Raw genomic sequence first — 113,067 nt, forward strand, 5'->3', positions numbered from 1 at the left:
TAGCGAAACACCCGCAACGAGAACTCTCTAGCTAGGGGAGGGTCAGGATCTCCGCGCCCGTGGCCGTGACGACCAGGGTGTGCTCGAACTGGGCGGTGCGCCTGCGGTCCTTCGTCACCACGGTCCAGCCGTCGTCCCACATGTCGTACTCGCGCGTCCCCAGCGTGAGCATCGGCTCGATGGTGAAGGTCATCCCCGGCTGCATCACGGTGGTCGCGTGCGGGCTGTCGTAGTGCGGGATGATCAGCCCGGAGTGGAACGACGAGTTGATCCCGTGCCCGGTGAAGTCCCGCACGACGCCGTAGCCGAACCGCTTCGCGTACGACTCGATGACCCGCCCGATGACGTTGATCTGGCGGCCGGGCCTGACGGCCTTGATCGCCCGGCCGAGCGCCTCACGGGTCCGCTCGACGAGCAGCCGCGACTCCTCGTCCACGTCCCCGACCAGGTAGGTGGCGTTGGTGTCGCCGTGCACGCCGCCGATGTACGCGGTCACGTCCAGATTGACGATGTCGCCGTCGCGCAGCACCGTGGTGTCCGGGATGCCGTGGCAGATCACCTCGTTGACCGAGGTGCACAGCGACTTGGGGAAACCTCGGTAGCCCAGCGTCGACGGATAGGCGCCGTGGTCGCACATGTACATGTGGGCGACCCGGTCCAGTTCGTCCGTGGTGACACCCGGCGCGATGATCCTCGCGGCCTCGGCCATCGCCTGCGCCGCGATCCGCCCGGCGACCCTCATCGCCTCGACGGTCTCGGGCGACTGCACCTCGGGGCCGGTGTACGGGGCCGGCGCCGGTTTGCCGACATACTCGGGGCGGCGGATGTTTCCGGGCACCGAACGGGTGGGAGACAGCTCTCCTGGTACGAGCAGTGACTGGCCAGACATGTCAGCGAGTGTATCCAGCGGGCGTGCGGGACCATGGCCCTGGCGAAAGGAGCTCCTGCGATGGCGCTGTTCAGGAAGCGGACGGTCGGGAAGCCCGGGGAGTGGTACTACTGCCTGGTCCACCAGAAGGTCGAGGAGGGCCCCGAGTGCCCCGCGAAGGACCGCTTCGGGCCGTACGCGTCCCGTGGGGAGGCGGAGCACGCCATGGAGACGGCACGCGAGCGGAACCTGGAGTGGGAGACGGACCCGCGGTGGCACGACGCGTCCGCGGCGGAGCGGGACGACGACTGAGACCGTCCCGCCCGCCCGCCCCGGCGGGTGGGCGGGACGGCCCCCGGGCGGGCCGCGTCAGCCCACCGCCCCCTCACGCCGGGCCCGCAGCCGCAGCGCGTGCTCGTCGGTACGGACGTCGTAGCGCATCAGCGACGGCAGACACAGGGCCAGCAGCGCCGCCGCGCCCGCACACAGCAGTCCCCCCGACCAGACCGAGGTGCGCACGTTCGTCCACGCCGCCACGCCGCCCGAGCGGACCTGGCCCAGTTGCGGGCCGACCGAGTACGACAGCAGCTCGATGCCGGCCAGCCGGCCGCGCAGCTCGTCGGGGATCGTCTGGTTCCACATCGCGGAGCGGAAGATCCCGCTGACCATGTCGAAGCAGCCGCCCAGGGTCAAGAAGAGCAGCACCAGCCAGACGTCGCGCACGACCCCCGCCGCCGCGATCGCCAGGCCCCACCCCGCCGCGGCGAGGACCACCATCCGGCCGTGCCGGCTGATCCGCGACGTCCATCCGCTCGTCAGCGACACGATCAGCGACCCGGCCGGAATCGCCGCGTACATCAGCCCCAGCGACCACTCGGCGTGCAACTCGTCCGCGAGGAACGGCAGGACCGCCAGCGGCATCGCGAAGAACATCGCGGCGATGTCGACGGCGTACGTGCCCAGCAGTTCCTTGCGACTCCACGCGTAGCGCGCGCCCTCCGCGACCGACCGGAGCGACGGCTTCGCCGCCTCGTGCGAGGCGGGCGACGCCGCGAGGCCCAGACCCAGCACGACCGACACCACGAAGGTCGCGAGGTCCGCGGCGTAGGCTGCGCCGAGCCCGGCGTAGGCGACGACCACGCCCGCCAGCGCCGGGCCCGCGACCCCGCCGACCGTCCAGCGCAGCGAGTCGAGCGAGGCGGCGGCCGGCAGATGGTCGTGCGCCACGATGCGCGGGACGAGGGCGTCCAGGGCCGGACGCTGGAGCGAGCCGAGCGCGGAGGACAGGGCCGCCACGACGTACAGCGGCCAGACCGCGGGCCGCGGCAGCAGCGCGTTGAGCAGGAGCACCGCGGACAGCAGGCCCTGCGCCGCCTCGGTGGACAGGATCAGCTTCCGCTTGTCGTACGCGTCGGCGAGTGCGCCGCCGTACAGGCCGAAGACGATCAGCGGCACGAGCTCGACGGCACCGATCGCGCCCACGGCCGCCGCCGACCCGGTGAGCTCCTTGAGCTGCACGGGCAGCGCCACGAAGGTGAGGAAGGTGCCGAAGTTGGTGATCAGCCCGGCCAGCCACAGCCGCCGGAAGTCCTCCGACGCGTGCCAGGGCGCGAGGTCGGGAAGCAGCGCCCGCAGCCGTGAACCGCCGGGCGCCGGCGCGTCCTTTGCGCCGGGTGCGACCCCCGCCTCGGACGCGGGCGCCGGTACGGGCGCCTCCACGGGCGCAGGCAGGGAAGAAGCGGAGCCGTCGTCGGTCACGACCGACCATGCTCATGTGGCCCCGGCGAGCCGGGCAACCGGATTTCGGCGCCTACCACCGCACCGGCGGCGGAGCCGTCAGATGGTCGGCCAGCCGCGACAGCCGGTCCCGCAGACGACCGCGTCCCCGCGGCGCGGGCAGCGCGTTCTCCCCCGCCGCCGCGCTCACCAGGTGCTGCACCGTGTCCAGGTCGAGATCCGTGTCCCGCGGCACCGCCAGCGCCTCGTGCGCCATCGCCGTCAGGTCGTCGTCCCCGCCGTCCAGCGCCAGCACCGTGGCCCCGGCCCGGCGCGCGTCATGGACCCGCTCCAGCAGCCCGGCCCCCGGTGCGCCCGGCGACACCACCAGCAGCGTCTCCCCGCGCCGCGCCGCCGACAGCCGCCCGAGCCCCACCGCCAGATGCGCCGGCTCCGAGGCCCGCGCCCCGTGCCGCACCAGCGTCGGCGACAGCTCCGGCGTCCCCGACCACGCCGCCTCGTCGACCAGGTGCGCCGCCAGATGCCACGGCTCGTACTCCGCCGTGCCCACCAGCAGCAGCCCGCCCCCGTACGACACCACGGACCCCCGCAGCGCTCCCGCGAACCGCCGCGTGGCCCCCAGCCACTCGGTCCCGGCGAGCACTTCCCGCAGCAGTGCGACCCGTACGGCGTCCATGGGTGGGCATCCTGCCGCAATCGGCGCCGCAGGACGCGGAGTTCGCGGCGAATTCGCCCCACACGAGCGAAGCGCCGCCCCCTGAGCCACAGGAACCGCGCCACGCATCACCCGGCCCATCGCCCGTAGAGTCGGGCCATGACCTCTTCCGACAGTGCACCCAAGGCCCCCGCCAAGGACCCCTGGGACCTCCCCGACGTCTCGGGACTCGTCGTCGGCGTGCTCGGCGGTACCGGGCCGCAGGGCAAGGGCCTCGCCTACCGGCTCGCCCGGGCCGGCCAGAAGGTGATCATCGGCTCCCGCGCCGCGGAACGCGCCCGGGCCGCCGCCGAGGAGACCGGCCACGGTGTCGAGGGCGCCGACAACGCCGAGACCGCCCGGCGCAGCGACATCGTGATCGTCGCCGTGCCGTGGGACGGCCACGGCGCGACGCTGGAGTCCCTGCGGGAGGAACTGGCCGGCAAGCTCGTCGTCGACTGCGTCAACCCGCTCGGCTTCGACAAGAAGGGCGCCTACGCGCTCAAGCCCGAGGAGGGCAGCGCCGCCGAGCAGGCCGCCGCCCTGCTGCCGGACTCACGGGTCACCGCCGCCTTCCACCACCTGTCCGCCGTCCTGCTCCAGGACCCGGAGGTCGACCGGATCGACACCGACGTGATGGTCCTCGGGGAGGAGCGCGCCGACGTCGAGATCGTGCAGGCGCTGGCCGGCCGCATCCCCGGCATGCGCGGCGTCTTCTCGGGGCGGCTGCGCAACGCCCACCAGGTCGAGTCCCTCGTGGCGAACCTGATCTCCGTCAACCGGCGGTACAAGGCACACGCCGGTCTGCGGGTCACCGACGTGTAGCGGGCGCGGGGCATGGGGGACACTGGAGGCCGTACGACCACTCCGTCCGTCCGTCAGGAGCCGACCGCCATGCCCCGCCTCGCCCTCTACGCCCTCACACTGCTCATCCTCGCCGTCGCCGCAGCCGTCGTCTCCTTCGCCCGGGGCAGCTGGCTGGGGGTCGTCTGGGTGCTGCTCGCGGGCCTTGCGTCCAACATGACGTGGTACTACGCCCGCCGCGGCCGAAACCGGCGCACGTCCACCACCGGCTGAGCGGCCGGGGGAGGGAGGACGCCTAACCCGCCGGCGAGCAGAACTCGTTCGTGCCCTCCCAGAAGCGGTAGAGCTCCTGCCCGCAGTAGCGGTGCACGGCGTCGATGCCCAAGGTGTTCAGGAGCGAGTCGACGGCGTCGAAGAAGGCCGCGTTCACCGACGGCAGCCACAGGAGCGCGAACACCGCGAGCAGACCGAACGGCGCGAACGGCTCCACCTGGCGGCGCACCCCGTGCGACAGCCACGGCTCGATCACCCCGTAGCCGTCCAGGCCCGGCACCGGCAGGAAGTTCAGCAACGCGGCCGTGACCTGGAGCAGCGCCAGGAACGCCAGCGCGTACCGGAAGTCCTGGGGCACCCCGTCCAGCGCGTGCAGCCAGAACGGGGCCGTGCACACCACCGCGAACAGCACGTTCGTCAGCGGGCCCGCGGCCGAGATCAGGCTGTGCCGCCAGCGTCCCCGGATGCGGCCGCGCTCGATGAAGACCGCGCCGCCCGGCAGACCGATCCCGCCCATGATCACGAAGATCACCGGCAGGACGATGCTCAGCAGGGCGTGGGTGTACTTCAGCGGGTTCAGCGTGAGATAGCCCTTCGCGCCCACCGAGATGTCCCCGCTGTGCAGGGCGGTGCGCGCGTGCGCGTACTCGTGCAGGCACAGCGACACGATCCACGCGGCCGTCACGAACAGGAACACGGCCACGCCGGGCTGTGCGGCGAACCCGCTCCAGGTGGCCCAGCCGGTGACCGCCGTGACGGCCAGCAGCCCGACGAACACGGGGCTGATCCTCCGGTCGCTGCGCCGGGTGGCGGCGGTGGTCATGGGGCTCCCCTGGATTCGACTGATGCTGCGGACTGCCCGACCGTACCGGGCGTACCCCGAGAACGTCTCGTGCGGGGCACCGGATTCCGGCGAGGCGGCCAGGAGGACGGCGCCGCACCGCCGGAACCCCGTGACCGGTTCCGACGCCGCCGGAGACAATGGACCCCGTGCGCTATCGCATCCTCGGCACCACCCAGGCATTCCGCACCGACGGCACGCCCGTCCCGGTCGGCGGGGCCCGGCTGCGTGCCCTGCTGACCGTGCTCGCCCTGCGGACCGACCGGATCGTGCCCGCCGTGTTCCTCGTCGACGAGGTGTGGTCGGGCGACCCGCCCGCCGATGCCACCGGTGCCCTGCAGGCGCTGGTCGGGCGGCTGCGCCGGACGCTCGGCGCGGACGCGGTGGAGTCGGTCCACGGCGGCTACCGGCTGGCCGCGGCGCCGGAGGACGTCGACCTGCACCGCTTCGAGCGGCTGACCGGCGAGGGGCTGCGCGCCCTGGCCGACGGCGACGCCGCGAAGGCGGCCGTCGTCCTCGACGACGCCCTCGCCCTGTGGCACGGGCCCGCCCTCGCGGACCTCCCGGAGCGCGCCGCCGAGGCGGCCCGCTGGGAGAGCCGCCGCCTCGACGCGCGCCGCGCCCGGCTGACCGCGGCCCTCGCTCTCGGCCACGGCGAGCAGCACCTGCCCGAGCTGACCGCGCTGTGCGACCTCCACCCCCTGGACGAGCCCCTCCAGCTGCTGCGCCTGCGGGCCCTGCGTGACGCGGGCCGCCCCGCGGAGGCACTGGCCGCCTACGAGGCCGTACGGCAGCTGCTCGCCGACCGTCTCGGCTCCGATCCCGGGCCGGAACTGCGGGCCCTGTACGAGGACCTGCTGCGCGCCCCCGAAGCCGCGCCGCCCCGCTCCCGGCCGCACACCCCCGCCTCCGGCTCCTCGGGTTCGGGTGTGCCCGGCTCGGCCTCGGGGACCGCCGGGTCCGGTGCGCACGTTCCCGCGTACGATGCCCCCGCCCCCGCCCCCGCCCCCGCCCCCGGCCCCTCGGGCCCGGAGGTCCCCGGTTCGGCATCGGGAACCGCCGCCTCCGGTGCGCGCGTTCCCGGGTACGACGCGCACACCCCCGCTCCCGGCCTCGTGGACCCAAGGGTCCCCGCCGCGGCCCCGCACGCCGCCGGCGTCTCGGGCGGCTCACCCGGCCGCGGGGCGCACCCCGTTCCGGCCCCCGGCAATCTGCGGGCCCGCCTCACCTCCTTCGTCGGGCGGGAGACCGACCTCGGCACCCTCCGCGCCGATCTCGCCGACGCCCGGCTGGTGACCCTGCTCGGGCCCGGCGGCGCGGGCAAGACACGGCTGTCGCAGGAAGCCGCCGAGCACGTGGCGCACACCGTCCGGGACGGGGTCTGGATGGCCGAACTGGCGCCGGTCGACGACCCGGAGGCCGTGCCCGAGGCCGTCCTCACCGCCGTCGGGGCGCGCGAGACGGTGATGCGCGGCGCGGGCGCCGAGGAGATGCGTGCCGTCACCGACCGGCACGACGAGCCCCTCACCCGGCTCGCCGAGCACTGTGCGCGGCGCCGCATGCTGCTCGTCCTCGACAACTGCGAACACGTCGTCGACGCCGCCGCCCGGCTCGTCGAGCACCTCCTCGAACGCTGCCCCGGCCTGACGGTCCTCGCCACCAGCCGCGAGCCCCTCGGCGTCCCGGGCGAGCTGCTGCACCCGGTCGAGCCGTTGCCGCAGCCGTACGCGTTGAGGCTGTTCGCCGACCGCGGCGGCGCGGCCCGGCCGGGCTTCCGCGTCGAGGACGATCCCGAGGCGGCGGCCGAGATCTGCCGCCGGCTCGACGGGCTGCCGCTCGCCATCGAACTGGCGGCCGCCCGGCTGCGGATGCTGTCGCCCCGGCAGATCGCGGACCGGCTCGACGACCGCTTCCGGCTGCTCACCTCCGGCAGCCGTACCGTGCTGCCGCGGCAGCAGACCCTGCGTGCGGTCGTCGACTGGTCCTGGGACCTCCTCGGCGCGGACGAACGCACGGTGCTGCGGAGGCTGTCGGTGTTCTCCGGCGGCTGCGACCTCACCGCCGCCGAGGCCGTGTGCGGCCCCGCCGCGCTGGAGGCGCTCGGCTCGCTCGTCGACAAGTCCCTGGTGGTGGCGGTCCCTTCGGTGGACGGGGAGATGCGCTACCGGCTCCTGGAGACCGTCGCCGAGTACGCGGGCGAACGGCTCGACGCCTCGGGTGAGCGGTCCGGCGCCGAACGCGCCCACCTCACGTACTACCGCGAACTCGCCCGCACCACCGATCCGTTGCTGCGCTCGTCGGCACAGCGGGCCGCGATCGAACGGTTGCAGGTGGAGTACGAGAACCTGCGCACCGCGCTGCGCCGCGCCGTCGCCGCCCGCGACGAGCAGGAGGCGCTCTGCCTGCTGCACTCGCTGGCCTGGTACTGGCAGATGCGCGACCTGCGCAGCGAGGCCCGCGTCTGGGCCGAAGCCGTGATGCCTCTCGGCCCCGATCCCTTCGCGCCGCCCGGGCGGCCCGCGCCGGACCTGCCCGAGAGGTGCACCGACGCCCCGCCGCCGATGCGCCCGGAGGTGCTCGACGAGGCCCGCCGCGGCGCCCATCTGATCCATCTCGCCTGCATGGACATGGATCTGGAGGCGTGGGAGACGCCACAGGCCAAGGAGAAACTGCGCATCATCAGCGAGACCTACCGTCCCGGCCAGCCGCAGACCTGTCGCGTGCCCGGCCTGCTGTGGTTCTTCGCCGTCCTGTTCACCGGCGACCCGGAGCGCATGCAGACGGTCCTCGACGAGGCGGTGCGCACCTGCCGTGAGCTCGGCTACTCCTGGGAACTGGCACAGACGCTGCAGCTGCGGGCCAACATCCTGGCCAACCGCAGCCACTGGGCGGGCGACGCCACCCGGGACGCGGACGAGGCGCTGGAGACCTTCCGCCGGATCGGGGACGCATGGGGCGTGGCCGAGGCCCTGTCCGCGCGCGGTGAAGCGCACGAGCGCCGTGGTGACTACGTGCTCGCCGCCGCCGACTACGAGGCCGCGCGGGAGTACGCCGAGCAGCTCGGCGCCCGCTCCCAGAAGGCCGTGCTCGGCGCCCGCCTCGGCGGTGTCCTGCTGGACTCGGGGCAGAGCGAGCGGGGCGAGGAACTGCTGCGCCAAGTGCTCGACGAGGACCACGGCGTGGGGCACGACGCCCTGCCGGCGGCCCGTATGTTCCTGGCGATGTGGCTCTCCCGCACCGGCCGCGTGTCCGAGGCGCGCCAGCAACTGCGTCTGCTGCGGGACGAGTTCCAGGCCGTCACCTTCGTGATCTTCGATGCCTTCGTACTCGGTCTCGAGGCGTGGCTGGACGCCTCCGAGGAGCGCTACGACGAGGCCCTGCCCAAGGTGCGTCAGGCGCTCGGGCGGGCCGGGGACCAGATGATCCAGATGATCATGCCGCACCTGCCCTCCATGCAGCTGGTCACCGCCGCGATCGTGCTCGCCGGCGTGGAGGGCGGGCGCCGTGCCCGGGAAGCCGCCCTGTGCCTGGGCGCCGCCGACGGGCTGCTGCCGCTCGGCCACGTCCCGACCCCGGCGGAACGCGAGGCGCGCGAGAGGGCGGAGGCGGGCACCAGGGCCGTGCTGGGCGACGAGGCGTTCCGGGCCGCGTACGCGCAGGGCGGCGGGCTCTCCCTGGAGGAGGCCGCCGCCCTCGTCTGACGCGGACCGGCGCGGCCGGCACCCGGGTCAGCTCTTGGTGGTGAACTTGCGGATGGCGATCGGTGCCATGACCGCCGTGAGCACCACCGACCAGATGACGGTCACGAGCACGTCGTGGGCGATGGGCTGGCCGCCGTTCATCAGCCCGCGTGCGGCGTCCGCCAGCGACGACAGCGGGTTGTAGTCCGTGAAGGCCTGGAGCCAGCCGGGCATGGTGTTCGTGGGCGCGAAGATGGACGAGCCGAACTGCAGAGGCATCAGCACGAGAAACCCCATCGCTTGGATGGCCTGGGCGTTCTTCATCAGGACGCCCATGGTCAAGAAGATCCACATGATGCCGAAGCCGAACACCATCGACAGCCCGACGGCGGCGAACAGCCCCGGCACGTTCGCCACGGACAGGCCCAGGAGGAACCCGACCGTGAGGAGCACGGCCGTGGCGACCAGCATGCGGCCGATCTCCACGGTGATCTTGGCGATCAGGACGGAGAAGCGGGCGATCGGCAGGGACCGGAAGCGGTCCATCACACCCGTCTGGAAGTCCTGGTTGAAGCCGGTCCCGACCCCCATGGCGATGTTCATGCCCATCATCGCCATGAGGCCGGGGATCACGTAGTTGACGTAGGCGTCGCGGTTGTGGGTGCCCGCGATCGCGCCGCCGAAGACGAACACGAACAGCAGGGTGAAGACGATCGGCATGAGGATCGCGTCGAACATGGACTCCGGGTCCTGCCGGATCCACAGCAGGTTGCGGCGGACCAGGGCGCCGATGTGGCGCAGGTTGGCGCGCAGCCCGATGCGGCCTTCCACGACCGGGGCGGCGGGTGCGGTGACGGCGGCGGAACTCATGCGGCGACCTCTTCACGGGCGGGGGAGGCGTCCTGCGGGGCACCGGCCTTGTGGCCGGTGAGGGACAGGAACACCTCGTCCAGGCTGGGCAGTTCGGTGGTGATGCCGGCGAGCGTGACGCCGCGGGCGGTGAGCGCGCCGACCACCGCGGTCAGCTGCTCGTCGCTGACGACCGGCACCAGGACCGTGCCGGTCTCGGTGTCCACGGTCGCGTTGCCGGGGCCGGTGAGGCCGAACTCGTCGAGCGCCGCGGCGGTCGGGCGCAGCTCCAGCGGGTCCGCCGGGCGGATGCGCAGCGTGCGGCCGCCCACCCTCGCCTTCAGCTCGTCGATGCGGCCGCCCGCGATGACCTTGCCGCGGTCGATGACGGTCAGCTCGGAGGCCAGTTGCTCGGCCTCCTCCATGTACTGGGTGGTGAGCAGCACCGTGGCGCCCTCGGCGACCATCCGCCTGACCTCGGTCCACACCTCGTTGCGGGTGCGCGGGTCGAGGCCGGTGGTCGGCTCGTCGAGATACAGGACGGCCGGGTGTCCGATCATGGAGGCGGCGAGGTCCAGCCGCCGCCGCATGCCGCCGGAGTACGTGGACGCCGGGCGCTTGGCGGCCTCCGTCAGGGAGAACCGCTCCAGGAGCCCGTCGGCCCGGGCGCGGGCCTCCTTGCGGGGCAGGTCGAGGAGCCGGCCGATCATGTACAGGTTCTCGTACCCGGAGAGCTTCTCGTCGACCGAGGCGTACTGGCCGGTGAGGCCGATCACGCGCCGCGTCTGCCGCGGCTGGCGTACGACGTCGTAGCCGGCGACGGTCGCGTGGCCGGCGTCCGGAGTGATGAGGGTGGACAGGCAGCGGACGAGGGTGGTCTTGCCGGCGCCGTTGGGTCCGAGTACGCCGAGGACGGTGCCCTCGCGCACGTCGAGGTCGACGCCGTCCAGCGCCTTGGTCTCGCCGTAGTGCTTGACCAGCCCCCGTACGGTGACGGCCGCGTCCGGGGCGGCCTCGGCGGGGTTCTTGTCGATTCGCGTCATGCCGACCACGGTGTCAGCCGCCACCGACAAACCACCGACAGCCCGCCTACAGCCACCGACAGCCCGCCTACAGCCGACCTAGAGGCGCACAAGGGCGACAGCCCGCCGACGGGGGAAGATCGGCGGGCTGTCGCGGCGCCCCTGCGGGGGGGGCGCGGGACGGGGCCGTCGTGCGGGCCGGCGGCGGGGGGCGCGGTCGGCCGTGGACGGCCCACGGGGGTCCGGCTTCCGTGGCGGGCGGGCCGGCGCGGGCGTCAGTGCACGGAGTGCTCCTCGAGCGGGAAGGCGCCGCCCACGACGTCCTCCGCGAACGCCCTGGCCGCGTCACCCATGACCTGGCGCAGGTCCGCGTACTTCTTGACGAACTTCGGCACCCGGCCGCCGGTCAGGCCGAGCATGTCGGTCCACACCAGCACCTGCGCGTCGGTCTCGGGGCCCGCCCCGATGCCGACCGTGGGAATGTGCAGCGTGCGGGTGACCTCGGCGGCCAGCTCCGCCGGCACCAGTTCCAGGACCACCGCGAAGGCGCCCGCGTCCTGCACGGCCTTGGCGTCCCGCAGCAACCGGTGCGCGGCCTCCTCGCCGCGGCCCTGGACGCGGTAGCCCATGGCGTTGACGGACTGCGGGGTCAGACCGATGTGCGCCATGACCGGGATGCCGGACTCGACCAGCAGTTCGATCTGGCGGTGCGAGCGCTCGCCGCCCTCCAGCTTCACCGCGCCGACCCCGGCCTCCTTCACCAGGCGGGTGGCCGAACGCAGCGCCTGTACGGGACCCTCCTGGTAGGAGCCGAAGGGCAGGTCGCCGACGATCAGGGCGCGCCGGGTGCCCCGTACGACGGCGGCGGAGAGCATGGTCATCTCGTCGAGGGTGACGGGTACGGTCGTGTCGTACCCGAGGTGGCAGTTGCCCGCCGAGTCGCCGACGAGCATGACCGGGATGCCGGCCTCGTCGAACACGGACGCGGTCATCGCGTCGTAGGCGGTGAGCATGGGCCACTTCTCACCGCGCTCCTTGGCGGTGGTGACGTCGCGCACGGTGATGCGGCGGGTGCTCTTTCCTCCGTACAGTGCCTTGCTGCTGTCGGAGGGCTTGAGCGCACCCTGAGCAGGCTGCCCCTGGGCAGCCGGAAGCTGCGTCATCGCAACGGCTCCTTCGGTCATCTCGAGGCGCCCTGACGGCGTCCCCGGATCGTCTCCATGGTGGCACCTCGTGCCACGCGCGGCTAGAGGAGGGGGCGCGACCCCGCTCACGCCGCCGAGCGGCTGTGGTCGGATTTTCTTAACTTCTCCGTAAAGGTTTCCGATACGAGACCGTTCCGTATCGGAAACGGCCTAGGCTTTTTGCCATGACTACCCCTGCTGCCCCAGTCGCACGGCGGGTGCCCGAGGCGGTGCACCGGCGCCGGTGGGCCATCCTCGGCGTGCTGATGCTCAGCCTGCTGATCGTGGTGCTCGACAACTCCATCCTGAACGTCGCGATCAAGACCATCTCCACCCCGGCACCGACCGGTCTGGGCGCCACGCAGAGCGAGCTGGAATGGGCCATCAACGCCTACACCCTCGTCTTCGCCGGGCTGCTGTTCACCGCGGGACTCCTGGGCGACCGTCTGGGCCGCAAGAAGACGCTGCTGGCCGGGCTCGCCCTGTTCGGCGCGGGATCGGCGCTCGCCGCGGAGTCGGGTTCGCCGGCCCAGCTCATCGCGTTCCGCGCGATCATGGGTCTCGGCGCGGCCTTCGTGATGCCGGCCACGCTCGCCGTCCTCATGAACGTCTTCGAGCGTGACGAGCAGCCCAAGGCCATCGGCATCTGGGCGGGCGGCGTCGGCCTCGCCATCGCCATCGGGCCCATCACCGGCGGGGTGCTCCTCGACCACTTCTGGTGGGGCTCCGTCTTCCTGATCAACGTGCCGATCGTGCTCCTCGCGCTCGGCCTGATGGTGTGGCTGGTCCCCGACTCCCGCGACCCCAAGCCCGGCCGTGTCGACCCCGTCGGCGTCGTCCTGTCCGTGATCGGCCTGGTCCTGCTGGTCTACGGCATCATCAAGGGCGGTCAGCTGGCCGACTTCACCGACGCCAAGGTGCTCGCGACCATCGCCGCGGGCCTCGCCGTCCTCACGCTGTTCGTGGTGTTCGAGAAGCGCAGCGACCACCCGTCCATCGACGTCACGTACTTCAGGAACAAGGTCTTCTCCGCCTGCATCGCCGCCATCGCGCTGGTCTTCTTCGCGCTGATGGGCGTGACCTTCTTCTCCGTCTTCTACACCCAGAGCGTGCGGGGTTACTCGCCGCTGCAGACGGGGTTGCTGATGCTGCCCCTGGCCGCCGCGCAGATGATCTTCGCGCCGCGCGCCCGGCTGCTGGTCGACCGGTTCGGCAACAAGGCCACGACCACCGCGGGCATGGTGGTCATCGCCGCGATGCTCGCCGCGTTCTCCGCGCTGGAGGCGGACACGCCCATCTGGATCCTCGAGGTCATCTTCTTCCTGATGGGCACCGGCATGGCGCACATCATGACCCCGACCAGCGTCGTCATCATGCAGGCGCTGCCCCGCGAGAAGGCCGGCTCCGCGTCCGCGCTCAGCAACACCTTCCGTCAGGTCGGGGGCGCGCTCGGCATCGCGGTGCTCGGCTCGGTCCTGTCGACGGCGTACCGCGACGGCATCCAGGACCAGCTCTCCGTCCTTCCGCCGGGACTCCGTCACACCGCGGGGGAGTCGATCGAGGCGACGCTCGGTGTGGCCGCGAAGCTCGGCCCGAGCGGCAGGGCGCTCGTCTCGCCGGCCAACGACGCGTTCCTGCACGCGATGCACGTCACGGCGCTGTGCGGCGCGGGCGTGGCGGTGATCGGTACGGCCGTCGTGGCCATGTTCCTGCCCGGAAAGGCGCCCGCACCGCAAGAGGGCACGCAGGAAGCGGAGTTGGTGACGGCCGAGAACTGACGTCACGTCATGCCGGGTTCCCGGGGGCCGGGTGCCCGGCACGGCCTGCACGGGGGAGAATCTCATCCCAGCGCAGCAAGGACGGAGTCGAACGTGAGCCTCACCGAGAGCCGGCCCCAGCAGGGCTGCCCCGCGCGCGGACGCCCCCGCAGCGAGGCCGTCGAACGGGCCATCATCGAGGGGGTGATGAAGCTGATCGAGGACGGAGCGCCCCTCGCGGACCTGTCCATCGAGCGCATCGCCCGCACCGCCGGCGTCGGCAAGGCCACCATCTACCGGCGGTGGAGCAACAAGGAGGACCTCTTCGTCGACGTCATGCGCGCCGCCGAGCCCGAGGACCCCGAACTGCCGGGCACCTCCCTGCGTGACGACCTCGTCGTGCTCCTGGAGTCGCTGCGGCAGCGCGGTCTGGCCAGCCGCTCCTCGGCGCTCCTGCGCAACGTGCACGGCCAGATGAAGAGCAGCCCCAGAATCTGGGCCGCCTACCACGCGACCGTCATCGCCCCCCGGCGCCGGCTCGGGGTGGACCTCCTGCGCCGCGGGCAGCTCAACGGCGAACTGCGCCAGGACGTGGACGTCGACCTGATGAACGACATCCTCGTCGGCCCCATGCTCGTACGCTCCGTCCTGCGGCCCGACGCCGCACTGGAGGAGGGCCTCGCCGAGCAGATCGTCGACACGGTCCTGAAGGGGCTACGACCCGTCAGTTCCTGACGGACGTGTGCGGGTTTCGTCACAGAAGGCCCTTCCCGGGCCGCCGTCCGGAACTCGGGACGCCGCCTTCGTCGTCCTCGTGCGCGTAACGGCCGTCATGGGCGCGGCGGGACGGGAGCCGATCATCCCCTAGGGTCGTAGCGGGGGACGACGGTGTGCACGGCAAGTGGTGAGGCGACGGTATGGCGCAGGCGTACGTGGCGGAGACGGACAACGGCGGCACCGGGCAGGACCGCCGAGGACCCTGGTTCCGGCGCCTGTACGACACCCTCCGCGGCGACCGCGGCATCTGGCGCCGCGGCGTGGTGTCGGCGGCCCTCGCGGTCGTCCTGGCGCTGGTGATGCTGCTGCACGCGCAGATCCCCAACACCATCGGCAACCTCGGCAGTCTCACCGAGACGTTCCTTCCCTGGCTCGGTGTCGTGCTCGTCCCGCTGCTGCTGGTCCTCGCGCTGGTTCGCCGGTCGGCGACCGCGCTGATCGCCGTCCTGCTGCCCCTGGCGGTCTGGCTCAACCTCTTCGGCGGGCTGTTCGGCGACAAGACGGGCGGCGGAGGCGATCTGACCGTCGCCACGCACAACGTCAACGCCGACAACTCCGATCCCTCCGGCACCGCCCGCCAGGTGGCGGGTTCCGGTGCGGACGTGCTGGCCCTGGAGGAGCTGAAGGCGTCCGCGGTTCCGGTGTACGAGCGGGCGCTCGCGCCGGCGTACAAGTACCACTCCGTGCAGGGCACCGTGGGGTTGTGGAGCAAGTACCCGCTGAGCGGGGTGAGGGCCGTGGACATCAAGCTGGGCTGGACGCGGGCGATGCGGGCTGCCGTGACGACGCCGGAGGGACCGGTCGCCGTCTACGTCGCGCACATGCCCTCCGTCCGGGTGAAGCTGGAGGCCGGGTTCACCGCCCGGCAGCGGGACACCAGCGCCGACGCGCTGGGCAAGGCCATCGCGGGCGAGAAGCTGCACAGGGCGATCCTGCTCGGCGATCTCAACGGCACCATGAACGACCGCGCGCTCAACGCCGTCACCTCGCAGATGCGCTCGACGCAGGGCGCGGCGGGCAGCGGCTTCGGGTTCAGCTGGCCGGCCTCGTTCCCCATGGCGCGGATCGACCAGATCATGGTCAGGGACGTGGAACCGGTCAGCTCGTGGACGCTGCCGCGGACGGGGAGCGATCACCTGCCGGTGGCGGCGCGGGTGAAGGTCGACGCCCCCGCGTCCTGAACGCCCGGAGGGGACGGGGCGCCCCGGGTGGAAGGTGCCTCCACGCGGGGCGCCCCGCCGGCCCTCACCCCTGGTAGCCGAGCACCGTCATCATCCCCGCCTCCGCGTGGTAGACGTTGTGGCAGTGGACCATCCACAGCCCCGGGTTGTCGGCGTCGAAGTCCACCGTCAGCCGCCCGTGCGGCAGCACGACCGCGGTGTCCTTGCGCGCGCCGCCCGCGACGCCGGCCAGCCCGAAGGTGTGGCCGTGCAGATGCATCGGGTGCCACATGGCGGTGGCGTTGGAGAAGACGAGCCGCACCCGCTCACCGGCCCGCACGGGATGCCGCCGGCCGGCGGTGTAGGGCTTGCCGTCGAAGGCCCAGTCGTAGCGCGCCATGCTGCCCGTCAGCCGCAGCCGCACCGTCCGGTCCGGTGCCCGGGACGCGAGCGCCACGGACTCGTCGGCCCTCAGCCGGTTCGCCGTCAGCACGCGCCCGCCCAGCTCCTCGGGACGCGCGGACGCGGCGGGCGCGGTGCCGCCGCCCGTCCTCAACAGGGCGCGTGCCGAGGCGTTCTTGCCCTCGGCGAACGCGGTCAGCGGGAAGACGCCGTCCCGGGCGGTGACCAGCACGTCGTACCGCTCGCCCATGCCGATCAGCAGCGCGTCCGTCGTCGCGTGCCGCACGGGGTAGCCGTCCGTGTGGGTCACGGTCATCCGGTGGCCGCCGAGGGCCACCCGGAAGGCGGTGTCCCCGCCCGCGTTGACCAGCCGGATCCGGATGCGGTCGCCGGGGCGTGCCCGGAACACCGTGGGCGCCGTCGCCGTACGACCGTTGACCAGGTAGTACGGGTAGGCCACATCGCCCGCGTCCCCGCCGAGCAGATCGCTGTGGGCGCCCATGAGCATCCGGGAGGGGCCGGAGGCGGACGGCGAGGGGCTCCCCGGAGCCGACCTGCCCGACCTGCCGGAGCCGCCCGACGTGCCGGACCTGCCCGACGTGCCGGACATCCCGTGCCCGGAGTGGCCCGTGGAGCCGCCGTCGTCCTCGTCCGTGTGCGTGCCGTCCGTGTGCGTGCCGTCCGTGTGCGTGCCGCCCATGTCCGTGCCGCCCATGTCCATAGCGCCCATGTCCATGCCGCGCATGCCGCCGCCCAGCTCCCTCAGCACGGCGTCCGGCGTCGACCCGTCCACCCCGTCGACCCAGTCGTCCAGGACGACGACCCACTCCTTGTCGTACGACAGGGGCTCCTTCGGATCCTCGACGATCAGCGGTGCGTACAGCCCGCGGTCCAGCTGGGTGCCCGAGTGGGGGTGGAACCAGTAGGTGCCCGCGTGCGGCACGGTGAAGCGGTAGGTGAACGCGGCGCCCGGCGCGATCGCGCGCTGGGTGAGGCCGGGGACACCGTCCATGTCGTTGCGCAGGGCGACGCCGTGCCAGTGCAGGGACGTCGACTGGGGGAGGTGGTTGGCGAGCGTCAGCGCGAGCGTGTCGCCCGCGGTGACCCGGACCTCCCTGCCGGGCAGCCCGTCGCCGTACGCCCAGGACCTGACCGTACGGCCGCCGAGGTCCAGCGAGGTCGCGGTGGCGGTGAGCCGGACCGTCCGGAGCGGTCCGCCGCCGCGTGCGCGCTCCGCGACGGCGACCTCCGGCCCCGCGGGGTCGACGTATCCGCCGGGGGCGCCGGACGCCCCGGCACCGGCGCCGGCCGGGTTCTTGCAGGCCGCCAGGGCCGCCGTTCCGGCGGCGACGGCCGCACCGAGCACGGTGCGGCGGGTGGGCGCGGTACGTGGGGGAGTGGTGGTGCGAGAAGACATGACCGGGTGACACCTCGTCGTGGTGGTGTTGCCTGCGGAAGGGACGCGTCCACCGCCTCACATGCGCCGCGCCGCGCGGATCCGCGCGGGCAGCACGAGGCGGCCGGTGCGCCGGCCTACTGGCGCAGCACCGAAAGACGGGTCAGCAGGGACCTCGGCGGCGGGGGGTCGGGCCACAGCGCCCGCAGCCGCCGCGTGAGCCGGAGCGGGGGGTCGCGGGATTCGCGGGGGCCTGCCGCGGTCACGCCCAGCAGCACGAGCAACGTGAAGGAGCCGAGCACGCCGAGGCAGACCGACAGCGGGTCCATCCCGGTCATCGGGGGCGGCCAGGCATGCACCGACGGCACGGGGACGGCCGTCGCCTCGGGCGTGACGGCCCGGGCGTGGGCCCGGGCCCCAGGGTGAGCGGCGGCGACCGCCGTGCCGGACGACGCCGCCTCGTGCTGCGACGGATGCCCCAGCGTGTGCATCGTGAGGATCCCGAAGAGCAGTGCGGCGAACAGCAGCAGCTGTCCGTAGCGCTCGCGGCTCCTCGTCCTCATGCCGGCACCTTACCCCCGCCGGGTATCGGTCGCGGGCCGACGCACGCCGCGTCGCGGGCCGGCGCACGCCCCGTCGCAGGCCGCGTCGCGGGCCGCGTACGCTCGTCATCACCCCCCACACCACACGGCAGGGAGGGAGACCGGGCCATGATCCAGGAACGCGGGGGCGGCGCTCCCGCGCGGCCGCGCGCCGGCGGCGAGGCGCTGCACGTGCACCGCGCCGGCGGCGAGGCGCTCCACGTGCGCATCGACGGGGTCCGCCACCACGTCCGCGTGGACGGCACGGGACCGCCGTGCGTCCTGAGCCCCGGTCTCGGGATGTGCTGGTTCGACTGGGACCCGGTCGTGCCGCTGCTCGCGCCCCGGCGGACCGTCGTGCGGTTCGACCGGCCCGGGCTCGGCCTCAGCGGACCCGCGCAGGCGTGGCCGACGCTCCGCGCCGAGGCCCGGCGGATCGGACAGGTCCTGGACGCGCTGGGGCTCGACGGGCCCGCGACCGTGGTCGGGCACTCGCTCGCCGGTTTCCACGCCGAGGCGTTCGCGCGGCTGCTGCCTCACCGGGCGGCGGGCGTGGTGCTCGTCGACTCCAGTGTCGAGGAGGAACCGCGTCCCCGCCGGGCCCGGCCGGCCCGGGACGCCGCCACCCGCGCGTGCGCCACGCTGCTCGGCGTCGCCGGCGTGCCGCGCGTCCTGCTGCCGGGCCTGCGCCGCGCCGTCGTACGGGCCTCCCGCACCGGAGGCGGCGATCCGGCGCCGTCCGCCCTCGTCCGCGGCGTCTACTCCACGCGCCGCTCCTTCGACGCGATCCTCGCCGAGAACGCCACCTACACCGACCAGGCCGTCGAACTCGCGGCCCTGCGCCGCGCGATGCCGCTGCCGGACCTCCCGGTCACCGTGCTCGCGGCCGGTGCGCCGCACTGGCTGGACCGCCAGCGCGCCCTCGCTGACCTGCTGAACGGAACCTTCCGGGTGGCCGAACGCTCCGGCCACATGGTGATGCTGGACCGGCCGCAGGACGTCGCCGACGCCGTACTGGAAACCGCCTGACACACACGTGCGCCCGCCCCCCGGTCATGGGGGACGGGCGCGACGCGGTCAGCCGTGGACGGTCGTCCGTCAGTGCCGGCGCCACGACTCGACGTAGCCGGGAGCGGGCGAACCCACGCCGGTCACGTCGTCATAGCCCTTCACGGCCTTGAGGGAGCTGTCCTTGCCGAGGCTGCGGACGGAGGTGAGCACGCCGTTCGCGGCGTCGAAGCCGTTGGCGAAGTCGACGCGTGCCACGGCGAGTTCGGAGCCCGTCGGGGTGTCCGTGACGTCGTGGTACGCCTTCGAGCCGTACTTGGCGTAGATCGCCGGGTTGGCGAAGCCGATGGCCTTGCCGCCGCGTGCCTCCTGGGCCAGCGCCTGCACGGCCGCGATCACCGGCGCGGCGAGCGAGGTGCCGCCGATCCGGTACTCGCTGTACTGCTGCGTGCCGTCCGGGAAGGTCTGCGTCTGGCCGACCTTGAAGCCGGTGTTGGGGTCGGCGATCGCCGCGATGTCCGGGACGACCCGGTTCCCGTCGGCGCTGTTCGCCTTGGCGAGCGAGTCCGGTACGGCACCCTTCTGGTAGTAGGGCTCCGCAACGGTCCTGCTGGTGCCGCCGCCCGCGCCGGAGGTGAACGCGCCGGGGAAGTTCACCCAGCTCGTGCCGTCGGCGGACAGCGATGCCTTCTCGGTGCCCCAGCCGGTCTCCCAGAGGTACTTGTCGTACTTGCCCACGGCCAGCGAGGTGCCGCCGACCGCCGTCACCCACGCCGAGTTGGCCGGAGTGTCGACCTGCTTCGTCCCGGTGTTGTCGACCTCGTCGCCGTTGTCGCCGGAGGAGAAGTAGAAGCCGATGCCCTGGACCGCGCCGAACTGGAAGACCTGGTCGTAGGCCGCCGCGAGGTCCGGCGTCTGGTTGGCCTCGATGTCGCCCCACGAGTTGGAGACGATGTCGGCCAGGTGACCGTCGACGATCTTGCCGAGCGAGTCGAGCAGATCGTTGTCGTAGCAGGAGGCGGCACCGACGTACGTGATGCTCGCGCCCGGGGCGACCGCGTGCACGGCCTCGACGTCGAGGGTCTCCTCGCCGTACCAGCCGGCGGCCCCGCACTCCTCGGTCTTCGTGTAGTTCTTCGGCAGGACCTGGCGCAGCTGGCCCGTGGTGTAGGCCGCGTCGCCGTGCTTCTTCGCGTAGGTGGCCGCGTCGAAGGCGATGGTCGGGGAGGCGTACGCGTCGGTGATGGCCACCCGCACGCCCTTGCCGGTGCGCTTGCCGGCGCCGTAGGCGGCCCGCAGCTGCTTGCCCGTGTAGCCCTGCACGGCGTACGGGATCTTCGTGCCGTAGGCGTCCGGCAGCGTGCTCGCGATGTTCGAGCCGTGGTACGAGGAGAACGGCCCGGAGTTGCGGAACACCGCGTCCGGCGGCGGCAGCTGGTCCTTGTGGCTCGCCTTGTGCGGGGCGTTGTCGAGGCCGGTGACGGTCAGGACGGCGCCCTTCAGGCTGTCCGGCGCCGAGGCCGTACGCGAGGGCGCGTGGTAGGTCCGCGAACCCTTGGCGTAGTTGTGCAGCTGCGTGCCGAACGCCTTCTCGGCGGCGGCCACGTCACCGGTGACGGCGACGTAGTGCCGGGTGACGGCGGTGACCTTCAGGCCCGATGCCTTGAGCCAGGACGTCACCGCGGCCACCTGGGCCTTGGTCGCGCCGAAGCGCTTCTCCGTCTGCTTGGCGCTCAGGTACCTGCCGTAGACGGGCGACGACGGGTCGGACACGGCCTTGGCGTATGCGGCCAGGCCGGCGGCGTCGCGGCCGGCGAGGTAGACCCGGGCGGAGACCTGGGCGCTGTCCGGGGTCGCGCCCCTGTCCGCCCCGGCCGTGGCCCACGCGGGCTTGGTGCCGGCGAGCGTGTCCCGGCCCGGGTGGTCCGCGGCGTGCGCCGCGGGTATGCCGAGCGCCAGCGCGCCGGCGAGCAGCGGCAGTGTCGCTGCCATGCTCACCCCGGCGCGCGCCTTGGCGCGGTTGGATCTCATGAAACCCCCTGCGATGCGGTTCGTCGCATGTAGTGGCCGGTGATCCGCGTAGAACCCACCGCGCGTGACGGCGCGGAGAGTGGATCACACGGTGGGGGCCACTCTTTCGGCGAACCGTTCATGCCAGGGGAATGAAAAGGCCAAGAAGAGCCCAAGTGGAGGAAACGCCAGGGTGTTTGAGAGGGTTTGGGTGCTGCCGGCGGTTGCGGGATGGTTGCGATCGCCGTGACAGCCTTGCGGTGCCGTCCGCGTCAGTCCGGTTCGTGTTCCGGCTCCCCGAGGTCCGGGCCGGTGAACTCCGGGTCGGAGTAGCCGGGGTGCGGTCCCGTGGCGGGGCCGCTGTCCGGGCCGGTGGAGCCCGGGTGGTCGTAGCCGAGGTGCGGGATACGGCTGTGTGTCGGTTCCGGTGTCCTCCGGCTCAGCGCGGCCTCGCCCGGATCGGCGAGCGCGTCGCGCAGGAACGGCAGGATGCCGCGTTCCAGCAGGGCCTCGCGCCAGGCTTCCCTGGCCCGGGCCACCTCCGCCGTCGACTCGCCCCTGGAACTCTCCTCGTGTGCGGAGGAGCCGTGGCGCAGTGCGGTGAGCAGGAGGCCGATCGCGGCGACCAGGATCGCCACTGCGGTCACCGCCCCGAAGACCCACCCCGTGGTCAGGAGGGTCCGGGCGTGCGTCCGGTGCGGGTCGACCATCCTGAGGACGTAGCCCACGAGCAGGAAGATCGCCGCGGCGGTACCGGTGAGGACGGGGGTGAGAACCGCGAGGACGGCGACGGCCCCGGCGCTCGCGGCGGCCTCTTCCACAGCGGCGGGCCCCGGCCGGCGCAGTTCCTCGCGCACCTTCACGTAGTGGTGGTACTCGGTGGCCGCCGCCGCGGTGATGAGGGCGGTGGCGTTCAGTGCCATGGTGCGCAGCTGTTCGGGGTTGAGCCGCTGTCCCACGGCGGTCAGGTCCGGGCGGTGTGGTGCGGAGCGCAGCGCCTCATCGAGGATCCGCTCGTAGTCCTGGCGGTCCTCGCTCATCAGGCGCTGCGGAACAGAACCGACGCCCCTGCGGGCCACGTGCCCCTGTCGGCGCCGGTTCTGGGACGACGGGCTCTGTCCCGGCGCAGGGCCGAGCCCCGAGCCCCGGGCATCCGACGACGCGGTTCCCCTCTCCGCCGAGTCCCGGTCGGACGCCCGACGGCCCCCTGTCCGTACGGTTGCCGGCCGGTCGGCCTCCCCGGAGGCGCGAGGCGCGTGCGGACGTACTCGAATCCCCAGAAGCGAAGCCAGCAAACGGTGCCTCAGCGGCAGGAGGCGCTGCTGGTCGACGGTCGGCGGCCGCCGACCCGACCGGTCGACACCCAAGACGCTTGCGGCGATACGCGAGTGCAAGGAGAGCCGCGTCGTCACGTCGTCTCCTCCTCTCCGACCACCGGACCGCGAGGAACCGGCGGCGTGCCGAGGCCGCCGAGACCGCGCCCGGGCCCGCCCGTGGCGTCCGCCGGCCGGCCGTTCACGTGCGGCTGCCCGGTGTCCGGCTGGAGGCCGACGCGTGCGTCCGGGCGGGGCCGGCGACCGTCCGCGGACACGACCGGAGACACCTGCGGTCCACGGGAGGTGGGCGGCGCGGAGACGGGATCGCCCGAGTTCGCGGCCGTGGGCAGCGAAGCGGGGACCGCCGACGGTGAGTCCACTTCGGACACCCGCTTCCCGGCGCCGGGGCTCGCCACCGCCTCCGTCTGCCCGGTGAGCGCATCACTCACCGACTGGATACGACTGAGCTGGGTCAGAATCACCGGCGCGGAGACTCCGACGACGATGGCGGCATAGGCTCCGGTGATCTGTCCCGTGGTGCCGAACAGCACTGCGGCTCCGGCGCCCATGAGGCTGTGCACCACCGCTGCGACAGGATCACCGACCGGGTCGAAGTACTTCTGGAAACGTGGTGGCTCGTCCTCTTGCCCCAGCGGTAATCGAAAATGGGCACGCCGGTCCGACCGCCAGTCGAGGAACCGGGTGTAGACGTCGAGAAGCCCCCGCAGTGCCCCTCCTGCCGCCCCCAGCAGGATCAGCGTCGGCACGTCCACAGCTTCCCCCGGTGGTCCAGACGTCTGAGCTCCGACCAGCAAGTCCCGACGAGCCTAGAACCGGATGAGGCGCGAAAGGAAGGACTCGATTCCACGCACGCTCGCCGCACCTAGCCGCGCGGCTTCGCGCCCCGCTCCGCGAGCATGGACGTCATCAGCTCGATCTCCGACCGCTGGGCGTCGGCCATGCCCCGCGCGAGCCTCTTCTCCACCCCCACCGTGCACAGGTCGGCACAGCCCTCGGCCATGTGGATGCCGCCCTTGTGGTGGTCGGTCATCAGCTGCAGGTAGAAGATCTCGGCCTGCCGGCCGCCCAGGGTGTTGAGCTTGGTCATCTCCGCGTCGGTGGCCATGCCCGGCATCAGCGCGCCGTCCTTGCCCGAGGCCATGCCGCCCATGCCCATCCACGTCATCGGCGGATCGGGGGACACCTTCGGCAGCCCCCACAGATCGAGCCAGCCCAGCAGCATGCCGCGCTGGTTGGCCTGCGTCTGCGCGATGTCGTACGCGAGCCGGCGTACCTCCTCGTTCCGGGTGCGGTCGCGCACGATGTACGACATCTCGACGGCCTGCTGGTGGTGGACCGCCATGTCGCGCGCGAAGCCCGCGTCCGCGGAGCCGGCGGTGGGCGCGTGCGGCGTGTGCGGCGTGGAGCGGGTGTCCTCGGCGACCGCGTACGTGACCGCGCCGACCGCGACGAGCACCGCGGCCGCGGCCCCGGAGATCCACCCGACGTGCGTCCTCACTTCATCGTCCCGCCGGTGCACGAGGCACCCGGCTCGGGTGTCTGGCTGCCCTGGACGTAGGTGGCGAGGAACGCGTCGACGCCCGGGTCGGCGGCGCTCTTCACACCGAGCTGGTGGCCCCACGCCGAGAGCGTGATCGGGTCCTTCTGGTTCTCGTACGGGCTCATGAGCGTGTACGGCGTCTTCCTGACCTTCGCCGCGAGCGCCTGCACGTCGGCCTTCGACGCCTTGCCGCTGTAGGTGACCCAGACCGCGCCGTGCTCCAGCGAGTGCACGGCGTTCTCGTCCTTCACGGGCTCGGTGTAGACGTTGCCGTTGCAGTTCAGCCACACCGGGTTGTGGTTGCCGCCCACGGGCGGGCGCATCGGGTAGTCAACCGCCGTGCCGACGTGGGTGCGGGACAGCTTCCCGCTCCAGATCCGCACCCCGTCCTTGCCCGTGACGAAGTGACCCGAGTCGCCCGAGCTACCGGAGCTCTTGCCGTTCTTCCCGTTCTCCGTGTCGCTCGCCGCCGCGGCCTTCCCGCCGGACTGCGCGTCGACGAGGACCACCCCGCCGACGACGAGACCCGCGACGACGACCACGGCGGCCGTGATCGCCATGATCCGGTTGCGGCGCTCACGGGCCCGCTCGGTGCGGCGCATCTCCTCTATGCGCGTCCTGCGCTCGACGGAGGCGGCGTTCTTCTCGGCGGAGCCCATGGCGATTCCTTCGGGAAGGGGGCAGGTGCGCCGCATCGTAGTGGGACCCGTGTGGCCGTATGGAGACAGGACACGGCCAATGGCCGAAGGAAGCGGTTTGGTGGGGGTTTCGTGGTGATAATTTGAGCCACGGATACCGATTACTTACCCTGGGCGGCATGCGGCTCTTGCGCTCCACCGACCTGGCGCTGCGCGTCCTGATGCGGCTCGCGATCGCCGGCGAGTCCAGGCCCACGACCCGGCAGGTCGCGGAGGCCATCGACGTGCCGTACACGCATGCCGCGAAGGTCGTCGCCGAGCTGCAGCACATGGGGCTGCTGGCCGCCCGGCGTGGGCGGGGCGGCGGACTCGCGCTGACCGAGGCGGGGCGCAAGGTGTCGGTCGGCACGGTGGTGCGCGCCTTCGAGGGGCACAGCGAGGTCGTCGAGTGCGACGGCACCGCGCCCTGCCCGCTCCGCTTCGACTGCCGGCTGCGCGGGGCACTGCGAGGGGCCCAGGAGGCGTTCTTCGCCTCGCTGGACCCCTTCACGATAGAGGAGATGGCCACCGCGCCGGCGGGACCGACGCTGCTGGGGATCTCCTCCTCCACGCCTCAGGCCTGGCCGAGCCAGAGGTCCGGGCCGAAGACCTCGTAGTGGATGTCCGCGGCGGGCAGGCCCCGCTCCAGGAGCTGGGTGCGGACGGCCCGCATGAAGGGCAGCGGACCGCACAGGTACGCCTGCGTGCCCGGAGCGATCGTCAGGGCGGACAGGTCGACGGTCCCGGTGTGCGCGGACTCGGGGGCGTCCTCCTCGTACCAGAAGTGCACGCTCGCGTTCGCCAGCTTGCCCGCGTAGGCCACGTGGTCGGAGCGCAGGGCGTGCTCGGCGGGGGAGCGGTCACCGTGCACGACCGTGACCGGGCCGTCGTGGCCGGTGCGGGCGAGCTGGTCCAGCATCGCGATCACCGGGGTCACGCCGATGCCGGCGGAGGCGAGCAGCAGGGGCGCGTCGGTGTCCTCCAGGACGAGGTCGCCGTAGGGGGCCGACAGTTCCAGGGTGCTGCCCTCGTGCACCTGGGCGTGGAGGTGGCTGGAGACCTCTCCGTCGGGGTTGCCGTCACCGTGCACCCGCTTGACGGTGATCTGCCGCAGCGGCGAGTCCGGCGAGGCGGAGAGGCTGTACTGGCGGATCTGCCGGGCACCGTCGGGAAGCTCCACGCGGACGGAGACGTACTGTCCGGCACGGAAGTCCATGACGGGCTCGTCGTCGGCCGGGCGCAGCTGGAAGGTGGCGACGTCCGGGGTCTCCTCGATCCGGCCGACGACCCGCCATGTCCGCCAGCCGGTCTGCTTGCTCTCCTCGTACAGCCGCCGCTCCAGCTCGATCAGCGCGTTCGCCATCAGCCAGTAGACCTCGTCCCAGGCCGCCGCGACCTCGGGGGTGACCGCGTCACCGAGGACCTCGGCTATGGCGGCGAAGAGGTTCTCCTGCACGATCGGGTACTGCTCGGGCGTCACGGCCAGCGAGGCGTGCTTGTGGGCGATACGGCTCAACATCATGTCGGGCCGTTCGTCCGGGTGGTCCACCAGGTAGGTGGCGAAGGCGGCGATCGAGCCCGCCAGTGCCTGCGGCTGGGTGCCGGCCGCCTGGTTGCCGCGGTTGAAGAGGTCGCGGATCAGTTCGGGGTGGGCGGTGAACATCTTCTTGTAGAAGAGAGGGGTGATCTCCCCGATGGCGGCGCCGACGGCGGGCAGGGTGGCGCGCACGACGGCGGCGGACTGCTCGGACAGCATGCGGAACTCCTTTGCGGAAGGGCGGGCTCCCGCCCGCTGGGCCGATCAGCACGCTAGTAAAACTTGCATCTGAGATGCAAATTATGGACGCCGGAAGGGCGAAAGAGTGGGCCATTACACACGAGCCGATGAACAGGCAAGATGGGCGGCAGAGGAGCACACCTGCCGTAGGTGAGGTGTTCGGCCAGAGGCCGCCCGGCCGATCTTGGTCCGCAACGCGCATGAAACGGTGTTGTGGTGGGATGCTCAGGTGCCCGACCGTCTCCGGGGGACTGGAGACAGGCGGCCTGACCAGCAAGGATGGGGAAGCGGAAGATGGACAAGCAGCAGGAGTTCGTGCTCCGGACCTTGGAGGAGCGCGACATCCGGTTCGTACGCCTGTGGTTCACGGACGTGCTGGGCTTCCTCAAGTCCGTGGCGGTGGCGCCGGCCGAGCTCGAGCAGGCGTTCGACGAGGGTATCGGCTTCGACGGCTCGGCCATCGAGGGCTTCGCGCGTGTCTACGAGTCCGACATGATCGCCAAGCCGGACCCCTCGACCTTCCAGGTGCTGCCCTGGCGCGCCGAGGCACCGGGCACGGCCCGCATGTTCTGCGACATCCTGATGCCCGACGGCTCCCCTTCCTTCGCCGACCCGAGGTATGTGCTCAAGCGCGCCCTCGCCCGCGCCTCCGACCTGGGCTTCACCTTCTACACCCACCCGGAGATCGAGTTCTTCCTGCTGAAGGACAAGCCGGTCGACGGCACCCGTCCCACGCCCGCCGACAACTCCGGCTACTTCGACCACACCCCGCAGAACGTCGGCATGGACTTCCGCCGCCAGGCGATCACCATGCTGGAGTCCATGGGCATCTCGGTCGAGTTCTCCCACCACGAGGGCGCCCCCGGCCAGCAGGAGATCGACCTGCGCTACGCCGACGCGCTGTCCACCGCCGACAACGTCATGACGTTCCGCCTGGTCATGAAGCAGGTGGCGCTCGAGCAGGGCGTGCAGGCGACCTTCATGCCGAAGCCGTTCTCGGAGTACCCGGGCAGCGGCATGCACACCCACCTGTCCCTGTTCGAAGGCGACCGGAACGCGTTCTACGAGTCGGGCGCCGAGTACCAGCTGTCGAAGGTCGGCCGCTCCTTCATCGCCGGCCTGCTCCGGCACGCGGCGGAGACCTCGGCGGTCACCAACCAGTGGGTGAACTCCTACAAGCGCATCTGGGGCGGCTCCGAGCGCACCGCGGGCGCCGGCGGTGAGGCGCCGTCGTACATCTGCTGGGGGCACAACAACCGCTCGGCCCTGGTCCGCGTCCCGATGTACAAGCCCGGCAAGACGGGCTCCGCGCGCGTCGAGGTCCGCTCGCTCGACGCCGGCGCGAACCCGTACCTGGCCTACGCGGTCCTCCTGGCCGCCGGCCTGAAGGGCATCGAGGAGGGCTACGAGCTCCCGCCGGGCGCCGAGGACGACGTCTGGGCCCTGACGGACGCCGAGCGCCGCGCCATGGGCATCGAACCGCTGCCGCAGAACCTGGGCGAGGCCCTGGCCCTGATGGAACGCAGCGACCTGGTCGCCGAGACCCTGGGCGAGCACGTCTTCGACTTCTTCCTGCGCAACAAGAAGCACGAGTGGGAGGAGTACCGCTCCGAGGTCACGGCCTTCGAGCTGCGCAAGAGCCTGCCGGTGCTCTGATCGCGGCCCGGAGCTCCCCTGGCGCGGGGCCGGGGCCGGGTGGGGGCGTCGTGCGGGGAAGGCTCGCACGGCGCTCCACGGGACGCTCCGGCATGGCCGAGTGGCTGCGGGGCCGCGTCCGGACATGGCAGAGTGTGCCAGCAACTGAGCGGCAGCGGCGGTGGGGTGCTGCAGCGACGCAGTGGAGTTGGTTGGTGCCCAGAGTCCTGTGCTTACGGTTGCTGGTGATAGCCGGCGCATTCGCGGTCCTCAGCCCTCAGGCTTTCCCCGCCCACGCGGATTCGATCAGCGATCCGGAAGCGGTGTACTGCCTTTCCCGGCCCCACCGTGCCGGCCTGGTGGAGGCCGGTGTGGCCGTGGGCGTCCTGGCCGACGACAGTACGGTCGACGCGCTGGAGTCCGGGGGCGAGAGGTTCGTCGGGGACCGGTCGCTCGAAAAGTGGCGCACGAGGCAGCAAGGGACCTTCGGGACGGCATGCCGGGCGTTTGTCGGAGCGACGGCCCTGTCCGAGGGGAACGGTCCGAAGGAAGAGCCGGACTCCGCCTTCCTCACCTGGCTGCTGCCCATCCTTGTGGGCTCCGTGCTGACCATGCTCGCCACGGAGATGCAAGGCGCTCGAACCAGAAGGATCGCTGCGGCCGACGAGGTCCGCCTGGCGACCGCCGCGTTCAGGGACGCGCTCAACCAGTACGTGACGGAGTGGACGGAGACGTCCACGGGAGGCGGCCCGAGCGCCGCTCCGGTCGACAAGCAGCGCATGCAACTCGTCGCGACATTGCGCAAGGCGGGCCTGCGGTGCACACGGTGGCCCTTTGTGGAACACCTGGTTCTCAGCCTCGACGGCTCCTTCTACCGTGAGGACGTCAAGAACGGTTGGCACGGTCCCCTCGCGGAACGGCAGGGGAAGGCCGACCGGTTGCGATCGCAGATCGCACGACTGGAGGCGGACACGGAGCAGGCGGCCTCGGCTCTTGCCTCGTTGGTCCCCGTGAGACTCAGGCCGTCCCGCACGGCAGCGCCTTCGTCGATAACCAATCCATAGCAAGGTGTCGGTATCTACGCGGTCCCGGAGATCCTGTGTTAAATCCATTCGTCCTTCCCGACCGGACCGGAGCAGACGGTCGGCCGCTCTGCCCATGGGAGTCGGCGGAGCACGCGGACCTGTATGTGCCGGTCGACCACAGTCAGCAGGCGTTCTCCGACTACACCGCCGGCCTGCAGGTCGACCACGACTTCAGGAAGAGTGGAAAACTGGTCCTGATCACGGGTCCGCAGGGCTGTGGCAAGACGTCGCTGATGCATCGGTGCGCCTGGGCCACCAGGGAGTTCCTGGGGACGGTGACATCGCCGCCGTCGGTCCAGATCGTCGACCTCACCTCCGACGGCCTCGTGGGTTCGGACACACAGGCGCGCGACCGGCACATCTGCAGCCGACTGCATGACGAGCTTCAATTTCGGCGCGTCTTCGAGACCGCGAACTTCGCCGAGCTCGAGAAGAGATACGAGGACCCGGCAAAGTTCTATCCCTATCTCTCCAGGCTGCTTCTCGACAAGGGCGTCGTCACCCTGGTCCTGCTGCCACCGTCAGAACTCGTCGAAGAGGTCCGGCGGTACTCCGGCTACGCCCAGAAGATGTTGCTCTTCTTCTGCGAGTCCTCGTACGAGGCCGTAGCCGCTGTCGAGTCGAGCCCGGGGCTGAAACCCATCACCCAGCTCGCCCTCGGCGTGCTCGAGGAAGACGACGGCTGGAACTTCGTCAGCAACCGAATGGCTCGTGCCGCCACTCTGAACGCACAGTGTCCCACCACCGATGAGGAAACCATTCGGGAGTTCATGCGGACACGCATACGGGGCCGTGGGCAGACGACAATCAGAGAACTGCAAATGACGTGTGAAAACGTATTCGCGACGGCGATTCTGTCCGCGAGCAGCGAGGTCAGTTACTCTGATTTCACTCAATACTACGCAGAGAAGGCGTTGTTGTCATGAGTTCGTACGACGGACGGATCTCGGCGCATCGGCCTGACAACCCATTCCCCGCTTCGGCCGTGGCGCGCTTCTCCCCGGTCGGCGGCGAGGCCTTCAGCATCGAAACGCCGGCAGTGACACAGGCTCTGTCGTACGTGGACGGGTACCTCGCCTCATCCGACGACGAGCAGCGTCGGGGGAGCGGCGCCGACAAGGGCAACGTGATCGCCATCGTCGGTGAGTACGGCACAGGGAAGACCCATCTGACCATCGAGCTCCTCCGGCGCATCAAGAGCGGCGAGGACGAGACGGTGCACGCCTTCTACCTGGACGCGCCGGCGGACACCTTTCTGGCCCTCTACCGGGAGCGCTTCTTCGGCCAGCTGGACAGAAAAGACGTACGGCGGTGCGTGGCCGAATACTATGCCGACATCGTGGCGGAGGACCTGGGCCAGTCGCCGCTCACCAAGGATGTGGCCCAACTGCTCGCCGACCGGCGATTGCACCCGCATGAAATCGTGCAGCGCTTCGGGCTGCCGGAGTCCACTTTCCATCAGAAACTGGAGGAGCGGCTCAGGCGGCTCACGGAACACGAGGAGTTCGGTACCGCCCTCGGTCTCTTCATGAGGCCGGAGTTCGAGGCGGCGGTCTGGGAGTGGCTGGCAGGACACCCCGCGGACACCGTGCTGCAGGAGCGCGGTATCCGTCGGACGATCGACGACGACATCTCCGCGCTCGAGGCCATCGGTGTGTTCGCCTTCCTGTACGGGAGGCAACGGCACAGGTTCGTCCTCATCATCGACGAGTTCGAGAAGGTCCTCTCGCGTGACTCGCGGAGCGTGCGGAACCAAGGGGCGGTACTTGCCTTCAAGAAGCTCTTGGAGGTCTTCGGCCAGTCGCGCTCCCTCCTTGTTCTCAGCGGCCTGCCCGACTTCATGGAGGTGCTGCCGGACGACGCCAAGCAGAGAATCTCCTGTCTTGTGCGTCCCACGGCACTCTCCTTCGAGGACACGCGGGAGTACATTCGCAACTCCCTGGGGACGGACTCCGAGGACGTCGCACCCTTCAGCGACGACGCCATCGCGTATCTGGTCGAGCTGGCCGGCGGCAACGCCCGAAAGGTGATCCGACTCTGCTTCCATGCCTACGAGGCGAGCGCCAGGGCGCGCACCGACATCACTCGCGCGATGGTGCGGGAAGTGGCCCGTGAGCAGTTCGAGGTTTCCACTCCCGACGACGTGCGATCCGAGGTGTCGCGCATCCTGGATGCCAACGGGTGGGTCTTCGAGCAGGCGAAGAGGCTGGTCGAGGACCCGGCCGTCACGGCCGACTACTGGTTGCCCGTCGGCCAGGACGGGGCCGGATGCGCCATCATGATCACACGTTCCGTTCTGCATGAGCCCGAAGCCGAACGCCTGGCCGACTCGGCCCGGCGAATCCGCCGGGAGAAGACCAATGTGGAGGCCGTCCTCATTGTCAACGGTTACCTCGCCGAGCCGTTGGAGGACACCGTGACCCATGCGTTTTCCCGTGTGATGCCCTACGCGCCCATGCGGTTTCCGGACGACTTCACCGCGGCCATCGGTGCCTTCGTGCACCGCCTGGAAGACGCGCTGAACGAGGACCGCCTGGCCCTGGTGGAGTCCAAACTGGACCAGCTGTTGCGTCAGACGCAGTCCGTGCGCAGGGCCGTCGACCTCGTGCAGCGGGATTCCCTGTCGCCCACGTATGTGGAGAGCGCCGTCGAAGGCGGCGTCCGCCGGGTCTTCGCGGCACTGGGCGGACGACCCGCAGAGGGAAGCGTCTCGCAACCGCTGCATCCCGCCACGGCCGAGCTCTTTCGGCGTGCACTGCAGGATGCCGAGGTCCTGGGCAGGACGACGCAGGCAGAAGTCAAGTCGGCCTTTCTCCGCGGCCGGGAGTCTTCGAGTCTCTTCGAGAGGGAGACCCTGCTCCGCAGGGCCGCCGTGGCCCAATCCCTGGCCATGGTCGTCGAGGTGTTCCGTGACGCTGTCGCCGCGGCCACCGCCGCGCCTCGCCGTGACACCGCATCACATCGTCTCGACCTGGGGGAGGCGTGCGAGAACTATGACCGGATGTTCGACGCGGCCTCCTCGATCGTGGACTTCCGGAGGCCGCTTGATTCCGAGTCCGGCAGGGACGATTTCGCTGCCCGTCTCGACATGATCAGGGGACTGGCGCGATCCGTGTGGGACGCCGAGCGGGACGAACGTGCGGGGCACGCTTTTTGAGGGGAGCGGCGACGGTACCGCTGTCCGCTCGGCGTCCCGCCGGCGGCGGCTCACCCCACATAGGCGGGGGACACGGCCGAGGCGGCGGTGCGGTGGGGGTGGCCCGTGCCGTCGGCCGGGAGTTCGTACAGGTCCGCGCCGTAGTCCCCCGGCAGCGCGTACACCAGGGTGTGCGGGTCCCGCCACACGGCCTGGTCGTCGACGCTGCGGGTCTCGGCGAGCGGGGTCTCCCGGAGGGTGCGCAGATCCAGGACGTACAGGCGCCAGGGCGCGTCCCCGGGCAGGCCCGCCACGCGCTTCTTGAACGCGACGCGGGTGCCGTCGGGGGACAGGGACGGGCACTCGACGTTTTGGTGGAGGACGGTGAGCGTGCGGGTGCGCAGGTCGCCGCGGACCAGGTAGGTCGTCCCGCGCGTGGCGAGCGTGGCGTAGAACGTGCGGTCGTCCGCCGCGAAGGTCACGCCCCAGAAGTTCACGTCCGTCGCGTGGTACGTCCTGCCGTCCTTGACGACCCGGTACGCCTCCAGGGACGGCGTCAGGGCGCCCGTGCGGGTGTCCACGATCGCCGCCCGGGTCGAGAAGCGGCTGCCCGCGTACGAGTCCCCGCCCACGAAGGCCGTCCACGCGGCGTAGCGGCCGCTGGGGGAGACCCGGGCGCGGGACGGGATGCCCGGGACGTCGTAGCGGGCCCGCTCGTGCAGGGACGCGTCCAGGACCACCGCCCGGTAGGTGTCCGAGACGGGGCCGTGGACCGCCTGGAGGCAGACTCCGGTGCCCGACGCGGCGTAGAAGCGCAGGCACCGGACGTGGGAGGCCGTGCGCGGGCCCGCGGGGTCCGCGGCCGGGACCGACACCAGTTCGTCGCGGTGCGGGCCCCACGCCATGTTGCGGAAGACCATGCGGCCGGGCTGAGTCAGCGTCACCCTGCCGGGCGTGATCCGCGGGCCGTCGGCCGGGGCCTGGTTCCTGCGTTCCGCGCGTGCCGACGCGTGCAGGACCGAGGCCGTGGCGACCCCGGCCAGCAGCGCGAGGGCCGAGAGCAGGACCAGGAGGCGGGTGCGTACCGTCATGCCGCGCCTTTCGGACGGAGCGTCAGGGAGAATGCCGCGCACACCGCGAGCGCGGCCGTGGACGCCATGAGGGCCGTACGGTCGCCCCACACCGTCCAGGCGGCCCCGAAGCCCAGCGAGCAGGCGAACCGGGCCAGCGCCTGGCCCGTCTGCACCAGGGCGAGACCGGACGAACGCAGCTCCTGCGGCACGCAGTCCGACGCCGCCGCCATCAGCACGCCGTCGGTCGCCGCGTAGAAGCCGCCGTGCAGGACGAGCACGGCGTACGGCAGCGCCGGACCGTGCCAGGAGCCGAGCAGGAGCGCGTACGCCAGCAGCAGCGCGCCGTGGCCCGCCAGGAAGACCCGCCAGCGGCCCACCCGGTCCGCGAGCCGCCCCAGTGGCACCGCGAGGAGCAGGAAGGCGGCCGCCGTGCCCAGCGGCAGCAGCGCGAACCAGCGGTCCGGGACGCCGAGGCGCCGTTGCAGCAGGAGGTAGACGAACGAGTCGCTGACCGTCGCCAGGCCCAGCAGCAGCGCGCAGACCGCGATGCGGCGCAGATCGCGGCGGCGCAGCAGCGCGAGGGCGGCACGCAGGGTCGGCCGCGGGCCGTCGGGGGCCGCGGCCCCGCCGCCTCCGGAGGCAGGGGAGGGTGCTTGCGCAGGCGCAGGCACCGGCGCCGGTCGGCGGCCCGGCACGAACAGCACCAGTACGAGCACGCCCGCCGCGGCCACGCAGGAACTCACCGTGAAGACCGCGTCGTAGCCGTCCACCGTCGCCCGCAGGATCAGGAACGCCACGAAGGGGCCGAGCAGCGCGCCCGCGGTGTCCATCGCGCGGTGCACCCCGAAGGCGCGCCCGCGGGTCTCGGGCGTCGCGGCCAGGGAGATCATCGCGTCCCGGGGCGCCGTGCGCAGGCCCTTGCCGGTGCGGTCGGCGGCCAGGACCAGCCCGATGGGGGTGAGGGTGTGCGCGAGGAGCAGCAGCGGTTTGCACAGTGCCGAGATGCCGTAGCCGATCCCCGCGACCCGCTTGTGGTGCCCGCCGCCGCGGTCGGCCAGATGGCCCCCGGCCAGCCGGACCAGCGCCGAGAAGCCGTTGTAGATGCCGTCCAGGAGCCCGAAGCCCAGCGGGGACAGGCCGAGGCCCGCCACCAGGTACAGCGGCAGCACCGCCGTGACCATCTCCGAGGAGACGTCGGTGACCAGGCTGACCGTGCCGAGCGCGAGCACCGTGGGCGCGACCGCGGAGCGGCGCCGCCCGGCGAGGTGCCGGACGGCGCGGTCCGCGGACGGAGCGGCCGGGGTGCCGGCGCGGCTGTCCGCGACGTACATCAGGGCGCCCAGATACCGGTGATGTCGGTGGCGGAGGCGGCGTTGCCCGCGTGCGTGGACAGGCCCTGCATGTCCTCCAGGGTGCGCAGCAGGTTGTAGTGGTTGTACGTGGTGGAGCTGCTGGAGCCCGCCGTCACCGGCTGGCCGTACAGGACCGTCGGGATGCGGTTGCCGCTGAGCCGGTTGTCCTCGTCGAAGGTGATGACCAGCAGGCTGTTGTGGGTCTTGGCCCACGTGGCGTACGCACCCAGGTTGTTCTTGATCCAGGTGTCACCGCTCGACACCGAGCAGTCGTGCATGTCGCTGCACAGGTTGGGGATCACGAAGGACACCTGGGGCAGGGTCGTGTAGTCCGTGGGGAACTGCGCGAAGGTGTACGCGGACGACGTCGGCACGTTGCCGAAGCCGAACCAGGGGTTGTGCTTGCGGGCGTACTTGCCGCTGCTGCACGTGGTCGAGCCCTGGCTGGGCAGCGTCTCGTTGTAGCTCGCCCACGTCCGTCCCGCCGCGATCAGCTCCGACGCCAGGTTGGGGGCCGAGGAGAAGCCGGGCGTGTAGCAGCTGTCGTCCGTGATGCCCTGGGTGGAACCGGAGAACAGCGCGAAGTAGTTGGGCTGGCTGGGGTGGGTGATGCCGTACGACTGGGTGAGGTTGGCGCCGCCGGACTTCAGCGAGTTGATGTACGGGGCGCTGGAGGAGCCGATCACCTGGCTGTAGGCGTGGTTCTCCATCACCACGACGACCACGTGGTCCGGGCTCGGGACGGCGCTCGCGGCGTGCGCGGTGGACTCGCCGCCGAGCCCGGTCCACAGCCCGACGGCCGCCGCGGCGAGGGCCACGGCGGACGCCACGACGGCGCGGGTACGGCGATACAGGGAACTGCCGGACAACTTCGACCTCCGGTGTGGGGGTGAGTGCGGGGGCGGTGGTGCGGACAGAGCATGCACACGCCAAGGTTCCCTCGCGCCACACCGCTCAACCCGCCAGGTGAAGAGCGGGTGAACGTCTGTCGAGGCGCGAGCGCACCCCACCGCCCCCGTGCCGAGACCCGCGCCGGGCCCTGCGGTTAGGCTCACTCCCGTACGACCGTGATCCGATGCGATCCGACATGATCCGTCGTGATCGGGTGGCCGTACGAGCCGCGGGTGCGACGGGAGGCCGAGGATGACTGTGCCGGGGCGCAGGAGCAGTACCTTCACCCGACTGCTGCGGCACGGCTTCACCGACCCCTCCGCCGCCGAGCGGCTCCTGGAGAGCGCCGAGCTGACGCCGATAAGGACCGATCCCGTCCTGCTGGACGCCCTCGGCGCCACCGCCGACCCCGATCTGGCCCTCAGCGGCCTGGTCCGGCTCCTGGAGGCGCAGCCCGCCCCCACCGCACGGCGCGAGCTGCTCGACACCCTGATCTCGGCCAAGCCCCTGCGGGACCGGCTGCTGGGCGTCCTGGGCGCCTCCGCCGCGCTCGGCGACCACCTCGCCCGCCACCCCCGCGACTGGCAGGTACTGGTCACCTACGAGCCTCAGGACCTCCACCCCGGGGTGACGGAGTTCGAACGGCGGCTCGCGGAGGCGGGCGATCCCGTCGCGCTGCGCGTCGCCTACCGGCGCTGCCTGCTGTCGATCGCCGCGCGCGACGTGTGCGGCACCACCGATGTGGCCCAGACCGCCGCCGAGCTGGCCGACCTCGCCACCGCCACCCTGCGCACCGCCCTCGCCCTCGCGTGCGCCGCGGCCCCCCAGGACGCCGCGGTCTGCCGGCTCGCCGTGATCGCCATGGGCAAGTGCGGCGGCCACGAGCTGAACTACGTCTCCGACGTGGACGTCATCTTCGTCGGCGAACCCGTGGGGGCACCGCCGGGCCCTTCGGGCACGGGGGGAGGCGCCGACGAGGGCAAGGCCGTGCAAGCCGCGACCCGGCTCGCCTCGCACATGATGCGGATCTGCTCCGAGTCGACGGCCGAGGGCACGATCTGGCCCGTCGACGCCAACCTGCGGCCCGAGGGCCGCAACGGCCCGCTGGTGCGCACCCTGAGCAGCCACCTCGCGTACTACCAGCGGTGGGCCAAGACGTGGGAGTTCCAGGCCCTGCTCAAGGCCCGCCCGGTGGCCGGTGACACCGAACTCGGCGAGAGCTACGTCGCCACCCTCGCCCCCCTCGTCTGGCAGGCCGCCGAACGCGAGAACTTCGTCGCCGACGTGCAGAAGATGCGCCGCCGCGTCGTCGCCAACATCCCCACCGCGCACCTCGAACGCGAGCTGAAGCTCGGCCCGGGTGGCCTGCGGGACGTCGAATTCGCCGTGCAGCTACTGCAGTTGGTGCACGGGCGGGCCGACACCTCGCTGCGCAGCGGCACCACCCTGGAGGCGCTGCGGGCGCTCGCGGCGGGCGGCTACGTCGGGCGCGCGGACGCCGTGCAGCTCGAGGACGCCTACCGCTTCCTGCGCTCCATGGAGCACCGCATCCAGCTCTACCGGCTGCGCCGCACCCATCTCGTCCCCGAGGACGAGGCGGACCTGCGGCGCCTCGGCCGTTCCCTGGGCCTGCGCACCGAGCCCGTCGGCGAGCTGGGCCGCGAGTGGCGGCGGCACACCAGCGTCGTGCGCCGGCTGCACGAGAAGCTCTTCTACCGGCCGCTGCTCGACGCGGTCGCCCAACTCGCCCCTGGCGAGGCCAGGCTGAGCCCCGACGCGGCCCGGGAGCGGCTCGTCGCGCTCGGGTACGCCGACCCGGCGGCCGCCCTGCGCCACCTGGAGGCCCTGGCGTCCGGCGTCAGCCGCAAGGCCGCCATCCAGCGCACCCTGCTGCCGGTGCTGCTCGGCTGGTTCGCCGACTCCGCCGACCCGGACGCCGGCCTGCTCAACTTCCGCAAGGTGTCCGACGCGCTCGGCAAGACCCCGTGGTACCTGCGGCTGCTCAGGGACGAGGGCGCCGCCGCCGAGAACCTCGCCCGCGTGCTGTCCGCGGGCCGGCTCGCCCCCGACCTGCTGATGCGCGCGCCCGAGGCGGTGGCCCTCCTCGGCGACGGCGACGGCGGCGGTCTCGAACCCCGCGGGCGCGCCCACCTGGAGCAGGAGATCCTGGCCGCGGTCGGCCGCGCCGGGAACGCCGCGCAGGCGGTCACGGTGGCGCGCGGTGTGCGGCGGCGCGAGCTGTTCCGCACCGCCGCCGCGGACATCGTCGGCTCGTACGGCACCGAGGAGGCGCCGGCCCGGACGGACCAGGGCAGCCTGATCGACATGGTGGGCGGCGCGGTCTCGGACCTGACCGCGGCGACCCTGGCCGGCACGCTGCGGGCCGTGGTCCGGGAGGGCTGGGGCGACCTGCTGCCCACCCGGTTCGCGATCATCGGCATGGGCCGCTTCGGCGGGCACGAGCTCGGCTACGGTTCCGACGCGGACGTGCTGTTCGTGCACGAGCCGCGGGAGGGCGTGGACGAACGCGAGGCGGCCGACGCCGCCAACAAGGTGGTCGCGGAGATGCGCCGGCTGCTCCAGCTGCCGAGCACCGACCCGCCGCTGCTGATCGACGCCGATCTGCGGCCGGAGGGCAAGTCGGGACCGCTGGTGCGCACCCTGACGTCGTACGAGGCGTACTACCGGCGCTGGTCGCTGGTGTGGGAGTCGCACGCGCTGCTGCGGGCCGAGCCCGTCGCCGGGGACGAGGACCTCGGCCGCCGCTTCATCGAGCTGATCGACCCGTTGCGCTACCCCGCCCAGGGGCTCGGTGACGACGCCGTGCGCGAGATCCGGCGTCTGAAGGCGCGCATGGAGTCGGAACGGCTGCCGAGGGGCGCCGACAAGACGCTCCACACGAAGCTGGGCCGCGGCGGTCTGTCGGACGTGGAGTGGACGGTCCAGCTGCTGCAGCTGCGGCACGGCCGGGTGGAACCGGGCCTGCGCACCACCCGCACCCGCGCGGCCCTCGCCGCCGCCCGCGAGGCCGGGCTGCTCAGCGGCGAGGACACGGCGATCCTGGACGAGGCATGGGTGCTCGCGTCGCGGGTGCGCAACGCGGTGATGCTGGTGCGCGGGAGGGCCGGCGACACGTTCCCGACCGAGAGCCGGGAACTCGCCGCGGTGGGGCGCTACCTGGGATACGGGCCCGGCCACGCGGGCGACATGCTCGACGACTACCGGCGGACGACCCGCCGGGCGCGGACCGTCGTGGAGGAACTCTTCTACGGATCGTGACCGGCCGCAACGGACCGCGACGGGCGGTCAGCCACCGATCGCGGCGGGCGGTCAGCCACCGACCGTGGCGGGCGGTCAGCCACCGACCGTGGCGGGCGGTCGGCCAGGACCGCGGTGGCCGGTCACGGCCGCCACGGACCGCGGCGGGCGCCCCTCACGGCTTCGCGGGCACCCACGCGGGCCGGGACCGCCCGGTCACCCGGCGCGGCAGCGCGTACGGCAGGGCGCCGTACCACAGCCTGACCACCGTGAAGCCGAAGGCCAGGCACACCGCCCCGCCCACCGCGTCCAGCCAGAAGTGGTTCGCCGTGGCAACGATCACCGTCAGGGTGCCCAGGGGGTACAGCAGGGCCAGGATCCGCACCCACGGCAGCTTCACCAGCGCGAAGACCGTCAGGCCGCACCACAGCGACCATCCGATGTGCATCGACGGCATCGCCGCGTACTGGTTCGACATGTGCTTCAGATCGCCCGAGGCCATCGAGCCCCAGGTGTGGTGCGCCAGCACCGTGTCGACGAAGCGCCCGCCGGTCATCAGGCGCGGCGGCGCCAGGGGGAAGAAGTAGTAGCCGACCAGCGCCACCCCCGTCGCGGCGAACAGGGCCAGCCGCGCCGCCGCGTAGCGGCCCGGATGCCGGCGGTACAGCCACACCAGCACGCCCAGCGTCACCACGAAGTGCAGCGTGGCGTAGTAGTAGTTCATCCCTACGATCAGCCATGTGACCGCGTTCGCGGCATGGTTGACCGACCGCTCGACGCCGATCCCCAGGCTGTGCTCCAGTCGCCACACCAGGTCGGCGTTGCCCAGCGCCTCGGCCTTCTGCTCCGGCACCGCGTTGCGGATCAGCGAGTAGGTCCAGTAACTCACCGCGATGAGCAGGATTTCGAACCAGAAGCGAGGACGCCGGGGGGTACGGAGCCGGTGCACCAGGCTCTGCCCGGCACGGCCCTCCGCCTCCTCCGTGACGGGATGCGGAGCGGTCCCCCGGCCTTCCAGTGTCGTCACGGTCCTCTCACCCATAGGCACAAAGTCTGCCAGAAAACCCTTCTCCGACAGATCATCCCCTGGAAGGGATCCGGTCGCATGTCCGTTTTTCGGCCACTCCGCGGAAACTCTGGGAAACTCCCTGCTCAGGCGCGGTCTCTCAGGCGCGGTTTCGTTCCCCGGGCGCCGAAGCGGTCGAGCCCCGCACCACCAGCTCCGGCATGAACACGAACTCGCTGTGCGGCGCCGGCGTCCCGCCGATCTCCTCCAGCAGCGTCCGGACCGCCGCCTGCCCCATCGCCGGCACCGGTTTGCGGATCGTCGTCAGCGGCGGGTCCGTGAACGCGATGAGCGGTGAGTCGTCGAAGCCCACCACCGAGATGTCCGTGGGGACTTCCAGCCCCCGCTGCCGTGCCGCGCGTATCGCCCCCAGGGCCATCATGTCGCTCGCGCACACCACCGCCGTGCAGTTCCGGTCGATGAGTGCGGACGCCGCCGCCTGGCCGCCCTCCAGCGTGTAGAGCGAGTGCTGGATCAGCCGCGACTCGATGTCCTCGGCCGTCAGCCCCAGCTGCTCCTGCATGACGCGGACGAACCCCTCGATCTTCCGCTGCACCGGCACGAACCGCTTGGGCCCCAGGGCCAGCCCGATGCGGGTGTGCCCCAGCGACACCAGGTGCGTGACCGCCAGGGACATCGCGGCCCGGTCGTCGGGGGAGATGAACGGCGCCTGCACCTTCGGCGAGAAGCCGTCCACCAGCACGAACGGCACGCCCTGGGCGCGCAGCCGCTCGTAGCGCTGCATGTCGGCGGTGGTGTCCGCGTGCAGTCCCGAGACATAGATGATGCCCGCGACCCCGCGGTCCACGAGCATCTCCGTCAGCTCGTCCTCGGTGGAGCCGCCCGGCGTCTGCGTCGCCAGCACCGGCGTGTACCCCTGCCGCGTCAGCGCCTGGCCGATGACCTGGGCGAGCGCCGGGAATATCGGGTTCTCCAGCTCCGGTGTGATCAGGCCCACCAGGCCCTCGCTGCGCTGGCGCAGGCGCACCGGACGCTCGTAGCCCAGGACGTCGAGGGCGGCCAGCACGGACTGGCGGGTGGTCGCGGCGACGCCCGGCTTCCCGTTCAGCACCCGGCTGACCGTCGCTTCGCTGACCCCCGCCTGGGCCGCGATGTCGGCGAGCCGTGTGGTCACATGACCGGACTGTACCGGGCGGCTCTGCGCTTGCCCACCGACCGGACGCCGGGCCCGTGCGGTTGTACGGCCCGCTGCGGGTTGCTGCGTCATCGCGCTCCCTCGTCTTGTGTTTCGGCGTACGGTCCGCAACGGGATCATTCCCGCCCCGGAGAGGTATGGCAAGAGCTTGCAGAGTCTTGCACAAGTGTCCGTGATCCCGCCGAGCAGCCCCAAGACCGGGCTCCCTGCCCGGCGCGGACAGGTCACGGGCGGGTAACTGTCGCCGGTTCTTGCATTTTTTTGCTGCAAGGTCTTTCGCGGCGCTTACATGGCTGTTACGTTCTCGTCGCCCGGCGGCCTCCCCCACGGCACAGTCGGCAAGTCGGCAGAGGGACGGCGGACGGGACCGTCTCTGGCCCCCTCGGGCTTTCACCATCAAGGAGAAACTCATGCGGCGTGGCATAGCGGCCACCGCGCTGGTGGCGTCCGTCGCCCTCGCGGCGACGGCCTGCGGCGGAAGTGACAGCGGCAGCGACAAGTCGGACGGGCCGGTCACCATCACCTGGTGGGACACCTCCAACGCCACCAATGAGGCGCCGACGTACCAGGCACTGGTCAAGGACTTCGAGAAGGCCAACCCGACGATCAAGGTCAAGTACGTCAACGTCCCCTTCGACCAGGCGCAGAACAAGTTCGACACCGCCGCAGGCTCCAAGGGCGCCCCGGACGTGCTGCGCTCCGAGGTCGGCTGGACCCCCGCCTTCGCGAAGAAGGGCTACTTCCTGCCGCTGGACGGCACGGCGGCCCTCGCGGACCAGAGCAAGTTCCAGCCGAGCCTGATCAAGCAGGCGCAGTACGAGGGCAAGACCTACGGGGCGCCGATCGTCACCGACACCCTCGCGCTCGTCTACAACAAGGCGCTGTTCAAGCAGGCCGGCATCACCGAGGCGCCGAAGTCCTGGGACGAGCTGAAGTCCGCCGCCGCGAAGATCAAGGACAAGACCGGCGTCGACGGCTACTGGGGCTCCACGCAGGCCTACTACGCGCAGTGCTTCCTCTACGGCGAGGGCACCGACACGGTCGACGCCACCGCCAAGAAGATCACCGTCGCCTCGGACGCCGCGAAGAAGGGGTACGGCACCTGGCTCGGCCTCTTCTCCGGCAAGGGTCTGCACAAGGCCGACACCACCGCCGACGCCTACGCCCACATCCAGGACGCGTTCGTCAACGGCAAGGTCGCCTCGATCGTCCAGGGTCCCTGGGAGATCACGAACTTCTACAAGGGCTCGGCCTTCAAGGACAAGGCCAACCTCGGTATCGCCACCGTCCCGGCCGGCTCCAGCGGCAAGGCGGGCGCCCCGACCGGCGGCCACAACCTCTCGGTGTACGCCGGCTCGGACAAGGCCCACCAGGACGCGGCGCTGAAGTTCGTCAACTTCATGACCTCGGCGAAGTCCCAGGAGACGGTCGCCCTGAAGAACTCCACGCTGCCGACGCGTGACGACGCCTACAGCGCGCAGGTCAAGGCCGACCCCGGCATCGCCGGCTACCAGGGCGTGCTCGCCGCCGCCCAGCCGCGCCCTGCGCTGCCCGAGTACAGCTCGCTGTGGGGCCCGCTGGACACCGAGCTGCCGAAGATCGCCGGCGGCAAGGAGTCCCTGGACAAGGGCGTGAGCAACGCGGAACTCGCCATCGCCAAGCTGGTTCCGGACTTCAGCAAGTGAGCCCGAGTGGCCGTCGGATCCTCCGGTGAATCGGGGGAAGGATCCGGCGGCCACCGGCCTGTGCCCAGGCCATCCCGTTGATCAGCAGACGTCCAAGAAGGTTGTCGAACCATGACAGTCGCCATCGACCGCGCGACCGGCAAGCGCCGCGGTGACCGCGGGCCGCAGCGGCCCGGCCTGGGCCGGCGCCTCAAGAACGGGTACCAGAAGCACTGGTACGCGTACGCGATGATCACACCTGTGGCCGTCGTGCTCGGCGCCCTGGTGCTCTACCCCCTGGTGTACGGCGTCTATCTGACCCTCACCGACGCCAACAGCCTCAACACGGCCCGCACGATCGGCGTCAACCACATCGACGCCACCTACAAGTTCATCGGGTTCGACAACTACAAGGACATCCTCTTCGGGCCGCTGTCGTACGACCGCTTCTGGTCGCACTTCATCTGGACGGTCGTGTGGACGGTCCTCTGCGTCACCCTGCACTACTCGATCGGCCTCGGCCTGGCGCTGCTGCTCAACCAGAGGTTCCGCGGCCGTACGTTCTACCGCCTCGTCCTGGTCCTGCCCTGGGCCGTGCCCACCTTCGTCACCGTCTTCGGCTGGCGCTTCATGCTCGCCGACGGCGGCATCATCAACGCCGCCCTCGACTGGCTCCACCTGCCGGCGCCGCTGTGGCTGGAGGACACCTTCTGGCAGCGCTTCGCCGCGATCATGGTGAACACCTGGTGCGGTGTGCCGTTCATGATGCTCTCGCTGCTGGGCGGCCTCCAGGCCATCGACACCACGCTGTACGAGGCGGCCGAGATGGACGGGGCCGGCGCCTGGCAGCGCTTCCGGTACGTCACCCTGCCGGGCCTGAGATCCGTCAGCTCCACCGTGGTGCTCCTCGGCGTCATCTGGACCTTCAACCAGTTCGCCATCATCTTCCTGCTGTTCGGCAACACCGCGCCGGACGCCCAGATCCTGGTCACCTGGGCGTACTACCTCGGCTTCGGACAGCAGCCGCGCGACTACGCGCAGTCGGCCGCATACGGCATCCTGCTGCTCTCCATCCTGATCGTCTTCACGTCCGTCTACCGCCGTTGGCTGAACCGCAATGAGCAGCAGCTCGCGATCTGAGGCAGGAGTCCCCATGAGCACGACCACCGTCGAGCCCCCCGCCAGGACGGCGGGACAGACCTCCGCGGCGGCCCCGCGGCGCTCGGGGCGCCGGCGCGGTGAGCGCGGCCCGCTCGCCTCCGCCGCCTCGCACGCCGCTCTGGTCGTGGCGAGCCTGATCGCCTTCTTCCCCGTCGCATGGCTGATCTTCCTGTCCCTCGGGCCGGACAAGGACGACTATCTGCACCCCGGACGCATCTGGCGCACGATGACGTTCGACAACTACTCGTTCGTCCTCCAGCACACCGGCTTCCTGGACTGGCTGAAGAGCTCGCTCGTGGTCACGGTGGGCACCACCGCCATCGGTGTGCTGATCGCCGCCACCACCGGCTACGCGGTCTCGCGCATGCGCTTCCCCGGCTACAAGAAGTTCATGTGGCTGCTGCTGCTCACCCAGATGTTCCCGATCGCCGTGCTGATCGTGCCGATGTACCAGATCATGTCGGACCTGGGGCTCATCGACACCTACCTCGGTCTCGTCCTGGTCAACTGCACGACGATCGTGCCCTACAGCGCCTGGCTGCTGAAGGGATACTTCGACACCATCCCCTTCGAGATCGACGAGGCGGGGCGGATCGACGGGCTCTCCCCGTTCGGCACCTTCGTGCGCCTGATCCTGCCGCTCGCCAAGCCCGGCCTGGCGGTCGCCGCCTTCTACGCCTTCCTCACCGCCTTCGGCGAGGTCGCCTTCGCCTCGACGTTCATGCTGAGCAACGACAAGTACACCTTCGCCGTCGGCCTGCAGAGCTTCGTCAGCGAACACGACGCACAGCGCAACCTGATGGCCGCCACCGCGGTACTGATCGCGATACCCGTCTCCGTGTTCTTCTACCTCGTGCAGAAGAACCTGGTGACCGGCCTGACCGCGGGCGGCACCAAGGGCTGACGCCCCTGCCGCACCACGCTCCCGCGCTCGACCGCGCGGGTGGCGGCCGCGGTGCCCTCCCGGGCCTTTCGGACCGGGAGGGACCGCCTCCCCGCTGTCACCGCGGCCGCCTCGTCACCCGCCGCCGTACCCAAGCCCGATGACCGACGCTTCCCCACGCTCGGCCCTGCTCGAGCGGGGGACCTCATCGCATCAAGGACGCCATGAGCCAGCACTCCGCCGACCCGGCCCCGAACACCGTCCTCGCCACTGTCGCCCGCCACCGCGACTGGTGGCGGGACGCGGTGATCTACCAGGTCTATCCGCGCAGCTTCGCCGACAGCAACGGCGACGGCATGGGCGACCTGGAGGGCGTACGTTCCCGACTTCCCTACCTCCGCGACCTGGGCGTCGACGCCGTGTGGCTCAGCCCCTTCTACGCCTCGCCGCAGGCCGACGCCGGCTACGACGTCGCCGACTACCGCGCCGTCGACCCCATGTTCGGCAACCTCCTGGACGCCGACGCGCTGATCCGCGGTGCCCACGAGCTGGGGCTGCGGATCATCGTCGACCTGGTGCCCAACCACTCCTCCGACCAGCACGAATGGTTCAAGCGGGCACTCGCCGAAGGCCCCGGCTCCCCGCTGCGCGAGCGCTACCACTTCCGCCCGGGCAAGGGCGACAGCGGTGAACTGCCGCCGAACGACTGGGAGTCCATCTTCGGCGGCCCCGCCTGGACCCGCGTCACCGAACCGGACGGCACCCCCGGCGCGTGGTACCTGCATCTCTTCGCCCCGGAGCAGCCCGACTTCAACTGGGACCACCCGGCGGTGAGCGACGAGTTCCGCTCCATCCTGCGCTTCTGGCTCGACATGGGCGTCGACGGCTTCCGCGTCGACGTCGCCCACGGCCTGGTCAAGGCCGAGGGGCTGCCGGACCTGGGCGCCCACGACCAGCTCAAGCTCCTGGGCAACGATGTCATGCCGTTCTTCGACCAGGACGGCGTCCACACCATCTACCGCCAGTGGCGGACGATCCTCGACGAGTACGCCGGGGACCACATCTTCGTCGCCGAGGCGTGGACGCCGACGATCGAGCGCACCGCCAACTACGTACGGCCGGACGAACTGCACCAGGCGTTCAACTTCCAGTACCTGGGCACCCACTGGGACGCCCGCGAGCTGCGCTCCGTCATCGACCGCACCCTCGACGCGATGCGCCCGGTGGGCGCCCCGGCCACCTGGGTGCTCTCCAACCACGACGTGACGCGGCACGCCACCCGCTTCGCCCACGACTCCGCCCTCGGCACGCAGATCCGCCTGGCGGGCGACCGCGAGCAGGGCCTGCGCCGCGCACGGGCCGCCACCCTGCTGATGCTGGCGCTGCCCGGATCGGCGTACCTCTACCAGGGTGAGGAACTGGGCCTGCCCGACGTGGTGGACCTGCCGGACGAGGTCCGCCAGGACCCCGCCTACTTCCGGGGGGCGGGCCAGGACGGCTTCCGCGACGGCTGCCGGGTGCCCCTCCCGTGGACCCGCAGCGGCCCGTCGTACGGTTTCGGGGCCGGCGGCAGCTGGCTGCCGCAGCCGGAGGGCTGGGGGGAGCTGAGCGTGGAGGCACAGCAGGGCGCGCCCGGCTCGACCCTGGAGATGTACCGGAGGGCGCTCGCCGTGCGGCGCGAGCAGCCCGGCCTCGGTGCGGGCGACGCGGTCGAGTGGCTGCGCGCGCCCGAGGGGGTGCTCGCCTTCCGGCGCGGGGAGTTCGTGTGCGTCGCGAACACCACCGGGGAGTCGGTCACGACGCCGGCGTACGGCCGGGTCCTGATCGCCAGCGACGAGGTGACGGAGGCGAACGGCGAGACCAAGGTGCCCGCCGACACGACGGTGTGGTGGACCACCGCCTGACGGAGCCGGCCCGCCGCTTCGAACGGGGCGGCGGGCCTCGCCCCTGCCGAGGCCGGTTGATGCTCTGCCGGTTCGCCTCGCCCACCCTGGCCGGCAGGTGCGAACCGTGCGCTCAGCCGTAGGTCTCGGCGGGGCCGCCGAACGAGATCCAGACGTCAGGAGGCAGGTCCGGCCGACCTGGTACCTCTCTGCGCTCCTCGGTCCATGCGTCGCCGGCGATCTGCGTGGCGACGCGACGCCAGAAGCGCACCGCGACCGTGTTGACGTCCTGGAAGGCCACTTCCCATGGACCCGGGTGGATGGCTGTGACCTGCTGGACGGCGCGCAGGCCGATCCCCGTCCGCCGTGCGCCGCGGACCACGAAGAAGCTGTTCAGCACACGCTTCGGGCCCGTCAAGCCACGGACGAACGCGAAACCGGCGGGGCTGTCACCGCTTGTGAGGAGGTACGGCGCCCAGCCGGGATCGGAGAAGGCCATGTGGAGCCGATCGCTGCGGAAGGTTCCGTCGGGGTGGGGCAGCAGAGCGTCGAACTCCGACATGTCGTGGCGGAACATCAGCCACAGCCGCTCCACCACCGGACGGTCGGCGACGCCTGCGAGGCGTAGGGACAGGTCTGGCACGAGACTCCTTTGCGTACAGGGACAACCGACGGGCGCCGCGCGCCCGAGAGGCGACACAGGGTGGAACCGTCGCCCGCGCGGTCAGCGCCGACGCGGACGAGCGGTCCCGAGAAGGGCATGAGAAAAGCCTCCCCGGCGGACTCTGCATCAGGGCCGGGAAGGCTTCGCTGATGACGGGAACCTTAGCGGACGGATGCTGCAGCCGTCCGCGGGATCGGCACGCCGAAGCACCGACATGACGGTTGAATCTCACCATGGACAGACCTACCTCGCGGATGTGGCAGAACACCCAAGGAGGGCGCGGTGCTGGTGACGGAGTTCCGGACGAAGGACCTGCCGGTCGCCGAGCGGTTCGGCTGCTGGCATGACATGACGGCGAGTGCGTTGATACCCAACGCCATTCGCAGCGATCACGAGGCGAACTTCCGGGCGAGCGCGCGACTGCTGGACATGGGCGGAGTGAAGGTGTCCGCGCTGTCCTACCCATCGCTGGAGACCCGACGGACGGCGAAACTGATCCGGCGCTCCGATCCCGAGTCCTACCAGCTGATGCTGAACCTGCGTGGCAGCCACCGGCTCCTCCAGAGCGGCCGGGACGCCGTCAGCGGCCCGGGGGAGGCGATGCTCTACGACACCTCGCGCCCCTGGCACGGCTGGGCACACGCTGCCCCGAACACCGCGGGGGGAGTGATGGTGGAGGTCCCCCGGACCCTGCTGCCGCTCCCCGCGAACAAGGTCGACCGGCTCACCGCCGTGCCCCTGCCCGGGCGCGCGGGGATGGGCGCCCTGCTGTCGGGCTACCTCACGCGGCTTGTCGCCGGGGCCACCGCCTACACCGCGTCGGACGGCGCCCGCCTCGCCGCCTGTACCCTCGAACTGCTCACCGCCTTCCTCGCCCACCATCTCGACGCCACCTCGTCATCACCGTCCCAGAACCACCACTGGGCCCTGCTGACGGAGATCCACGACTTCATCCGGCAGCACCTGGGCGACCCGGACCTGTCGCCGGGCATGATCGCTCGCGCCCACCACATCTCACCGCGTTCCCTGCACCGACTCTTCCGAGCGCAGGACATCACCGTCGCCGGGTGGATCCGCGCGCGTCGGCTGGAACGCTGCCGCCGGGACCTGGCCGACCCGCTCCTGCACTCCCACCCGGTCCGCGCCATCGCCGCGCGCTGGGGGTTCACCGATCCCGCGCACTTCAGCCGCGCCTTCCGCGCCGCTTACGGACTCAGTCCCCAGGACCACCGTCGAAGCCACCGGTAGCCGGGCCGCGCCCCATGTGGCACGCATCGTCAACCACCTGTCGCCGACCGGCAACGACGGTCCGTTCCCCACCCACGACACTCGAAGCGCCCGGTTCGCGCCGCCTCGGTCATGTGTGGAGATCCGCGACCGACGGGGGAGGGGGCTCGACAGGGTGATGCACGGCCGGACGGGCGGACATCGCTCGCCCGTGTGACGACAGAAGTGGGGAAAGCGTGAACAGAACCATCGTCGCCGGCGCGCTCGCGCTGGCCTCTGCCGCGACCTGCGTGGCGTTCGCCCCCGCGGCATCGGCCGCGGCCCAGTCCTGCGTGACCTCGTCGCTGACCACCGGCGGCTACGAAGGCGTGGGCACCATCCGCTACAAGTCCTCCACCAGCAGCTGCGGCGACCTCAACCTCACCTATTCCAACGACACGACCTACAGCTACGACTACTACGCGGGCCGCCTCCGCAGGTCCTCGGGCACGTGGTTCACCTGCTCCAAGGGTTACGTCTACGCCGCGGACGGAAGCCACAGCGTCAACGACTCCACGTACTGGCTGTGCACCGACGTCGCCGACGGCACCCCGTTCACGGTGGCGAGCTACCTCGACGGCGGCGACTCCGTGAGCATCACCCACTGAGCCCGCCGCTGTGTCCTCCGGGGGTGCCGTCGTGGGCCGACGGCACCCCCGGTCACCGGACGGAGAGGAGTGGCCCAGGATGAGAAGAGGAGTCGTCCGGGTCGTCCGGCCCGTGATCCGGCGTCGGCTCGCGGCCCGCACCGCGGCCGTGGCCACGGCCGTCGCCCTGCTCGCCGCCTGCTCCGCCGAGATCCGCTCGGGCGGTACGACGGGCACGTCGAACGCGCGCGTGACTCCCGCCCGTCTCAGCCGAGCCCTGCCGGGCGACTCGGCACGCATGCTCTTCCCCGCAACCGGTGCCGAGACCCGCTGGACCCAGGGGCTGGACGTCTTCGTCCGGCAGGTGTCCCGCGCTGCCGCGGCCGAGTGCGCACACGACCGCGGGATCGGTCTGCCCGAACAGGTTCCGCTCGCGTTCATCCGCTTCTCGGAGGTCCCCGACCTGGACTTCCTCGCCCGGCACGGCTTCGGGCAGAGCGCCCCGGTGCCCACGCCGACGGCAAGGCCCGTTGCGGCGCCCTCCGGCAGTGCCGCCGCGGTGCGCGCCTGCCGTGCCGAGGGCGAGACCGCCGCCGATACGCTGCGCGGCCCCTACGCCGGGCTCCAGGGGCGGTGGTTCGCCCAACTCGCACCCCTGCGCCGCGAGCCTGCAACGGCCCGGGCGTTGCGCACCCTGCCCGGGTGCTTCGCCGGGCACGGCATCAAGGCTCGTGACGAGGACGGCTTCTTCCGTGGTGCCGACGCCCGCCTGAACTCCGTCACGCCCGTCGAACTTCCGGGCGCCGACCTCGGACTCGGCCGTGCGTACGCGGACTGCATGCGCCCCGTCGAGGCCGTCCGTGAACCGGCACGTCTGCGGCTCCGCGAGCGCTTTCTCGCCGACCACGCCGACGACATCCGCGAACTCCGCGAGACCCTCGTCCCGTCGCTCCGCCGGGCCGAGGAGCGGTATGGGCTGCGTCTCGCCTTCCCGGCGCCCTGATCCGGCCCTGTTGTCGGCCTGCGGTCCAGCAGAGTACAGCCGCGCCGACATGACGGTGTGTTCGACCACCGCGTGCCACGTCGCGCGGCGCAAGCTCTTTCGTGCGGTTTCAGGGGCCCGTCGTCCGGCAAGGGCGGCGGGCCCCTTCGGGTGTCCGCTTGTGTTCGTGCAGCTCGAGCGGGTCGCAATCCGCCCTTGTTGCGTATATGTGACAGGAGCATGTCCAGGGGGTTGACCGCCGGAGGCGCGGCTCGTACGGTCTGCTGCACCGCAAGTGGTTGAAAACTTGCAGCAATTCCCTTCAAGGGGCCCGGGGTCGTCGAACGGGTCCCGGCCACAGGTCCGTTCGACAGATCCTCCCCAGATCCGTCCGCAGATCCGTCCGCAGATCCTTCAACGGAGAAGGAAGCCCCCACATGGCCAAGAGAACGCTCTCCGGCGCCCTCGCCCTCGCGGCGGCCGCGTCGATCGCCCTCGTCGTCCCGGCCGGGACCGCCCACGCCTCCCCGCCCGGCACCAAGGACGTCACCGCCGTCCTCTTCGAGTGGAACTACGCCTCGGTCGCGAAGGAGTGCACCAACACCCTCGGCCCGGCAGGCTACGGCTACGTCCAGGTCTCCCCGCCCGCCGAGCACATACAGGGCCCGCAGTGGTGGACGTCGTACCAGCCGGTGAGCTACAAGATCGCCGGTCGGCTCGGCGACCGTGCCGCCTTCCAGAACATGGTCAACACCTGCCACGCGGCCGGCGTGAAGGTCGTCGTCGACACGGTGATCAACCACATGTCGGCGGGCAGCGGCACCGGCACCGGCGGCTCCTCGTACACGAAGTACGACTACCCCGGCCTCTACTCCGTCTACGACTTCGACGACTGCACCGCTCAGATCACCAACTACCAGGACCGCTGGAACGTCCAGCACTGCGAACTGGTGGGTCTGGCCGATCTCGACACCGGCGAGGAGTACGTCCGCAAGACGATCGCCGGCTACATGAACGACCTGCTCTCCCTCGGGGCCGACGGCTTCCGCATCGACGCCGCCAAGCACATCCCCGCGGACGACCTGGCCAACATCAAGTCCCGGTTGACCAATCCCTCCGCCTACTGGAAGCAGGAGGTCATCTACGGTGCGGGCGAGGCGGTCCAGCCGACCGAGTACACGGGCAACGGCGACGTCCAGGAGTTCCGCTACGCCTACGACCTCAAGCGGGTCTTCAACAACGAGAAGCTCGCCTACCTCACCAACTACGGCGAGGGCTGGGGCTACATGAGCAGCTCGGTCGCCGGCGTCTTCGTCGACAACCACGACACCGAGCGCAACGGCTCCACGCTGAACTACAAGAGCGGCGCCAACTACACGCTCGCCAACGTCTTCATGCTGGCCTGGCCCTACGGCGCCCCCGACATCAACTCCGGCTACGAGTGGTCCGACACCGACGCGGGCCCGCCCAACGGCGGCCAGGTCAACGCGTGCTGGCAGGACGGCTGGAAGTGCCAGCACGCCTGGCCGGAGATCAAGTCGATGGTCGCCTTCCGCAACGCCACCCGCGGCGCGGCGGTCACCAACTGGTGGGACAACGGCAACAACGCGATCGCCTTCGGGCGGGGCGGCAAGGGCTTCGTGGCCATCAACCACGAGTCCTCCGCACTGACCCGCACCTACCAGACGTCCCTCCCGGCGGGCACGTACTGCAACGTGCAGAACAACACGACGGTGGCCGTGAACTCCAGCGGGCAGCTCACCGCCACCCTGGGCTCCAACACGGCCCTGGCGATCTACGCGGGCCGGTCGAGCTGCTGAGCCCGGATCACTTCCAGGAGTCGGCGGTCGTGCGACCGCTCGTGCCCGCCGGGCACGAGCGGTCGCTGCCCGCTGCCCGGACGGCCTGCCCGCTCCACGCTTGAAATTGTTTGCTATGGATTTCAAGACTCTTGCTGTAAACCTTTCGTCGGCGATACGGTCACGCGGGCGCCCGGCGACGAAGCCGTCCCGCGGCGCAAGGGGTCGGACCCCAAGAGCCGTAGTCGCAAGGAGTTCCCGCCTGTGATACCGAGATGGCCGGCGCCGACGACGCGCCGCACCGCCCATGCCAGACCCGTCGTGGCCGTCGCCGTCGCCGCGCTGGCCGCCGCCCTCGTCCAGCCCCTCGCGGCCCATGCGGACGCCCCGCCCCCGCCGCCTACCGACGCGCGGCTCGCGGCCGAGCCCGCCCGGCACGACGACACGCGCGAGCAGTTCTACTTCGTCATGCCGGACCGGTTCGCCAACGGCGACACGTCCAACGACAAGGGCGGGCTGACGGGTTCACGCCTCAGCACCGGCTACGACCCGACCGACAAGGGCTTCTACCAGGGCGGCGACCTCAAAGGCCTGACCGGGAAGCTCGACTACATCAAGGGCCTGGGCACCACCGCCATCTGGATGGCCCCGATCTTCAAGAACCGGCCCGTGCAGGGCACGGGGAGCAACGCCTCCGCCGGCTACCACGGCTACTGGATCACCGACTTCACCCAGGTCGACCCGCACTTCGGGACCAACAAGGACCTGGCCACCCTCATCTCCAAGGCCCACGCCAAGGGCATGAAGGTCTTCTTCGACGTCATCACCAACCACACGGCGGACGTCGTCGACTACAAGGAGAAGTCCTACGACTACCTCTCCAAGGGCGCGTTCCCGTATCTGACGAAGGACGGCAGGCCGTTCGACGACAGCGACTACGCGGACGGCACGAAGAAGTTCCCGGCGGTCTCCCGCGACTCCTTCCCGCGCACCCCGACGGTCACGAGCGACAGCAAGGTCCCGTCCTGGCTCGACGACCCGGTGATGTACCACAACCGCGGTGACTCCACCTATGCGGGCGAGTCCGCCACGTACGGCGACTTCTCCGGCCTCGACGACCTGTGGACCGAGCGTCCCGAGGTGGTCAGGGGCATGGAGAAGATCTACGAGCGCTGGGTGCGGGACTTCGATGTCGACGGCTTCCGGATCGACACCGTGAAGCACGTGAACATGGCGTTCTGGACGCAGTGGGCCACCGCCCTCGACCGGTACGCCGCCGCGCACGGGCGCAAGAACTTCTTCATGTTCGGCGAGGTCTACTCCGCCGACACCTCGGTCACCTCGCCGTACGTCACCCAGGGCCGCCTCGACGCCACCCTCGACTTCCCCTTCCAGGACGCGGCCCGCGCCTACGCCTCCCAGGGCGCCGGCGCGCAGAAGCTCGCGTCCGTCTTCGGCGACGACTACAGGTACACGACCGACAAGGCCAACGCCTACGAACAGGTCACCTTCCTCGGCAACCACGACATGGGCCGCATCGGGTACTTCCTGAACCAGGACAACCCGAAGGCCACGGACGCCGAGCTGCTCGCCAAGGACAAGCTGGCCAACGAGGTCATGTTCCTCAGCCGCGGCAACCCGGTCGTCTACTACGGCGACGAGCAGGGCTTCACCGGCTCCGGCGGCGACAAGGACGCCCGCCAGACCATGTTCGCCTCCAAGGTCGCCGACTACCTGGACGACGACGAGATCGGCACCGACCGTATGCACGCGAGCGACGCGTACGACACGACCGCGCCCCTGTACCGGGAGATCGCCGCGCTCGGCAAGCTCCGCAAGGACAACCCCGCCCTCACCGACGGGGTGCAGACACAGCGGTACGCGGCCGACGGCGCCGGGATCTACGCGTTCACCCGCACCGACGCCAGGACCGGCCAGGAGTACGTCGTCGCCTTCAACAACGCGGGCGAGGCGAGGTCGGCCACCTTCGCGACCGGCTCCGCGGACATGAGGTTCCGCGGCATCTACGGCACGTCGGACGAGGTGACGTCCGGCGGCGACAAGAAGGTCACCGTCACCGTCCCGGCCGGCTCGGCGATCGTCCTGAAGGCGGCGGGCAGGCTCGCCAGGCCCGCCACCGCCCCGACGCTCACCCTCGAGGCACCTGCGGCGGGAGCCACCGGCACGGTCGAGGTCCGAGCCGGAGCCGACGGCGGCGGGCTGAACCGCGTCGTCTTCGCGGCCCAGGTCGGCGACGGCGCCTGGCAGGTCCTGGGCTCCGCCGACCACGCCCCGTACAAGGTCACCCAGACCATCGGCAAGGACGTACCGGCCGGAACGGCCCTGCGCTACAAGGCCGTTGCGGTCGACTTGGCGGGGCACACGGCGAGCGCGACCGCCGCTTCCACGACCGGCACCCCGCCCGCCGCGGAGATCCCCACCGCCTCCTCCCGCGACTACGCGATCGTCCACTACAAGCGCGCCGACGGCGACTACGGCGCGTGGGGCCTGTACGCCTGGGGCGACCTCGCCGACGGCGAGGCGACCACCTGGCCGGCCGGCCACCCCTTCATCGGCCGTGACGCCTACGGCGCCTTCGCCTACGTCAAGCTGAAGCCCGGCGCGTCCGGCGTCGGCTTCCTGGTCGTCGACAAGGACGGCACCAAGGACGTCTCCGCCGACCGCACGATCGACGTCACCAAGACCGGCGAGGTCTGGATCGAGCAGGGCAAGGAGGCCGTGCAGACGACACGGCCCGACTACCCCGCGCAGGACCGGACGAAGGCGATCGTCCACTACCACCGCGCCGACGGGAACTACGACGGCTGGGGCCTGCACGTCTGGACCGGAGCGGCGAACCCCACCGACTGGTCCAGCCCCCTGAAGCCGGTGCGCACCGACGCGTACGGCGCGGTCTTCGAGGTGCCGCTCACCGACGGCGCCTCCAGCCTCAGCTACATCGTCCACAAGGGCGACGAGAAGGACCTCTCCGCCGACCAGTCGCTCGATCTCAAGGCCGGCGGCCATGAGGTGTGGCTGCTGAACGGCCAGGAGAAGTACCTGCTGCCGCAGCCCACCGGCTCGGGAGCCGCCCTCGACCTGACCACCTCCAAGGCGATCTGGATCGACCGCGACACCGTTGCCTGGAACGGCTCCGACGCCGCCGTCTCCACCCAGCTGCTGTACTCCCACGACGGCTCGATCACGGTCGGGCACGGGACGCTGACCGGCGACGACGAGCGCTGGCTGCGGCTGACGAAGACCACGCTCACCGACGCCCAGAAGGCGAAGTTCCCGCACCTGAAGGACTACACGGCCTGGTCCGTCGACCCACGCGACCGCGACCGGGTGCGCGAGGCGCTGGACGGCCAGATCGTCGCCTCCCAGCGGGCCGCGAACGGTGCCGTACTGGCGGCGACGGGCGTCCAGATCGCCGGCGTGCTCGACGACGTCTACGGCGCCGCGGCCAAGGCCGAACTGGGGCCGGTGTTCCACCACAACCGCCCCACGCTCGCCGTCTGGGCGCCGACCGCGCAGAGCGTCTCCCTGGAGCTCGACGGCTCCCTGAAGGCGATGAAGCGGGACGGCTCCACCGGCGTCTGGTCCGTCACCGGCCCCGCGTCCTGGAAGGGCAAGCCGTACCGGTACGTCGTCAAGGTGTGGGCGCCCTCCGTCCGGAAGGTCGTCACCAACACGGTCACCGACCCCTACTCGGTCGCCCTCACCGCGAACTCCGAACGCAGCCTGCTCGTCGACCTGAACGACAGGTCCCTCGCGCCGAAGGGCTGGTCGGCCCTGACCAAGCCCAAGGCCGTCCCACTGAAGGACGCCGAGATCCAGGAACTGCACATCCGGGACTTCTCCGTCGCGGACACGACCGTCCCGGCCGGGCACCGGGGCACGTACCTCGCGTTCGGCGACAGGAACAGCGACGGCTCGAAGCACCTGCGTGAGCTGGCCGAGGCGGGGACGTCGTACGTGCATCTGCTGCCCGCCTTCGACATCGCCACCATCCCCGAGAAGAAGGCGGACCAGTCGAGCCCCGCCTGCGACCTCGCCTCCTACGCGGCCGACTCCGAGCAGCAGCAGGAGTGCGTCGCCGAGGCCGCCGCGAAGGACGCCTACAACTGGGGCTACGACCCGTTCCACTACACGGTCCCGGAGGGCTCGTACGCCACCGACCCCGACGGCACGGGCCGCACGGTCCAGTTCCGCACGATGGTCAAGTCGCTGAACGAGGACGGTCTCCGGGTCGTCATGGACGTCGTCTACAACCACACGGCGGCCGCCGGACAGGCGGACACCAGCGTCCTCGACCGGATCGTGCCCGGCTACTACCAGCGGCTCCTCGCCGACGGCTCGGTGGCGAACAGCACGTGCTGCGCCAACACGGCCACCGAGAACGCCATGATGGGCAAGCTGGTCGTGGACTCGATCGTCACCTGGGCCAAGGAGTACAAGGTCGACGGCTTCCGCTTCGACCTCATGGGCCACCACCCGAAGGCCAACATCCTCGCCGTGCGCAAGGCCCTCGACGCGCTCACCCCCGAGAAGGACGGCGTCGACGGCAAGAAGATCATCCTCTACGGCGAGGGCTGGAACTTCGGCGAGGTCGCCGACGACGCCCGCTTCGTCCAGGCCACGCAGAAGAACATGGCCGGCACGGGCATCGCGACCTTCTCCGACCGTGCCCGTGACGCCGTGCGCGGCGGCGGCCCCTTCGACTCCGACCCCGGCATCCAGGGTTTCGCGTCCGGGCTGTACACCGACCCCAACGCCTCCACGGGCAACGGGACGGAGGCCGAGCAGAAGGCCCGGCTGCTGCACTACCAGGACCTCATCAAGGTCGGCCTGAGCGGCAACCTCGCCCGGTACCGCTTCACCGACACCGACGGCAAGGAGGTCACCGGCGCCGAGGTCGACTACAACGGCGCACCCGCCGGGTACGCCCAGGCACCCGGCGATGCGCTCGCCTACGCCGACGCGCACGACAACGAGTCGCTGTTCGACGCCCTCGCCTACAAACTGCCCCAGGACACCTCCGCCTCCGACCGGGCCCGTATGCAGGTGCTCGCCATGGCGACGGCCACCCTCTCCCAGGGCCCCTCGCTCTCCCAGGCCGGTTCCGACCTGCTGCGCTCCAAGTCCCTCGACCGCAACTCGTACGACAGCGGCGACTGGTTCAACGCGATCCACTGGGACTGCCGACAGGGCAACGGCTTCGGACGCGGACTGCCGATGGCGGCCGACAACCGGTCCAAGTGGACCTGGGCCAAGCCCCTGCTGACGTCCGTCACGGTGGGGTGCGACGAGATCAGGGGCGCCTCCGCCGCATACCGGGACCTCCTGAGGATCAGGGCGACCGAGCAGGCCTTCTCCCTGGGCACCGCCGACCAGGTGCAGTCACGGCTCTCCTTCCCGCTCTCCGGGAAGGACGAGACGCCGGGCGTGATCACGATGCAGCTCGGTGATCTGGTCGTCGTGTTCAACGCCACGCCGAAGAAGCAGGAGCAGACCGTCGCGGGCCTCGCCGGGAAGGACTACGCGCTGCACCCGGTGCAGGCCGCGGGCGCCGACCTCGTCGTGAGGACGTCCTCGTACACGGCGCAGTCCGGGACCTTCACGGTTCCGCCACGCACCGTCGCGGTCTTCTCACGGGTGACGCGCTGAGCGTTCCACGGCAGGTCCGATGCATCACCTGCGGGTCCGTCGTGCCGGTCGCACCGGCGCGACGGACCCGTACATCGAGGGCGTGTTGCGAAAGTGGCGTCGTCCGCCCGAAGGGCGGGGCCCGCGGCGTCTGGTGCTGGGGGCACCTCCCGCGCCCTTCGGGCTGCGGGGGAGCATCGCAAGGCGGAGGGTCGTCCGCGTACTGGGCGTACGCGGGCGATCCCGACAACGCGGCGGTGGGGGCCCCTCCCGCGCGAGCGCAGCCGAGCGTGGGGGAGCCGTGCCAGGCGTCGCGGGGCAGACGGGACTTTCGCAACACGCCCTAGACGAACCCCGTCCCGCCCGCTCGCCGGCAGACGGTCCGGTCGCGGCGAGTGCGGGAGCCGACGGCCCCGCGGGCGTCAGGACGCCAGGGTGACCAGCCGGGTGACCAGATCCGCGAAGGGCCCGTCGCCCGGCTCGTCACCGAGCCCACGGCGCAGCAGCGCGGCCATCTCGTCGTCGTACGCGGCGCTCACCGCCGCCAGCGCGGCGAAGTCGTGCACGAGCTGCACCTCCAGCTCACGGCGCGGGATCCGCCGCCCGTCCAGCCAGATCAACGCCGTCGACTCGACGAGCGAGATCCACGAGCGGACCACCAACTCCAGCCGGGCGGGCGGATCCTGCACCCGCAGATGCGCGAGGATCTGGACATACGCGGCCTGCCGGACCGAGTCGACCAGCGCGTTCGTCCGGGACACCGCGTCCATGGGGCGGTCCGCGTCGGCGGGGACGGCGGGACCGCCGCGCATCAGGGCCGAGAAGCCGGGCCCGTGGTCCTCGACGAAGTCGAAGAACCGGCGCATCACCCGCAGCAGCCGCGCCCCGAGAGGGCCCTCGTGCGGTTCCACGAACCGCGCCGCGAGGTCCTCGGACGCACGCTTCAACGCCGCTTCGTAGAGGCTGAGTTTGCCAGGGAAGTAGTGGTAGACCAGCGGCCGCGAGATGCCCGCGGCCGAGGCTATCTCGTCGATGGAGACCTCGTCGGGGGAGCGTTGGCTGAACAGTTCGAGCGCGACGCCGATCAACTGCTGCCGTCGCTCCTCGACTCCCATTCTGCGGCGTACCCCGGTTGTCATGCGAACACCTTACCGATCTGTTCCGGCACTCCACGGGCCGGAAGGGCCGTGGTCTTTCACACGGTCGGCACATTTCGCTCACCAATCCCTTGCGGCACACCATCGGCATCGAGCCACCGCATCGCGGGGGTCAGCGCAGCCCGCTGATCGCCCGGCCGTCGTCGAGGGTTCCCTTCAGCCCGGCCCGGACCCCCTGCCGCGTCCGCACCGCCAGCACATCGCCCCGCGCCGATCCGCTCGCCCCGCCGGTCGCGCTGATCGACGCCGTGCCCTTGCTGCCCGCGGCGAGCAGGTACCACGTCCCCGCCGCCGACTTCCACAGCACACCCGCCAGCACATGGGGGTCCTTCGCACCGCACGCGGGCACGCTCTCGGCCCTCGCCGCCACCGCGCCGTACCGCCCGCCCGGCGTGTGGAACTGCGCCAGCACCCGCGGGCCCCCGCCCCGCCAGGTGTCCGCCCGCGTGCACACCCAGGAAGCCTCCCCGGACCCGTCCGGCAGTTTCTGGCGCGCGTACTCCCACGCGTTCACGGACCGCACGCCCTGCGACCGTACCGCCGCGAGCGAGCAGGCGAACGGCGACCAGGTGCGCAGCGCCGCCGCCCCGGACACCTCCTGGGGCGCGCCCGGCCGCCCCACGGTGAGGTGGGCGGGCGTCAGCTCGCCGAGGTCGGTCAGCAGCCTGGACCCCGAACCGTCGGTCACCTCCAGCGCGTTCCAGGAGGTGCACGAGCCGGGCTGCCCCGCCTGGCCGGCCAGGGGTGCGGTCACCCCGTCGTCCGGACCCAGGTCCATCGCCCCGGACCGCGGTCGCAGCAGGTCCCGCTCGGCCGCCCCGGTCACCCAGGGCGCGGTCAGATAGCGGACGTTGCCGTCGGCCCGGCCCAGCACCACCGCGTCCGCCTCGGCACCGGATGCCGCGTCGACCCGGGCGAAGTCGAGCGCCGCCCGGCCGCTTCCCTTGTCCGGCTCGGCGTAGCGCACGATGCGCAGACCGTCGTAGAAGATCACCACCCGCATGGCGTCCACCCGGCCCGCGAAAAGCAGTTGCGGCGGGCCGGCCGGGGGGCCCGAGGCGGTGCCGGGGGTCGCCGAGACCTGGACGGACCCGCCGGGCCGTGCCCAGGCGGCGAGCGCGCGGCGCAGCAGCGCCGTGTCGTGGGTGAGGCCGCCGCGCGCGGGCCACACGGAGAAGTCGGTGCGCGTCGACGTCGTCCACGCGGTGGGCGGCACCCTCGTCAGTCCGTCCGGGTCCAGGGCGGCCCGGACGGCCGGGTTCTGCGCGTCGGCGGGAGCGGCCGCGTCCTCCGCACCCCAGCCGCCGCCCGGCAGGGTGAGGAGCGCGCCGCACACCGCGACGGCGGCCGCGGCGGCCAGCGCGGCCTTCGTGTGCTGTCTGCGCCGCATCAGATCGGTCGGCCGCGCCTGCAGCGAACACGGGTCGAACTCGGGGGAGAGGAGCAGCGCGTCCTGCGCCGGCACCCGCCCGGCCTCGCGGACGGCCGACGCAGGGTGCGCCACGCCCGCGGCGCGCAGCACCTTGCGCACGCCGTCCTCGGGGAGCTTCTCCAGACCACGCAGCACATAGGCGGCCCGGGCGGGGCCGGACAGGGCCGACAGCCGCTGGTCCAGGGCCAGTTCCTCGGCGCCGCCCGAGCGGGGGAAGAGCCGCAGACCCCACACCTGGGGGAGCAGCGCGGGCAGTCCAGCACCCTTCGGCCGGATCGCGCGCCTGAGCGGCCGGCCGGCCGCCAGTGCCGAACGCACCACGCGCAGGCGGACCAGCGAGTAGCCGGGGTCGTCGTCGCGGCCCTCCCTCAGGTTCTCCGCCGAGGCTCCGGCCTGGGCCGGGATCAGCGCCGCGGAGGCCCGCCCGCGGGGCAGCGCGCGCTGGGTGAGGGCGTGCGCCGTGAGCACCCGGCGGCTGCGGCCGAGGCCCGGCGGCAGCATCAGATAGGCGAGCCGGACGAGCCGGGGGTAGTGCTCGACGAGCGCGGCCTCGGCCTGCTCTACGTCGACGAGCGAACCGGAGGCGGGAGTCGGGCGCGGGGCGACATGCTGTGACTGCACGTCCGGTCAAACGACCGGGGCGGGGGTTGGTCACCTCGGCCGCCGCCACGACGGAGGTGGCGCGGTCGTGGCGAGCGGGCCGGGACCCCACGCCCGGCGCCCGGTCCACCGGCGTCCCGGCCCGGGCGGGATCAGTGTCCGGGCTCGGCCAGCAGGCGGGCGTAGTTCGCCATCGACCGCTGGTAGCGCGGCAGATGGGACGCGAGCGCCTCGAGGACGAGCGACAGGCCCTCGCGGTCGCGGCCCAGGCTGGACAGGCAGAGGGCCAGACACGCGCGCACGGCGTCGTCCAGCTCGTCGGAGGGGGCGTCGAGTTCGGGCGTGAGCAGCTCGACGCCCGCCTCGGCCTGCCCGATGTTCCGCAGCGAACTGGACAGCTGGATCTTGGCGCGGCGGCCGCGGTAGCCGTCCAGGCCGCGCGCCAGCGCCTCCCGGTACAGCGGGACCGCCTTGTCCGGGTGGCCCGTCGAGTCCCAGGCGCAGGCGCGTTCGAAGGGGCCCAGCGGGCTGTCCTCGGGCAGTTCGGCGACCAGGGCGTCGATCACCGCGCGGAAGTCGGCGGCGTCCGCCTCGGCGTGGTCGCCGAAGGCCGCCCATGCGGCGGCCACGCGCGCTTCCCACTCCTGCGTGCTCACTCTTCCCCCTCGTCCGGGTCCTCGGAGCGACCACCCTCGCACAGTGGTGCCGGAACGGGCACCGCTTTTCGCGCGGTGCCGGGGGTCCGTGGTGCCATTGAGCACGGGGCACACCGGAGCCGTAGGGAAGGGCAGGGCCCTCGCGGGGCCTTCAGGCACGGCCGGAACGACCGGAGGTTTTCATGAGGTGGACGCGCGAGAAGCTGGCGGCCGGTGCGGCCGTCGCCCTGCTGGTGCTGACCGGCTGCGGCGGGTCGGGCGGGTCGGGCGACGCCCAGGACGAGGTGCCGGCGACCGCGACCGGCAGCCTCGAGGACCTGGCGGCGAACGTGCACTGCAAGCCGAGCATCCAGACCGACGCCGACGAGATCCGCCAGGGCGTCTGCAAGAACACCGACGGCCGGTTCGTCCTCGCGACCTTCGCCACCGACCGCGGGCAGCGCGAGTGGCTCAACGACGCCAAGGACTACGGCGGTTCCTACCTCGTCGGCGCCAAGTGGGTCGCCGTCGGCGACCAGGAGGTGGTCACGGCGCTGCGCGGCCGGCTCGGTGGGACCATCGAGAAGGGGGCCTCGCACCACTCGGGTGGTGGTGGGGGGCACGAGGCCACGCACTCCGGTCACAGCGGCTGACCGCGCAGGTTCCGGGATACGCCGAAGGCCGGCGGTGGGGGTTCCACCGCCGGCCTTCTCAGTGGGTCACTGGCACCTCTGGCCGGTGTTGACGCAGTTCGCGATCTTGTTCGCCAGGCCGCCGTTGGTGACGCTGATGAAGTCGTCGTGGTCGGTGGCCGGCTTGTGGAGCTGCTCCGGGAAGCCGTCCACCGCGTAGGCGTTCTTGACCTGGCCGTTCTGGACGACCGGCCGCGGAACGCTGTACACGAGGCGCATCGTCAGCTGCGGGATCGCCTTGAAGCCGTTCTGGCAGTTGCCGTTGGCGTCGGCGAAGGCCACGTGCGTGCGGTGGTTGGCGCTGTCGATGTTCTGGCCGTCCCAGCAGCTCTGGAAGGCGAACGTGCGGACCACCTTGCTGCCCTGCGGGCAGATCGGATACTGCGTGGTGAGCTGCACCTTGTTCTCGAAGCCGGTGCAGCTCCAGTGCGCGTTGGCGTTCGCCAGGCCGTTGGTGGTGGTCTTGGCGTCACCGGTGATGATGCGCAGGAACTGCGGCATCGCGACGACCTTGCCGGTCGGGCTGCCGACGTACTTGATCTGGGCCTGCTGGGGGACCAGGATCCGGCCGACGTTGCCCTCCTTGCCGCCGCCGTCGTTGTTCTGGTCGAAGTCCTGCGTGCCGTCCTGGACCCGGACCACCGGCCAGTAGTACGACGACAGGTCGTTCTTGTTCTGGCAGCTGGTCCCGCCCTGGAGGAACGTGTTGTTGTCGGAGAACGCGTTGACCTTCTGGTTGCCGACGTAGTCGTGCAGGTGGTGCGCGCCGTTGGCCACACCGGGCGCCACGATCACGTTGTCGGTGTTGTGGTTCTTGTTCGCGTTCACACCGCACCTGGTGGTGAACGTACCGTTGGAGGCGTTGCCCGTCCGGCGCGGTTTGGCCGGGACGTTCGGCTGGACCTTCGTGATGTCGACGAAGTCGGCGGCGGAGGGGCCGTTGCCGGCCTGACCGCCGTTGCCCTGCTGCTGCCCGTTGTTCTGGCCGCCTTGCTGCTGCCCGCCTTGCTGCTGGCCGCCTTGCTGCTGGCCGCCCTGTTGCTGGCCGCCTTGCTGCTGGCCGCCCGCGGTGGTCTGGGCCTGGTCGGCGGTGGTTCCGGTGCAGGCGGCCAGGGCGTCGAGCGAGGACGGCGCGGTGGCACCCACCCGCTTGAAGTCGATCTTGATCCGGCCGATCACCGCGGTCCGCTTGTCCTTGAGCGGACCGAGGATCGCGTTCTGCACGAAGCCGGTGTCGTTCGCCTGCGCCTGACGCGTCGAGGCCAGCCGGGCGTACGCCTCGGTGACCTGCTTGTCGAGGGTTGCCAGCTCCCTGTCGACGTTCGACTTCGCCGCGTTCGGAACGTTCGTCAGCTGCTGACCGACGTCCGGGCACGTGATGGTGGCCACCTGGGCGGCGGCGGCCTTGGTGGTGTTGTTCTGCGCGTTCGTCTCGTGCGCCGAGGCGTAGTAGTTCGCCCAGATCAGCCCGCCCCCACCGAGCGCTAGGGCCGCGGATGCGGCTATGGCCTTGGTGGCCAGCGGCGTACGGCGTTTGCGTGTGTTGCGTCCCATGGAACTCCTCTGACTTCCTTTCGGGGCGGAGGCGCCCGACAGGGGTGAAGCGGCGCCCTCCCATACGCAAGAGGTCCGTGAGGTGTTCAGAAACCCCTGAAAAACTTGGAGGCTCAGGAGGTCATTTCGGGCGCAAGGAGTGCAGAAGCCCCTGTTTCAACGGGAGTTGAGCGGGGTAGATCCGCGCGGGACATGAATCAACGACCCTGATCCAAATAGGCGAGGACGGCAAGAACCCGGCGATTGTCGTCGTCGGAAACCTCCAGGTCGAGTTTTGCGAAGATGTTGGAGGTGTGTTTGGCGATCGCCCGTTCCGTGACGACGAGTTGGCCGGCGATCGCGGAGTTCGAGCGGCCCTGTGCCATCAGTTCCAGCACCTCCAGCTCACGGGGCGTCAGGCGGGTCAGCGGCCGGTCGTCCGCCGCGTGCCGTGACAGCAGCTGCTGGATCACCTGCGGGTCCATGGCGGTGCCGCCCGCCGCGACCCGCCGCACGGCGTCGACGAACTGCTCGGCGTCGAACACCCGGTCCTTGAGCAGATAGCCCACCCCGCCGCTGCCGTCGGCGAGCAACTCGCGCGCGTACAGCTGTTCCACGTGTTGCGACAGCACGAGCACCGGAAGCCCCGGCCGGTCCCGGCGGGCCCGCAGCGCGCACTGCAGCCCCTCGTCCGTGTGGGTCGGCGGCAGCCGGACGTCCACCACGGCGACGTCGTAGTCCGCGTCGGCCAGCGCCCGGCTCAGCTCGGGCCCGGTCGCGACGGCCGCGGCGATCTCGAAGTCGTTCGCCTCCAGCAGCCGGACCAGGCCGTCGCGCAGCAGGAACAGGTCCTCGGCTAGGACAACACGCACGGAATCTCCATGGTCACCAGAGTGGGACCGCCCGCAGGGCTGCTGACGGCCAGGACGCCGTCGAATGTACCCAGGCGCCGCTCCACCCCGGCAAGGCCCGAACCCGCCTCCGCGACCGCCCCGCCCCGCCCGTTGTCGGTGACCGTGATCCGCAGCCTGCCGTCCCGGTGGTGGACGTCCACCCAGACGCGGTCGGCGCCGGAGTGCTTGACCACGTTCGTCAGGACCTCGCTGACCGCGAAGTACGCGGCCGACTCCACGGGGGCGTCCGCGCGGCCGTCGAGGTCCACGGCCACCTCGGTGTCCATGGGCAGCCGCAGCGCCAGTGCCCGTACGGCGTCGCCCAGCCCGCGCTCGGCGAGCACCGGCGGATGGATGCCGCGGACCAGGTCGCGCAGTTCGGCGAGCGCGTCGACCGACGACTGGCGCGTCTGTGCCAGCAGCCGCCTGGCACGGTCCGGATCCTTGTCGAGGAGCGCCTCGATGGTGTTCAGGTCCATGCCCATCGCGACCAGCCGGGCCTGCGCACCGTCGTGCAGGTCCCGTTCGATGCGCCGCAGTTCGGCCGCGGAGGTGTCGACGGCGTCCCGCCGCGTCTCGGTCAGCCTCTCGACCCGCCGGGCGAGCTCGGCCTCGGGCGTCGGGGCGAGCTGGGTCCGGGCGAGCCGGAAGCACGCGTCGATCAGCGCGGGGTTCCACCGCAGGGCGACGGCGAGCCAGACGCAGCCGAGGGCGCCCGCGACGAAGGCCGTCGCCCAGCCGGTGATGGGCACGAACCCGTACCACCAGCCGTCGGACGCGGCGACGAGCGGCCGCCACAGGCCGGCCGCCAGCAGGAGTCCGAAGGCCCCCTCGGCCGGCAGGGCCGGAGCCAGGACGGCGACCGCCGCCCCGGCCGTCATGTCCACGAGCAGCCAGCGCAGGTCCCGCCAGGTCGCCGGGTCCCTCAGCAGCCGGTTGGTGAGCTCCGCCCGCCCCAGGAGGCCCCCGCGCGCAGGCGAGGGCAGCGGCTCGTAGGGCTCGGCGATCCGGATCCCCGCCCACCGCGCGGCCAGCAGCCGGCGGTGTGCCGCGTACGCGCGCACCCTCAGCAGGACGGACGGGGTGGTGAGGACGCCGACGCCCAGCGGGACGAAGGCGAGGGACACGGTGGCCGCCACGAAGAGCGCGAGCGACGCGGACCAGCCCATGAGCGCCAGTCCCAGCCCCCGCGCGGCCGCCACCCGTGCGTCGTGTACCCGTACCCTGTCCATGACCCCCGCCTCTCTCGGTTCGCGTCCCAGTGTGCCCGGGGCGCGCGCGCAGGTCAGGGGGGCGCCCACCCGGTCGGGGGGTGTACCTGGCGCCACCCTCCGGGCAGGGCGGTCACAGCCCGAGCAGCCTCGCCTCCACGGCGGGGTCGAGGCCCACCGCCGGCCGGTCGGGCCGCCGGGGCGCGGTGCCGCCGATGTCCCGCAGCCAGCTCCAGGTGTCGGCGACGGTCTCGGCGACGGGACGGCAGCGCAGACCCGTCGCCAGGGCCAGCGACACGTCCGCGGCGTGCAGGGCGTCGTGCAGGTCGCTGTCCGGTGGCACCCACACGGGCAACTGCGTCCAGGGTTCGACGCCCGCGTCGAGGACGGCCTGCGGGGCCGTCCAGCGCAGCTCGGCCACCTCACCGGTGACCGCCACGCACGCCTCCAGGAGCCGGCCCATCGTGGCGTGCCCCTGCGGACCGATCAGGTTGAAGGCCCCGCTCAGCCCCTGCGTCACCGCCCCGAGGATCCACTCGGCGAGGTCGCGGACGTCGACGTACTGGAGGGGAAGGTCCCGCGGGCCCGGTGCCAGGACCGGGCCCCCGCGGGCGATCCGGGTCAGCCACCAGGGCAGCCGGCCGATGTTCTCGTGGGGCCCGAGGATCAGACCCGCCCGCACGAGCACCGATCGGTCCGGGCCGAAGGCGTCCAGCGCGGCCAGCTCGCCGCCCCTCTTGTCCTGCGGGTACTCGGTCGCCCCGGCGTCCGCCGCGGCGCCCTCGACCAGCGGGGCGTCCTCGGCGTACCCGGCGGGCGGGGCCCACGCGTACACCGAGCAACTCGACACGTACACATACCGTCCGGCGCGGCCGGCGAGCAGCCGGGCGGCCTCGTGCACCGCGCGGGGCGCGGCCGACCAGGTGTCGACGACGGCGTCCCACTCGCCCTCGGCCAGCGCCGCCGGCCCGCCGGGTGCGGTGCGGTCGCCCCGCAACGCCCGTACCCCCGGCGGGGGCCGGTGCCGTCCCCGGTTGAGGACCGTCACCTCCCAGCCACGCCCGAGCGCCGCCTCGACGACGGCCCGCCCCGCGAACTCCGTACCGCCCAGCACCAGAAGCCTCATGCCGACGACTGTGCCCGCACGGGCGGCGGGGCGGAACCCGGATCTGCTCACAGGAGATCCGCGGCCCGGTGCGGCCCGGTGCGGCCCGGTGCGGCCCGGTGCGGCCCGGTGCGGCTCAGCGGCCGGTCGGCGGGACGTACTTGTAGCCCACGCGCCGCACGGTCTGGATCGCCGCACGGTGCTCGGCGCCCAGCTTGCGCCGCAGCCGGGCGATGTGCACGTCGACGGTCCGCCCGTCGCCCACATGTCCGTAGCCCCACACGGTGGTCACCAGATGGTCCCGGGTGTGCACCCGGTGCGGGTGCGCGACCAGATGGGCGAGCAGCTCGAACTCCAGATACGTGAGGTCGAGCGGCCGGCCGCCCACCTCGGCGGTGCGCCCCACGGGGTCGACGCGGACGAGCGCGCCGCCGTGGTCCGCGGGCCCGTCGGCGGCCGGGCCGTCGGGACGGTCCGCCGTCGCGTGGGGCGGGAACGCCGGCTGCCGGTCGGCCGGTACGAGCACCAGATAACCGATCATCGGGGGCCGGCCCGGCAGGCTGGGCAGGGCCTCCTGGGGAGCCGGGAACCAGGTGGCGCCGGGCGGCAGCAGCTCCGCGACGACGTCGTGCGGGCGTGCATCGGCGGCCGGGCGGGGGAGCGCCCGGCCCTCGTCCCCGTGGACGGCCCGCAGCCGGTGGCGTGCGGAGCCCTGCGGGGCGGTGGGGGCGGTGGGGGTGGCGGTCGGAAGGTGACGAGTGGTCGCCATGAGAGGTCAGCTCTTTCGCGCGAGAGGTCGTCGGGAAGGCCGACGCCCGCGGTCTTCGCCGTCGGGGCGTCGGGGACGTACGTCGTGCGCGTGGCCGAAGGCCGGTGGACGGCTTCAGAGGGCCCGCGCGTGCTGCGCGCGGCGACACTCACGGTCGAAGTCGTGGTGCTGACGGGAAGGCCAGAAGGGCTCGAGGTCGTGGCGACCCGTCGCGTGGTGCTTCTGGAGGCCGGTCATGACCCCATTGAAGCAGACTCCCGGGCCGTGCAGGGGGCCTGTTCCACCGCTCGGACGCCTCCCGGGCCCGCGGGTTCCGGCCCGCGGCCGGCATCCGCTCGGGCCGACAGCGTCAGGGGGCGCCCACCCCACGGGTGGACGCCCCCTGACGGAGCCGGGTGGATCAGACCTGGCCGGCCTTCTCCAGCGCCGTGCAGCAGGTGTCGACGAGCAGACGGGTCACCACGTACGGGTCGACGTTGGCGTTCGGGCGGCGGTCCTCGATGTAGCCCTTGCCGTCCTTCTCGACCTGCCACGGGATGCGGACCGAGGCACCGCGGTTGGAGACGCCGTACGAGTACTCGTTCCACGGGGCGGTCTCGTGCAGGCCGGTGAGGCGGTCGTCGATGCCGGCACCGTAGTTCTTGACGTGGTCCAGCGGCTTGGAGCCCTCGCCGAGCGCCTCGCAGGCGGTGATGATCGCGTCGTAGCCCTCGCGCATCGCCTTGGTGGAGAAGTTGGTGTGCGCGCCCGCGCCGTTCCAGTCGCCCTTGACCGGCTTCGGGTCGAGGGTGGCGGAGACACCGAAGTCCTCGGCGGTGCGGTACAGCAGCCAGCGGGCGATCCACAGCTGGTCGGCGACCTCGAGCGGGGCCAGCGGACCGACCTGGAACTCCCACTGGCCGGGCATGACCTCGGCGTTGATGCCGGAGATGCCGAGGCCCGCCTTCAGGCAGTTCTCCAGATGGGCCTCGACGACCTCGCGGCCGAAGATCTCGTCGGCGCCGACGCCGCAGTAGTAGCCGCCCTGCGGGGCGGGGAAGCCGCCTTCGGGGAAGCCGAGCGGGCGCGACCCGTCGAAGAAGGTGTACTCCTGCTCGATGCCGAAGATCGGCTCCTGCGCGGCGAACTTCCCGGCGACCTCCGCCAGCGCGGCACGGGTGTTGGACGGGTGCGCGGCCATGTCCGTGTCGAGGACCTCGCACAGCACCAGGACGTCGTCTCCGCCGCGGATCGGGTCGGGACAGGAGAAGACCGGCTTGAGCACGCAGTCCGAGGAGTGGCCCTCGGCCTGGTTCGTGGAGGACCCGTCGAAGCCCCAGATCGGCAGCTCGTCGCCCTTGGCCGTCTTGAAGGAGTCCCCCAGGATCTTCGTCTTGGAACGGAGCTTGGCCGTCGGCTCGGTGCCGTCGATCCAGATGTACTCAGCCTTGAAGGTCACGGGCCACATCCTTCGGGGTGGGTCTCGACGCGCGGTCGAGGTCGTTGCGGGTGCGCGGCGCTGCGGCAGTGGGCGCCAGGTGCTGCCGGGCAGCCTGTCAACAGGCGATTTCCCGGCCATTGCCCGTCTGTGAACCCCGTGTTACCTGCTGCTGGTGCGTCTCACCTCGCGCGGTGAGGCGGGAACTCCGCCCGCTCGTGGGCGTCCCGGCCGATGAGAGGGGGAATGTCCGCGCCGGCGACGAGCGCCCGGGGCCGGCGCCGGGCGCCCGGCGGACGGGGCGGGAGCGCTGCGCGGCGCGAAGGCTCGTATGCGAGGGGAACACCCCGCGGGCCGTGCCGCTCGCGGCGCCGTCGCGGTGCCGCGGCGGCCGCACGGCGGGCATGAGGGCGCGCCCGAGCGCCGCCGCGCTGCGCTCGGGCGCACACACCGGTGATGCTGCTCGCGACCGCGAGCAGCATCACCCCTGAGCCGCCGACGTCACCCCACCTTCTCGATCACAGCTCGCCGGATCAGGAACTTGCCGGGCTCCCGGACCTGCTCGAAGGCCGCGTTGTTGAGCAGTACACAACTGCCGGAGACCGAGGTGACGGTGACCGTCGTGGACTTGTTGTTGTCCAGGTTGGTGACCTTCAGCTTCGTCCCCGACGGGAACTGGTCGCTGGACGCGGCCGGGGCGCCGCCCTCGCCGGAGAGCGTCACGGTCGAGCCCTTGCAGACCTGCTGACCGGTGGCGTCGCCGGCGTTGCCCGCATTGCCGGCCGGTGCCGTCGTCGCGGGGGCGGGGGAGGCGGCCTGCGAGCCCTGGGGGTCCTGAGCCGACCCCCCGGCCTGCGTACCGCCGCCCTGCGTACCGCCGCCCTGCGCCGATCCGCCCGGCTGTATCGACTCCCCGACCTGACAGCCGGACGCCTCCTGCTTGCGCTTGATCTCGGCGACGACCGCCTCGCGGTTGGCGATCCGTGCCGCCGACTGGGCGTCCGGTTCGGCCTTCTGCGCGGCGATGAACGACTCGTTGTTCCCCAGCGCGGTGGCCAGTCCCAGGCAGACCGTCGAGTCGGACGCGTTCTGCACATCGGCCGCGTTCGAGGTGGCGGCGAGGGCGAAGGCCCCGCCCCCGGCCACGGCGACGGCGCTGAGCAGCAGCGCGAGCTTCTTCTTGGGACTGAGGGTTCTCCTACGCGACATGCGCGCCTCCTGTCCCCGGCCGCCCTCCCGGACGGCCGGACGAAATGCGTACGCCGCTAGGTACGAGATACCGAACGATGGCGCTCACCGGTCCCGGGAGCCGACGGCGTAACGTGCGTCACACGGGAGGTGCGGATCGCGGCTCAGCGCCCCAGGGCGTCCCGTACCGCCTCGTCCGTACGGGCGACGACGGCCGTACCGTCGTCGGCGGTGATGATCGGCCGCTGGATCAGCCGGGGATGCTCGGCGAGCGCACGCACCCAGCGCTCACGGCTCGCGTCGTCCCGCGCCCAGTCCTGCATGCCGAGTTCCTCGGCGACGGCCTCCTGGGTGCGGGTGATGTCCCACGGTTCGAGTCCGAGCCGCGTCAGCACTTCGCGGATCTCGTCCTCGCTCGGCACCTCCTCCAGATAGCGGCGCACGGTGTACTCGGCCCCCTCGGCGTCGAGCAGACCGATCGCGCTGCGGCACTTCGAACAGGCCGGGTTGATCCAGATCTCCATGCCCGTCACGGTAGTCGACACGTGTCGCGGGCCACCGCTCACACCCTGCCGGGGTCTTCTGCGGCCCGGACGCGGCCGCCGGTGTTGTTCGATTTGTTGCCGTCGTGTGCCCCTCCTGTCCCACCGCTGGTGACGCTGCGCCAATTTCGTTGCTGACCTGGGACTTTGACGGCCCTTCGGACTCCCTCGATGTCAGTGCCCGGCAGTAGAATGGAGGCAGTGTTCGAGGGAGTTGACGGGACGTCCGGACCTCTCCCTGACCGCGACAGGAGGATGCCTGTGCCCGCTGCCGCAACCAAGCCGAAGCCCACCCAGTCCACCGCCCGCCGAGCGGTCCCGATGGAACTGCCGTTCGCGCCGATGCAGAAACGGCCGCTCCCGCCGGGGCGGCCGCGCGACTGGTACGTCACGCACAACCGGCGCCTCAAGGCGATGCGTCTCGCGATCGCCCTGCTCGACTCCGGGGTGTACATGCCGAACCAGGCGCGCAACGAGACGATACGGAGCACGGCGGAGCTGATCGGGGTCCATCCGCCGTCGGACACGACGTGCCACATGGTGCGGGCGTTCATGCGGTACAGCCGCTGAGCCGCACCGCCGGGTGCCCCGCCGCTCCGGGGCATCCGGCGTCCTCGGTCTCCCGTCACCCGAAGCGCCGTATCCGGCATGCGCTCCCGCCCCGGCCCGGCCTTCACTGGAGCCATCGAGGGACGACGGGAGACGCGATGGCACGGCACGGCAGGCGGGACACGGCGCTGGGCGTCGGGGCGGTCGTCGCGGCGGCGGCCGTGCTCTGCGGCTGCTCCGGGAACGGCGGCACCCCCTCCGGGAACACCTCCCGGGCGGCCTCCGCCGCCGCCTCCGCCGCTGCCTCCCTCGCCTCTCAGGCGGCGAGCGCGCTGGCCTCCGCGACCGCCGAGGCCGGCCGCCGGTTCGACGAGATCAAGGGCGGCACGGACGCCGGGGGAGACGTCAGGACCGGTACGACGTCCTCCGACGCCGAGGGGCGGAGCGCCGCCGAGCTCACGGTCACCAACCCGACCAAGCAGACCCGGACCTACGCCGTCCAGGCCGACTTCCGCGACAGCGGGGGCAATCTCCTCGACACGGTCGTGGTGATGGTCGACGACGTCGCCGCCGGCGCGTCGAAGAACGCCACCGCACTCAGCCACCGCAAGCTCTCCGGCCACGTCACCGTCGACGTCGCCCGAGCGGTCCGGTACTGACCGGTGGCCGGCTCCCGCACGCCGTGGCCGGGCCCGCGGCCTCGGCGTCCGCGCTCGTCCCGGTCGGGCCCGCGTCCCACCGGACCGCCCGCCCCGCGTCCGCGCCCGGGCCCCGCGCATCCCCGGCCGACGGCCCGCTGAGGGGCACCGCGCGGCACAGAGTGTGAGATACCCCAGGGGGTATTTTTTTATATACCCAGGGGGGTATTCTGGCGTTCCGTAAGGGACACACCTCACGAAAGGGCAATGTGCCATGTGCCAGCGCACTGTGTGCCGCACCTGCGGCAAGTACACCTACTCCGGCTGCGGCCAGCACGTCGACCAGGTCCTGGCGGGCGTGCCGGCGTCCCAGCGCTGCCAGTGCAGCGCGGAGCAGAGGAACTCCGGCGGGTTCTGGTCGCGGTTCGGCCGCCGCTGAAGACCGGGGCGTCTGGAAGGACGGGGGGCGCCCGGGTCGGAAACCGGCCGCTCAGTCCTCCGTCCCCGGCGCACCCCATACGGGGAACCAGCGCGAGAGGTCTTCCTCGATCCGCAGATCGTTCTTGAGCAAGGTGGCCAGCTGGAGCTCCAGGGCGTTGTCGCGCTTCTGCCGGCCAGGCAGCGGGCACATCGGGTAGAACGTGCCGCGCTTGTACAGATACACCAGGGTGAGCCGCCGCCCGCCCTCGTCCCGGAAGCCCGCCACCGAGCACAGCAACTGGGGACCGAAACCGTTCGCCTCCATCGCGCTGTTCACCGCGTGCAGATCGTTGACCAGGTCGATCAGCTGGTCGGGCGCCCGTCGCGACACCAGCCACGAGTAGCCGTACTGGTCCCGCTGGAGCTCCACGGGCCCGCCCGTGCGGTCCGTGTCGGCGTCCAGGAGCGCCTGCACCTCGCGGTGCGCCTGGGTGAACGCGCCGCCCTCGACGGTGGCGAAGCAGACCGCGCCGGTCCCGGTCGGGGTGAACCCGGCGCCGGCCTCCAGCGTGACGGCCGCCGACGGCAGGGCGAAGAGCCGGTCGAGATCGGGCGCCACCGGCTTCGTACGGCCGAGCAGGATGTCCAGCAGTCCCATCCCCTCAGCCCGCCTTTCCCGGCGTCGCCGCCTCGCCCAGCTCCGTCGAGATCCGTGCGAGCTGGTCGAGCCGCTGCTCCAGGGTCGGGTGAGTGGAGAAGAGGCGGGCGATGCCGGGGTCGGCGCCGAACGCCGGGGTGATGTAGAAGGCGTTGAACGCCTGGGCCGTGCGCAGGTCCCTCGTCGGGATGCGGGCGATGTCCCCGGTGAGCTTGGTCAGCGCGGAGGCCAGAGCCGAGGGCCGTCCGGTGAGCTGCGCCGCGGCACGGTCGGCGGCCAGCTCCCGGTACCGGGACAGGGCCCGGATCAGCAGGAAGCTGATCGCGTAGACGACCGCGGAGACGCCCATCACGGCGCCGAGGACGGCGACGGTGTTCTGGTCCTTGCGTCCCCGTCCGCCGAAGAGCTCCGAGTAGAACGCGAACCGGACGACCAGCCCGGCGATGACTCCGAGGAACGACGCCACCGTGATCACGGCGACGTCCTTGTGCGCCACGTGCGACAGCTCGTGCGCGAGGACGCCCTCCAGTTCCTCGGGCTCCAGCCGCCGCAGCAGACCGGTGGTCACGCACACCACGGCGTGATCGGGGTTGCGGCCGGTCGCGAACGCGTTCGGCATCTCCATGTCCGAGACGGCGACGAGCGGCTTGGGCATGTCGGCCACGGCGCACAGCCGGTCGACCACGCCGTGCAGCTGCGGATACTCCTCCGGCTCCACGATCCGGCCATGCATGGCGTACAGCGCGATCCGGTCCGAGAACCAGTACTGCGCGCCGAGTGCCGCCGCCGCGATCACCACGACCAGCACCCAGGACTTCAGCAACGCGATCAACGCGGCGACGAACGCCACGTACAGCAACCCGAGCAGGAACAGCGTGACCGTCATCCGTACGGTCAGCCGCCGATCGCTCCGGAACCGGCTCCGCATCCTGCACCACCCCGCAGTAGCCCGCAGTGAGCACTCGTCCCCTCCTATTGTGCTCCCGCCCCCGCCCATGGCCCGGTCCCGAACGGCCCCAAGGCAGGCAAAGAGTCCCTGGGACGAGTGACCCCTCCCGACCCCTCCCGACTCGGGCAGGTCCTCGGGCACAGTGGACGTACTCGGTCGAGGGGGAAGCCGTGGCGGGGGAAGGAAGACCGATAGCGGAACCCGGTCTGTTCGACCTGGAAGCCGTCGTCGTGGGGCAGCCGAAGCGTTCACGGTGGCGCAGGTACGTGGGCCCTGCCCTGGCCGTGTCCCCCGTGGAGGGGACCCCGCTCGCCTGGGTCACGTACACCGACGACACGCACTCCGTCCTCACGAAGACGTCCGGCGAGTCCGTCGTGCGTATCGAGCAGTTCGGGCCGGCGGAGTTCCGCTTCACCGACGCCAGGGACCGGGAGGTCGGCACCGTCGCGGCCCGTGGCCTCATGAAGACCCTGCGGCTGAGCCTCGAGACGGAGCAGGGGCGCCGACTCCTCCTCACCCGGCCGGGTCTCCCGTCCACCGAGTGGCATCTCACACAGACCGGTCAGGAAGGGGGACCGGCACCGGGGACTCTCGGCCGGGTCACGGTGAGCACCATCGACCCGTGGATCGGGTTGCAGCAGTACGTCGTCGAAATGGACCCCCGCCTGGACGCCTCCGAACGGCGGACCGTCGTCGCCTCCGTCGTCTGTCTGCACCGGCTCCGGAGGCCTCCGGGTGGCAGCACCGCGCCGGCGTGAGAGGGGGACGCCGGAGGAGGGCGAGCAGGGCCCGGAGCCGAAAAAGCCGTCGGCCGGCTCTCCCGTGCTGGGAGAGCCGGCCGACGGCCCACAGACGGCCCAGGAGCGCAGTCATCCCGCTCTGACCTGGGGCGACATCACACGTCGAAGTAGAGCTCGAACTCGTGCGGGTGCGGACGCAGCTGCAGCGGGGCGATCTCGTTGGCGCGCTTGAAGTCGATCCACGTCTCGATCAGGTCGGACGTGAAGACGTCGCCCTGGAGGAGGAACTCGTGGTCGGCCTCGAGCGAGTCGAGGACGGCACCGAGGGAGGTCGGAACCTGCGCGACGTTCGCGTGCTCCTCGGGAGCCAGCTCGTACAGGTCCTTGTCGATCGGCTCGGCCGGCTCGATCTTGTTCTTGATGCCGTCCAGGCCCGCGAGCAGCAGCGCGGAGAAGGCCAGGTACGGGTTGCCGGAGGCGTCCGGGGCGCGGAACTCCACGCGCTTGGCCTTCGCGTTCGAGCCCGTGATCGGGATGCGCATGGCGGCGGAGCGGTTGCGCTGCGAGTACACCAGGTTGACCGGCGCCTCGAAGCCCGGCACCAGGCGGTGGTAGGAGTTCACCGTCGGGTTGGTGAAGGCCAGCAGCGACGGGGCGTGCTTGAGGATGCCGCCGATGTAGTAGCGGGCCAGGTCCGACAGGCCCGCGTAGCCGGTCTCGTCGTAGAACAGCGGGTCGCCGTTGCTCCACAGGGACTGGTGGACGTGCATGCCCGAGCCGTTGTCACCGAAGATCGGCTTCGGCATGAAGGTCGCGGTCTTGCCGTTGCGCCAGGCGACGTTCTTCACGATGTACTTGAAGAGCTGGATGTCGTCGGCCGCGGCGAGCAGCGTGTTGAACTTGTAGTTGATCTCGGCCTGGCCGGCGGTGCCCACCTCGTGGTGCTGGCGCTCGACCTTCAGGCCGGCCCGGTCCAGCTCCAGGGAGATCTCGGCGCGCAGGTCGGCGAAGTGGTCGACCGGCGGGACCGGGAAGTAGCCGCCCTTGTAGCGGACCTTGTAACCGCGGTTGTCCTCCAGCGCACCGGTGTTCCAGGCGCCCGCCTCGGAGTCGATGTGGTAGAAGGACTCGTTCGAGCTGGTCGCGAAGCGCACGCTGTCGAAGACGTAGAACTCGGCCTCGGGGCCGAAGTACGCGGTGTCGGCGATGCCCGTCGAGGCGAGGTAGGCCTCGGCCTTCTTCGCCACGTTGCGCGGGTCACGGCTGTACTGCTCGCCGGTGATCGGGTCGTGGATGAAGAAGTTGATGTTCAGCGTCTTGTCACGGCGGAAGGGGTCGATCCGGGCGGTCGACAGGTCCGGGCGCAGCGCCATGTCGGACTCGTGGATGGCCTGGAAGCCGCGGATCGAGGATCCGTCGAAGGCCTGCTCGTCGTCCGGGTCGAACGCCTCGGCAGGCAGCGTGAAGTGCTGCATCACGCCCGGCAGGTCGCAGAAGCGGACGTCGACGAACTTGACGTCCTCGTCCGCGATGAACTTCTTGGCCTCGTCGGCGTTCTGGAACATCCAGCTCCTCCTACTCCCGACCGTTCCTGACCGGGGTGGTAGTTCTTCGTGCGGCCAGTGCGGTGGCACACGCTGGCCCCGACAATAGGGACGGAGGATTTCTCAAGCGTGACCCATTTGTTTCTCCCAGGTTAACCGGCGCACGTCACAGTCACCCCGCGTCCCGGTCCGCCGGGAGGGTCGCAGTACCGTGGACGCGTGGACAACAGGCAAGCAATCGGATCGTGGCTCTCCGGTCCCCGCGCGGCCATGGAAGAGGCCGGCGCGGACCTCGGATACCGGGGGCAGCAGCTCGGTCTGCCCGAGGAGGGGCCGGGCTCGATCGCCCGCCCCGGCCGCCGCCTCGGCGCCCTCGCCGTGGACTGGGCCCTGTGCCTCTTGATCGCATACGGTCTGATCACGGACGGCTACGGCCAGGCCACGGGCAACTGGGCCCTGCTCGTCTTCTTCGTGCTGGGCGTCCTGACCGTCGGTACGGTCGGCTTCACACCCGGCAAGCGCCTGTTCGGCCTGCGGGTGGTCGGCGTCGGGACGGGGCAGGTGGCGCCGCTGCGCACCCTCGTCCGCACCGCGCTGCTGTGCCTGGCGGTCCCGGCCCTCATCTGGGACCGCGACGGCAGGGGCCTGCACGACCGTCTGGCGAAGACGGTCGAGATCCGCACCTGAGACCCCGCGACGCGGAGAACTGCGCGGGACGCCGCCGCACCCCGTCTCCAGGGGCGCGGGGAACTGCGCGAAAACCCCCCACCGACCCGCACGGGACAACGCGGCGGCACCCCGTCTCCAGGGGCGCGGGGAACTGCGCGAACCCCCCACCGACCTGCACGGGGCAACGCGGCGGCACCCGCCTTCAGGGGCGCGGGGAACTGCGCGAACCCCCCACCGACCTGCACGGGGCAACGCGGCGGCACCCGCCTTCAGGGGCGCGGGGAACTGCGCGAACCCCCCACCGACCTGCACGGGGCAACGCGGCGGCACCCGCCTTCAGGGGCGCGGGGAACTGCGCGAAAACCCCCCACCGGCCCGCACGGGACAACGCCGCCGCACCCTCGGACATGCCACGGGGCCCGGGGAGCCGCCATGGCTCCCCGGGCCCCGGAATGTCCGGTTCAGCCCAGCGGCAGCGTCACCGCAGGCGCCCGCCCCGCGGCATCCGCATCCCCTTGGGGAGCGGTCCCTTCGGCAGCGGCATGTTGCTCATCAGGTCGCCCATCGCCCGCAGTCGGTCGTTGGTCGCGGTCACCTGCGGGCCGGTGAGCACCCGCGGGAACTTCAGCATGGTGGTGCGGAGCTTCTTCAGCTCGACCTGGCCCTCGCCGGTGCCGACGACCACGTCGTGCACCGGCACGTCCGCGACGATGCGCGCCATCTTCTTCTTCTCGGCGGCCAGCAGGCTCTTCACCCGGTTCGGATTGCCCTCGGCGACCAGCACGATGCCGGCCTTGCCGACCGCCCGGTGCACGACGTCCTGGCTGCGGTTCATCGCCACTGCCGGCGTGGTGGTCCAGCCGCGTCCGATGTTGTCCAGGACCGCCGCGGCGGCGCCCGGCTGGCCCTCCATCTGCCCGAAGGCGGCACGCTCGGCCCGGCGTCCGAAGACGATCGCCATCGCGAGGAAGGCGAGCAGGAAGCCGAGGATGCCGAGATAAACGGGGTGACCGAGCAAGAAACCGATCGCGAGGAAGACACCGATGGTGACGATTCCGACAGCCGCGAGTACAAGACCGATCTTCGGATCGGCCCTGCGGGTCATCTTGTAGGTCAGGGCGATCTGCTTCAGTCGCCCCGCGTTCGCAGCGTCCGCTGCGGTTTCCTTCCTCGCCATGGCACGAAGTCTACGTGTCCCGTCGGGCGGCGACGACGGCAGTGCCGGATGGGAGCGGGCGCCCGGCCGGAGGGGGAAACGGAGGCAGGGGAAGGAGGCAGGGGAAGAGAGAGCGGTGGGGCCGCTCGGGGAGGGAGCGGTGGGGTCGCTCCGCGGAGGATGGGCGGCGGCTTACGGACGTGAGGACGCGGCGTCGAGGATGCGCTGCGCCTCCACCCGGTCCTTGGCGCGGCGGCGGTCCTCCAGGACGGAGGTCCAGGCGTTGCGCCGGGCGGTCCGATGACCGCCGCTCATGAGCAGTGACTCGATGGCACGCAGTGCATCGGTGAACGAAGGAATCGCGGTGGCGCGAACGGGCGCGGCCTGCATGACGGAGGTCCCCCTCGGGTAGGCGGCGGCTGTGGACCCAGGCTGTACGTGGCGTATGACCAGGGTCACCCTCTGGTGTTACCAGGGCGTGACCGACCGGTCAAACGCCGATGAAGCCTTGCCGCGCGGCCCCTGCGACGCGACGCGGCCCCGCCGGCACCCGCTAGCTGCGGGGACGGTCGGGACCGCGTCGATCGCTCGTGTTCGGGCGACGGCCGCCTGTGTGCGGATTCACACGCGGGAACCTGGCACGCAGTGCCAGACAGCTCCGCGCGAGCGGGTCAGACCGCCTGCGGGGCGACGTTGTCACCCTGCTGCGGAGCGGCCGACCGGCGCTGTTCGACGGCCATCCGGTACAGCCGTCCGGCGCGGTACGAGGAACGGACCAGCGGGCCGGACATGACCCCGGAGAAGCCCATCTGCTCGGCCTCCTCCTTCAGCTCCACGAACTCCTGGGGCTTGACCCACCGCTCCACGGGGTGGTGGCGCACGGAGGGACGCAGGTACTGCGTGATGGTGACCAGCTCGCAGCCCGCGTCGTGCAGCCGGTGCAGGGCCTCGACGACCTCGTCGCGCGTCTCGCCCATGCCGAGGATGAGGTTCGACTTCGTGACCAGACCGTAGTCGCGGGCGGCGGTGATGACCTTCAGGGAGCGGTCGTAGCGGAAGCCGGGGCGGATGCGCTTGAAGATCCGCGGGACGGTCTCGACGTTGTGGGCGAAGACCTCCGGGCGGGTGGAGAAGACCTCTTCGAGCTGCTCGGGGATCGCGTTGAAGTCGGGGGCGAGGAGCTCGACCTTGGTGCGCCCGCCCTCGCGGCCCGCCGTCTGCCGGTGGATCTGCCGGACCGTCTCCGCGTACAGCCAGGCGCCGCCGTCCTCGAGGTCGTCCCGCGCCACACCGGTGATCGTGGCGTAGTTCAGGTCCATGGTGACCACCGACTCGCCCACGCGGCGGGGCTCGTCGCGGTCCAGCGCCTCGGGCCTGCCGGTGTCGATCTGGCAGAAGTCGCAGCGGCGGGTGCACTGGTCGCCGCCGATGAGGAAGGTCGCCTCGCGGTCCTCCCAGCACTCGTAGATGTTGGGGCAGCCGGCTTCCTGGCAGACCGTGTGCAGGCCCTCGCTCTTCACGAGGTTCTGCATCTTCGTGTACTCGGGACCCATTTTCGCCCGGGTCTTGATCCACTCGGGCTTGCGCTCGATGGGGGTCTGGCTGTTGCGGACCTCCAGGCGCAGCAACTTGCGTCCGTCGGGTGCGACTGCGGACACATCGGCTCCCTGTAGCTTCGATTCTTCGGCGCACACCAGCGTACGCCCGTGAAGTGTGCGGCCCTGCCCCTGGGGCAACCTGGGGCGGCGGGGGTGCATTCCCCCTCGGCTACGCCGTCGCCCGCTCGACCTCCCGCGGCCTGGGCTCCGCGTTCTCCAGCACGTCCCGCAGGTGCCGCTCCGCCACCGGAAGCACCTCCTCGACGGTCACGTCACGGCCCAGCTCGGCGGCGACGGACGTGACGCCGGCGTCCCGGATGCCGCAGGGGATGATCCGGTCGAACCAGGTGGTGTCGGGGTTCACGTTCAGGGCGAAGCCGTGCATCGTGACGCCCTTGGACACGCGGATGCCGATCTGCGCGAGCTTGCGGTCCTCGCGCCGCTGCCCCGCGTTGGACGGCGCGTACTCCGGCCCGTTCAGCCGGGGGTCGAACTCCTCGTCCTGCAGGCGCGGGTCGAAGTCCAGGGAGAGTCCGCCGAGGGATGGGCGCTGCTCCAGGGGGTCGCCGAGGATCCAGACCCCGCTGCGGCCCTCGACCCGCGTCGTCTCCAGGCCGAAGTCCGCGCAGGTGCGGATCAGCGCCTCCTCGAGGCGGCGCACATGGGCGACGACGTCGACCGGGCGCGGGAGCTTCTGGATCGGGTAGCCCACCAGTTGGCCCGGGCCGTGCCAGGTGATCTTGCCGCCGCGGTCCACGTCGATCACGGGGGTGCCGTCCAGGGGGCGCTCGTCGTCCGCCGTGCGCCGGCCCGCCGTGTAGACCGGAGGGTGCTCGAGGAGCAGACAGGTGTCGGGGATCTCGTCCGCGAAGCGGGCGGCGTGCACCCGGCGCTGCTCGTCCCAGGCCGCCTGGTACTCGACGGCCTGCGCCCCGAACCCCATACGGACGAACCGCATCTCACTCACGGCAAGCGCCTCCCTAGAAGCTTCGTCAGGCGTGAAAGACGCCCACGCCACTGTACGTCCAGCCCGGGGATCAGCACCGTCCGGTGGTGTTCGTCATCCCGGCCGCCCAATCCTCACACGATCGGATGAATGGGTGCCGAAGAGTGCGACGATCTGCTCACTCTCCGCTACATTCGCGCCGTCCACGAGGCCATAAGGGCTGATCACAGGCGATCCGGGCACCGCGGTGACTCCGGGGAGGCATCCGCCCCTCCCGGAGGCCCCGTCACGGCCCGAAAGTCAGGAGACCGCACCGCAGATGACGGAACGACCCGCGCAGCGCACCCCCAACCGACAGCTCGCCGCGCTCATCGCAGAAGCGGGGTTCTCCAACGCAGGTCTCGCCCGTCGCGTCGACCAGCTCGGCCTCGAACACGGGCTCGATCTCAGATACGACAAGACCTCCGTGACCCGATGGCTGCGCGGGCAGCAGCCGCGCGGCACCACCCCCGCGCTGATCGCCGAGGTCTTCACCCGGCGGCTCGGCCGCCGGCTCACCGCGCAGGACCTCGGGCTCGACGCCTGCGCGCCGGTCTACGCGGGCCTGGAGTTCGCCGCCACCCCTCAGGAGGCGGTCGACATCGTCAGCGGCCTGTGGCGCAAGGACTCGGGCAGCCACGCCGAGCTGCGCAAGATCGCCTTCACCCCGGCCGGGCTGGTCGTGCCCAGCCGGGACTGGCTGATCGGCCGGGCCGACGACCGGGTGGGCCGCTGCGAGCCGGCGCCCCACATCCCCGCCCAGGGCCGGCCCGCGGTGCCCCGGCAGCGCGGCCAGGCCGAGCGCGGCCCCGGCCAGCGGGTCAGCGGCGGCGACGTCGCCGCGCTGCGCTCGGTCGGCGAGCTGTTCCGGGCCCTGGACCACGCCTACGGCGGCGGCCACGCCCGCCAGGCGCTCGTGCGCTACCTGGAGCACGAGGCCGAGCCGATGCTGCGCGGCACCTACGGCGAACAGACGGGCCGCCGCCTGTTCGCGGCGGCCGCCGACCTCACCCGGCTCGCGGGCTGGACGTCGTACGACATCGCCGCGCACGGCCTCGCCCAGCGCTACTTCGTCCAGGCGCTGCGGCTCGCGCAGGCGGCCGGGGACCGGGCCTACGGGGCGTACGTGCTGGTCACGATGAGCCGCCAGGCCGTCTACCTCGGCCACGGGCGCGAGGCGGTGCAGCTGGCGCGGGTGGCGCAGCAGGGCGTCGGCACCTCGGCGCCGCCCGTCGTCCAGGCGCTGCTGCACGCCGTCGAGGCGCGCGGCCACGGCGTGCTCGGCGAGGTACGGGCGTGCACGGCCTCGCTCGTGCGGGCCGAGCGCGCGCTGGAGTCCGCCCGGCCCGGCGACGACGTGCCGTACTGGGCGCGGTTCTTCGACGAGGCGCAGCTGAGCGACGAGTTCGGGCACTGCCACCGGGACCTGCAGCAGTACCGGGCCGCGGTCCAGCACGCCGAGCGCTCGCTGCAGCTGCGGGCACCCGGCTTCGCCCGCAGCCGGCTGTTCTGCCGGGTCGTGCTCGCCTCGGCGCGGCTGGGCCTCGGTGAGCTGGACGTGGCGTGCCAGCTGGCGGCCGAGGCCGCCGGGCAGGCGGCGGACATGCGGTCGGTGCGGGCGGTCGAGTACGTACGCGACTTCGAACGCCGCCTGGAGCCGTACAAGGACGCGGCGCCGGTGCGGGGCTACCGCGACAAGGTCGCCGCGTTGCAGTGAGAGCCGGCGTGCGGACCCGTGTCCGGACCGGCCGGAACACGGGCCCGGACCCCCCCGGACGCGGGTCCGCGCACCGGGCTCCGGACGCGGGTCCGCGCACCGGGCTCCGGACGCGGGTCCGCGCACCGGGCTCCGTCCCTCGGCCGAGGAGTGGACCGCACTCCGGACGGGACCACGCTCCAGGCCCTTCCCCGAGCGAGCGCGAGACGGGAACGCGGCCCGGTCACGAGCGGAGGTGTCCCGGGACCGGGCACCTGGCACACGTCCGCGGCGGGTCGGCCGCCGCCGCGCCCGCTCCGCCCGGCGGTCGCACCCGCCTGCTCGCGCGTCCGCGGCGGAACCCACCTCCCCTCGCGACGGCGGCGCCGGCCCGCCGGATCAGCGCCCGCCCACTGGTTCACTCTCCGGGCGCAGGCACGCGTGGCCATCGCGGCCCTGCGGTCGTACGCGTTCGGCACTCCCTGCTGTGGATCTAGGCTCCTGGACGCGGTGCGCCGGTCAGCCGGATGAACCGGTCAGCCGGATGAACCGGTCAGCCGGATGAACCGGTCAGCCGGATGAACCGGTCAGCCGGATGAAGTGGTCAGCCGGATGAAGTGGTAGCCGAAGTAGTCGAGGCCGTGGGTCTCGTCCACGAACTTGATGCCGGCACCGGTCATGACCGAGAAGGTGCGCGGCTGCCGGCCGAGCAGGTCGTCCTCCTCGGACATGATCTCCCGTGGGCAGGTCCGGTGCGTGGTCCGGGTGAGCGGGTGCAGCGTGACGTGCTCGCCCGCGAAGACGGCCCGGCCCTTGAAGGCGTTGCAGCCCGACTTTCCCGTGACCGTGCCGTCCCGGTGGAAGACGAAGTAGACCTCTTTGCCGGCCGTCATGTCGACGGTGGCGTCGGAGACGATCAGATACCGGAGTTGCCACGGTGCTCCGAAGAGCCCCGCAGGCCACAGCATCTGCAGCGCGACATAGTCGCCCCGCTGGTTCTTCAGGGTCATCGACAGGTCGTCGACGCGCTTGGCCACCGTCAGCGGGCCGCCGGTGAAGACCTTCCGCATCCGCTGCTCGAAGGCGCCTTCTTTCGCAGGGCAGCCGTCGTCCGGCACCGCCCCCGACGCCTGCGCACCGACGGTGAGCGTCGTGGCGGTGACCGTGGCCGGCGCCTTGAACGGCGTGCACCCGTAGTCGCCCGTGACCGTGTTGTCGTAACCGAACTCCACCCACGCGCCGGCGTTCGCCGGTGCGTCGACGTCGCGCCCGTCGACGGTGACCCAGTCCACCCGCCAGCGGGCACCCAGGAGCAGCCCGCCGTCACCACCCGGCCCCTTCGGCGTGGTCCACGGCGTGGGCCGGTCCGTGGGCTTCCCCCCGCTCCCCGCCCGGGGCGAACCACACGCGGTGACGGTGAGCAGTGCGATGAGCAGGGCGCCGAGAAGGGCGCCGAGAAGGGCGCCGGTCCGATACGTGCGCATGATGACTCAGACCTCCGACCCCCCTTCGGGGTTGCCCCGCCAGGCCACAGCGAGGTCGCCTGCTCCGCTCGCGGAGCGGCGAGGCGGCCCCTGACCAGGGAGACTCGGCCAGGGGCTGTTCCCGTGTCCGGCCGCCGTCTCTGCCGTCGCCGGGAAGCGGCGGAGCGGGCGGAGCCGTTGCGCTCGACGCGCCCGGCAACCACCCGGCCGGTGGCCACCTCCACGGCGGTGACGACGGAGACGGTGCCGTGACGCCGGTACTCGAGCAGCTTGCGTCGTCGACGCGGTGGGCTCCCAGACCCCGGCTCCTGCACACGGGCCGGCGGGAGGGCGGCCCCGACGACGCCTCAACCCGAACGGGACTCACGACCTGCTGCACCGGCGTCATGAGTCCCGGCCACGCTCAGGCCGCGGTGGGCAGTGGTTCCGCGACCTGCATCGGCCCCGCGCCGAGGTCGGCCAGGAGGGCGGACGCGGCGCGCTGCCCGGAGTGCAGCGTGCCCTGGACCGTGCTCGTGTCCCGGTGGTCGCCGCACACGTACAGCCCGGCCAGCAGCCGCACCGGCCGGCGCAGATCGTGCGGCGGACGCATCGCCGGGACGGCCCGCGCGGTGTGGTGCACGGCGAGCGTCTCCCAGCGCACGGTCGAGGTGCCGTACAGCCGTGCCAGGTGGGCCCGTACCGCGCCGTCGACGTCGTCCGGGGGCGCGCCGAGCACCGTCGAGGAGACCAGGGTGCGGCCCGCGGGCGCACGGGACGGATCGACGCGGCTGACGACCGCGGTGTGCGCCACGGGGCCGCCCCGGTCCGCGTCGAGCAGCAGCGACGCGCCGGTCGACGGCGGCTCGTCCGTGGCGTGGTGGACGACGGTGACGGGATGGAAGTCCGGGACGCGCAGGCCGGGCAGCAACTCGGCCGCGGTGTGCGCGCCGGTGGCCAGCAGAACGGCGCGGCAGCGGACCACGCCGTGCTCGGCGGTGGTGACCGAGGTGGTGGAGACCGACGTGGCACGGACCCCGGTGTGCACGGTTCCCGGCGGCAGCGCCCGCGCCAGCAGCTCCGGCAGGACCTCCGCCCCGCCCTCCGGCAGGCACAGCCGGCCGTTGGCGAAGGCGCGCAGCGCGAGGTCGGCGCAGCGGCTCGACGTGGTCAGCTCCGGGTCGCACAGCAGTGCGGCCAGCAGGGGCCGCAGAAAGCCGTCGACCGTGCGGGCGGGGATCCCCCGGGCGGCGAGGGCGCGTCCGGCGGGCAGCTCCGGCCGGATCAGCAGCCGTTCCACGGGTGTGGCGGAGATCCGTGCCAGCGCCGCACCGAGCCGGGCCTGGTCCATGGCCCCGCCGAGCGGGATGCCGGGCCGCGCCCCCGCCGCCCGTGCCCGCACCGCGCGCACCCGGGCCGCTCCGCTCCCCGACCGGGGCGCGGACGCCACCCGGGGGGCGCTCGCAAGGGCGCGTACGGCGTTCAGAGCGCTTCGTGCGCCCCCTGCGCTCCCTCCGGTGAGGACGCCCGCCCGGTGGTGGCGCCCCTCGCTGTGCACCAGGACGCCGGGCGCGAAGGGACGCAGGACCAGGGCGTCGAGCCCCGGGGTCCGGCGCAGTTCGGGATGTGCCGTCAAAGGCGTTGTCAGGAGCTGTCCGATCCGGTCGAGCCGGAAGCCGTCGACCTTCTCGGTCGACATGCGGCCGCCGACCCAGGGGGCGGCCTCCAGGACTACGGTGGTGATTCCTGCGCTGGTCAGCCGGTGGGCCGCCGCGAGACCGGCGACCCCGGCCCCCACGACGACGACGTCCGCCTGATTCACGGGCTCGTGCACGTGCCCCTCCTCGAGGTTGTGCGGCCGGTGCAGACGTCATGCCCCCAACCGGCTTGCGGAATGCCCGAGTTCGGGACGAGCGTAGGTCCCTCGGCGGCCCCTGGAAGTCGCGCATGGACAGGGCACGGTCGCACAGCGGTCGCACATGGCCGAACACCGGACCCCCGGGCCGGCCCCGTGCTTCCCGGCTACCGCCCCAGCGCCGCCCGCAGCGCCTCCTCGACCCCGGGGAAAGCGAAGGAGAACCCGGACTCCAGCAGCCGCCGGGGCAGCACCCGCGCACTGCCGAGCACGTCCCCCGCCATCTCGCCCAGCGCGAGCCGGAGCACCGGCGCGGGCACCGGGAAGAGCGCCGGCCGGTGCAGCACGCGCCCCATCGCCGCCGTGATCTCACGGTTGGTCAGCGGACGCGGAGCCGTCAGATTGAACGGCCCGGACAGCCCCTCCCCGTCGAGGAGATGGCGGATCGCCGCCACCTCGTCGTGCAGCGAGATGAACGACCAGTACTGCCGCCCGTCGCCCAACCGCCCCCCGAGCCCCGCCTCGAAGAGCGGGATCAGCCGCCCCCAGGCCCCGCCCCCGCGGGCGACCACCAGCCCGGTGCGCAGGAACACCGTCCGTACGCCCGCCTCCCGGGCGGCGACCGCGGCCCCCTCCCACTCCACGCACAACGACGGCAGGAAGCCCTCCCCGGGCGGCGCCTCCTCGTCCACGGCCCGGTCCCCGGTGTCGCCGTAGTAGCCGATGGCGCTGCCGCTCACGAAGACGCGCGGCGGCTCGGGCAGGGAGGCGACGGCCTCCGCGAGCGCGGCCGTGCCGAGCACCCGGCTGTCGCGCAGCGTCTTCTTGTACGCCTCCGTCCAGCGGTGGTCACCGATCCCGGCCCCCGCCAGGTTCACCACGGCGTCGCACCCGGCCAGACCGGCCGCGTCCACGTACCGCCCCTCGGGGTCCCAGCAGACCTCGTCCCTGCCCCGGGCCGCGCGGCGCACCAGACGCACCACCCGGTGGCCGTCGGCGGCCAGCGACCGCACCAGGGCACTGCCGACGAGACCGGACGCGCCGGCCACGGCGATTCGGTAACGCTCCATGGGACCATCCTGCCCGGTGCCGGCGGAAAACACGGGACGGCACCTCGGACGATCGCCTTACAGTGACCCCATGCCGGTTCCGTCCATACGCCACGCCACTCTCGACGACGAGGAGACGCTCGGCCGGCTCGACCGCGCCGTCTGGTCTCCGCTGCACTCCGTCCAGCCCCGCCCGCGGCCGCCGTACGAGCCCTTCTTCAACGAGCGGTTCGGGCCGCGGGACCACCTCGTGGCCGAACTCGGCGGCGCCGTCGTCGGCTACATCCGGCTGGGGCTCCCGACATCGCTGGAGTGCAACTCCCACGTGCGCCAGATCCAGGGGCTCGCCGTCGCCGAGGAGGCGCGCGGCGCGGGGGTCGGCCGGGCGCTGCTGCGGGCCGTGCAGGACGAGGCGCGGCGGCGGGGGGCGCGGCGCATCACCCTGCGCGTCCTCGGCCACAACACCGCGGCCCGCGCCCTGTACGAGTCCGAGGGATTCGTGGTGGAGGGCACCCTGCCCGAGGAGTTCCTGCTCGACGGCGAGTACGTCGACGACGTGTTCATGGGGCGGCCCCTGTGACGCGCCGGTGAGGGACACCCGCCGCCGTTTCCCGGGTGACGCTCAGGACGTGACGAGGTCGCCGGTGTCCACCGCCGCCGTGGCGCGCGCGGCGCGCTTCGCGTCGGAGGCGACCTCGGCCGCCGTCAGGACGTACCCCGTCTCCGTGTCCGACGTGGAGCGGGCGAAGACCACGCCGTAGACCCTGCCCTCGGTGGTCAGCAGCGGCCCCCCGGAGTTGCCGGGCAGGACCGTCGAACGGACCGAGTAGATCTCCCGGGTGACGGTGGCCGAGTTGTAGATGTTCTGGCCCGTGGCCCGTATCCGGCCGGCGACCGTCGCGGCCCGCAGCGTCAGGTCGCCGTCCTCCGGATAGCCCGCCACCACGGCCGCGTCGCCGCGCGCCGCCGACTCGTCGAAGCGCAGCACCGGCGCGCGCAGGTCGGGCACGTACAGCACGGCCACGTCCCGGTCGGGGTCGAAGAGCACGACGCGCGCCGGGTACGACGGCCCCACACCGCCGATCCGCACGCTCGGGCGGTCGATGCCCGCCACCACATGGGCGTTGGTCAGCACGTGCCGCGCCGCGTACACGAAGCCGCTGCCCTCCCGGCCCTGGTCGCCCGCGACGCCCTCGATCTTCACCGTGGAGAGCTTGGCCGCGTTCGTCGCGCTCGTCGTGACGCTGTCGCCCGAGGGCTTGGCGACCCCGGCCACGGGCTCGTTCTCGAACGGGTTGAAGACCTGTGGGAAGCCCGCCTGGGTGAGCGCGGAGGTGGCGCGCGAGAACCACGCCGGGGTGGCGTCCGGCATCGCGCTCTGCACGGCGCCGAGCAGCCGCGAGTCCCGGATCGCCTGGGTGAGCAGCGGCGACGAGGAAGCGCCCAGGACGCTCGCGGCCACCCATGCCACGATCAGCACGGCGGCCGTGTTGGCTACCGCCCCGCCGACGCCGTCGGCCACCCGCAGCGGCCCGCGGTCCAGCTCCCGGCGCAGCTTCAGCGCCAGGCGTCCCGCCATCTCGTGCCCCACCACGGCCGGGACCAGCACCGTGAACACCGCCGTCACCGTCGCCGCCGTCGTACCCCGCGTCGCCAGGTCCATCACCCACGGCAGCACCCACACGCCGACGACCGCACCGCCGACGAACCCGGCCAGGGAGACACAGCCGGCCACCAGTCCGCGCCGGTAGCCGGACGCCGCGTAGCCGAGGATCACCAGCAACAGCAGGAAGTCGAGCAGGTCCACGGAGCCGCCTTTCTCTGGGACCCCTTAGTACGCGCCGCAGGAGCCCGGTGATCAGCCGTGCGGGGAGCGCCCGGAAACCGCTTCCCGAGGAGCCGGGCAGCCCGCGCGGCGAGCACTGAGGAAAACGTGCCGGACCGGGACGATGGTTCCACCAGGTGGCACACCACACGTCGCGGATGCAACGGAACGGACGGACAGTGAATCCATGCGTGTCTTCCCAAGAGTGCGCGCACCGAGGCCGCATGCCCTACGACGACGACCCGGCGCCGCCCTGCTGCTGCTCGGCTGCATGCCTCCACTGGCCGCGGTCCTCGTCCTGCTGATGAGCCCGGCCGGCGGCGAGCGCACGGTGGTGCTTCCGCCCCCGCGGCCGGCGCAGGCCCGGTCCGCCGTCCTGCACCCGGCGCCCCGGCCGCGCATCGTGCCGCGGTACGTCTGGGCCGACGACGGCGCACGGTCCCAGCCGCCGCCGCGCTACGACGACAAGGTCGTCGCGGTCTTCGTGCACCACACCGACTCACCCAACCGCTACCGCTGCTCGGAGACGCCCCGCATCATCCGCGCCCTGTACACGGGGCAGCGGGGAAACCGCCGCTGGGACGACATCGGTTACAACTTCCTGGTCGACCACTGCGGCACGATCTACGAGGGCCGCGCCGGCGGCATCGACCGCGCCGTCACCGGCGCCCACACCCAGGGCTTCAACCACCGCACCGCGGGCATCGCCGCCATCGGCACGTTCACCAAGGGCGTGCCGGTGCCCCGGGCGATGACCGACGCGATCGCCGCCCTGGCCGCGTGGAAACTGGGCCTCGCGGACATCGACCCGCGCGTCCGGGTCCGGCTCGTCTCCAGCAACGGCAAGAGCCGCTACCAGGCGGGCACCGCCGCCACGCTGCCCGCCCTCGCCGGGCACAACGACGGCTTCATGACGAACTGCCCGGGCGCGGCGCTCAGCGCCCTCCTCCCGAAGATCAGGGAGCAGGCGGCGCACCTGCAGGGCCGGCGCTGACACCTGCCGGGCGAGCGGGCCTCGCAGCGCGGCCGCGCGCCGCGCCGGACGTCACCTCGCCGCCCGGCCCCGTGCGGGGGAGCGGGCGGGGACCGGGCGCACGCCGGTCTCAGCCCTTGAAGCGGGCCCAGAGCCTCGGGTAGCGCTCGGCGAGCAGGGACTCGTCCTCCATGTCGAACGGCGTGCCCTCCGGCTCCGCCGCCGCGGGCGGGACACCCAGGTCCGGCGCCACCGTACCGGTGAGCTGCTCGTACGCCTCGTCCGCCGCGTAGCCGAGTTCCTCGCCGTCGCCGTCGATCTCCTCGTCGAAGTCCTCGAGCAGGCCGGCGAGCGCGTCGGGGTCGTGCAGGGCGCCCTCGAAGACCTCCCGGCCCTGGCCGATCAGCCAGCACCTGAAGAAGTCGAACGCGTCGTCGCTCGCCCCGTCGAGCAGCACCCAGGCGGCGCCCCACAGGTCCCAGCGGTAGGCGCGGTTGTACCGGGCCTCGAAGTGCCGGGCGAAGTCCAGGATCGCGTCCGGGTCCAGCTGCGCCAGCCGCTCGACGAGCTGGTCGGCCTGCTCGTCGGGGTCGCCCCCGGCGGCCCGGCGGCTCGCGTCCACCAGCTCCCAGAACTCCGTCTCGTCCATCACGGGACCAGCATCGGCCCTGCACGGGAGGGGCGCACGCGGAGGGCGCGGGGCGTCAGGCGCCGTAGAGCCCCGCGAGCCGTGCGGCGTCGCGCGCGAACCTCGCGCGCAGCCGCTTCGGGGACAGCACCTCGACCTCAGGCCCCAGCGCCGTCAGCTGCGCGTGCGCGACCTCCTCGGACTCCACCGGCAGGGTCAGCGTCACCCAGCCCCGCCCGTCCGGTTCGCCCGCGCCCTTCAGAGCCTCCCGGGCGGACACGGGGTCGACGGCGTACGGCAGCCCGCGCACACCGTCCGCCGACAGCCGGACCACGACCTCGGCCCGCAGGATGGACCGCGCGAACTGCTCCGCCCGCTCCTCCCAGAACGCGGCCAGACCGAACTCCCCGTCCCGTGCGAAGTGCTCCTGGCCGGCCTCCACGGACGCGAGGCGGTCGACGCGGTACACCCGGAAGGGGCCGTCGCCCGCGACCTGGGCGCACAGGTACCAGATCCCCGCCTTGAGCACGAGCCCGTACGGCTCCAGCTCCCGCTGCACGGTGTTCCCGGCTCGCTCGCCGCCCCCGTCGTCCTGCCCGCGCCGGTAGCGCACGGTGATCCGGCGGTCGTCCCACACCGCGTCCGCGACCGCCGGCAGCAGTGGCGGCGTCCCGGGCTCCGTGAACCAGGCGGGCGCGTCCAGATGGAACCGCTGCGCCGCCGTGCGGGGCGCGTCGCGCAGGGACGGCAGCAGGGCCGCGGAGACCTTCAGCCGGGCCGCGGAGGCCGCGTCCTGCAGCCCCATCTCGCGCAGCGCCCCCGGAACGCCGCTGAGGAACAGCGCCTCGGCCTCGTCGCGGGCGAGGCCGGTCAGCCGGGTGCGGTACCCGCCGACGAGCCGGTAACCGCCCCAGCGGCCGCGGTCCGCGTACACCGGGACACCCGCCTCCGACAGGGCCTGGGCGTCCCGGGCCACGGTCCGCTCGGACACCTCCAGCTCACGGGCCAGCTCGGCGGCGGTCATGGCGGGACGGGACTGGAGCAGCAGCACCATCTTGATGAGGCGGGCGGCACGCATGGCCTCATGATGCCGGGCGGCACCGACAGCGAGGGGCACGGCGGCCGCCGTACCCCTCCTGCCACCGAAGGTGACGACAGGGCCTACAGCCCGTACCGGTCCCGTGCCTCCTTCACGTCCGCGGCCTTGACCTCGCCGCGCCTGGCCAGCTGGGCCAGGGCCGCCACGACGATCGACCGCGCGTCGACGCCGAAGTGGCGCCGGGCCGCGTCACGCGTGTCCGACAGGCCGAAGCCGTCGGTGCCCAGCGAGGAGTAGTCCTGCTCGACCCACTGCGCGATCTGGTCGGGGACCTGGCGCATGTAGTCGGAGACCGCGAGGACGGGGCCCTCCGCGCCCTGGAGCGCCCGCCGTACGTACGGCACCCGCTCCTCGCCCCGCAGCAGGGCCGCGTCCGCCTCCATCGCGTCGCGCCGCAGCTCGCCCCACGACGTCGCCGACCACACGTCGGCCGCCACGCCCCACTCCTCGGTGAGGAGCCTCTGCGCCTCGAGCGCCCAGTGGATCGCCGTGCCCGAGGCCAGCAGCTGGATCCGTGGGGCGTTCGCCGGGACGGAGAGCCCCGCCGACTCGGCGGTGTTGAAGCGGTACAGGCCCTTGACGATGCCCTGGTCGATGCCGGGCACGGAGGGCTTCGCCGGCTGCGGCAGCGGCTCGTTGTAGACGGTGAGGTAGTAGAAGACGTTCGGGTCCTCGCCCGGTGCCGTCTCGCCGTACATGCGGCGCAGGCCGTCCCTCACGATGACCGCGATCTCGTACGCGAACGCCGGGTCGTACGTCAGGGCGGCGGGGTTGGTCGCCGCGATCACCGGCGAGTGGCCGTCGGCGTGCTGCAGGCCCTCACCGGTCAGCGTGGTGCGGCCGGCCGTGGCACCGACCAGGAAGCCGCGGCCGAGCTGGTCGCCGAGCTGCCACATCTGGTCGGCCGTGCGCTGCCAGCCGAACATCGAGTAGAAGATGTAGAAGGGGATCATCGGCTCGCCGTGCGTCGCGTACGACGTGGCGGCGGCGATGAAGTCGGCCATCGAACCGGCCTCGGTGATCCCCTCGTTGAGGATCTGGCCGTTCTTCGCCTCCCTGTAGTACATCAGCTGGTCGCGGTCGACCGGCTCGTACGTCTGGCCCTTGGGCGAGTAGATGCCCAGGGAGGGGAAGAGGCTCTCCATGCCGAAGGTGCGCGCCTCGTCGGGGACGATCGGCACCCAGCGCGGGCCCGTCTCCCGGTCGCGGACCAGCTCCTTGACCAGGCGGACGAACGCCATGGTGGTCGCCACGTTCTGGGCGCCGGAGCCCTTGTCGAAGGCTGCGAACGCCTTCTCGGCCGGGGCGGGCAGCGGGGCGACGGGGTGGACGCGGCGGGCCGGGGCGGGGCCGCCGAGGGCCGCGCGGCGCTCCTGGAGGTAGCGGACCTCGGGGGAGTCGGCGCCCGGGTGGCCGTAGGGCACCACGCCGCCCTCGAACCGGGCGTCGGGGATCGGCAGTTCCAGCAGGTCGCGCATCGCCCTGAACTCGTCCACCGTCAGCTTCTTCATCTGGTGGTTGGCGTTCTTCGAGGCGAAGCCCTCGCCGAGCGTGAAGCCCTTGACGGTCTGGGCCAGGATGACGGTCGGCGCGCCCTTGTGCTCCACCGCCGCCTTGTACGCCGCGTAGACCTTGCGCGCCTCGTGGCCGCCGCGGGAGAGGTGGAAGCACTCCAGGATCTTGTCGTCGCTCAGCAGCTTCGCCATCTCGGCGAGTGCCGGGTCCTTGCCGAAGAAGTCCTGGCGGATGTAGGCGACGTCGCGGGTCTGGTACGTCTGGACCTGCGCGTCCGGAACCTCGCGCAGCCGGCGCACCAGCGCGCCGGTGGTGTCGAGCGCGAACAGCTCGTCCCAGGCCGTGCCCCACAGCGTCTTGACGACGTTCCAGCCGGCGCCGCGGAACTGCGCCTCCAGCTCCTGCACGATCTTGAAGTTGGCGCGGACCGGGCCGTCGAGGCGCTGCAGGTTGCAGTTGACGACGAAGGTGAGGTTGTCCAGCTCCTCGCGCGCGGCGAGCGCGAGCGCCGCCGTGGACTCGGGCTCGTCCATCTCGCCGTCGCCGAGGAACGCCCACACGTGCGAGGACGAGACGTCCTTGATGCCGCGGTGGGTGAGGTAGCGGTTGAAGCGCGCCTGGTAGATCGCGGAGAGCGGACCGAGGCCCATGGAGACGGTCGGGAACTCCCACAGCCAGGGCAGGCGGCGCGGGTGCGGGTAGGAGGGCAGGCCGTCGCCGCCCGCCTCCTGGCGGAAGTTGTCGAGGTGGTCCTCGGTCAGGCGGCCGTCGAGGAAGGCGCGGGCGTAGATGCCGGGGGAGGCGTGGCCCTGGACGTAGAGCTGGTCGCCGGAACCGCCCCCGCCCTCCTTCCCCTTGAAGAAGTGGTTGAAGCCGGTCTCGTACAGCCAGGCGGCGGAGGCGAAGGTGGCGATGTGGCCGCCGACGCCGTACTTGCTGCCGCGGGTCACCATGGCGGCCGCGTTCCAGCGGTTCCAGGCGGTGATGCGGCGCTCCATCTCCTCGTCACCGGGGACGGCCGGCTCGGCGGCGGTGGGGATGGTGTTGACGTAGTCGGTCTCCAGGAGCCCCGGCAGCGCGATGCCGCTGCCCGCGGCGCGCTCCAGCGTGCGGCGCATCAGGTAGGCGGCACGGTGCGGCCCGGCCGCCTCCGCGACGGCGTCCAGGGAGGCCCGCCATTCGGCGGTCTCCTCGGGGTCGCGGTCCGGGAGCTGGTCGAGCTCGCTCGGCCGGATGGCGTGGGGGTCGGTCATGTCGCCGCCTTCCTCGGTCGAAGGGGTGCCCTCATCGGTAAGGGTTCTGGGGGTGCCCTTGGTCTTTGGCAGGACAGGGCGGGGGGCTCGGGTGGAAGCCCGTCGGCGACTCTAACCCTTTGATCGATGATCGATCAAAGGGTTGTGGACCAAAATCTCTTGATCACGAGAAAGTCGGCACCCGGTGCCTTGTGTGAAGACACCGGGTGCCGTGTTCTGTGGGGGTCTGCGCAGGTGGGGACGCCTGAGCCCGACCGGGTCCCGCCGTCAGGCGCGCGGCGCGCAGCCCAGCACGTGGGCCTTCACGATCTCGGCTATCCGCGGATCCCGCCGGCGGAACGCGGCCACGAGTTCCTCGTGCTCCTCCGCGTACGACTGCTGCACCGTTCCCAGCCAGCGGATCGACAGCGCCGTGAACACCTCGATGCCGAGGCCCTCCCAGGTGTGCAGCAGCACCGAGTTGCCGGCCGCCCGCACCAGCTCGCGGTGGAACGCGACCGTGTGCCGCACCTGCGCCGTCCCGTCCGACTCGCGGTCCGCCTCGTACAGCGCGGCCACGTGCGGCTCCAGCGCCGAGCAGTCCTCCGCCAGCCTGCCGGCGGCCAGCTCCGCCGCGATGGCCTCCAGACCGGCCCGGACGGGGTAGGACTCCTCCAGGTCCGCGGCGGTCAGGTTCCTGACCCGCACGCCCTTGTTGGGCGCGGACTCGATCAGCCGCAGGGACTCCAGCTCCCGCAACGCCTCCCGGACCGGCGTCTGGCTGACCTCCAGCTCCGTGGCGATCCGCCGCTCCACGATCCGCTCGCCCGGCTTCCAGCGCCCGCTGACGATCCCCTCCACGATGTGCTCGCGGATCTGTTCGCGCAGCGAGTGGACGACGGGCGCGGTCATGACGGGCTCCTTAGGCGGGGGCCACCGGCCCCAGGGGTTGACCTTTAGACAATAAGGCCGCGGCCCCGTCCGTGAGAGGTACACGGGCGCGCTTTCGCGCAGGTGAGACGAGACTTACACGCCCCGGTCGGAAACGCGGTGCCCCCGCCCGGATCTCCGGGCGGGGGCACCGCGGGCCGTTCGTCCACCGTGGCTCAGAGGCCGAGCTCGACCTCGAACTCGCCGGCCTCCAGGATCGCCTTGACCGCCGTCAGGTAGCGCGCCGCGTCGGCGCCGTCCACCAGGCGGTGGTCGTAGGACAGGGTCAGGTACGTCATGTCGCGGACGCCGATGACCGTACCCTCCTCCGTCTCGATGACGGCGGGGCGCTTGACCGTGGCGCCGATGCCGAGGATCGCCACCTGGCCCGGGGGCACGATGATCGTGTCGAACAGCGCGCCGCGCGAACCGGTGTTGCTGACGGTGAAGGTCGCGCCGGCCAGCTCGTCCGGCGTGATCTTGTTGCCGCGGACCTTGGCCGCCAGGTCGGCGGTGGCCTTGGCGATGCCCGCGATGTTCAGGTCACCGGCGTTCTTGATGACCGGGGTCATCAGGCCCTTCTCGGAGTCCACGGCGATGCCGATGTTCTCCGCGTCGAAGTACGTGATGGTGCCCTCGGCCTCGTTGATCCGGGCGTTGATGACCGGGTAGGCCTTCAGCCCCTGGGCCGCCGCCTTCACGAAGAACGGCATCGGGGACAGCTTGACGCCCTCGCGCGCGGCGAACGAGCCCTTGGCCTGCTCACGCAGACGCATCAGGCGGGTCACGTCGACCTCGACGACGGTGGACAGCTGGGCCTGCTCGTGCAGGGCCTTGACCATGTTGTCGCCGATGACCTTGCGGATCCGCGGCATCTTGACGGTCTGGCCGCGCAGCGGGGAGACCTCCAGGACCGGCGCCTTCCGGGCGGCCGGGGCGGCGGCTGCGGCCGGTGCCGGGGCGGCGGCGGCCTTCGCGGCCTCGGCGGCCGCGATGACGTCCTGCTTGCGGATGCGTCCGCCGACGCCGGTGCCACGGACGGTGGACAGGTCGACGCCGTTCTCGGCGGCGAGCTTGCGCACCAGCGGGGTCACGTAGGCGCCGTCGTCGACCGGCTGGGCGGCGGCCGGAGCCGGGGCGGCCGGAGCGGGCGCGGCCGGAGCCGCGGCCGGAGCCGGAGCCGGAGCCGGGGCGGCGACCGGAGCCACGGGGGCGGCGGGCGCGGGCGGGGCCACGGGTGCGGCCGGGGCGACCGGTGCGGCCGGAGCCGGGGCCGGGGCGGCGGGCGCAGGAGCCGGGGCGGCGGGCGCCGGAGCAGCCGGAGCGGGGGCCGGGGCGGCAGGCGCCGGGGCGGCCGCGGGAGCGGCACCCGGAGCGCCGATGACGGCCAGCTTGGCGCCGACCTCGGCGGTCTCGTCCTCGCCGACCACGATCTCCAGGAGCACGCCGGAGGCGGGCGCCGGGATCTCGGTGTCGACCTTGTCCGTGGAGACCTCGAGCAGCGGCTCGTCGGCCTGGACGGTCTCGCCGACCGACTTCAGCCAGCGGGTGACGGTGCCCTCGGTGACCGACTCGCCGAGCGCGGGCAGGACCACGTCGGTGCCCTGCGCGGTGACGGCGCCGGTGGTGGCCTGGGCGGTCGGTGCCGGCACCGGGGCGGCGGCCTCGGTGGACGGGGCGACCGGGGTCTGGGCGGCCGGGGCGGCCGTGGGGGTCGGTGCGGGAGCCGGCGCGGGCTCGGCGGCCGGCGCCGGAGCGGCGGCCGGGGCGCCCGTGCCGTCGTCGATGACGGCCAGCTCGGCGCCGACCTCGACCGTCTCGTCCTCGGCGACCTTGATGGACGTCAGAACGCCGGAGGCCGGCGCCGGGATCTCGGTGTCGACCTTGTCGGTGGACACTTCGAGCAGCGGCTCGTCGGCCTCGACGCGCTCGCCCTCGGCCTTCAGCCAGCGGGTGACGGTGCCCTCGGTGACGCTCTCACCGAGCGCCGGAAGGGTTACGGAAACCGGCATGGTTTCGGTTTCTCCTTACGAATTGCGGAAGTCTGTGTCGTCGCGCCCGAAGACTGAAAGCGTCAGTCGTGGGAGTGGAGCGGCTTGCCGGCGAGGGCCAGGTGAGCCTCGCCGAGCGCCTCGTTCTGCGTCGGGTGGGCGTGGATGAGCTGGGCCACCTCGGCCGGCAGCGCCTCCCAGTTGTAGATCAGCTGGGCCTCGCCGACCTGCTCGCCCATGCGGTCGCCGACCATGTGGACGCCGACCACGGCACCGTCCTTGACCTGGACGAGCTTGATCTCGCCCGCGGTCTTGAGGATCTTGCTCTTCCCGTTGCCCGCGAGGTTGTACTTGAGGGCGACGACCTTGTCCGCGCCGTAGACCTCCTTGGCCTTGGCCTCGGTGATGCCCACGGAGGCGACCTCCGGGTGGCAGTACGTCACCCGCGGCACGCCGTCGTAGTCGATCGGAACGACCTTCAGACCGGCCAGGCGCTCCGCCACCAGGATGCCCTCGGCGAAGCCGACGTGCGCGAGCTGGAGCGTCGGGACCAGGTCACCGACGGCGGAGACGGTCGGGACGTTGGTCCGCATGTACTCGTCGACGAGGACGTGACCGCGGTCCATGGCGACCCCGGCCTCCTCGTAGCCGAGGCCCTGGGAGACCGGACCGCGGCCGACGGCGACGAGGAGGACCTCGGCCTCGAACTCCTTGCCGTCGGCGAGGGTGACCTTGACACCGTTCTGGGTGTACTCGGCCTTCTGGAAGAAGGTGCCCAGGTTGAACTTGATGCCGCGCTTGCGGAAGGCGCGCTCGAGAAGCTTGGAGGAGTTCTCGTCCTCGACCGGCACGAGGTGCTTGAGGCCCTCGATGATCGTGACGTCGGCACCGAAGGACTTCCAGGCGGAGGCGAACTCGACGCCGATGACGCCGCCGCCCAGGATGATCGCGGACTGCGGCACGCGGTCCAGGACGAGGGCGTGGTCGGAGGAGATGATGCGGTTGCCGTCGATCTCCAGGCCGGGCAGCGACTTCGGCACGGAGCCGGTCGCCAGCAGCACGTGGCGGCCCTGGATCCGCTGTCCGCCCACGTCCACCGAGGTCGGGGAGGACAGCCGGCCCTCGCCCTCGATGTAGGTCACCTTGCGGGAGGCGACCAGGCCCTGCAGACCCTTGTACAGGCCCGTGACGACCTCGTCCTTGTACTTGTGGACGGCCGGTACGTCGATGCCCTCGAAGCTGGTCTTGACACCGAACTGCTCGCTCTCGCGCGCCTGGTCGGCGATCTCGCCCGCGTGCAGCAGGGCCTTGGTGGGAATGCAACCCCGGTGCAGGCAGGTGCCGCCGACCTTGTCCTTCTCGATCAGGGCGACGTCCAGGCCCAGCTGAGCCCCACGCAGGGCCGCGGCGTAACCGCCGCTACCACCGCCGAGGATCACTAGGTCGAAAACGGTGCTGGCGTCGTTCGCCACGTCACGTCCTCCATGCATGTGCGCCGTACGCCGGTCGTCGACGACCGGCAGGCGGCTGGTGTCCGGCCGCTCTTGCTTCGGCCCTTCGATGGGGCCCTGTCCTGCCGAGACCCCATCTTCGCACTTGTCGGCGGCGTGCGGGACGCCGGGCCGGGTGTGTGAAACGTCGGATCCATCACGCCGGAAGGTCGCGTTTGCGGGTGATCGTACGGATTTGGCCGAGAGGTGGGCGCCCGTACGATGCGGCTGCGGCCCCGGGCTCCGTCGAACCCGGGGCCGCGCTCCCACGCGGGTGGGAAATCAGCCCAGGTCGCCCGAGGCGCTCAGCTCCGCGAGCCGGACCAGGGTGCGGACCGCCGAGCCCGTGCCGCCCTTGGGCGTGTACCCGAAGGGGGCCTGCTCGTTGAAGGCCGGGCCCGCGATGTCCAGGTGGGCCCAGGGGATGCCCTCGCCGACGAACTCCTTCAGGAACAGTCCGGCGACCAGTCCGCCGCCCATCCGCTCGCCCATGTTGGCGATGTCGGCCGTGGGGGAGTCCATGCCCTTGCGCAGGTGCTCGGGCAGCGGCATCGGCCAGGCGTCCTCGCCGGCCTCGCCCGCGGCCTCGTGGACCGCGGTGCGGAAGGCGTCGTCGTTCGCCATGATCCCGAAGATGCGGTTGCCGAGCGCCAGCATCATGGCGCCGGTCAGGGTCGCGACGTCCACGATCGCGTCCGGGTTCTCCTGCGAGGCCGCCCACAGCGCGTCGGCGAGGACCAGCCGGCCCTCCGCGTCGGTGTTGAGCACCTCCACGGTCTTGCCGCTGTACATGTGCAGCACATCACCCGGGCGGGTGGCGGAACCGGACGGCATGTTCTCGGCCAGGGCGAGCCAGCCGGTGAGGTCGACCTCGAGACCGAGGCGGGCGGCGGCCACGACCGCGGCGAAGACGGCCGCCGCGCCGCTCATGTCGCACTTCATGGTCTCGTTGTGACCGGCGGGCTTGAGCGAGATGCCGCCCGAGTCGTAGGTGATGCCCTTGCCGACGAAGGCCAGGTGCTTGCCGGCCCTGGCGTGCGTGTACGACAGCTTCACCAGGCAGGCGGGCGAGGCCGAGCCCGCGCCGACCCCGAGGATGCCGCCGTAGCCGCCCTTCTCCAGCGCCTTCGTGTCGAGCACCTGCACCTTGAGGCCGTGCTCCTTCCCCGCCGCCTGCGCGATGGCCGCGAAGGCCATCGGGGTGAGGTGGTTCGGCGGGGTGTTGATCAGGTCGCGGGCGCGGTTGAGTTCCTCGGCGACGGTGACGGCGCGCTCGACGGCCGCCTTGTACGCCTTGTCGCGGGGCTTGCCCCCGAGCACGGCCACCTCGGCGAGCGGGGACTTGGCGTTCTTCGCGGTCTTGCCGTTGTCCTTGAACGCGTCGAAGGTGTACGCGCCGAGCAGCGCGCCCTCACCGATGGCGCCGACGTCGGCGGCGCCGGTGACGGGCAGCGCGAAGACGGCCTTCTTGGAACCGGTGAGCGCTCGCGCCGCACAGCCCGCGGCGCGGCGCAGCGACTCGGCGGTGAACGCCTGGTCCTTCTCCGGCTCCGCACCGAGGCCCACCGCCACCACGACGGGCGCCTTGAAACCGGAGGGCGCGGGCAGCTTCGTCACCTCGCCCTCGGCGCCCGAGGCGCCCAGGGTCTGCAGGGTGGCGGCGAGCCGGCCGTCGTACGCCTGGTCCACGGCCTCGGCGCCCGGTGCGACGACCGGGCCCTGGGCGCCCTTCGCGACACCGACCACGATCGCGTCGGCCCGCAGGCCGGCCGCCGCGGCGGTGCTGAGAGTGAGAGCAGTCACGGTGGTGAAATCTCGCTTCCGATTGAGTTTCGGTGGCCGAACGGATGGGGTCGACCGGCCCGGGAACCGACCCTAGATCCCTCCGAACGTCCGGTCTCTGCCCGGGCTGGGAAATGCCCGGCACGAGCCTACGCGCGGGGGCCGGTTTCGCTCATTCCCTACGGATTTCGCCGCTGCGTGGCGCTGTGGCGACGCCCCGCCGCCCGCGCCGGGTGACCCGGGTCACACCGGAGGGCCGTGCTGCACCTGCCCGGCGCTCGGGCGCGCCGACCGTCGGTCGTGCACCGGTCCGGTACCCGGCGCGCCGGCCCGGTGCGTCTGTCCCGACCGCCGTCGGCCGGAGCGGAGTCGGACGCTCAGAAGGTACGGGCCGGCGGCACGGCCGCGGCGCCGCCGAACCGGAGCCCCTCCACCGCCGTGCCCGCCACCCGGTCGGCCAGGGAGCGGCGGCTGGGGGAGAGGACGGGCAGTGCGTTGAGGAAGAAGACCACCACCGCCACCAGCCAGACCAGCACCGAGAGCAGGAACTGGCCCTCGACGAGCAGGACACAGGCCAGGGCGTACACGGCCACGTCCGCGGTCGTCGTCACGGCGGCCCGCAGCGCGGCCCGGCGGGGGGCGGCCGGCGTCACCTTCAGACCGGTCAGCGCCTTGCCCAGGGTGCGCCCGGCGAGGGCCAGCGACGCCCACTGGTAGCAGAAGGTCGCGACCACCAGCAGCCCGAAGCCCTGTTCCACGTACAGCACCGTGGTGTGCCACAGCGAGAGCCCGAGGCCCTCCGACGCGTCGATGACGTCGCCCCGCGAGGTCAGCAGGTCCAGGCCGCCCTTCGTGGCGAGGCCGGGCACATCGGCGAAGAGCGCGGATATCCGGTGGAAGGTGAGCATCGCCAGCCCCGAGGCCGCCGCGACCACCAGGGCGAAGTCGATGAACCAGGCAAGGAAACGGCGGGTCTTCTGCACAGTCGTCCCCCGATGACGGTGAAGCGGATGGGTGATCGGTGCGTCACCCTAGCGCGCAAATCGGCTACGGAGAGCTGCAGTTGAACAGGTCTGCAGCGGGTCCGTGACGCACCCCCGCCCGGGTCACCCGAGGGAGAGCACCACCAGCGCGGCCGTCGCCGCCGTCTCCGCGAGTCCGCCGAACACATCGCCCGTCACCCCGCCGAAGCGCCGGACGCAGTGCCGCAGCAGCAGCTCCGCGGCGACGACCGCGACCACCACCGCGGCCGCCGTGCGGGCCGCCTCGTACGCCCCGCCGAGCGCGCCCCCGGCGGCCGCCGCCGCGGTGACGGCGACGGCCACCGCCAGGGCGGCCCGCACCGGCACCACCCCCGCGACCGCGGCCCCCAGCCCCTCCGGCCGGGCGGCCGGCACCCCGTGGCGCGCGGCCAGCGTCAGGGCCAGCCGGGCGGCGGCCGCCGAGACGACGGCGGCCAGGGCCCCGCGCGCCCATGTGTGGCCGTACGCCTGCGCGAGGGCCGCCACCTGGGCGAGCAGCACCAGCAGCAAGGTGATCACACCGAACGGCCCGATGTCGGACCGCTTCATGATCCGCAGCGCCTCCTCGGCGGGCTTACCGCTGCCGAGCCCGTCCGCGGTGTCCGCCAGCCCGTCCAGGTGCAGCCCCCGGGTCAGCACGGCCGGCCCGGCGGCTGCGGCCACGGCGGCGAGCAGCGGACCGGCACCCGCCAGGAGCAGGGCCGAGCCGAGCAGTCCGGCGAGCCCGCCGACCACCGCTCCGGCCAGCGGCGCGCACAGCATTCCGCCGCGCGCGGCCTCCCGGTCCCACCGGGTGACCCGGACGGGCAGCACGGTGAGGGTGCCGAAGGCGAAGCGGAGACCATGGCGGGAGGATGACGTGAACACGGGCCGCAGGGTACGGGACGGCGGTGCCCGGCCCGGGGCCGGGAGGGTGTGAACAGGCAGTTCAGGGGCGCCGCGGGCAGACTTGCCCCATGGGCGACTGGCTGCAGCGCAACATCGTCGAGCCGGGCAAGCTCCCCCTGCTCCTCGCGCTGGCCTCGTTCGTGCTGACGTTCGTGATCACCCGGGTCGTCACCCGGCTCATCCGGGCCGGCCGGGGCCCCTTCCGCAATGTGAAGGCGGGCGGCGTGCACATCCACCACGTCGTCCCCGGGGTCGTCCTCGTCGTCGTCGGAGGCTTCGGTGCGGTCGCCGGCCACCAGGGCGTCGGCTTCGGGATCTTCGCGGTCCTCTTCGGCACGGGCGCGGGCCTCGTGCTGGACGAGTTCGCCCTGATCCTGCACCTGGACGACGTCTACTGGACCGAGGAGGGCCGCCAGAGCGTCGAGGTCGTCGTGATCACCGCGGCCCTCGTCGGCCTGGTCCTGGCCGGGTTCGCGCCCTTCGGCGTCAACGACGTCTCGGCCGAGGAACTGCAGAACCGCGGCGGCGTCATCGTGACCGTCGCGGTGAACTTCCTCTTCTCCCTGCTCGCCCTGAGCAAGGGCAAGGCCCGCGTGGCGGTCTTCGGAGCGATCATCCCGCTGGTCGCCCTGGTCGGTGCCGTCCGCCTGGCCCGCCCCGGATCACCCTGGGCCCGGCGGTTCTACCGCCGCCGTCCGCGCGCCCGCGCCAGGGCCGGTCTGCGCGCCTACCGCCACGACCGCCGCTGGGCCGTCCCGCGCCGCAGGGTGCAGGACTGGATCGGCGGCAGGCCCGATCCGCGGCTCACCGGGCCGCCCGGCCGCCGGTGACGGCGCAGCGCGGACAGCCCGCACAGCGTCAGCACCGCCGCGATGGCGGCGATGTGCTCCTTGCCCGCGAGGTTCCCCTTCAGGACCAGCTCCCCGATCATCGCGGCGATCACCACGCCCCCGGTGAACAGCGCGCGATAGCGCCAGCACAGGAACACGGCGAGCCCGATCACCGCCGCCGACGGGCCGGTGTCGACGACCTGCGCGTCGGCCGCGGACAGCCCCAGCGGATGGTGCGGGCCCAGGCCGACGGCCACCCGCGCGTACAGCGTGCCGGCGAGCGTGGCGACGTACGCGATGACGAGCGTGCGCCACCAGCCCAGACAGATCTCGGCGATCCCGAACACGAAGAGGATCTGCAGCAGCGCGCCCCACACCGGCAGGTCCAGGGCCGGCACGAAGAGGGAGAGCGGAGTGCGCAGCAGGGCGCGCGGCAGCGGTTCCTCGGCCCGTACGGAGCCGACGGCCTGCACGAATCCGAAGCCCCACGGCCGGTTCTGCACGAACTGGAGAACCGACGTCAGGCACACGGCCCCCAGCGTCATGGGTATCGCCCGTCGGCTGCGCCCTGCCAGGGCCCGGCGCACGGTGGTGCACAGCTGCCCCCCTTCGGCACGGACCAGGCGGGCGAGGATGCTCATCCAGCGGTCCTCATCTGTCCGGCTCCCCTCTTCGGTGCGACTGGAGGTGCTTGCGGTGCAGCCACTTCGGCAGCCCCGGAGCCTCCAGGAACCCCTCGGCGCGTGCCGAGGCGACGCCGATGCGCAGCAGGTCCGCGCTCTTCTCGAAGAGCAGGAACCGGGGTTCCCAGATGGGTCGGTACTTCGCGTTGGCCCGGTACAGCGACTCGATCTGCCACCAGCGCGAGAAGAAGCTGAGCAACGAGCGCCACAGCCGCAGCACCGGTCCGGCGCCGAGGCGCGCACCACGTTCGAAGACGGATCGGAACATCGCGAAGTTGAGCGACACCTGGCTCACGCCGATCTCCCGGCCGCGGCGCAGCAGTTCGATCACCATGAACTCCACGAGGCCGTTCTCGCAGTCCCGGTCGCGTCGCATCAGATCGAGGGAGAGCCCGTGCGGCCCCCACGGCACGAAGGACAGCAGCGCCCGCAGCCTGCCGTCGGCGTCCGTGCACTCGAGCATCACGCACTGCCCGTCCTCGGGGTCGCCCAGCCGCCCCAGCGCCATGCTGAACCCGCGCTCGGTGGCGCCGTCGCGCCAGTCGTCGGCCTTGTCGAGGAGGTACGCCATCTCGTCGGCGGGAACGGCCGCGTGACGCCTGATGCGGACGGTGTACCCGGCGCGTCGCACGCGGTTGCACGCCTGCCGCACGGTGCGCATCGCCCGCCCTTCGAGGGTGAACTCGCCGACGTCCACGATGGCCTCGTCACCGAGTTCCAGCGCGTCCAGCCCGTGCCGCGCGTACACGGTCCCCGCCTCCTCGCTCGCGCCCATCACGGCCGGGATCCAACCGTGCGCGCGTGCCTCGGCGAGCCACTGCTCGATGGCGCCGGGCCAGGCCTCCGGATCGCCGAGGGGATCGCCGGAGGCGAGCGAGACGCCGCCGACGACGCGGTACACGACCGCCGCCTTCCCGGTGGGCGACCAGATCACGCTCTTCTCCCGGCGCAGCGCGAAGTACCCGAGCGAGTCCCGGGCACCGTGCGCGGCGAGCAGGGCCCGCAGCCGCCTCTCGTCGTCCTCGGTGATGGGGTCGACGGCGCGCCGGGAGCGGAAGGCGGCGTACAGGACGGCGAGGACGAGCAGCGTGCTGAAGGCGTTGACGGTGACGTTCGCCCAGTTGGGTGTGGCGATCCCGGGATGGTGGGCGCTGCTGCCGGCGGCGACCGAGACGAGCCGCATCGCGCCGTAGCGCCAGCGGTCCGTGAAGGTCGAACGGCGGGCGTCCGGCGCGGTGTTGGCGACGGTCACCAAGAGCGCGGCGAGCAGCGAGGAGACGAGCAGGCCGCCGACGGCGACGACGGCGGCCAGCCGGGGATTGGACCGGTCGCCCCTGGCGTAGAACTCCCGCCGTCCCACGAGGAGCGAGCCGACGAAGACCGCGGTGAGCAGCAGGGAGATCCAGTTCTGCGCGTACTGCCGGATCTCGGGGAAGGCCATGGCGAACGCGAACAGCACCAGGAACGGGCCGCTGAGCGCGAGGTTGAGGATCCAGGCGGCCCGTTTGCGCCGCCGCATGGTGACCGCGAGGAACATGGTGAACACGCCCGAGGCGAAACCCGCGGTCAGCAGGTACGGCGTGAAGAGGTCGGCGTGGTTGTGGCGCCGCACGTCCTGCCCCAGCGCCACCCACACGGCGGAGAGGAAGTTGATGAACGTGACGGCGCGCAGGTACCAGACCGCGAACGCGGCGGCCCGCAGGGAGGCCCGACCGGACCGCCGTGTCCCGTCCGCCGACCGAACCGCGCGTTCCCGCTCCGCAGTAAACAGGGCATCTCCCATGAAGGGGGATGATATGGGGCATTCGGGGGCGTACCGGGGAGCGATACGAGAGGGAATCCGCCGGGCCGGACGCGGCCCGCCCGGTTACTCGCCCTTCTCCTCGTTCCCCTCCTGCCCCTGCCCCTGCCCCTGCCCCTGCCCCTGCCCCTGCCCCTGCCCCTGCCCCTGTTCCTGCTCCTGTTCCTGTTCCTTCTCCTGCCCTTGCTCCTTCTCCTCGTCGTGGCCGGGCAGCTCCGCGGCCAGTGCGGCCGCCGCCTGCACCAGCGGCAGCGCCAGCAGCGCTCCCACCCCCTCGCCGACGGTCACCCCGTGGTCGAGCAGCGGCTCCATGGCCATCCGGTCCAGCGCCTTCGCCTGCGCCGGCTCCCCGCTCGTGTGCCCGGCCAGCCACCAGTCCGGCGCGCGGAACGCGATCCGCTGGGCGACCAGCGCGCACGCCGCCGACACCACACCGTCCAGGACCACCGGGGTCCTGCGCACCGCGCACTGCAACAGGAAGCCCGTCATCGCGGCCAGATCGGCCCCGCCCACGGCCGCCATCAACTGCAACTGATCGCCCAGCACCGGTCGGGCCCGCCGCAGCGCGTCCCGTACCGCCGCGCACTTGCGCATCCAGGCCAGGTCGTCGATCGCCAGGCCGCCCCGCCCGGTCACCACCGATGCGTCCGTCCCGCACAGGGCGGCGATCAGCACGGCCGCGGGCGTCGTGCCGCCGACGCTGACATCGCCGAGGACCACCAGGTCCGTGCCGGCGTCCGCCTCCTCGTCCGCGACCGCGATCCCCGCCCGGAACGCCGCCTCCGCCTCCTGGAGCGTCAGCGCGTCCTCGACGTCGATCCGCCCGCTGCCACGCCGCACCCGATGCCGTACGACGTCCTCCGGCAACTCCCGCGGATCGCAGTCCAGCGCCATGTCGACCACCCGCACGGGCACGTTCTGCCGCCGCGCCAGGATCGCCACCGGGCCGGCGCCCTCCAGCACCGCCCGCACCAGGAGGGCCGCGCTGCCCGCGGGCCGCCTCGACACGCCGAGGGCGGCGATCCCGTGGTCGCCCGCGAACAGCACCGCGCGCGGCCGCTCGATCGGCCGCACCGGTACCGCGGACTGCGCGGCCGACAGCCACTCACCCAGGTCGTCGAGGCGGCCCAGCGCCCCCGGCGGCACGGTCCGACGCTCCCGGCGCGCCTCGGCGTCGCGGCGCACCCCGGCGTCGGGGCGCTCGATCAGGTCGGTGAAGTCGTCGAGATTAAGCGAGCTCATTCGCCGAACAGTACCGGCAGGGATCGAACGCGGCGGCGCCATGCCGGTGGCACCTCCCCGCCTCCGCGAGCGGAGCCCCGTACGTACCGTTTGGGCACGTATTGTCGTTCTCCCTCGTGGTCGTACACCGCCCTCCGCCTTCGCCCTCCGCCCGCCGCACCCGCACAGGAGCCGCCCATGCACCCGACCCCGCCGACGGACGGCGCGCACGATGCCGGGCACCCCGCCGAACTCGCCGGTGACACCGCCGGGTTGCCCCGGCTGCGCCGCCGGGGCTGCCCCTGGTGCGGTTCGACGAGGCTGCGCACCCCGCTGCGCGTGCCGGACCCGGGGCGGCGCGGGGCGGGCGCGCTCGGCGTGGACGAGTGCCGGGACTGCGCCCACGTCTTCCGCGTCCCCCACCGCACCGAGGCGTTCCCCGCCGTCCCCCGCCCCCACGCGCCCGATCCGTGCCCCGACGGACCCGCCGAACGCGTCCTCGCCGGCCGCGCGGGCGCCCGGCGCCACCAAGCGGCGGCCCGCGCCATGCTGCCCTTCCCGGAACCGGAGAGCTGGCTCGACATCGGCACCGGGCACGGGTACTTCCCCGAGGCGGCACGGGAGCTCCACCCCTACACGTCGTTCGACGGACTCGACCCCTCCCACCGCGTCGAGGAGGCGCAGGCCGCGGGCCGCGTCGAGGAGGCCCACCGCGGCCACCTCACCGACCCGGAGATCATCGGACGGCTGCGCTCCCGCTACGACGTCGTGAGCATGCTCCACCACCTGGAGCGCACCCCCGACCCGCGCGCGGAACTGCGCGCCGCCCTGACGGTGCTGCGGCCGGGCGGCCATCTGCTCATCGAAGCCGCCGATCCCGACTGCGCGTTCCGCGCCCTGCTCGGCCGACGGTGGGCGCCCTACGGCCGGCCCGGCCACCTCCATCTGATGCCGCTGCGCAACCTGCTGGCCGAACTCGAAGCCCTGGGCTGCACCGTCCGGCGCACCGACCGCCGCGAGCCGCACACGCCGTACGACCTCGCCGGCGCCCTCGCGCCGGCCCTGGCCCGCGTGCCGCCGGCCCCCGGCACCCCTCGGCGCCCGCTGCGCACGGCCCTGAGAGGGGCCGCCGCACCGCTGCTCGCGACGGCCACCGCCCTGGACCACACGCTCGCACCCCTGGCGCGGCGCACCCGCTTCGCCAACGCCTACCGGATCGTCGCCCGCACCCCGCCCTCAGAAAGGCCCTAGCCGGGAGGGCCCTGGCCGGGAGGGCCCTGGCCGGGAGGGCCCTGGCCGGGAGGGCCCTAGCCGCGCAGCGGCAGCGCCTGCCCGGCCACCACCAGCAGCACCTGCTCGCACTCCGCCGCGAACACCGCGTTCAGACGGCCGAGTTCGTCCCGGTAGCGGCGGCCCGACGCCGTGGCCGGCACGATGCCGGAGCCGACCTCGTTCGAGACGGCGACGAGGGTCCGGCGGGTGGCGCGGACCGCCGCCGCGAGCTCCTCCACCCGCGCCCGCAGCGCCCGCTCGCCACCGTCCGACCACTCCGCGTCGTCCCACGCGTTCACCGCGTCCATCGCGTCGGTCAGCCACAGCGCCAGACAGTCGATCAGCAGCGGCGGCCCGTCCTGCGCCAGCAGCGGTACGAGATCGCAGGTCTCACGGGTCCGCCAGGACCCCGGCCGCCGCTCCCGGTGCGCGGCCACCCGCGCCGCCCACTCGGTGTCCCCGCTCCGCGATCCGCCCGTCGCCACGTACAGCACGTCCGGGAACGCCGCCAGCCGCCGCTCCGCCTCCGCGGACTTGCCCGACCGCGCCCCGCCCAGCACGAGGGTGCGCCGCGGCACGTCCGGGACGTCCTCGTAGGCGCCCACGGTCAGTGTCGTCCCGTCCGGCGCCACCCGAGCGCCTGCCGCCGCGAGCCGCCGCCGCAGCTCGGCGCCCGGCGGCACGTCGTGGTCGAGGTGCACGGCGATGACGTCGGTGGTGGGCCCGAGCGCCCCCGCCGCACGCAGCTTCGCCAGCGCGTCCGGCCGCCCCACGACGTCCGCGACCACCATGTCGTACGGCTCCGCCGGCCCCTCCAGGCCCGCCGGTGCGGCACCCGGCGGCAGATACAGCAGCCGCTGCCCCTCCGGTCCGGTCACCGCGTAGCCGGTGCCCGGCGCGTCCGTCGCCAGCGCCCGCACCCGGTGCCCGGTCAGCAGCGCCAACTCCCGTCCGTCCGGCACGCGCCCGGGCTGCGGCAGGTCGGCCGGGACCTCGACCGCCGGCCCGTCGTGCGGATGCGACAGCAGCACCTGCCGTACGCCGGCCAGCGAGTGCCCGGCCCGCGCCGCCGCGAACGCCGCCCCGGGAGTGAGGTCGAGCAGCAGCGTCCCGTCCACGAGCACGGCGGTCGCAGCCCGCGTCTCCTCCCCCAGCGCACGCGCACAGGCCGCGCAGGGACAGTCGGGGCGGGGGAGTCCCGCGGGGGCACCGGTGCCGAGCAGAGTCACGTTCACGGAGCCGATTTTCCCGGGTCGCCGCAGGCGACGCGCGCCCAGGTCCGCCCCCGCGGGCCCGCGGCCGCGCGCCCCCATGATCCACGGTCTTCTCCTCCCGGCCGGGGGGAACACATAGGCTCGGGGGAGCGGCCGGACCCGTATCCGGCTCGTGCTCTGCGTGTGCTCACATCTGGGAGGCGTACATGGTGGCGTGGACGTGGCGGTTCGAGAAGGCCGACGGGACGGAGGTCCAGCCCGCGGTCGCGCCCGAGGAGTTCTCCACGCAGGGGGACGCCGAGTCCTGGCTCGGGGAGCACTGGAAGGAACTGCTCGCCGGGGGCGCCGACCAGGTGCGGCTGTTCGAGGACACGACGGAGATCTACGGTCCGATGAGCCTGCACGCCGACGAGTCGTAGACCGTCGGGTGCGGCCGACCGGCCCGGCCACGGGTGGGGGCATCGGTCTCGCGCGGCAGGACGGCGGCCCGTACGACCTCGATGGCGTCGTACAGGCCGCCCGCCCCGGCTGAGACCGAGAAGGGCGGGTAGCGGGCGCCGCACAAGATCAGAGGGTCACCCCTCGTCCCCGGGCTGCGGGGAGACCGGCCGCTCGAAGAGGGTCTCCAGCACCACCGTGGCCTGTGTCCCGCTGACCCCGTCGACGGCGTAGATCCGGCGCAACACGTCCTGCAACTGCCCGGTGGTCCCGGTCCTGACCTTCACCAGCAACGAGGCGCTGCCGGCGATGACGTGCGCCTCCAGAATCTCGGGGAGCGCGGCGAGCTCCTTGGCCGAATCGCCCATCCACGAGGTCGACTCGACCATCACATAGGCCAGGACGCCGCTCCCCACCGCCTCCGGGTCCACCTCGGCCATGGTGCGTCGGATGACGCCGCTCTCCCGCAGCTTCCGCACGCGCTCATGAGCGGCGCCGGCTGAGAGGCCGACGGCCTGACCCAGCGCGGCGTAGGACTGGCTGGCGTCCCGCTGCAGCTGCGCCAGCAGGGCACGGTCGACCTGATCCACGGCTCTCCATTCAGTATTTCCTTGCAGAAACCATATCTCATGCTGCACTCTTCGCTATGTGCCAAACCATGTTTGGTTCTCGACCTCGTGGAGGGGGAGACTGTGGAGGGGGAGACTTCCGTATGACCGACGAGCGCCCCGGGCTGTACGAGATGTTCGACGACCGGTTCCGTACCGGGCGGTGCATGAACGGTGACGAAGGGCTGGAGCTCCTGTACACCGGCTGCCGTTGGGCCGAGGGGCCGGTCTACCTGCCGGCCTGGCGGCAGGTGATCTGGAGCGACATACCCAACGACCGGATGCTGCGCTGGGACGAAGAGACCGGCACGGTCGGTGTCTTCCGACGCGGCGCCGGGCACACCAACGGCAACACCGTCGACCGCCAGGGCCGGCTGGTCACCTGCGAACAGGGCAACCGCCGGGTGACCCGGACCGAACACGACGGCACCATCACCGTGCTGGCCGACCGATGGCAGGGCAAGCGCCTGAACAGCCCCAACGACGCGGCGGTGAAGTCCGACGGCTCGATCTGGTTCTCGGACCCGGACTTCGGCATCACCAGCGACTACGAGGGCTATCGCGCTGTCGGCGAGATCGGCTCCAACAACCTCTACCGCATCGATCCCGCCACCGGCGAGGTGCGGTTGGTCGCCGACTGCTTCGGCGCACCGAACGGCCTGGTGTTCTCGCACGACGAGCGGCGACTGTTCGTCTCCGACACCCGGGCCGGCCACATCCGGGTCTTCGACGTACGCGAGGAGGGCACGCTGTCCGCCGGCGAGGTCTTCGCCGAGGCCGGGGCGCGTGCGAAGGCCCGCTTCGACAACCTCCGCCTCGACGACGCGGGGCGCCTCTGGGCCGCCGCGATGGGCGACGGAGTGCACTGCTACGACCCCGACGGCACTCTGATCGGGCGCCTCGACGTCCCCGAGTCGGTCGCCAACATCGCCTGGGGCGGCGCCAAGCGAAACCGCCTCTTCATCGCCGCGGAGACCAGCCTCTATTCGGTGGTCATGGGCGTCACGGGCACGCACCCGACCGGACCGGGGCACCGTCCCTGGCTGGATTCGAAGGCCGGGTGGGGTCATGGGAAGAACCGCCGGACGGGCTGATCCGGCAGCACTCAGCCGCGTACCCCGCACAGATGCAGCAGCGCGGCCACCCGCCGGTACGGGTCCGTGCGCCCGGCACGCTCCTCCACGGCCAGCAGGCGCTCCACGTCCTGCGGGGCCTCCGCCCCGTCCGCCGCCGTGTCGGTGAAGACGCGCACGCCGTACCACGCGTGCAGCGGCGCCCCGATCCCCGCGAGCGTCGCGGTCAGGGCCTCCAGCCGGTCGGCCCGCACCTCGAGCCCCAGCCGGTTCGTATAGGCGGTGGTGTCGAAGGCGGCCAGCGCCGTGCCCCAGTCCCCGTACAGGCCGGGCCGCATCGCCAGCGCGTCCCCGTTGCGGACGAGCAGCGACAGCAGTCCGCCGGGTGCGAGCATCCGGGCCAGCCCCGCCACCAGCGGATCGGGTTCCTCGACGTACATGAGCACCCCGTGGCACAGCACCAGGTCGAAGCTGCCGGGCAGGAAGTGCACCCCCGTGTCCCGCCCGTCGCCCTCGATGATCCGCACGCGTTCCCGGATGCCCTCGGGCTCGCCGGACAGGGCCTCGCGGGCCGCGGCGACCATCGTCGGATCCTGTTCGACCCCGGTGACCTGGTGCCCGGCCCTGGCCAGGCGCAGCGCCTGCGTGCCCTGGCCCATCCCCACGTCCAGCACCCGCAGCCGCCGGCCGACCGGGAACCGCCCGGCTATCTGCTCGTCGAGCTGCCGGGCCACCAGTTCCTGCCGTACGACGTCACGCAGACCGCCGAGACGGCTCAGCCAGGCGTCTGCCGCATCCCCGGAGAACGCAGCCGCGCTCAGGACCGCTCTCCGCGCTTGACCTGCGGCTTCGGCAGCCGAAGGCGACGCATCTGCAGGGAGCGCATCAGGGCGTAGGGGATCGCGCCCCTCTTGTTCTGGTCGGGGAAGCGCTCGTTGAGCTGCTTCCTCAGCCGGAACCCGGAGACGATCGAGTCGAGCACGATGAGAACGATCACGACGAGCCACAGCATCAGGGCGATGCTCTGCATCGAGGCCACCCGCACCATGCTCAGCACGAGGATGACCACGGCCATCGGCAGGAAGAACTCGGCGACGTTGAAGCGGGCGTCGACGAAGTTGCGGGCGAACTTGCGGACCGGGCCCTTGTCCCGCGCAGGAAGGTACCGCTCGTCACCGCCGGCCAGCGCCTGGCGCTGCTTCTCCAGCTGGACGCGACGCTCCTCGCGCTGCCGTTTGGCGGCGTCCTTGCGCGTCGTCGAGGTATTGGCGACGCTGCGACGCTGGCTCTGGGCCTCACTGCGCTTGGGCGTCGGCCGGCCCTTCGGGGCCTGCGGGTCACGGGGCTGCTTGGAGTCGGTCACCGGCGCCTTGTCGGCGACCTGGGCCTTCTCTTCCTTGGCACGGCTACGGAACACAAAGCCCAAGGGTACGGGGTGTCCACGCATGGACCCCGGTTCCGTGGGGAACGATCCGGCAACACCGGTCGTCTGTACCGGGACAGAGGGGCCTCAAAGGGAAGAGCGCCGGCGCTCTTCCGGAAGGCGGCTGAGGGAATCCGGTAGTCACCCCGTACGTACCCCGGGGGGCACCTACTCCCTACGCCGGAGCGGGACCGCCACGCAGTCGTCCTTGCGGATGACCGCATCCGTCCTCGAACAGTGCGGTAATGGAGGCAGGGCCCGTACTGTGGGTTCTGTTGCAGACCGGTGAGCTGGAGTCCGTCAGAAGGGGGCGCGCGAAGCCCATGAGCGGTGTCATGAAGCGTATGGGGATGATCTTCCGCGCGAAGGCGAACAAGGCCCTTGACCGGGCCGAGGACCCGCGCGAGACCCTCGATTACTCG

97 protein-coding genes (1 of these 97 running past the window's edge) are annotated in these 113,067 nt (G+C 72.1%); 37 read left to right on the forward strand and 60 right to left on the reverse strand.

The window, feature by feature from the left end; genetic code table 11:
• Positions 1 to 31 precede the first annotated feature (31 nt).
• Positions 32 to 889 (reverse strand): type I methionyl aminopeptidase, encoded by an 858-nt coding sequence (gene map / locus ACFYMU_RS08725; protein WP_388369958.1) that lies wholly within the window; start codon positions 887 to 889, stop codon positions 32 to 34.
• Between the two features lie 60 nt (positions 890 to 949).
• Here map and ACFYMU_RS08730 point away from each other — a divergent pair, with 60 nt between their 5' ends.
• A complete protein-coding gene (locus ACFYMU_RS08730) occupies positions 950 to 1,180 on the forward strand; it encodes a hypothetical protein (RefSeq protein WP_388369961.1) in 231 nt (76 codons plus the stop codon).
• 57 nt (positions 1,181 to 1,237) lie between these two features.
• Here ACFYMU_RS08730 and ACFYMU_RS08735 read toward each other — a convergent pair whose 3' ends face one another.
• Positions 1,238 to 2,503, reverse strand: a complete 1,266-nt coding sequence (locus ACFYMU_RS08735; protein WP_388370330.1) for an MFS transporter — start codon at positions 2,501 to 2,503, stop codon at positions 1,238 to 1,240.
• 175 nt (positions 2,504 to 2,678) lie between these two features.
• On the reverse strand, positions 2,679 to 3,281 hold the full coding sequence (locus tag ACFYMU_RS08740) for a hypothetical protein (RefSeq protein WP_388369964.1): 603 nt from the start codon (positions 3,279 to 3,281) through the stop codon (positions 2,679 to 2,681).
• Positions 3,282 to 3,419: 138 nt separating this feature from the next.
• Between ACFYMU_RS08740 and npdG the strand changes: the two genes are divergently transcribed.
• Both npdG and ACFYMU_RS08750 read left to right on the forward strand, forming a co-directional pair.
• On the forward strand, positions 3,420 to 4,124 hold the full coding sequence (gene npdG, locus ACFYMU_RS08745) for an NADPH-dependent F420 reductase (RefSeq protein ID WP_388369966.1): 705 nt from the start codon (positions 3,420 to 3,422) through the stop codon (positions 4,122 to 4,124).
• Positions 4,125 to 4,136: 12 nt separating this feature from the next.
• Positions 4,137 to 4,376 (forward strand): hypothetical protein, encoded by a 240-nt coding sequence (locus ACFYMU_RS08750; protein WP_388369969.1) that lies wholly within the window; start codon positions 4,137 to 4,139, stop codon positions 4,374 to 4,376.
• A gap of 22 nt (positions 4,377 to 4,398) precedes the next feature.
• Here the strand turns inward: ACFYMU_RS08750 and ACFYMU_RS08755 are convergent, their stop codons facing one another.
• Complete coding sequence (locus ACFYMU_RS08755; RefSeq protein ID WP_388369971.1) at positions 4,399 to 5,199, reverse strand: site-2 protease family protein; 801 nt, start codon at positions 5,197 to 5,199, stop codon at positions 4,399 to 4,401.
• Positions 5,200 to 5,357: 158 nt separating this feature from the next.
• Between ACFYMU_RS08755 and ACFYMU_RS08760 the strand changes: the two genes are divergently transcribed.
• A complete protein-coding gene (locus tag ACFYMU_RS08760; RefSeq protein WP_388369974.1) occupies positions 5,358 to 8,918 on the forward strand; it encodes a BTAD domain-containing putative transcriptional regulator in 3,561 nt (1,186 codons plus the stop codon).
• A gap of 27 nt (positions 8,919 to 8,945) precedes the next feature.
• On the opposite strand, the gene ACFYMU_RS08765 is transcribed toward ACFYMU_RS08760, so the two are convergent.
• From ACFYMU_RS08765 to panB, 3 genes are all read right to left on the reverse strand, one after another.
• A complete protein-coding gene (locus tag ACFYMU_RS08765; RefSeq protein WP_388369977.1) occupies positions 8,946 to 9,767 on the reverse strand; it encodes an ABC transporter permease in 822 nt (273 codons plus the stop codon).
• Entirely contained in the window at positions 9,764 to 10,789 is a 1,026-nt protein-coding gene (locus ACFYMU_RS08770) for an ATP-binding cassette domain-containing protein (protein WP_388369980.1), read from the reverse strand. Before ACFYMU_RS08770 ends, ACFYMU_RS08765 begins: the two co-directional genes overlap by 4 nt.
• Positions 10,790 to 11,043: 254 nt before the next feature.
• Positions 11,044 to 11,931, reverse strand: a complete 888-nt coding sequence (gene panB / locus ACFYMU_RS08775; protein WP_388369983.1) for a 3-methyl-2-oxobutanoate hydroxymethyltransferase — start codon at positions 11,929 to 11,931, stop codon at positions 11,044 to 11,046.
• A gap of 206 nt (positions 11,932 to 12,137) precedes the next feature.
• Here panB and ACFYMU_RS08780 point away from each other — a divergent pair, with 206 nt between their 5' ends.
• From ACFYMU_RS08780 to ACFYMU_RS08790, 3 genes are all read left to right on the forward strand, one after another.
• Positions 12,138 to 13,730: an MFS transporter gene (locus ACFYMU_RS08780; protein ID WP_388369985.1), complete on the forward strand. Its 1,593-nt coding sequence runs from the start codon at positions 12,138 to 12,140 to the stop codon at positions 13,728 to 13,730.
• A 93-nt stretch (positions 13,731 to 13,823) separates the two neighbouring features.
• Entirely contained in the window at positions 13,824 to 14,444 is a 621-nt protein-coding gene (locus ACFYMU_RS08785; RefSeq protein WP_388369988.1) for a TetR/AcrR family transcriptional regulator, read from the forward strand.
• Between the two features lie 182 nt (positions 14,445 to 14,626).
• Entirely contained in the window at positions 14,627 to 15,667 is a 1,041-nt protein-coding gene (locus tag ACFYMU_RS08790; protein ID WP_388369991.1) for an endonuclease/exonuclease/phosphatase family protein, read from the forward strand.
• A gap of 64 nt (positions 15,668 to 15,731) precedes the next feature.
• On the opposite strand, the gene ACFYMU_RS08795 is transcribed toward ACFYMU_RS08790, so the two are convergent.
• The gene (locus tag ACFYMU_RS08795; RefSeq protein ID WP_388369994.1) at positions 15,732 to 17,465 is read right to left on the reverse strand and encodes a multicopper oxidase family protein; all 1,734 of its coding nucleotides are present in this window, start codon (positions 17,463 to 17,465) and stop codon (positions 15,732 to 15,734) included.
• Positions 17,466 to 17,581: 116 nt separating this feature from the next.
• On the reverse strand, positions 17,582 to 18,007 hold the full coding sequence (locus tag ACFYMU_RS08800; RefSeq protein WP_388369997.1) for a hypothetical protein: 426 nt from the start codon (positions 18,005 to 18,007) through the stop codon (positions 17,582 to 17,584).
• A 147-nt stretch (positions 18,008 to 18,154) separates the two neighbouring features.
• On the opposite strand from ACFYMU_RS08800, the gene ACFYMU_RS08805 reads away from it, so the two are divergent.
• The gene (locus ACFYMU_RS08805; RefSeq protein WP_388370000.1) at positions 18,155 to 19,054 is read left to right on the forward strand and encodes an alpha/beta fold hydrolase; all 900 of its coding nucleotides are present in this window, start codon (positions 18,155 to 18,157) and stop codon (positions 19,052 to 19,054) included.
• 69 nt (positions 19,055 to 19,123) lie between these two features.
• Here the strand turns inward: ACFYMU_RS08805 and ACFYMU_RS08810 are convergent, their stop codons facing one another.
• The 5 genes from ACFYMU_RS08810 to ACFYMU_RS08830 form a co-directional block, all read right to left on the reverse strand.
• The gene (locus ACFYMU_RS08810; RefSeq protein ID WP_388370003.1) at positions 19,124 to 21,064 is read right to left on the reverse strand and encodes a protease pro-enzyme activation domain-containing protein; all 1,941 of its coding nucleotides are present in this window, start codon (positions 21,062 to 21,064) and stop codon (positions 19,124 to 19,126) included.
• Positions 21,065 to 21,315: 251 nt separating this feature from the next.
• The gene (locus tag ACFYMU_RS08815; RefSeq protein WP_388370006.1) at positions 21,316 to 22,083 is read right to left on the reverse strand and encodes a hypothetical protein; all 768 of its coding nucleotides are present in this window, start codon (positions 22,081 to 22,083) and stop codon (positions 21,316 to 21,318) included.
• 368 nt (positions 22,084 to 22,451) lie between these two features.
• Entirely contained in the window at positions 22,452 to 23,126 is a 675-nt protein-coding gene (locus ACFYMU_RS08820) for a hypothetical protein (protein WP_388370009.1), read from the reverse strand.
• Between the two features lie 116 nt (positions 23,127 to 23,242).
• Positions 23,243 to 23,878 carry a DUF305 domain-containing protein gene (locus tag ACFYMU_RS08825; RefSeq protein WP_388370012.1) on the reverse strand — a complete coding sequence of 212 codons (636 nt, stop codon included), beginning with the start codon at positions 23,876 to 23,878 and terminating at the stop codon, positions 23,243 to 23,245.
• A complete protein-coding gene (locus ACFYMU_RS08830) occupies positions 23,875 to 24,579 on the reverse strand; it encodes a DUF3105 domain-containing protein (protein ID WP_388370015.1) in 705 nt (234 codons plus the stop codon). The genes ACFYMU_RS08825 and ACFYMU_RS08830 overlap by 4 nt, the downstream gene beginning before the upstream one ends.
• 158 nt (positions 24,580 to 24,737) lie before the next feature.
• On the opposite strand from ACFYMU_RS08830, the gene ACFYMU_RS08835 reads away from it, so the two are divergent.
• A complete protein-coding gene (locus ACFYMU_RS08835) occupies positions 24,738 to 25,214 on the forward strand; it encodes an RrF2 family transcriptional regulator (protein ID WP_388370017.1) in 477 nt (158 codons plus the stop codon).
• Here the strand turns inward: ACFYMU_RS08835 and ACFYMU_RS08840 are convergent.
• Complete coding sequence (locus ACFYMU_RS08840; RefSeq protein WP_388370020.1) at positions 25,172 to 26,353, reverse strand: globin domain-containing protein; 1,182 nt, start codon at positions 26,351 to 26,353, stop codon at positions 25,172 to 25,174. The genes ACFYMU_RS08835 and ACFYMU_RS08840 overlap by 43 nt on opposite strands.
• A 315-nt stretch (positions 26,354 to 26,668) precedes the next feature.
• Here ACFYMU_RS08840 and glnA (ACFYMU_RS08845) point away from each other — a divergent pair, with 315 nt between their 5' ends.
• From glnA (ACFYMU_RS08845) to ACFYMU_RS08860, 4 genes are all read left to right on the forward strand, one after another.
• Positions 26,669 to 28,030, forward strand: a complete 1,362-nt coding sequence (glnA, locus tag ACFYMU_RS08845; protein ID WP_388370023.1) for a type I glutamate--ammonia ligase — start codon at positions 26,669 to 26,671, stop codon at positions 28,028 to 28,030.
• A 92-nt stretch (positions 28,031 to 28,122) separates the two neighbouring features.
• Positions 28,123 to 29,073, forward strand: coding sequence for a hypothetical protein (locus ACFYMU_RS08850; RefSeq protein ID WP_388370026.1), 951 nt, complete (start codon positions 28,123 to 28,125; stop codon positions 29,071 to 29,073).
• Between the two features lie 125 nt (positions 29,074 to 29,198).
• Complete coding sequence (locus ACFYMU_RS08855) at positions 29,199 to 30,020, forward strand: ATP-binding protein (protein ID WP_388370029.1); 822 nt, start codon at positions 29,199 to 29,201, stop codon at positions 30,018 to 30,020.
• Positions 30,017 to 32,251 (forward strand): hypothetical protein, encoded by a 2,235-nt coding sequence (locus tag ACFYMU_RS08860; protein WP_388370031.1) that lies wholly within the window; start codon positions 30,017 to 30,019, stop codon positions 32,249 to 32,251. Before ACFYMU_RS08855 ends, ACFYMU_RS08860 begins: the two co-directional genes overlap by 4 nt.
• Before the next feature lie 50 nt (positions 32,252 to 32,301).
• Here the strand turns inward: ACFYMU_RS08860 and ACFYMU_RS08865 are convergent, their stop codons facing one another.
• The 3 genes from ACFYMU_RS08865 to ACFYMU_RS08875 are packed head-to-tail and all read right to left on the reverse strand — an operon-like array spanning position 32,302 to position 35,524.
• Positions 32,302 to 33,321: a TolB-like translocation protein gene (locus ACFYMU_RS08865; RefSeq protein ID WP_388370034.1), complete on the reverse strand. Its 1,020-nt coding sequence runs from the start codon at positions 33,319 to 33,321 to the stop codon at positions 32,302 to 32,304.
• Positions 33,318 to 34,634 carry an MFS transporter gene (locus ACFYMU_RS08870; RefSeq protein ID WP_388370037.1) on the reverse strand — a complete coding sequence of 439 codons (1,317 nt, stop codon included), beginning with the start codon at positions 34,632 to 34,634 and terminating at the stop codon, positions 33,318 to 33,320. Before ACFYMU_RS08870 ends, ACFYMU_RS08865 begins: the two co-directional genes overlap by 4 nt.
• Positions 34,634 to 35,524, reverse strand: coding sequence for an alkaline phosphatase family protein (locus tag ACFYMU_RS08875; protein WP_388370041.1), 891 nt, complete (start codon positions 35,522 to 35,524; stop codon positions 34,634 to 34,636). Before ACFYMU_RS08875 ends, ACFYMU_RS08870 begins: the two co-directional genes overlap by 1 nt.
• Before the next feature lie 274 nt (positions 35,525 to 35,798).
• Here ACFYMU_RS08875 and ACFYMU_RS08880 point away from each other — a divergent pair, with 274 nt between their 5' ends.
• Positions 35,799 to 38,825 (forward strand): bifunctional [glutamine synthetase] adenylyltransferase/[glutamine synthetase]-adenylyl-L-tyrosine phosphorylase, encoded by a 3,027-nt coding sequence (locus ACFYMU_RS08880; protein WP_388370044.1) that lies wholly within the window; start codon positions 35,799 to 35,801, stop codon positions 38,823 to 38,825.
• 154 nt (positions 38,826 to 38,979) lie between these two features.
• Here the strand turns inward: ACFYMU_RS08880 and ACFYMU_RS08885 are convergent, their stop codons facing one another.
• Both ACFYMU_RS08885 and ACFYMU_RS08890 read right to left on the reverse strand, forming a co-directional pair.
• Positions 38,980 to 39,846: a phosphatase PAP2 family protein gene (locus ACFYMU_RS08885; RefSeq protein ID WP_388370047.1), complete on the reverse strand. Its 867-nt coding sequence runs from the start codon at positions 39,844 to 39,846 to the stop codon at positions 38,980 to 38,982.
• A gap of 124 nt (positions 39,847 to 39,970) precedes the next feature.
• On the reverse strand, positions 39,971 to 41,005 hold the full coding sequence (locus ACFYMU_RS08890) for a LacI family DNA-binding transcriptional regulator (protein ID WP_388370050.1): 1,035 nt from the start codon (positions 41,003 to 41,005) through the stop codon (positions 39,971 to 39,973).
• A 431-nt stretch (positions 41,006 to 41,436) separates the two neighbouring features.
• Between ACFYMU_RS08890 and ACFYMU_RS08895 the strand changes: the two genes are divergently transcribed.
• The 4 genes from ACFYMU_RS08895 (at position 41,437) to ACFYMU_RS08910 (ending at position 46,638) form a co-directional block, all read left to right on the forward strand.
• A complete protein-coding gene (locus tag ACFYMU_RS08895) occupies positions 41,437 to 42,711 on the forward strand; it encodes an extracellular solute-binding protein (RefSeq protein WP_388370053.1) in 1,275 nt (424 codons plus the stop codon).
• Between the two features lie 111 nt (positions 42,712 to 42,822).
• A complete protein-coding gene (locus tag ACFYMU_RS08900) occupies positions 42,823 to 43,830 on the forward strand; it encodes a carbohydrate ABC transporter permease (RefSeq protein ID WP_388370055.1) in 1,008 nt (335 codons plus the stop codon).
• Between the two features lie 13 nt (positions 43,831 to 43,843).
• Positions 43,844 to 44,755: a sugar ABC transporter permease gene (locus ACFYMU_RS08905; protein WP_388370058.1), complete on the forward strand. Its 912-nt coding sequence runs from the start codon at positions 43,844 to 43,846 to the stop codon at positions 44,753 to 44,755.
• A gap of 203 nt (positions 44,756 to 44,958) precedes the next feature.
• Entirely contained in the window at positions 44,959 to 46,638 is a 1,680-nt protein-coding gene (locus tag ACFYMU_RS08910; protein WP_388370060.1) for a glycoside hydrolase family 13 protein, read from the forward strand.
• A 112-nt stretch (positions 46,639 to 46,750) separates the two neighbouring features.
• On the opposite strand, the gene ACFYMU_RS08915 is transcribed toward ACFYMU_RS08910, so the two are convergent.
• Entirely contained in the window at positions 46,751 to 47,260 is a 510-nt protein-coding gene (locus ACFYMU_RS08915) for a GNAT family N-acetyltransferase (RefSeq protein WP_388370063.1), read from the reverse strand.
• Between the two features lie 303 nt (positions 47,261 to 47,563).
• Here ACFYMU_RS08915 and ACFYMU_RS08920 point away from each other — a divergent pair, with 303 nt between their 5' ends.
• From ACFYMU_RS08920 to pulA, 5 genes are all read left to right on the forward strand, one after another.
• The gene (locus tag ACFYMU_RS08920) at positions 47,564 to 48,529 is read left to right on the forward strand and encodes a helix-turn-helix domain-containing protein (protein WP_388370066.1); all 966 of its coding nucleotides are present in this window, start codon (positions 47,564 to 47,566) and stop codon (positions 48,527 to 48,529) included.
• Positions 48,530 to 48,744: 215 nt separating this feature from the next.
• The gene (locus ACFYMU_RS08925; RefSeq protein ID WP_388370069.1) at positions 48,745 to 49,155 is read left to right on the forward strand and encodes a hypothetical protein; all 411 of its coding nucleotides are present in this window, start codon (positions 48,745 to 48,747) and stop codon (positions 49,153 to 49,155) included.
• A gap of 79 nt (positions 49,156 to 49,234) precedes the next feature.
• Positions 49,235 to 50,137, forward strand: coding sequence for a hypothetical protein (locus ACFYMU_RS08930; protein WP_388370071.1), 903 nt, complete (start codon positions 49,235 to 49,237; stop codon positions 50,135 to 50,137).
• Between the two features lie 416 nt (positions 50,138 to 50,553).
• Positions 50,554 to 51,936: an alpha-amylase family protein gene (locus ACFYMU_RS08935; protein ID WP_388370074.1), complete on the forward strand. Its 1,383-nt coding sequence runs from the start codon at positions 50,554 to 50,556 to the stop codon at positions 51,934 to 51,936.
• 243 nt (positions 51,937 to 52,179) lie between these two features.
• The gene (gene pulA, locus ACFYMU_RS08940) at positions 52,180 to 57,585 is read left to right on the forward strand and encodes a pullulanase-type alpha-1,6-glucosidase (protein WP_388370076.1); all 5,406 of its coding nucleotides are present in this window, start codon (positions 52,180 to 52,182) and stop codon (positions 57,583 to 57,585) included.
• A gap of 401 nt (positions 57,586 to 57,986) precedes the next feature.
• Here the strand turns inward: pulA and ACFYMU_RS08945 are convergent, their stop codons facing one another.
• The 3 genes from ACFYMU_RS08945 to ACFYMU_RS08955 all read right to left on the reverse strand — a co-directional run bounded on the left by ACFYMU_RS08945 (position 57,987) and on the right by ACFYMU_RS08955 (position 61,409).
• A complete protein-coding gene (locus ACFYMU_RS08945; protein ID WP_388370079.1) occupies positions 57,987 to 58,703 on the reverse strand; it encodes a TetR/AcrR family transcriptional regulator in 717 nt (238 codons plus the stop codon).
• A 130-nt stretch (positions 58,704 to 58,833) separates the two neighbouring features.
• Positions 58,834 to 60,774, reverse strand: coding sequence for a hypothetical protein (locus ACFYMU_RS08950; protein WP_388370082.1), 1,941 nt, complete (start codon positions 60,772 to 60,774; stop codon positions 58,834 to 58,836).
• Positions 60,775 to 60,905: 131 nt separating this feature from the next.
• Complete coding sequence (locus ACFYMU_RS08955) at positions 60,906 to 61,409, reverse strand: tetratricopeptide repeat protein (RefSeq protein WP_388370085.1); 504 nt, start codon at positions 61,407 to 61,409, stop codon at positions 60,906 to 60,908.
• Between the two features lie 182 nt (positions 61,410 to 61,591).
• Here ACFYMU_RS08955 and ACFYMU_RS08960 point away from each other — a divergent pair, with 182 nt between their 5' ends.
• Positions 61,592 to 62,041: a hypothetical protein gene (locus ACFYMU_RS08960; protein ID WP_388370088.1), complete on the forward strand. Its 450-nt coding sequence runs from the start codon at positions 61,592 to 61,594 to the stop codon at positions 62,039 to 62,041.
• 66 nt (positions 62,042 to 62,107) lie between these two features.
• Here ACFYMU_RS08960 and ACFYMU_RS08965 read toward each other — a convergent pair whose 3' ends face one another.
• The 9 genes from ACFYMU_RS08965 to ACFYMU_RS09005 form a co-directional block, all read right to left on the reverse strand.
• Positions 62,108 to 63,634, reverse strand: coding sequence for a DUF1996 domain-containing protein (locus ACFYMU_RS08965; RefSeq protein ID WP_388370091.1), 1,527 nt, complete (start codon positions 63,632 to 63,634; stop codon positions 62,108 to 62,110).
• A 197-nt stretch (positions 63,635 to 63,831) separates the two neighbouring features.
• On the reverse strand, positions 63,832 to 64,485 hold the full coding sequence (locus tag ACFYMU_RS08970) for a LuxR C-terminal-related transcriptional regulator (RefSeq protein WP_388370094.1): 654 nt from the start codon (positions 64,483 to 64,485) through the stop codon (positions 63,832 to 63,834).
• Positions 64,470 to 65,738: a sensor histidine kinase gene (locus ACFYMU_RS08975; protein ID WP_388370097.1), complete on the reverse strand. Its 1,269-nt coding sequence runs from the start codon at positions 65,736 to 65,738 to the stop codon at positions 64,470 to 64,472. The genes ACFYMU_RS08970 and ACFYMU_RS08975 overlap by 16 nt, the downstream gene beginning before the upstream one ends.
• A gap of 112 nt (positions 65,739 to 65,850) precedes the next feature.
• The gene (locus tag ACFYMU_RS08980; RefSeq protein WP_388370100.1) at positions 65,851 to 66,843 is read right to left on the reverse strand and encodes an NAD-dependent epimerase/dehydratase family protein; all 993 of its coding nucleotides are present in this window, start codon (positions 66,841 to 66,843) and stop codon (positions 65,851 to 65,853) included.
• A gap of 115 nt (positions 66,844 to 66,958) precedes the next feature.
• On the reverse strand, positions 66,959 to 67,591 hold the full coding sequence (locus tag ACFYMU_RS08985; protein ID WP_388370103.1) for a winged helix-turn-helix domain-containing protein: 633 nt from the start codon (positions 67,589 to 67,591) through the stop codon (positions 66,959 to 66,961).
• Positions 67,592 to 67,705: 114 nt separating this feature from the next.
• On the reverse strand, positions 67,706 to 67,828 hold the full coding sequence (locus tag ACFYMU_RS08990; RefSeq protein WP_388370106.1) for a hypothetical protein: 123 nt from the start codon (positions 67,826 to 67,828) through the stop codon (positions 67,706 to 67,708).
• A gap of 163 nt (positions 67,829 to 67,991) precedes the next feature.
• Positions 67,992 to 69,029 carry a glutamine synthetase gene (glnII, locus tag ACFYMU_RS08995; RefSeq protein WP_388370108.1) on the reverse strand — a complete coding sequence of 346 codons (1,038 nt, stop codon included), beginning with the start codon at positions 69,027 to 69,029 and terminating at the stop codon, positions 67,992 to 67,994.
• A 480-nt stretch (positions 69,030 to 69,509) separates the two neighbouring features.
• Positions 69,510 to 70,217: a hypothetical protein gene (locus tag ACFYMU_RS09000; protein WP_388370111.1), complete on the reverse strand. Its 708-nt coding sequence runs from the start codon at positions 70,215 to 70,217 to the stop codon at positions 69,510 to 69,512.
• 143 nt (positions 70,218 to 70,360) lie between these two features.
• Positions 70,361 to 70,720, reverse strand: a complete 360-nt coding sequence (locus ACFYMU_RS09005; RefSeq protein WP_388370114.1) for an arsenate reductase family protein — start codon at positions 70,718 to 70,720, stop codon at positions 70,361 to 70,363.
• 279 nt (positions 70,721 to 70,999) lie between these two features.
• Here ACFYMU_RS09005 and ACFYMU_RS09010 point away from each other — a divergent pair, with 279 nt between their 5' ends.
• The 3 genes from ACFYMU_RS09010 (at position 71,000) to ACFYMU_RS09020 (ending at position 72,364) form a co-directional block, all read left to right on the forward strand.
• A complete protein-coding gene (locus ACFYMU_RS09010; protein ID WP_388370117.1) occupies positions 71,000 to 71,308 on the forward strand; it encodes a hypothetical protein in 309 nt (102 codons plus the stop codon).
• A 137-nt stretch (positions 71,309 to 71,445) separates the two neighbouring features.
• Entirely contained in the window at positions 71,446 to 71,946 is a 501-nt protein-coding gene (locus tag ACFYMU_RS09015) for a hypothetical protein (protein ID WP_388370120.1), read from the forward strand.
• A 253-nt stretch (positions 71,947 to 72,199) separates the two neighbouring features.
• On the forward strand, positions 72,200 to 72,364 hold the full coding sequence (locus ACFYMU_RS09020) for a hypothetical protein (RefSeq protein WP_388370123.1): 165 nt from the start codon (positions 72,200 to 72,202) through the stop codon (positions 72,362 to 72,364).
• A 51-nt stretch (positions 72,365 to 72,415) separates the two neighbouring features.
• Here ACFYMU_RS09020 and ACFYMU_RS09025 read toward each other — a convergent pair whose 3' ends face one another.
• Positions 72,416 to 73,003, reverse strand: coding sequence for a hypothetical protein (locus ACFYMU_RS09025; protein ID WP_388370126.1), 588 nt, complete (start codon positions 73,001 to 73,003; stop codon positions 72,416 to 72,418).
• A 4-nt stretch (positions 73,004 to 73,007) separates the two neighbouring features.
• Positions 73,008 to 73,931 carry a zinc metalloprotease HtpX gene (htpX, locus tag ACFYMU_RS09030; RefSeq protein ID WP_388370129.1) on the reverse strand — a complete coding sequence of 308 codons (924 nt, stop codon included), beginning with the start codon at positions 73,929 to 73,931 and terminating at the stop codon, positions 73,008 to 73,010.
• Between the two features lie 191 nt (positions 73,932 to 74,122).
• On the opposite strand from htpX, the gene ACFYMU_RS09035 reads away from it, so the two are divergent.
• The gene (locus tag ACFYMU_RS09035) at positions 74,123 to 74,710 is read left to right on the forward strand and encodes a hypothetical protein (protein ID WP_388370131.1); all 588 of its coding nucleotides are present in this window, start codon (positions 74,123 to 74,125) and stop codon (positions 74,708 to 74,710) included.
• Between the two features lie 137 nt (positions 74,711 to 74,847).
• On the opposite strand, the gene glnA (ACFYMU_RS09040) is transcribed toward ACFYMU_RS09035, so the two are convergent.
• Positions 74,848 to 76,257, reverse strand: a complete 1,410-nt coding sequence (gene glnA / locus ACFYMU_RS09040) for a type I glutamate--ammonia ligase (protein WP_388370134.1) — start codon at positions 76,255 to 76,257, stop codon at positions 74,848 to 74,850.
• 198 nt (positions 76,258 to 76,455) lie between these two features.
• Between glnA (ACFYMU_RS09040) and ACFYMU_RS09045 the strand changes: the two genes are divergently transcribed.
• Positions 76,456 to 76,923 (forward strand): RDD family protein, encoded by a 468-nt coding sequence (locus tag ACFYMU_RS09045; protein WP_388370136.1) that lies wholly within the window; start codon positions 76,456 to 76,458, stop codon positions 76,921 to 76,923.
• Positions 76,924 to 77,383: 460 nt separating this feature from the next.
• On the opposite strand, the gene ACFYMU_RS09050 is transcribed toward ACFYMU_RS09045, so the two are convergent.
• From ACFYMU_RS09050 to lipB, 4 genes are all read right to left on the reverse strand, one after another.
• Positions 77,384 to 78,082, reverse strand: a complete 699-nt coding sequence (locus ACFYMU_RS09050; RefSeq protein ID WP_388370139.1) for a DUF4191 domain-containing protein — start codon at positions 78,080 to 78,082, stop codon at positions 77,384 to 77,386.
• A 171-nt stretch (positions 78,083 to 78,253) separates the two neighbouring features.
• The gene (locus ACFYMU_RS09055) at positions 78,254 to 78,451 is read right to left on the reverse strand and encodes a hypothetical protein (RefSeq protein WP_388370142.1); all 198 of its coding nucleotides are present in this window, start codon (positions 78,449 to 78,451) and stop codon (positions 78,254 to 78,256) included.
• Between the two features lie 281 nt (positions 78,452 to 78,732).
• The gene (gene lipA / locus ACFYMU_RS09060; RefSeq protein WP_388370144.1) at positions 78,733 to 79,719 is read right to left on the reverse strand and encodes a lipoyl synthase; all 987 of its coding nucleotides are present in this window, start codon (positions 79,717 to 79,719) and stop codon (positions 78,733 to 78,735) included.
• Between the two features lie 109 nt (positions 79,720 to 79,828).
• Positions 79,829 to 80,626, reverse strand: coding sequence for a lipoyl(octanoyl) transferase LipB (lipB, locus tag ACFYMU_RS09065; protein ID WP_388370147.1), 798 nt, complete (start codon positions 80,624 to 80,626; stop codon positions 79,829 to 79,831).
• A gap of 298 nt (positions 80,627 to 80,924) precedes the next feature.
• Between lipB and ACFYMU_RS09070 the strand changes: the two genes are divergently transcribed.
• The gene (locus ACFYMU_RS09070) at positions 80,925 to 82,361 is read left to right on the forward strand and encodes a regulator (RefSeq protein WP_388370150.1); all 1,437 of its coding nucleotides are present in this window, start codon (positions 80,925 to 80,927) and stop codon (positions 82,359 to 82,361) included.
• Positions 82,362 to 82,927: 566 nt separating this feature from the next.
• On the opposite strand, the gene ACFYMU_RS09075 is transcribed toward ACFYMU_RS09070, so the two are convergent.
• The 3 genes from ACFYMU_RS09075 to ACFYMU_RS09085 all read right to left on the reverse strand — a co-directional run bounded on the left by ACFYMU_RS09075 (position 82,928) and on the right by ACFYMU_RS09085 (position 86,728).
• On the reverse strand, positions 82,928 to 83,824 hold the full coding sequence (locus tag ACFYMU_RS09075; RefSeq protein WP_388370153.1) for an META domain-containing protein: 897 nt from the start codon (positions 83,822 to 83,824) through the stop codon (positions 82,928 to 82,930).
• A 403-nt stretch (positions 83,825 to 84,227) separates the two neighbouring features.
• The gene (locus ACFYMU_RS09080; RefSeq protein ID WP_388370156.1) at positions 84,228 to 85,637 is read right to left on the reverse strand and encodes an NAD(P)/FAD-dependent oxidoreductase; all 1,410 of its coding nucleotides are present in this window, start codon (positions 85,635 to 85,637) and stop codon (positions 84,228 to 84,230) included.
• A gap of 188 nt (positions 85,638 to 85,825) precedes the next feature.
• The gene (locus ACFYMU_RS09085) at positions 85,826 to 86,728 is read right to left on the reverse strand and encodes a TIGR01777 family oxidoreductase (protein WP_388370158.1); all 903 of its coding nucleotides are present in this window, start codon (positions 86,726 to 86,728) and stop codon (positions 85,826 to 85,828) included.
• Between the two features lie 70 nt (positions 86,729 to 86,798).
• Here ACFYMU_RS09085 and ACFYMU_RS09090 point away from each other — a divergent pair, with 70 nt between their 5' ends.
• Positions 86,799 to 87,287 (forward strand): GNAT family N-acetyltransferase, encoded by a 489-nt coding sequence (locus ACFYMU_RS09090; RefSeq protein ID WP_388370161.1) that lies wholly within the window; start codon positions 86,799 to 86,801, stop codon positions 87,285 to 87,287.
• Positions 87,288 to 87,329: 42 nt separating this feature from the next.
• Here the strand turns inward: ACFYMU_RS09090 and ACFYMU_RS09095 are convergent, their stop codons facing one another.
• On the reverse strand, positions 87,330 to 88,514 hold the full coding sequence (locus tag ACFYMU_RS09095) for a MarP family serine protease (protein WP_388370164.1): 1,185 nt from the start codon (positions 88,512 to 88,514) through the stop codon (positions 87,330 to 87,332).
• Positions 88,515 to 88,719: 205 nt separating this feature from the next.
• On the opposite strand from ACFYMU_RS09095, the gene ACFYMU_RS09100 reads away from it, so the two are divergent.
• Positions 88,720 to 89,526 carry a peptidoglycan recognition protein gene (locus ACFYMU_RS09100; RefSeq protein ID WP_388370167.1) on the forward strand — a complete coding sequence of 269 codons (807 nt, stop codon included), beginning with the start codon at positions 88,720 to 88,722 and terminating at the stop codon, positions 89,524 to 89,526.
• A 109-nt stretch (positions 89,527 to 89,635) separates the two neighbouring features.
• Here the strand turns inward: ACFYMU_RS09100 and ACFYMU_RS09105 are convergent, their stop codons facing one another.
• The 9 genes from ACFYMU_RS09105 to ACFYMU_RS09145 form a co-directional block, all read right to left on the reverse strand.
• A complete protein-coding gene (locus ACFYMU_RS09105; protein WP_388370333.1) occupies positions 89,636 to 90,154 on the reverse strand; it encodes a DUF4240 domain-containing protein in 519 nt (172 codons plus the stop codon).
• Between the two features lie 55 nt (positions 90,155 to 90,209).
• Positions 90,210 to 91,211 carry a helix-turn-helix transcriptional regulator gene (locus tag ACFYMU_RS09110; protein ID WP_388370170.1) on the reverse strand — a complete coding sequence of 334 codons (1,002 nt, stop codon included), beginning with the start codon at positions 91,209 to 91,211 and terminating at the stop codon, positions 90,210 to 90,212.
• Between the two features lie 83 nt (positions 91,212 to 91,294).
• Entirely contained in the window at positions 91,295 to 94,000 is a 2,706-nt protein-coding gene (aceE, locus tag ACFYMU_RS09115) for a pyruvate dehydrogenase (acetyl-transferring), homodimeric type (RefSeq protein ID WP_388370173.1), read from the reverse strand.
• A gap of 267 nt (positions 94,001 to 94,267) precedes the next feature.
• A complete protein-coding gene (locus ACFYMU_RS09120) occupies positions 94,268 to 94,891 on the reverse strand; it encodes a GntR family transcriptional regulator (RefSeq protein ID WP_388370175.1) in 624 nt (207 codons plus the stop codon).
• A 194-nt stretch (positions 94,892 to 95,085) separates the two neighbouring features.
• Positions 95,086 to 96,921, reverse strand: coding sequence for a 2-oxoglutarate dehydrogenase, E2 component, dihydrolipoamide succinyltransferase (sucB, locus tag ACFYMU_RS09125; RefSeq protein WP_388370178.1), 1,836 nt, complete (start codon positions 96,919 to 96,921; stop codon positions 95,086 to 95,088).
• Positions 96,922 to 96,983: 62 nt separating this feature from the next.
• Positions 96,984 to 98,372, reverse strand: coding sequence for a dihydrolipoyl dehydrogenase (gene lpdA / locus ACFYMU_RS09130; RefSeq protein ID WP_388370181.1), 1,389 nt, complete (start codon positions 98,370 to 98,372; stop codon positions 96,984 to 96,986).
• 300 nt (positions 98,373 to 98,672) lie between these two features.
• A complete protein-coding gene (locus tag ACFYMU_RS09135) occupies positions 98,673 to 100,193 on the reverse strand; it encodes a leucyl aminopeptidase (RefSeq protein WP_388370184.1) in 1,521 nt (506 codons plus the stop codon).
• A gap of 356 nt (positions 100,194 to 100,549) precedes the next feature.
• The gene (locus ACFYMU_RS09140) at positions 100,550 to 101,155 is read right to left on the reverse strand and encodes an RDD family protein (protein WP_388370187.1); all 606 of its coding nucleotides are present in this window, start codon (positions 101,153 to 101,155) and stop codon (positions 100,550 to 100,552) included.
• Between the two features lie 123 nt (positions 101,156 to 101,278).
• Positions 101,279 to 102,061 carry an adenosylcobinamide-GDP ribazoletransferase gene (locus tag ACFYMU_RS09145; protein ID WP_388370190.1) on the reverse strand — a complete coding sequence of 261 codons (783 nt, stop codon included), beginning with the start codon at positions 102,059 to 102,061 and terminating at the stop codon, positions 101,279 to 101,281.
• Positions 102,062 to 102,150: 89 nt separating this feature from the next.
• Here ACFYMU_RS09145 and ACFYMU_RS09150 point away from each other — a divergent pair, with 89 nt between their 5' ends.
• Positions 102,151 to 102,912, forward strand: a complete 762-nt coding sequence (locus ACFYMU_RS09150) for a hypothetical protein (RefSeq protein ID WP_388370193.1) — start codon at positions 102,151 to 102,153, stop codon at positions 102,910 to 102,912.
• On the opposite strand, the gene ACFYMU_RS09155 is transcribed toward ACFYMU_RS09150, so the two are convergent.
• From ACFYMU_RS09155 to cobT, 3 genes are all read right to left on the reverse strand, one after another.
• Positions 102,810 to 103,553 carry a hypothetical protein gene (locus ACFYMU_RS09155; protein WP_388370195.1) on the reverse strand — a complete coding sequence of 248 codons (744 nt, stop codon included), beginning with the start codon at positions 103,551 to 103,553 and terminating at the stop codon, positions 102,810 to 102,812. The genes ACFYMU_RS09150 and ACFYMU_RS09155 overlap by 103 nt on opposite strands.
• A 10-nt stretch (positions 103,554 to 103,563) precedes the next feature.
• Positions 103,564 to 105,378 carry a phosphatidylglycerol lysyltransferase domain-containing protein gene (locus ACFYMU_RS09160; RefSeq protein WP_388370198.1) on the reverse strand — a complete coding sequence of 605 codons (1,815 nt, stop codon included), beginning with the start codon at positions 105,376 to 105,378 and terminating at the stop codon, positions 103,564 to 103,566.
• A gap of 84 nt (positions 105,379 to 105,462) precedes the next feature.
• Positions 105,463 to 106,638, reverse strand: a complete 1,176-nt coding sequence (gene cobT, locus ACFYMU_RS09165) for a nicotinate-nucleotide--dimethylbenzimidazole phosphoribosyltransferase (RefSeq protein WP_388370200.1) — start codon at positions 106,636 to 106,638, stop codon at positions 105,463 to 105,465.
• Between the two features lie 177 nt (positions 106,639 to 106,815).
• Here cobT and ACFYMU_RS09170 point away from each other — a divergent pair, with 177 nt between their 5' ends.
• Positions 106,816 to 107,868 carry a class I SAM-dependent methyltransferase gene (locus ACFYMU_RS09170; protein ID WP_388370203.1) on the forward strand — a complete coding sequence of 351 codons (1,053 nt, stop codon included), beginning with the start codon at positions 106,816 to 106,818 and terminating at the stop codon, positions 107,866 to 107,868.
• Positions 107,869 to 107,924: 56 nt separating this feature from the next.
• On the opposite strand, the gene ACFYMU_RS09175 is transcribed toward ACFYMU_RS09170, so the two are convergent.
• The gene (locus ACFYMU_RS09175; protein WP_388370206.1) at positions 107,925 to 109,124 is read right to left on the reverse strand and encodes a bifunctional adenosylcobinamide kinase/adenosylcobinamide-phosphate guanylyltransferase; all 1,200 of its coding nucleotides are present in this window, start codon (positions 109,122 to 109,124) and stop codon (positions 107,925 to 107,927) included.
• Between the two features lie 185 nt (positions 109,125 to 109,309).
• Here ACFYMU_RS09175 and ACFYMU_RS09180 point away from each other — a divergent pair, with 185 nt between their 5' ends.
• The gene (locus ACFYMU_RS09180) at positions 109,310 to 109,522 is read left to right on the forward strand and encodes a hypothetical protein (RefSeq protein ID WP_388370209.1); all 213 of its coding nucleotides are present in this window, start codon (positions 109,310 to 109,312) and stop codon (positions 109,520 to 109,522) included.
• A 156-nt stretch (positions 109,523 to 109,678) separates the two neighbouring features.
• Here ACFYMU_RS09180 and ACFYMU_RS09185 read toward each other — a convergent pair whose 3' ends face one another.
• Entirely contained in the window at positions 109,679 to 110,131 is a 453-nt protein-coding gene (locus ACFYMU_RS09185) for an Lrp/AsnC family transcriptional regulator (RefSeq protein WP_388370212.1), read from the reverse strand.
• A 122-nt stretch (positions 110,132 to 110,253) separates the two neighbouring features.
• On the opposite strand from ACFYMU_RS09185, the gene ACFYMU_RS09190 reads away from it, so the two are divergent.
• A complete protein-coding gene (locus ACFYMU_RS09190; protein WP_388370215.1) occupies positions 110,254 to 111,243 on the forward strand; it encodes an SMP-30/gluconolactonase/LRE family protein in 990 nt (329 codons plus the stop codon).
• Between the two features lie 11 nt (positions 111,244 to 111,254).
• Here ACFYMU_RS09190 and ACFYMU_RS09195 read toward each other — a convergent pair whose 3' ends face one another.
• Positions 111,255 to 111,956: a class I SAM-dependent methyltransferase gene (locus tag ACFYMU_RS09195; protein ID WP_388370217.1), complete on the reverse strand. Its 702-nt coding sequence runs from the start codon at positions 111,954 to 111,956 to the stop codon at positions 111,255 to 111,257.
• A gap of 83 nt (positions 111,957 to 112,039) precedes the next feature.
• Positions 112,040 to 112,669 (reverse strand): DUF3043 domain-containing protein, encoded by a 630-nt coding sequence (locus ACFYMU_RS09200; RefSeq protein WP_388370219.1) that lies wholly within the window; start codon positions 112,667 to 112,669, stop codon positions 112,040 to 112,042.
• Between the two features lie 299 nt (positions 112,670 to 112,968).
• On the opposite strand from ACFYMU_RS09200, the gene ACFYMU_RS09205 reads away from it, so the two are divergent.
• Positions 112,969 to 113,067: the start of a PspA/IM30 family protein gene (locus ACFYMU_RS09205; RefSeq protein ID WP_388370222.1), read on the forward strand. Its footprint extends 699 nt past the window's final position; the window shows 99 of its 798 coding nt (coding positions 1-99); the start codon lies at positions 112,969 to 112,971; its stop codon lies off the right edge, out of view.

The organism is Streptomyces sp. NPDC007264, from assembly GCF_042869095.1.
Taxonomy (GTDB): domain Bacteria; phylum Actinomycetota; class Actinomycetes; order Streptomycetales; family Streptomycetaceae; genus Streptomyces.

What these genes read in the sequence shown, in the direction of transcription:
- ACFYMU_RS09105 (WP_388370333.1), bottom strand. Translation starts at nt 90,154, where the DNA reads ATGGACGAGACGGAGTTCTGGGAGCTGGTGGACGCGAGCCGCCGGGCC.
- ACFYMU_RS08985 (WP_388370103.1), bottom strand. Translation starts at nt 67,591, where the DNA reads ATGGCGACCACTCGTCACCTTCCGACCGCCACCCCCACCGCCCCCACC.
- ACFYMU_RS09120 (WP_388370175.1), bottom strand. Translation starts at nt 94,891, where the DNA reads ATGACCGCGCCCGTCGTCCACTCGCTGCGCGAACAGATCCGCGAGCAC.
- map (WP_388369958.1), bottom strand. Translation starts at nt 889, where the DNA reads ATGTCTGGCCAGTCACTGCTCGTACCAGGAGAGCTGTCTCCCACCCGT.
- ACFYMU_RS09015 (WP_388370120.1), top strand. Translation starts at nt 71,446, where the DNA reads ATGGCACGGCACGGCAGGCGGGACACGGCGCTGGGCGTCGGGGCGGTC.
- ACFYMU_RS08945 (WP_388370079.1), bottom strand. Translation starts at nt 58,703, where the DNA reads ATGACAACCGGGGTACGCCGCAGAATGGGAGTCGAGGAGCGACGGCAG.
- ACFYMU_RS08910 (WP_388370060.1), top strand. Translation starts at nt 44,959, where the DNA reads ATGAGCCAGCACTCCGCCGACCCGGCCCCGAACACCGTCCTCGCCACT.
- ACFYMU_RS09155 (WP_388370195.1), bottom strand. Translation starts at nt 103,553, where the DNA reads ATGAGCATCCTCGCCCGCCTGGTCCGTGCCGAAGGGGGGCAGCTGTGC.
- ACFYMU_RS08770 (WP_388369980.1), bottom strand. Translation starts at nt 10,789, where the DNA reads ATGACGCGAATCGACAAGAACCCCGCCGAGGCCGCCCCGGACGCGGCC.
- ACFYMU_RS08905 (WP_388370058.1), top strand. Translation starts at nt 43,844, where the DNA reads ATGAGCACGACCACCGTCGAGCCCCCCGCCAGGACGGCGGGACAGACC.
- ACFYMU_RS08730 (WP_388369961.1), top strand. Translation starts at nt 950, where the DNA reads ATGGCGCTGTTCAGGAAGCGGACGGTCGGGAAGCCCGGGGAGTGGTAC.
- cobT (WP_388370200.1), bottom strand. Translation starts at nt 106,638, where the DNA reads ATGAGCTCGCTTAATCTCGACGACTTCACCGACCTGATCGAGCGCCCC.
- ACFYMU_RS08865 (WP_388370034.1), bottom strand. Translation starts at nt 33,321, where the DNA reads ATGACGGTACGCACCCGCCTCCTGGTCCTGCTCTCGGCCCTCGCGCTG.
- ACFYMU_RS08840 (WP_388370020.1), bottom strand. Translation starts at nt 26,353, where the DNA reads ATGCTGTCCGAGCAGTCCGCCGCCGTCGTGCGCGCCACCCTGCCCGCC.
- ACFYMU_RS08790 (WP_388369991.1), top strand. Translation starts at nt 14,627, where the DNA reads ATGGCGCAGGCGTACGTGGCGGAGACGGACAACGGCGGCACCGGGCAG.
- ACFYMU_RS08805 (WP_388370000.1), top strand. Translation starts at nt 18,155, where the DNA reads ATGATCCAGGAACGCGGGGGCGGCGCTCCCGCGCGGCCGCGCGCCGGC.
- ACFYMU_RS08860 (WP_388370031.1), top strand. Translation starts at nt 30,017, where the DNA reads ATGAGTTCGTACGACGGACGGATCTCGGCGCATCGGCCTGACAACCCA.
- ACFYMU_RS08780 (WP_388369985.1), top strand. Translation starts at nt 12,138, where the DNA reads ATGACTACCCCTGCTGCCCCAGTCGCACGGCGGGTGCCCGAGGCGGTG.
- ACFYMU_RS08835 (WP_388370017.1), top strand. Translation starts at nt 24,738, where the DNA reads ATGCGGCTCTTGCGCTCCACCGACCTGGCGCTGCGCGTCCTGATGCGG.
- htpX (WP_388370129.1), bottom strand. Translation starts at nt 73,931, where the DNA reads ATGCGGAGCCGGTTCCGGAGCGATCGGCGGCTGACCGTACGGATGACG.
- ACFYMU_RS09020 (WP_388370123.1), top strand. Translation starts at nt 72,200, where the DNA reads ATGTGCCAGCGCACTGTGTGCCGCACCTGCGGCAAGTACACCTACTCC.
- ACFYMU_RS08815 (WP_388370006.1), bottom strand. Translation starts at nt 22,083, where the DNA reads ATGAGCGAGGACCGCCAGGACTACGAGCGGATCCTCGATGAGGCGCTG.
- ACFYMU_RS09070 (WP_388370150.1), top strand. Translation starts at nt 80,925, where the DNA reads ATGACGGAACGACCCGCGCAGCGCACCCCCAACCGACAGCTCGCCGCG.
- ACFYMU_RS08930 (WP_388370071.1), top strand. Translation starts at nt 49,235, where the DNA reads ATGAGAAGAGGAGTCGTCCGGGTCGTCCGGCCCGTGATCCGGCGTCGG.
- aceE (WP_388370173.1), bottom strand. Translation starts at nt 94,000, where the DNA reads ATGACCGACCCCCACGCCATCCGGCCGAGCGAGCTCGACCAGCTCCCG.
- ACFYMU_RS09160 (WP_388370198.1), bottom strand. Translation starts at nt 105,378, where the DNA reads ATGGGAGATGCCCTGTTTACTGCGGAGCGGGAACGCGCGGTTCGGTCG.
- glnA (WP_388370134.1), bottom strand. Translation starts at nt 76,257, where the DNA reads ATGTTCCAGAACGCCGACGAGGCCAAGAAGTTCATCGCGGACGAGGAC.
- ACFYMU_RS08755 (WP_388369971.1), bottom strand. Translation starts at nt 5,199, where the DNA reads ATGACCACCGCCGCCACCCGGCGCAGCGACCGGAGGATCAGCCCCGTG.
- ACFYMU_RS08740 (WP_388369964.1), bottom strand. Translation starts at nt 3,281, where the DNA reads ATGGACGCCGTACGGGTCGCACTGCTGCGGGAAGTGCTCGCCGGGACC.
- ACFYMU_RS08935 (WP_388370074.1), top strand. Translation starts at nt 50,554, where the DNA reads ATGGCCAAGAGAACGCTCTCCGGCGCCCTCGCCCTCGCGGCGGCCGCG.
- panB (WP_388369983.1), bottom strand. Translation starts at nt 11,931, where the DNA reads ATGACGCAGCTTCCGGCTGCCCAGGGGCAGCCTGCTCAGGGTGCGCTC.
- npdG (WP_388369966.1), top strand. Translation starts at nt 3,420, where the DNA reads ATGACCTCTTCCGACAGTGCACCCAAGGCCCCCGCCAAGGACCCCTGG.
- ACFYMU_RS08980 (WP_388370100.1), bottom strand. Translation starts at nt 66,843, where the DNA reads ATGAGGCTTCTGGTGCTGGGCGGTACGGAGTTCGCGGGGCGGGCCGTC.
- ACFYMU_RS08975 (WP_388370097.1), bottom strand. Translation starts at nt 65,738, where the DNA reads ATGGACAGGGTACGGGTACACGACGCACGGGTGGCGGCCGCGCGGGGG.
- ACFYMU_RS08960 (WP_388370088.1), top strand. Translation starts at nt 61,592, where the DNA reads ATGAGGTGGACGCGCGAGAAGCTGGCGGCCGGTGCGGCCGTCGCCCTG.
- ACFYMU_RS09005 (WP_388370114.1), bottom strand. Translation starts at nt 70,720, where the DNA reads ATGGAGATCTGGATCAACCCGGCCTGTTCGAAGTGCCGCAGCGCGATC.
- ACFYMU_RS08850 (WP_388370026.1), top strand. Translation starts at nt 28,123, where the DNA reads ATGGCCGAGTGGCTGCGGGGCCGCGTCCGGACATGGCAGAGTGTGCCA.
- ACFYMU_RS08765 (WP_388369977.1), bottom strand. Translation starts at nt 9,767, where the DNA reads ATGAGTTCCGCCGCCGTCACCGCACCCGCCGCCCCGGTCGTGGAAGGC.
- ACFYMU_RS08760 (WP_388369974.1), top strand. Translation starts at nt 5,358, where the DNA reads ATGGACCCCGTGCGCTATCGCATCCTCGGCACCACCCAGGCATTCCGC.
- ACFYMU_RS09110 (WP_388370170.1), bottom strand. Translation starts at nt 91,211, where the DNA reads ATGCGTGCCGCCCGCCTCATCAAGATGGTGCTGCTGCTCCAGTCCCGT.
- ACFYMU_RS08965 (WP_388370091.1), bottom strand. Translation starts at nt 63,634, where the DNA reads ATGGGACGCAACACACGCAAACGCCGTACGCCGCTGGCCACCAAGGCC.
- ACFYMU_RS09050 (WP_388370139.1), bottom strand. Translation starts at nt 78,082, where the DNA reads ATGGCGAGGAAGGAAACCGCAGCGGACGCTGCGAACGCGGGGCGACTG.
- ACFYMU_RS09025 (WP_388370126.1), bottom strand. Translation starts at nt 73,003, where the DNA reads ATGGGACTGCTGGACATCCTGCTCGGCCGTACGAAGCCGGTGGCGCCC.
- ACFYMU_RS08830 (WP_388370015.1), bottom strand. Translation starts at nt 24,579, where the DNA reads ATGGGCTCCGCCGAGAAGAACGCCGCCTCCGTCGAGCGCAGGACGCGC.
- ACFYMU_RS08990 (WP_388370106.1), bottom strand. Translation starts at nt 67,828, where the DNA reads ATGACCGGCCTCCAGAAGCACCACGCGACGGGTCGCCACGACCTCGAG.
- ACFYMU_RS08880 (WP_388370044.1), top strand. Translation starts at nt 35,799, where the DNA reads ATGACTGTGCCGGGGCGCAGGAGCAGTACCTTCACCCGACTGCTGCGG.
- ACFYMU_RS09150 (WP_388370193.1), top strand. Translation starts at nt 102,151, where the DNA reads ATGGGCGACTGGCTGCAGCGCAACATCGTCGAGCCGGGCAAGCTCCCC.
- ACFYMU_RS09085 (WP_388370158.1), bottom strand. Translation starts at nt 86,728, where the DNA reads ATGGAGCGTTACCGAATCGCCGTGGCCGGCGCGTCCGGTCTCGTCGGC.
- ACFYMU_RS09100 (WP_388370167.1), top strand. Translation starts at nt 88,720, where the DNA reads ATGCGTGTCTTCCCAAGAGTGCGCGCACCGAGGCCGCATGCCCTACGA.
- ACFYMU_RS09075 (WP_388370153.1), bottom strand. Translation starts at nt 83,824, where the DNA reads ATGCGCACGTATCGGACCGGCGCCCTTCTCGGCGCCCTTCTCGGCGCC.
- ACFYMU_RS09180 (WP_388370209.1), top strand. Translation starts at nt 109,310, where the DNA reads ATGGTGGCGTGGACGTGGCGGTTCGAGAAGGCCGACGGGACGGAGGTC.
- ACFYMU_RS08800 (WP_388369997.1), bottom strand. Translation starts at nt 18,007, where the DNA reads ATGAGGACGAGGAGCCGCGAGCGCTACGGACAGCTGCTGCTGTTCGCC.
- ACFYMU_RS09090 (WP_388370161.1), top strand. Translation starts at nt 86,799, where the DNA reads ATGCCGGTTCCGTCCATACGCCACGCCACTCTCGACGACGAGGAGACG.
- sucB (WP_388370178.1), bottom strand. Translation starts at nt 96,921, where the DNA reads ATGCCGGTTTCCGTAACCCTTCCGGCGCTCGGTGAGAGCGTCACCGAG.
- ACFYMU_RS09170 (WP_388370203.1), top strand. Translation starts at nt 106,816, where the DNA reads ATGCACCCGACCCCGCCGACGGACGGCGCGCACGATGCCGGGCACCCC.
- ACFYMU_RS08795 (WP_388369994.1), bottom strand. Translation starts at nt 17,465, where the DNA reads ATGTCTTCTCGCACCACCACTCCCCCACGTACCGCGCCCACCCGCCGC.
- ACFYMU_RS08750 (WP_388369969.1), top strand. Translation starts at nt 4,137, where the DNA reads ATGGGGGACACTGGAGGCCGTACGACCACTCCGTCCGTCCGTCAGGAG.
- ACFYMU_RS09190 (WP_388370215.1), top strand. Translation starts at nt 110,254, where the DNA reads ATGACCGACGAGCGCCCCGGGCTGTACGAGATGTTCGACGACCGGTTC.
- glnA (WP_388370023.1), top strand. Translation starts at nt 26,669, where the DNA reads ATGGACAAGCAGCAGGAGTTCGTGCTCCGGACCTTGGAGGAGCGCGAC.
- ACFYMU_RS09055 (WP_388370142.1), bottom strand. Translation starts at nt 78,451, where the DNA reads ATGCAGGCCGCGCCCGTTCGCGCCACCGCGATTCCTTCGTTCACCGAT.
- ACFYMU_RS09000 (WP_388370111.1), bottom strand. Translation starts at nt 70,217, where the DNA reads ATGTCGCGTAGGAGAACCCTCAGTCCCAAGAAGAAGCTCGCGCTGCTG.
- ACFYMU_RS08810 (WP_388370003.1), bottom strand. Translation starts at nt 21,064, where the DNA reads ATGAGATCCAACCGCGCCAAGGCGCGCGCCGGGGTGAGCATGGCAGCG.
- ACFYMU_RS09200 (WP_388370219.1), bottom strand. Translation starts at nt 112,669, where the DNA reads ATGCGTGGACACCCCGTACCCTTGGGCTTTGTGTTCCGTAGCCGTGCC.
- ACFYMU_RS08895 (WP_388370053.1), top strand. Translation starts at nt 41,437, where the DNA reads ATGCGGCGTGGCATAGCGGCCACCGCGCTGGTGGCGTCCGTCGCCCTC.
- ACFYMU_RS08900 (WP_388370055.1), top strand. Translation starts at nt 42,823, where the DNA reads ATGACAGTCGCCATCGACCGCGCGACCGGCAAGCGCCGCGGTGACCGC.
- ACFYMU_RS08870 (WP_388370037.1), bottom strand. Translation starts at nt 34,634, where the DNA reads ATGTACGTCGCGGACAGCCGCGCCGGCACCCCGGCCGCTCCGTCCGCG.
- ACFYMU_RS08885 (WP_388370047.1), bottom strand. Translation starts at nt 39,846, where the DNA reads ATGGGTGAGAGGACCGTGACGACACTGGAAGGCCGGGGGACCGCTCCG.